Annotated in this window: 117 protein-coding genes and 2 pseudogenes (1 of these 119 only partly in view); 63 read left to right on the top strand and 56 right to left on the bottom strand. The window is 67.9% G+C overall.

Features of this window, described 5'->3' with window-relative positions:
* The 3 genes in view from pgeF to lgt are tightly spaced (each overlapping or abutting the next) and all read right to left on the bottom strand, a layout consistent with a single transcriptional unit that may run on beyond the window.
* Positions 1-449 carry the 5' portion of a peptidoglycan editing factor PgeF gene (pgeF, locus tag AC1RRR_RS19130; RefSeq protein WP_492815487.1) on the bottom strand. 343 nt of this gene lie to the left of the window's left edge, so only the first 449 of its 792 coding nucleotides appear in the window; the start codon lies at positions 447-449; the stop codon falls past the left edge of the window.
* Positions 446-1618 (bottom strand): class I SAM-dependent methyltransferase, encoded by a 1173-nt coding sequence (locus AC1RRR_RS19125; RefSeq protein WP_492815486.1) that lies wholly within the window; start codon positions 1616-1618, stop codon positions 446-448. Before AC1RRR_RS19125 ends, pgeF begins: the two co-directional genes overlap by 4 nt.
* A complete protein-coding gene (gene lgt, locus AC1RRR_RS19120) occupies positions 1605-2507 on the bottom strand; it encodes a prolipoprotein diacylglyceryl transferase (RefSeq protein WP_492815485.1) in 903 nt (300 codons plus the stop codon). Before lgt ends, AC1RRR_RS19125 begins: the two co-directional genes overlap by 14 nt.
* A 116-nt stretch (positions 2508-2623) precedes the next feature.
* On the opposite strand from lgt, the gene AC1RRR_RS19115 reads away from it, so the two are divergent.
* The 5 genes from AC1RRR_RS19115 to AC1RRR_RS19095 all read left to right on the top strand — a co-directional run bounded on the left by AC1RRR_RS19115 (position 2624) and on the right by AC1RRR_RS19095 (position 5464).
* Positions 2624-2881 carry an accessory factor UbiK family protein gene (locus tag AC1RRR_RS19115; protein WP_454717979.1) on the top strand — a complete coding sequence of 86 codons (258 nt, stop codon included), beginning with the start codon at positions 2624-2626 and terminating at the stop codon, positions 2879-2881.
* 132 nt (positions 2882-3013) lie between these two features.
* Positions 3014-3520, top strand: a complete 507-nt coding sequence (locus tag AC1RRR_RS19110) for a type III secretion system chaperone family protein (protein WP_223392991.1) — start codon at positions 3014-3016, stop codon at positions 3518-3520.
* 74 nt (positions 3521-3594) lie between these two features.
* Positions 3595-4377 (top strand): pyrroline-5-carboxylate reductase, encoded by a 783-nt coding sequence (proC, locus tag AC1RRR_RS19105; RefSeq protein WP_492815484.1) that lies wholly within the window; start codon positions 3595-3597, stop codon positions 4375-4377.
* Positions 4378-4538: 161 nt separating this feature from the next.
* Complete coding sequence (locus AC1RRR_RS19100) at positions 4539-5078, top strand: TetR family transcriptional regulator (protein ID WP_492815483.1); 540 nt, start codon at positions 4539-4541, stop codon at positions 5076-5078.
* Entirely contained in the window at positions 5075-5464 is a 390-nt protein-coding gene (locus tag AC1RRR_RS19095) for a VOC family protein (RefSeq protein WP_492815482.1), read from the top strand. Before AC1RRR_RS19100 ends, AC1RRR_RS19095 begins: the two co-directional genes overlap by 4 nt.
* Here AC1RRR_RS19095 and AC1RRR_RS19090 read toward each other — a convergent pair.
* The 3 genes from AC1RRR_RS19090 to AC1RRR_RS19080 are packed head-to-tail and all read right to left on the bottom strand — an operon-like array spanning position 5461 to position 8005.
* The gene (locus AC1RRR_RS19090; RefSeq protein ID WP_492815481.1) at positions 5461-6801 is read right to left on the bottom strand and encodes an ATP-binding protein; all 1341 of its coding nucleotides are present in this window, start codon (positions 6799-6801) and stop codon (positions 5461-5463) included. The two genes, AC1RRR_RS19095 and AC1RRR_RS19090, sit on opposite strands and share 4 nt — an antisense overlap.
* Positions 6801-7502: a response regulator gene (locus tag AC1RRR_RS19085; protein ID WP_492815480.1), complete on the bottom strand. Its 702-nt coding sequence runs from the start codon at positions 7500-7502 to the stop codon at positions 6801-6803. Before AC1RRR_RS19085 ends, AC1RRR_RS19090 begins: the two co-directional genes overlap by 1 nt.
* Entirely contained in the window at positions 7499-8005 is a 507-nt protein-coding gene (locus tag AC1RRR_RS19080; RefSeq protein ID WP_492815479.1) for a MarR family winged helix-turn-helix transcriptional regulator, read from the bottom strand. The genes AC1RRR_RS19085 and AC1RRR_RS19080 overlap by 4 nt, the downstream gene beginning before the upstream one ends.
* An 80-nt stretch (positions 8006-8085) precedes the next feature.
* Here AC1RRR_RS19080 and AC1RRR_RS19075 point away from each other — a divergent pair, with 80 nt between their 5' ends.
* Entirely contained in the window at positions 8086-8976 is an 891-nt protein-coding gene (locus tag AC1RRR_RS19075; protein ID WP_492815478.1) for a branched-chain amino acid aminotransferase, read from the top strand.
* Positions 8977-9198: 222 nt separating this feature from the next.
* Here AC1RRR_RS19075 and AC1RRR_RS19070 read toward each other — a convergent pair whose 3' ends face one another.
* The 3 genes and pseudogenes from AC1RRR_RS19070 to AC1RRR_RS19060 all read right to left on the bottom strand — a co-directional run.
* A complete protein-coding gene (locus tag AC1RRR_RS19070; protein WP_492815477.1) occupies positions 9199-9912 on the bottom strand; it encodes a hypothetical protein in 714 nt (237 codons plus the stop codon).
* A 136-nt stretch (positions 9913-10048) separates the two neighbouring features.
* On the bottom strand, positions 10049-10426 hold the full coding sequence (locus AC1RRR_RS19065; RefSeq protein ID WP_492816564.1) for a phosphatase PAP2 family protein: 378 nt from the start codon (positions 10424-10426) through the stop codon (positions 10049-10051).
* A 288-nt stretch (positions 10427-10714) separates the two neighbouring features.
* Positions 10715-11830, bottom strand: a pseudogene (locus AC1RRR_RS19060) (phosphatidylinositol-specific phospholipase C1-like protein); the annotation flags it as partial.
* 144 nt (positions 11831-11974) lie between these two features.
* Between AC1RRR_RS19060 and AC1RRR_RS19055 the strand changes: the two are divergent.
* Positions 11975-12859, top strand: a complete 885-nt coding sequence (locus AC1RRR_RS19055; protein ID WP_492815476.1) for a hypothetical protein — start codon at positions 11975-11977, stop codon at positions 12857-12859.
* 10 nt (positions 12860-12869) lie between these two features.
* On the opposite strand, the gene ahpF is transcribed toward AC1RRR_RS19055, so the two are convergent.
* From ahpF to AC1RRR_RS19010, 9 genes are all read right to left on the bottom strand, one after another.
* The gene (gene ahpF, locus AC1RRR_RS19050; RefSeq protein ID WP_492815475.1) at positions 12870-14456 is read right to left on the bottom strand and encodes an alkyl hydroperoxide reductase subunit F; all 1587 of its coding nucleotides are present in this window, start codon (positions 14454-14456) and stop codon (positions 12870-12872) included.
* A gap of 133 nt (positions 14457-14589) precedes the next feature.
* Positions 14590-15153 (bottom strand): alkyl hydroperoxide reductase subunit C, encoded by a 564-nt coding sequence (ahpC, locus tag AC1RRR_RS19045; protein WP_492815474.1) that lies wholly within the window; start codon positions 15151-15153, stop codon positions 14590-14592.
* 290 nt (positions 15154-15443) lie between these two features.
* Complete coding sequence (locus AC1RRR_RS19040) at positions 15444-17573, bottom strand: TonB-dependent receptor domain-containing protein (protein WP_492815473.1); 2130 nt, start codon at positions 17571-17573, stop codon at positions 15444-15446.
* Positions 17574-17798: 225 nt separating this feature from the next.
* Positions 17799-18788: a tetratricopeptide repeat protein gene (locus tag AC1RRR_RS19035; protein ID WP_492815472.1), complete on the bottom strand. Its 990-nt coding sequence runs from the start codon at positions 18786-18788 to the stop codon at positions 17799-17801.
* A gap of 154 nt (positions 18789-18942) precedes the next feature.
* A complete protein-coding gene (locus AC1RRR_RS19030; protein WP_492815471.1) occupies positions 18943-19344 on the bottom strand; it encodes a DUF4870 family protein in 402 nt (133 codons plus the stop codon).
* A 3-nt stretch (positions 19345-19347) separates the two neighbouring features.
* Entirely contained in the window at positions 19348-19719 is a 372-nt protein-coding gene (locus tag AC1RRR_RS19025) for a DUF4870 family protein (RefSeq protein WP_492815470.1), read from the bottom strand.
* Positions 19720-19810: 91 nt separating this feature from the next.
* The gene (locus tag AC1RRR_RS19020; protein WP_492815469.1) at positions 19811-20359 is read right to left on the bottom strand and encodes a hypothetical protein; all 549 of its coding nucleotides are present in this window, start codon (positions 20357-20359) and stop codon (positions 19811-19813) included.
* 2 nt (positions 20360-20361) lie between these two features.
* Positions 20362-20766, bottom strand: coding sequence for a dihydroneopterin aldolase (gene folB, locus AC1RRR_RS19015; RefSeq protein WP_492815468.1), 405 nt, complete (start codon positions 20764-20766; stop codon positions 20362-20364).
* Positions 20767-20776: 10 nt separating this feature from the next.
* Positions 20777-21529, bottom strand: a complete 753-nt coding sequence (locus AC1RRR_RS19010; RefSeq protein WP_492815467.1) for an SDR family oxidoreductase — start codon at positions 21527-21529, stop codon at positions 20777-20779.
* 279 nt (positions 21530-21808) lie between these two features.
* On the opposite strand from AC1RRR_RS19010, the gene AC1RRR_RS19005 reads away from it, so the two are divergent.
* Both AC1RRR_RS19005 and AC1RRR_RS19000 read left to right on the top strand, forming a co-directional pair.
* Positions 21809-22279 (top strand): NUDIX domain-containing protein, encoded by a 471-nt coding sequence (locus tag AC1RRR_RS19005; RefSeq protein ID WP_492815466.1) that lies wholly within the window; start codon positions 21809-21811, stop codon positions 22277-22279.
* 100 nt (positions 22280-22379) lie between these two features.
* Entirely contained in the window at positions 22380-23819 is a 1440-nt protein-coding gene (locus AC1RRR_RS19000; RefSeq protein ID WP_492815465.1) for an aldehyde dehydrogenase family protein, read from the top strand.
* A gap of 4 nt (positions 23820-23823) precedes the next feature.
* Here AC1RRR_RS19000 and AC1RRR_RS18995 read toward each other — a convergent pair whose 3' ends face one another.
* Positions 23824-24717 (bottom strand): hypothetical protein, encoded by an 894-nt coding sequence (locus tag AC1RRR_RS18995; protein ID WP_492815464.1) that lies wholly within the window; start codon positions 24715-24717, stop codon positions 23824-23826.
* 347 nt (positions 24718-25064) lie between these two features.
* Here AC1RRR_RS18995 and AC1RRR_RS18990 point away from each other — a divergent pair, with 347 nt between their 5' ends.
* Both AC1RRR_RS18990 and AC1RRR_RS18985 read left to right on the top strand, forming a co-directional pair.
* A complete protein-coding gene (locus tag AC1RRR_RS18990) occupies positions 25065-25232 on the top strand; it encodes a hypothetical protein (protein ID WP_454761479.1) in 168 nt (55 codons plus the stop codon).
* Entirely contained in the window at positions 25232-25414 is a 183-nt protein-coding gene (locus AC1RRR_RS18985) for a DUF3606 domain-containing protein (RefSeq protein ID WP_198574899.1), read from the top strand. The genes AC1RRR_RS18990 and AC1RRR_RS18985 overlap by 1 nt, the downstream gene beginning before the upstream one ends.
* Here the strand turns inward: AC1RRR_RS18985 and AC1RRR_RS18980 are convergent.
* On the bottom strand, positions 25411-26061 hold the full coding sequence (locus AC1RRR_RS18980; RefSeq protein WP_492815463.1) for a glutathione S-transferase family protein: 651 nt from the start codon (positions 26059-26061) through the stop codon (positions 25411-25413). The two genes, AC1RRR_RS18985 and AC1RRR_RS18980, sit on opposite strands and share 4 nt — an antisense overlap.
* Before the next feature lie 320 nt (positions 26062-26381).
* Here AC1RRR_RS18980 and AC1RRR_RS18975 point away from each other — a divergent pair, with 320 nt between their 5' ends.
* The 5 genes from AC1RRR_RS18975 to AC1RRR_RS18955 all read left to right on the top strand — a co-directional run bounded on the left by AC1RRR_RS18975 (position 26382) and on the right by AC1RRR_RS18955 (position 31417).
* Positions 26382-26534, top strand: a complete 153-nt coding sequence (locus AC1RRR_RS18975) for a hypothetical protein (RefSeq protein ID WP_492815462.1) — start codon at positions 26382-26384, stop codon at positions 26532-26534.
* Between the two features lie 14 nt (positions 26535-26548).
* Positions 26549-26803: a hypothetical protein gene (locus tag AC1RRR_RS18970; RefSeq protein WP_492815461.1), complete on the top strand. Its 255-nt coding sequence runs from the start codon at positions 26549-26551 to the stop codon at positions 26801-26803.
* Between the two features lie 818 nt (positions 26804-27621).
* Complete coding sequence (locus AC1RRR_RS18965; protein ID WP_492815460.1) at positions 27622-29154, top strand: methyltransferase regulatory domain-containing protein; 1533 nt, start codon at positions 27622-27624, stop codon at positions 29152-29154.
* 100 nt (positions 29155-29254) lie between these two features.
* Complete coding sequence (locus tag AC1RRR_RS18960; protein ID WP_492815459.1) at positions 29255-29470, top strand: hypothetical protein; 216 nt, start codon at positions 29255-29257, stop codon at positions 29468-29470.
* Positions 29471-29554: 84 nt separating this feature from the next.
* Positions 29555-31417 carry an AMP-binding protein gene (locus AC1RRR_RS18955; RefSeq protein ID WP_492815458.1) on the top strand — a complete coding sequence of 621 codons (1863 nt, stop codon included), beginning with the start codon at positions 29555-29557 and terminating at the stop codon, positions 31415-31417.
* Positions 31418-31435: 18 nt separating this feature from the next.
* On the opposite strand, the gene AC1RRR_RS18950 is transcribed toward AC1RRR_RS18955, so the two are convergent.
* A complete protein-coding gene (locus AC1RRR_RS18950) occupies positions 31436-33853 on the bottom strand; it encodes a M20/M25/M40 family metallo-hydrolase (protein WP_492815457.1) in 2418 nt (805 codons plus the stop codon).
* A gap of 175 nt (positions 33854-34028) precedes the next feature.
* Positions 34029-36545 (bottom strand): TonB-dependent receptor, encoded by a 2517-nt coding sequence (locus AC1RRR_RS18945; RefSeq protein WP_492815456.1) that lies wholly within the window; start codon positions 36543-36545, stop codon positions 34029-34031.
* A gap of 245 nt (positions 36546-36790) precedes the next feature.
* Between AC1RRR_RS18945 and AC1RRR_RS18940 the strand changes: the two genes are divergently transcribed.
* On the top strand, positions 36791-38239 hold the full coding sequence (locus AC1RRR_RS18940; protein WP_492815455.1) for a protein adenylyltransferase SelO: 1449 nt from the start codon (positions 36791-36793) through the stop codon (positions 38237-38239).
* A gap of 90 nt (positions 38240-38329) precedes the next feature.
* Positions 38330-38455, top strand: coding sequence for a hypothetical protein (locus tag AC1RRR_RS18935; protein WP_291880321.1), 126 nt, complete (start codon positions 38330-38332; stop codon positions 38453-38455).
* A gap of 5 nt (positions 38456-38460) precedes the next feature.
* On the opposite strand, the gene AC1RRR_RS18930 is transcribed toward AC1RRR_RS18935, so the two are convergent.
* The 5 genes from AC1RRR_RS18930 to AC1RRR_RS18910 form a co-directional block, all read right to left on the bottom strand.
* Positions 38461-39237 carry a polysaccharide deacetylase family protein gene (locus AC1RRR_RS18930; protein WP_492815454.1) on the bottom strand — a complete coding sequence of 259 codons (777 nt, stop codon included), beginning with the start codon at positions 39235-39237 and terminating at the stop codon, positions 38461-38463.
* Positions 39238-39248: 11 nt separating this feature from the next.
* Positions 39249-40085: a glycosyltransferase family 2 protein gene (locus AC1RRR_RS18925; RefSeq protein ID WP_492815453.1), complete on the bottom strand. Its 837-nt coding sequence runs from the start codon at positions 40083-40085 to the stop codon at positions 39249-39251.
* A 130-nt stretch (positions 40086-40215) separates the two neighbouring features.
* Positions 40216-42471, bottom strand: a complete 2256-nt coding sequence (locus AC1RRR_RS18920) for a TonB-dependent receptor (RefSeq protein WP_492815452.1) — start codon at positions 42469-42471, stop codon at positions 40216-40218.
* 159 nt (positions 42472-42630) lie between these two features.
* On the bottom strand, positions 42631-43611 hold the full coding sequence (locus AC1RRR_RS18915; RefSeq protein ID WP_492815451.1) for a FecR family protein: 981 nt from the start codon (positions 43609-43611) through the stop codon (positions 42631-42633).
* A gap of 85 nt (positions 43612-43696) precedes the next feature.
* Positions 43697-44224: an RNA polymerase sigma factor gene (locus AC1RRR_RS18910; protein WP_492815450.1), complete on the bottom strand. Its 528-nt coding sequence runs from the start codon at positions 44222-44224 to the stop codon at positions 43697-43699.
* 422 nt (positions 44225-44646) lie between these two features.
* Between AC1RRR_RS18910 and AC1RRR_RS18905 the strand changes: the two genes are divergently transcribed.
* Together AC1RRR_RS18905 and AC1RRR_RS18900 are read left to right on the top strand one after the other, a co-directional pair.
* Entirely contained in the window at positions 44647-44787 is a 141-nt protein-coding gene (locus tag AC1RRR_RS18905) for a hypothetical protein (protein WP_492815449.1), read from the top strand.
* 76 nt (positions 44788-44863) lie between these two features.
* The gene (locus tag AC1RRR_RS18900) at positions 44864-45361 is read left to right on the top strand and encodes a hypothetical protein (protein WP_492815448.1); all 498 of its coding nucleotides are present in this window, start codon (positions 44864-44866) and stop codon (positions 45359-45361) included.
* Here AC1RRR_RS18900 and AC1RRR_RS18895 read toward each other — a convergent pair.
* The 4 genes and pseudogenes from AC1RRR_RS18895 to AC1RRR_RS18880 all read right to left on the bottom strand — a co-directional run bounded on the left by AC1RRR_RS18895 (position 45338) and on the right by AC1RRR_RS18880 (position 51104).
* Entirely contained in the window at positions 45338-47635 is a 2298-nt protein-coding gene (locus AC1RRR_RS18895; protein WP_492816562.1) for a CHASE2 domain-containing protein, read from the bottom strand. The two genes, AC1RRR_RS18900 and AC1RRR_RS18895, sit on opposite strands and share 24 nt — an antisense overlap.
* A 32-nt stretch (positions 47636-47667) precedes the next feature.
* A complete protein-coding gene (locus tag AC1RRR_RS18890) occupies positions 47668-48987 on the bottom strand; it encodes a FecR family protein (RefSeq protein ID WP_492815447.1) in 1320 nt (439 codons plus the stop codon).
* Positions 48988-48992: 5 nt separating this feature from the next.
* Positions 48993-49817: a response regulator transcription factor gene (locus AC1RRR_RS18885; protein ID WP_492815446.1), complete on the bottom strand. Its 825-nt coding sequence runs from the start codon at positions 49815-49817 to the stop codon at positions 48993-48995.
* 55 nt (positions 49818-49872) lie between these two features.
* Positions 49873-51104: pseudogene (locus tag AC1RRR_RS18880) on the bottom strand (winged helix-turn-helix domain-containing protein).
* Between the two features lie 71 nt (positions 51105-51175).
* On the opposite strand from AC1RRR_RS18880, the gene AC1RRR_RS18875 reads away from it, so the two are divergent.
* Positions 51176-52021 (top strand): aldose 1-epimerase, encoded by an 846-nt coding sequence (locus tag AC1RRR_RS18875; RefSeq protein ID WP_492815445.1) that lies wholly within the window; start codon positions 51176-51178, stop codon positions 52019-52021.
* Here AC1RRR_RS18875 and AC1RRR_RS18870 read toward each other — a convergent pair.
* The gene (locus AC1RRR_RS18870) at positions 52011-53309 is read right to left on the bottom strand and encodes a lytic murein transglycosylase (protein ID WP_492815444.1); all 1299 of its coding nucleotides are present in this window, start codon (positions 53307-53309) and stop codon (positions 52011-52013) included. The genes AC1RRR_RS18875 and AC1RRR_RS18870 overlap by 11 nt on opposite strands.
* Before the next feature lie 219 nt (positions 53310-53528).
* Here AC1RRR_RS18870 and ykgO point away from each other — a divergent pair, with 219 nt between their 5' ends.
* The 7 genes from ykgO to AC1RRR_RS18835 all read left to right on the top strand — a co-directional run bounded on the left by ykgO (position 53529) and on the right by AC1RRR_RS18835 (position 57198).
* The gene (ykgO, locus tag AC1RRR_RS18865) at positions 53529-53654 is read left to right on the top strand and encodes a type B 50S ribosomal protein L36 (protein WP_004616427.1); all 126 of its coding nucleotides are present in this window, start codon (positions 53529-53531) and stop codon (positions 53652-53654) included.
* Complete coding sequence (locus AC1RRR_RS18860; RefSeq protein ID WP_492815443.1) at positions 53654-54271, top strand: HAD family hydrolase; 618 nt, start codon at positions 53654-53656, stop codon at positions 54269-54271. The genes ykgO and AC1RRR_RS18860 overlap by 1 nt, the downstream gene beginning before the upstream one ends.
* Before the next feature lie 24 nt (positions 54272-54295).
* Positions 54296-55171, top strand: a complete 876-nt coding sequence (locus AC1RRR_RS18855; protein ID WP_492815442.1) for an NAD(P)-dependent oxidoreductase — start codon at positions 54296-54298, stop codon at positions 55169-55171.
* A gap of 92 nt (positions 55172-55263) precedes the next feature.
* A complete protein-coding gene (gene gapR / locus AC1RRR_RS18850; RefSeq protein ID WP_172269802.1) occupies positions 55264-55533 on the top strand; it encodes a nucleoid-associated protein GapR in 270 nt (89 codons plus the stop codon).
* A gap of 48 nt (positions 55534-55581) precedes the next feature.
* Positions 55582-55917 (top strand): hypothetical protein, encoded by a 336-nt coding sequence (locus AC1RRR_RS18845; protein WP_492815441.1) that lies wholly within the window; start codon positions 55582-55584, stop codon positions 55915-55917.
* 73 nt (positions 55918-55990) lie between these two features.
* On the top strand, positions 55991-56482 hold the full coding sequence (locus AC1RRR_RS18840; protein ID WP_492815440.1) for a hypothetical protein: 492 nt from the start codon (positions 55991-55993) through the stop codon (positions 56480-56482).
* A 221-nt stretch (positions 56483-56703) separates the two neighbouring features.
* Complete coding sequence (locus AC1RRR_RS18835; protein ID WP_492815439.1) at positions 56704-57198, top strand: hypothetical protein; 495 nt, start codon at positions 56704-56706, stop codon at positions 57196-57198.
* 117 nt (positions 57199-57315) lie between these two features.
* On the opposite strand, the gene AC1RRR_RS18830 is transcribed toward AC1RRR_RS18835, so the two are convergent.
* Positions 57316-57405 carry a hypothetical protein gene (locus AC1RRR_RS18830; protein WP_492815438.1) on the bottom strand — a complete coding sequence of 30 codons (90 nt, stop codon included), beginning with the start codon at positions 57403-57405 and terminating at the stop codon, positions 57316-57318.
* Positions 57406-57416: 11 nt separating this feature from the next.
* Positions 57417-58889 (bottom strand): sigma-54-dependent transcriptional regulator, encoded by a 1473-nt coding sequence (locus AC1RRR_RS18825; protein WP_492815437.1) that lies wholly within the window; start codon positions 58887-58889, stop codon positions 57417-57419.
* Positions 58890-59037: 148 nt separating this feature from the next.
* Between AC1RRR_RS18825 and AC1RRR_RS18820 the strand changes: the two genes are divergently transcribed.
* From AC1RRR_RS18820 to AC1RRR_RS18800, 5 genes are read left to right on the top strand one after another with little or no spacing between them, the layout of a single operon-like run.
* Positions 59038-59409 carry an MmcQ/YjbR family DNA-binding protein gene (locus tag AC1RRR_RS18820; RefSeq protein ID WP_492815436.1) on the top strand — a complete coding sequence of 124 codons (372 nt, stop codon included), beginning with the start codon at positions 59038-59040 and terminating at the stop codon, positions 59407-59409.
* A gap of 4 nt (positions 59410-59413) precedes the next feature.
* The gene (locus AC1RRR_RS18815) at positions 59414-60061 is read left to right on the top strand and encodes a hypothetical protein (protein ID WP_492815435.1); all 648 of its coding nucleotides are present in this window, start codon (positions 59414-59416) and stop codon (positions 60059-60061) included.
* A gap of 49 nt (positions 60062-60110) precedes the next feature.
* Entirely contained in the window at positions 60111-61901 is a 1791-nt protein-coding gene (locus tag AC1RRR_RS18810; protein ID WP_492815434.1) for a M3 family oligoendopeptidase, read from the top strand.
* A 14-nt stretch (positions 61902-61915) separates the two neighbouring features.
* A complete protein-coding gene (locus tag AC1RRR_RS18805) occupies positions 61916-62278 on the top strand; it encodes a nuclear transport factor 2 family protein (protein WP_492815433.1) in 363 nt (120 codons plus the stop codon).
* On the top strand, positions 62278-63624 hold the full coding sequence (locus tag AC1RRR_RS18800) for an ABC1 kinase family protein (protein WP_492815432.1): 1347 nt from the start codon (positions 62278-62280) through the stop codon (positions 63622-63624). Before AC1RRR_RS18805 ends, AC1RRR_RS18800 begins: the two co-directional genes overlap by 1 nt.
* Here the strand turns inward: AC1RRR_RS18800 and AC1RRR_RS18795 are convergent.
* Together AC1RRR_RS18795 and AC1RRR_RS18790 are read right to left on the bottom strand one after the other, a co-directional pair.
* Positions 63621-64220: a hypothetical protein gene (locus tag AC1RRR_RS18795; protein WP_492815431.1), complete on the bottom strand. Its 600-nt coding sequence runs from the start codon at positions 64218-64220 to the stop codon at positions 63621-63623. The genes AC1RRR_RS18800 and AC1RRR_RS18795 overlap by 4 nt on opposite strands.
* The gene (locus tag AC1RRR_RS18790; RefSeq protein WP_492815430.1) at positions 64210-64710 is read right to left on the bottom strand and encodes an RNA polymerase sigma factor; all 501 of its coding nucleotides are present in this window, start codon (positions 64708-64710) and stop codon (positions 64210-64212) included. The genes AC1RRR_RS18795 and AC1RRR_RS18790 overlap by 11 nt, the downstream gene beginning before the upstream one ends.
* 90 nt (positions 64711-64800) lie before the next feature.
* Between AC1RRR_RS18790 and AC1RRR_RS18785 the strand changes: the two genes are divergently transcribed.
* The 7 genes from AC1RRR_RS18785 (at position 64801) to AC1RRR_RS18755 (ending at position 70553) form a co-directional block, all read left to right on the top strand.
* Positions 64801-65280, top strand: a complete 480-nt coding sequence (locus AC1RRR_RS18785; RefSeq protein WP_492815429.1) for a PaaI family thioesterase — start codon at positions 64801-64803, stop codon at positions 65278-65280.
* On the top strand, positions 65273-66196 hold the full coding sequence (locus tag AC1RRR_RS18780) for an alpha/beta fold hydrolase (RefSeq protein ID WP_492815428.1): 924 nt from the start codon (positions 65273-65275) through the stop codon (positions 66194-66196). The genes AC1RRR_RS18785 and AC1RRR_RS18780 overlap by 8 nt, the downstream gene beginning before the upstream one ends.
* A gap of 56 nt (positions 66197-66252) precedes the next feature.
* Positions 66253-67188, top strand: a complete 936-nt coding sequence (locus AC1RRR_RS18775; protein WP_492816560.1) for a glycosyltransferase family 9 protein — start codon at positions 66253-66255, stop codon at positions 67186-67188.
* 65 nt (positions 67189-67253) lie between these two features.
* Positions 67254-67484, top strand: a complete 231-nt coding sequence (locus AC1RRR_RS18770) for an aa3-type cytochrome c oxidase subunit IV (protein ID WP_295113935.1) — start codon at positions 67254-67256, stop codon at positions 67482-67484.
* Between the two features lie 118 nt (positions 67485-67602).
* Positions 67603-68745, top strand: coding sequence for a Re/Si-specific NAD(P)(+) transhydrogenase subunit alpha (locus AC1RRR_RS18765; RefSeq protein ID WP_492815427.1), 1143 nt, complete (start codon positions 67603-67605; stop codon positions 68743-68745).
* A 29-nt stretch (positions 68746-68774) separates the two neighbouring features.
* Positions 68775-69107, top strand: a complete 333-nt coding sequence (locus AC1RRR_RS18760; RefSeq protein WP_291880266.1) for a proton-translocating transhydrogenase family protein — start codon at positions 68775-68777, stop codon at positions 69105-69107.
* A 24-nt stretch (positions 69108-69131) separates the two neighbouring features.
* The gene (locus tag AC1RRR_RS18755) at positions 69132-70553 is read left to right on the top strand and encodes an NAD(P)(+) transhydrogenase (Re/Si-specific) subunit beta (protein ID WP_492815426.1); all 1422 of its coding nucleotides are present in this window, start codon (positions 69132-69134) and stop codon (positions 70551-70553) included.
* A 180-nt stretch (positions 70554-70733) separates the two neighbouring features.
* Here AC1RRR_RS18755 and AC1RRR_RS18750 read toward each other — a convergent pair whose 3' ends face one another.
* Complete coding sequence (locus AC1RRR_RS18750) at positions 70734-71087, bottom strand: UrcA family protein (RefSeq protein ID WP_492815425.1); 354 nt, start codon at positions 71085-71087, stop codon at positions 70734-70736.
* A 337-nt stretch (positions 71088-71424) separates the two neighbouring features.
* On the opposite strand from AC1RRR_RS18750, the gene AC1RRR_RS18745 reads away from it, so the two are divergent.
* Genes AC1RRR_RS18745 through AC1RRR_RS18730 form a run of 4 tightly spaced genes read left to right on the top strand, consistent with a single transcriptional unit; the run spans position 71425 to position 75663 of the window.
* Positions 71425-72267, top strand: a complete 843-nt coding sequence (locus tag AC1RRR_RS18745) for a M23 family metallopeptidase (protein ID WP_492815424.1) — start codon at positions 71425-71427, stop codon at positions 72265-72267.
* A 60-nt stretch (positions 72268-72327) separates the two neighbouring features.
* Positions 72328-73284, top strand: a complete 957-nt coding sequence (locus AC1RRR_RS18740) for an alpha/beta fold hydrolase (RefSeq protein ID WP_492815423.1) — start codon at positions 72328-72330, stop codon at positions 73282-73284.
* Positions 73285-73318: 34 nt separating this feature from the next.
* On the top strand, positions 73319-74236 hold the full coding sequence (locus AC1RRR_RS18735; protein WP_492815422.1) for an ABC transporter ATP-binding protein: 918 nt from the start codon (positions 73319-73321) through the stop codon (positions 74234-74236).
* Positions 74233-75663, top strand: a complete 1431-nt coding sequence (locus AC1RRR_RS18730) for an ABC transporter permease (RefSeq protein ID WP_492815421.1) — start codon at positions 74233-74235, stop codon at positions 75661-75663. The genes AC1RRR_RS18735 and AC1RRR_RS18730 overlap by 4 nt, the downstream gene beginning before the upstream one ends.
* 84 nt (positions 75664-75747) lie before the next feature.
* On the opposite strand, the gene rpsU is transcribed toward AC1RRR_RS18730, so the two are convergent.
* Positions 75748-75981, bottom strand: coding sequence for a 30S ribosomal protein S21 (gene rpsU / locus AC1RRR_RS18725; RefSeq protein ID WP_198576648.1), 234 nt, complete (start codon positions 75979-75981; stop codon positions 75748-75750).
* Between the two features lie 182 nt (positions 75982-76163).
* Here rpsU and AC1RRR_RS18720 point away from each other — a divergent pair, with 182 nt between their 5' ends.
* Positions 76164-76844 (top strand): COQ9 family protein, encoded by a 681-nt coding sequence (locus tag AC1RRR_RS18720; RefSeq protein WP_492815420.1) that lies wholly within the window; start codon positions 76164-76166, stop codon positions 76842-76844.
* Positions 76845-76968: 124 nt separating this feature from the next.
* Here AC1RRR_RS18720 and rcdA read toward each other — a convergent pair whose 3' ends face one another.
* Together rcdA and AC1RRR_RS18710 are read right to left on the bottom strand one after the other, a co-directional pair.
* Positions 76969-77478, bottom strand: coding sequence for a protease adaptor protein RcdA (gene rcdA, locus AC1RRR_RS18715; RefSeq protein WP_454717908.1), 510 nt, complete (start codon positions 77476-77478; stop codon positions 76969-76971).
* Positions 77479-77676: 198 nt separating this feature from the next.
* Positions 77677-77883 (bottom strand): DUF1192 domain-containing protein, encoded by a 207-nt coding sequence (locus tag AC1RRR_RS18710; RefSeq protein WP_492815419.1) that lies wholly within the window; start codon positions 77881-77883, stop codon positions 77677-77679.
* Positions 77884-77959: 76 nt separating this feature from the next.
* Here AC1RRR_RS18710 and AC1RRR_RS18705 point away from each other — a divergent pair, with 76 nt between their 5' ends.
* On the top strand, positions 77960-78934 hold the full coding sequence (locus AC1RRR_RS18705) for an NAD(P)H-quinone oxidoreductase (RefSeq protein ID WP_492815418.1): 975 nt from the start codon (positions 77960-77962) through the stop codon (positions 78932-78934).
* Between the two features lie 140 nt (positions 78935-79074).
* Positions 79075-79791 (top strand): DUF1013 domain-containing protein, encoded by a 717-nt coding sequence (locus AC1RRR_RS18700; RefSeq protein ID WP_492815417.1) that lies wholly within the window; start codon positions 79075-79077, stop codon positions 79789-79791.
* A gap of 84 nt (positions 79792-79875) precedes the next feature.
* Here AC1RRR_RS18700 and AC1RRR_RS18695 read toward each other — a convergent pair whose 3' ends face one another.
* The gene (locus tag AC1RRR_RS18695; RefSeq protein ID WP_454717904.1) at positions 79876-80049 is read right to left on the bottom strand and encodes a YdcH family protein; all 174 of its coding nucleotides are present in this window, start codon (positions 80047-80049) and stop codon (positions 79876-79878) included.
* Positions 80050-80179: 130 nt separating this feature from the next.
* On the opposite strand from AC1RRR_RS18695, the gene AC1RRR_RS18690 reads away from it, so the two are divergent.
* Genes AC1RRR_RS18690 through AC1RRR_RS18680 form a run of 3 tightly spaced genes read left to right on the top strand, consistent with a single transcriptional unit; the run spans position 80180 to position 81555 of the window.
* Positions 80180-80797, top strand: coding sequence for a UbiX family flavin prenyltransferase (locus tag AC1RRR_RS18690; protein WP_492815416.1), 618 nt, complete (start codon positions 80180-80182; stop codon positions 80795-80797).
* Positions 80798-80802: 5 nt separating this feature from the next.
* Positions 80803-81264 (top strand): TIGR02444 family protein, encoded by a 462-nt coding sequence (locus AC1RRR_RS18685; RefSeq protein WP_492815415.1) that lies wholly within the window; start codon positions 80803-80805, stop codon positions 81262-81264.
* A 60-nt stretch (positions 81265-81324) separates the two neighbouring features.
* The gene (locus AC1RRR_RS18680; protein ID WP_492815414.1) at positions 81325-81555 is read left to right on the top strand and encodes a YdcH family protein; all 231 of its coding nucleotides are present in this window, start codon (positions 81325-81327) and stop codon (positions 81553-81555) included.
* Positions 81556-81558: 3 nt separating this feature from the next.
* Here AC1RRR_RS18680 and AC1RRR_RS18675 read toward each other — a convergent pair whose 3' ends face one another.
* Complete coding sequence (locus AC1RRR_RS18675; RefSeq protein WP_492815413.1) at positions 81559-81921, bottom strand: response regulator; 363 nt, start codon at positions 81919-81921, stop codon at positions 81559-81561.
* Between the two features lie 96 nt (positions 81922-82017).
* Positions 82018-82734, bottom strand: coding sequence for a GGDEF domain-containing protein (locus tag AC1RRR_RS18670; protein ID WP_492815412.1), 717 nt, complete (start codon positions 82732-82734; stop codon positions 82018-82020).
* 223 nt (positions 82735-82957) lie between these two features.
* On the opposite strand from AC1RRR_RS18670, the gene purE reads away from it, so the two are divergent.
* Together purE and AC1RRR_RS18660 are read left to right on the top strand one after the other, a co-directional pair.
* Complete coding sequence (gene purE / locus AC1RRR_RS18665) at positions 82958-83440, top strand: 5-(carboxyamino)imidazole ribonucleotide mutase (protein WP_492815411.1); 483 nt, start codon at positions 82958-82960, stop codon at positions 83438-83440.
* Between the two features lie 4 nt (positions 83441-83444).
* Complete coding sequence (locus AC1RRR_RS18660; protein ID WP_492815410.1) at positions 83445-84530, top strand: 5-(carboxyamino)imidazole ribonucleotide synthase; 1086 nt, start codon at positions 83445-83447, stop codon at positions 84528-84530.
* 5 nt (positions 84531-84535) lie between these two features.
* Here the strand turns inward: AC1RRR_RS18660 and AC1RRR_RS18655 are convergent, their stop codons facing one another.
* The 4 genes from AC1RRR_RS18655 to AC1RRR_RS18640 are packed head-to-tail and all read right to left on the bottom strand — an operon-like array spanning position 84536 to position 86137.
* Positions 84536-85051, bottom strand: a complete 516-nt coding sequence (locus AC1RRR_RS18655) for a hypothetical protein (RefSeq protein WP_492815409.1) — start codon at positions 85049-85051, stop codon at positions 84536-84538.
* On the bottom strand, positions 85042-85347 hold the full coding sequence (locus AC1RRR_RS18650) for a PadR family transcriptional regulator (RefSeq protein ID WP_492815408.1): 306 nt from the start codon (positions 85345-85347) through the stop codon (positions 85042-85044). The genes AC1RRR_RS18655 and AC1RRR_RS18650 overlap by 10 nt, the downstream gene beginning before the upstream one ends.
* A gap of 50 nt (positions 85348-85397) precedes the next feature.
* Positions 85398-85637, bottom strand: a complete 240-nt coding sequence (locus tag AC1RRR_RS18645) for a helix-turn-helix domain-containing protein (RefSeq protein ID WP_492815407.1) — start codon at positions 85635-85637, stop codon at positions 85398-85400.
* A complete protein-coding gene (locus AC1RRR_RS18640) occupies positions 85637-86137 on the bottom strand; it encodes a DUF2975 domain-containing protein (protein ID WP_492815406.1) in 501 nt (166 codons plus the stop codon). The genes AC1RRR_RS18645 and AC1RRR_RS18640 overlap by 1 nt, the downstream gene beginning before the upstream one ends.
* Before the next feature lie 94 nt (positions 86138-86231).
* On the opposite strand from AC1RRR_RS18640, the gene AC1RRR_RS18635 reads away from it, so the two are divergent.
* The 6 genes from AC1RRR_RS18635 to AC1RRR_RS18610 all read left to right on the top strand — a co-directional run bounded on the left by AC1RRR_RS18635 (position 86232) and on the right by AC1RRR_RS18610 (position 91593).
* Positions 86232-87164, top strand: a complete 933-nt coding sequence (locus tag AC1RRR_RS18635) for an ABC transporter ATP-binding protein (RefSeq protein ID WP_492815405.1) — start codon at positions 86232-86234, stop codon at positions 87162-87164.
* Complete coding sequence (locus tag AC1RRR_RS18630; RefSeq protein ID WP_492815404.1) at positions 87164-87889, top strand: ABC transporter permease; 726 nt, start codon at positions 87164-87166, stop codon at positions 87887-87889. The genes AC1RRR_RS18635 and AC1RRR_RS18630 overlap by 1 nt, the downstream gene beginning before the upstream one ends.
* A 47-nt stretch (positions 87890-87936) precedes the next feature.
* Positions 87937-88647, top strand: a complete 711-nt coding sequence (locus tag AC1RRR_RS18625) for an aspartate/glutamate racemase family protein (RefSeq protein WP_492815403.1) — start codon at positions 87937-87939, stop codon at positions 88645-88647.
* A 41-nt stretch (positions 88648-88688) separates the two neighbouring features.
* Positions 88689-91016: a GH92 family glycosyl hydrolase gene (locus AC1RRR_RS18620; protein ID WP_492815402.1), complete on the top strand. Its 2328-nt coding sequence runs from the start codon at positions 88689-88691 to the stop codon at positions 91014-91016.
* A 63-nt stretch (positions 91017-91079) separates the two neighbouring features.
* Positions 91080-91265, top strand: a complete 186-nt coding sequence (locus AC1RRR_RS18615; protein WP_492815401.1) for a hypothetical protein — start codon at positions 91080-91082, stop codon at positions 91263-91265.
* Positions 91266-91272: 7 nt separating this feature from the next.
* Complete coding sequence (locus AC1RRR_RS18610; protein WP_492815400.1) at positions 91273-91593, top strand: type II toxin-antitoxin system RelE/ParE family toxin; 321 nt, start codon at positions 91273-91275, stop codon at positions 91591-91593.
* Here the strand turns inward: AC1RRR_RS18610 and pbpC are convergent.
* The gene (pbpC, locus tag AC1RRR_RS18605; protein ID WP_492815399.1) at positions 91590-93818 is read right to left on the bottom strand and encodes a multimodular transpeptidase-transglycosylase PbpC; all 2229 of its coding nucleotides are present in this window, start codon (positions 93816-93818) and stop codon (positions 91590-91592) included. The two genes, AC1RRR_RS18610 and pbpC, sit on opposite strands and share 4 nt — an antisense overlap.
* Before the next feature lie 54 nt (positions 93819-93872).
* Between pbpC and AC1RRR_RS18600 the strand changes: the two genes are divergently transcribed.
* Positions 93873-94361, top strand: coding sequence for a YcgN family cysteine cluster protein (locus AC1RRR_RS18600; RefSeq protein WP_492815398.1), 489 nt, complete (start codon positions 93873-93875; stop codon positions 94359-94361).
* Between the two features lie 211 nt (positions 94362-94572).
* Here the strand turns inward: AC1RRR_RS18600 and rpmE are convergent, their stop codons facing one another.
* Positions 94573-94800, bottom strand: a complete 228-nt coding sequence (gene rpmE / locus AC1RRR_RS18595) for a 50S ribosomal protein L31 (RefSeq protein ID WP_454717888.1) — start codon at positions 94798-94800, stop codon at positions 94573-94575.
* Between the two features lie 125 nt (positions 94801-94925).
* Here rpmE and AC1RRR_RS18590 point away from each other — a divergent pair, with 125 nt between their 5' ends.
* Entirely contained in the window at positions 94926-96779 is a 1854-nt protein-coding gene (locus AC1RRR_RS18590; RefSeq protein WP_492815397.1) for an ABC transporter transmembrane domain-containing protein, read from the top strand.
* Here AC1RRR_RS18590 and AC1RRR_RS18585 read toward each other — a convergent pair.
* The 6 genes from AC1RRR_RS18585 to AC1RRR_RS18560 all read right to left on the bottom strand — a co-directional run bounded on the left by AC1RRR_RS18585 (position 96776) and on the right by AC1RRR_RS18560 (position 102950).
* Positions 96776-97579 (bottom strand): CPBP family glutamic-type intramembrane protease, encoded by an 804-nt coding sequence (locus AC1RRR_RS18585; protein WP_492815396.1) that lies wholly within the window; start codon positions 97577-97579, stop codon positions 96776-96778. The two genes, AC1RRR_RS18590 and AC1RRR_RS18585, sit on opposite strands and share 4 nt — an antisense overlap.
* A gap of 2 nt (positions 97580-97581) precedes the next feature.
* The gene (locus AC1RRR_RS18580; protein ID WP_492815395.1) at positions 97582-98361 is read right to left on the bottom strand and encodes a MipA/OmpV family protein; all 780 of its coding nucleotides are present in this window, start codon (positions 98359-98361) and stop codon (positions 97582-97584) included.
* A gap of 120 nt (positions 98362-98481) precedes the next feature.
* Complete coding sequence (locus AC1RRR_RS18575; RefSeq protein WP_492815394.1) at positions 98482-99606, bottom strand: helix-turn-helix domain-containing protein; 1125 nt, start codon at positions 99604-99606, stop codon at positions 98482-98484.
* A gap of 28 nt (positions 99607-99634) precedes the next feature.
* Complete coding sequence (locus tag AC1RRR_RS18570) at positions 99635-100936, bottom strand: hypothetical protein (protein ID WP_492815393.1); 1302 nt, start codon at positions 100934-100936, stop codon at positions 99635-99637.
* A 74-nt stretch (positions 100937-101010) separates the two neighbouring features.
* Positions 101011-102081, bottom strand: coding sequence for a glycerophosphodiester phosphodiesterase (locus AC1RRR_RS18565; protein WP_492815392.1), 1071 nt, complete (start codon positions 102079-102081; stop codon positions 101011-101013).
* 68 nt (positions 102082-102149) lie between these two features.
* A complete protein-coding gene (locus AC1RRR_RS18560; RefSeq protein ID WP_492815391.1) occupies positions 102150-102950 on the bottom strand; it encodes an inositol monophosphatase family protein in 801 nt (266 codons plus the stop codon).
* A gap of 221 nt (positions 102951-103171) precedes the next feature.
* Here AC1RRR_RS18560 and AC1RRR_RS18555 point away from each other — a divergent pair, with 221 nt between their 5' ends.
* Genes AC1RRR_RS18555 through AC1RRR_RS18545 form a run of 3 tightly spaced genes read left to right on the top strand, consistent with a single transcriptional unit; the run spans position 103172 to position 104954 of the window.
* Positions 103172-103558, top strand: coding sequence for a hypothetical protein (locus tag AC1RRR_RS18555; RefSeq protein ID WP_492815390.1), 387 nt, complete (start codon positions 103172-103174; stop codon positions 103556-103558).
* A gap of 5 nt (positions 103559-103563) precedes the next feature.
* Positions 103564-104100, top strand: coding sequence for a hypothetical protein (locus AC1RRR_RS18550; RefSeq protein WP_492815389.1), 537 nt, complete (start codon positions 103564-103566; stop codon positions 104098-104100).
* The gene (locus tag AC1RRR_RS18545) at positions 104097-104954 is read left to right on the top strand and encodes a sigma-70 family RNA polymerase sigma factor (RefSeq protein WP_492815388.1); all 858 of its coding nucleotides are present in this window, start codon (positions 104097-104099) and stop codon (positions 104952-104954) included. Before AC1RRR_RS18550 ends, AC1RRR_RS18545 begins: the two co-directional genes overlap by 4 nt.
* 1 nt (position 104955) lies before the next feature.
* Here AC1RRR_RS18545 and AC1RRR_RS18540 read toward each other — a convergent pair whose 3' ends face one another.
* Positions 104956-105363 (bottom strand): hypothetical protein, encoded by a 408-nt coding sequence (locus AC1RRR_RS18540; RefSeq protein WP_492815387.1) that lies wholly within the window; start codon positions 105361-105363, stop codon positions 104956-104958.
* Positions 105364-105439 lie beyond the last annotated feature (76 nt).

Genomic DNA, 105439 nt, shown 5'->3' with positions numbered 1-105439 from the left:
CAGTCGACGGCGGCCTGCACCACGCCGTCCAGCGCTCCACGCCAGCCGGCGTGGGCGGCGGCGACGATGCGAGCCTCGGGATCGACCAGCAGCACCGGCGCGCAGTCGGCGGCCAGGGCGCCGCAGATCACGCCCGGCGTCTTGGTCACCACCGCGTCACCCTCGGGACGGACGTCGCCCCACGAGCCGTCGGCCTTGATCGCGATGGTCGAATGGATCTGGTAGCAGGTGTTCAGGTCTTCCGGATCGCCGCCGAACCAGCGCGCGGCGCGGGCGCGGTTCTCGACCACGTCGGCCGGATCGTCCTTGCTGCCCCGCCCGACGTTCAGGCTGTCATAGATCCCCGTCGAGGTCCCGCCCTTGCGCGTGAAGAAGGCGTGCTTCACCCCCGGCAGGCTGGAGAGCAGGGGCGACTGGATGGTCGGCAGGTCGGGCTTCTTGACGGTCATGTCGCGTCCTCGAAGAGGGGGGGCGAAAGGTCGGGCGCGGTCAGGCACGCGACCTTGAACAGAGCGCCCATCTGCGCCTCTCCGATCAGGCGATCAAGCTGTCTTGCGACCTGATCGGCGCGATCGGGGCGAGCCGTAGCCAACGCCTGGGCGCGGGCTTCGATGCCCAGGGCGGTCAGGAACTCGGCTTGCGTGATGACGGGGCCGGCCTTGGCGCCGGTCTCACGGGCGGCGGCGACCACGGCGGGGAAGTCGGCCCAGACGGTCAGGTCGGCCAGGCCGGCGGTCTTCAGCGGATCGACCTTCTGGTGGCCCTGGATCGCCTGCAGCGTATCGCCGGCCTCGGGCGTGGCCCGGCCGTAGTCGATCAGCAACGCCGCGCCGCCGTCGGCCGCGAGGCGATGGGCGATGTCGGAGGCGAGGGCCGCCTGGGCGGGGGAGGATTCCCAGATCTGGCCAATGCTCCCTTCCCCCTCGATGGGGGAAGGGTTGGGGATGGGGGTGACTTCGGCGGTGGCGGCTTGGCGGCGGCGCGCTTCATCGTGCGCAGCAGTCACCCCCACCCCTGCCCCTCCCCCATCAAGGGGGAGGGAGGTCTTCCCTAGATTTCGAAGCCCGAACGCCAACGCGCCGTCCTCGCCCAGCCCGATGACCCGCTCGGCCCAGCCGTCCCTGGTCCGCACGAACTGGCGGGCGGGCAGGCAGTCCAGAAGCTCGTTGGCGACCAGGATCATTGGCGCGCCGGCCGGCACTTCGTCCAGGCGGCCGACCCAGCGGGGCGCATCGCCCAGCTTGGCCGCCTGCCGAGCCCGCAACGGCGCCGACACCTCGACCAGCCACATCTCGGCGGCGGCGAGAAAGTCAGGCTCCAGCCGTCCCGCCCGCAGCAGGTCGCTCATCAGCGTGCCGTCGCCCGGACCCATCTCGATCAGGCGGAACGGCGCCGGCCGGCCCATCCGCGTCCAGGTCTCGATGGCCCACAGGCCGATCAGCTCGCCGAACATCTGGCTGACCAGCGGCGCGGTGATGAAGTCGCCGCCGGCCCCCAGATCAGGGCGCATGGCGTAGTAGCCGTCGCGCGGGTCGTGCAGGCAGCGGGTGAAGAACTCGGGGACGCCGATCGGCCCGTCCTGGGCGATCTGCGCCTTCAGGCGATCAAGCAGGCTCATGGGCCTCTTCGACCACCGGTTCCTTGAACGCCTTCCACATCAGCCAGCCGCCGACCAGGATCATCGGGGTCGACAGCAGCATCCCCATGGTCAGGCCCAGCGGGAAGTCGGGCATGCCCAGGTCGGGGTTGCGGACATTCTCCAGCGACAGGCGGAACAGGCCATAGGCGATCAGGAAGGTCGCGACGATCGCCCCGCGCCGTTGCAGCCACTTCAGGCGATAGACGGCGAAGGCCAGGATCGCGAACAGCAGCAGGCCTTCCAGCCCGGCTTCGTACAGCTGGCTGGGATGGCGCGGCAGTGGGCCGGCCGGGCAGATGTGCTGCGGGTGGCTGGCCTGGATGGTGGCGTTGCAGAAGATCATGCCGAACGGGCTGTCGGTCGGACGGCCCCACAGCTCGCCGTTGATGAAGTTGGCGATGCGGCCAAAGAAGATGCCGATCGGCGCGACCGGCGCGATCAGGTCGCCCAGCTTCAGTACGTCGATCTTCTGCTGGCGGGCGAAGAACCAGATCGCCGCGCACACGCCCAGGAAGCCGCCGTGGAACGACATGCCGCCTTCCCAGACCTTGAAGACGTCCAGCGGATGCGCCGCCAGCCAGATCCGCTGGTCCTGGTTCAACAGCATGTAGAAGAAGATGTAGCCCAGCCGCCCGCCCAGGATGATGCCCAGCGTGATCCACAGCACCAGGTCGTCGATCTGCAACGCCGTGGCCGTCGGCGTGCGACCGCCCCACAGGCTGGGCGTGCGGGTCATGCGGATGGCGAAGCGCCAGCCCAGCAGGATCCCCGCCACATAGGCCAGGGCGTACCAGCGCAGGGCCAGCGGCCCCCATTGCAGCGCCCAGGGACCGATGTGAACGATCGGGTCGATATCGGGGAAAGGCACGCGGCGAGGCTCCGTGCGAGACAGTTGGTCGCACTCCTATAGCCTTGGGTCTTCGCTTTCATCCACCGTTTCCCATATAAGGACGGTCGCCCACCCTCGGGCCTCTCGGAACCACGATGCACAGCCAGAACCCCTTCCTCGACGAATTCGCCAAACTGACCCAGGCGGCCATGGGCATCGCCCAGACGGCCGGCGAGGAGGCGAAGACCGCGATGCGGGCCCAGGCCGACCGTCTGGCGGCCGAGTTCGACCTGATCCGTCGCGACGATTTCGAGGCCCTGAAGGCCGAGGTCGCCGCCCTGCGCGAAGAGGTCGCCAGCCTGAAGGCGGCCAAGAAGGCGCCCGCCAAAAAAACCGCGGGTTCAGGCGAGTAGCCGAATCACCGCTCGCTCGCGACGTGAAGCGAGTTGAGACGAACGCAACGAAGCAGATTAGTGTCCCCTGGTACGTGAGCGATTCATGGCGAGGGCAACCCCCGCCGTCGCGGGCGGGGACGTAGGTTTTTCATGGACACCCAACCGGAAGACGACGACGTCCTGATGGCTCTCGATCCCCTCGAGGTGGTCGAACATGTGCTGTCGGCCGAAAATCTCACCTTTGATCGCACCGAAGACGGTGACCTGGCGTTCGCGCTGAAGGGCGACTGGAAGGACTACGAGCTGTGGTTCGCCTGGCGGCCCGAGGCCGACTGCCTGCAGCTGTGCCTGTCGCTGGACCTGCGCGCGCCGAAGTCTAAACGCGCCAACGCCTATGAGCTGCTGGCCCTCATCAACCAGCGCGTCTGGCTGGGCCACTTCGAGGTCTGGACCGAGGATGGCGAAGTCGTGTTCCGCCACGCCCTGGCCCTGCCGGCCGGCGAGCGTCCGACCATGGCCCAGGCCGCCTCGATGATCGACGCGGCGGTGGAAGCCGCCGACCGCTTCTTCCCGGCCTTCGAATTCCTGCTCCAGGGCGCCAAGACCCCGGACCAGGCCATGGCCGCCTGCATGTTTGAGACGGTGGGCCAGGCCTGATCTGCCGCTTGGCCCTTGGCCGAGACGGTTTCGAAGCTTAAGGGCTCCGGCGAGACATCGTCGGAGCCTTTTCCATGACCCCCATCCTTCTTCTCGGCGCTGGACGCATGGGCGGGGCTCTGGCCGAAGGCTGGCGCGACGCCGGCGCCTTCTCGGCCGCCGACCTGATCATCCGGGATCCGAACGTCGACGCCGCTGCGTTCGAGGGCGCGGCAGTCAATCCGGCGCTGGAGGCGCTGGGCGCGGCCAAGACCGTGCTGCTGGCCGTGAAGCCGCAGATCTGGCGCGAGGCGGTCAAGGACGTGGTCCCGCACCTGGCGGCGGACGCGGTGGTGGTGTCGATTGCCGCCGGGGTGCGGGCGGCGGATATTTCCGAGGCCTTTGGTGGTCGTCGCGTGGCGCGGGTGATGCCGACCACGGCGGTGGCGATCGGTCGGGGCACGGCGAGCATCTTCGCCGAGGATGCGGATGCTCGCGCGGCGGCTCACGCGTTGTTCGCGCCGGTGGCGACCGTGGTCGACCTGCCCAGCGAAGACCTGATGCACGCGGCGACGGCCGTGTCGGGTTCGGCGCCGGCTTATCTTTATGCGTTCGTGGAGGCGCTCGAGGCGGCTGGCGCGGCTCAAGGCCTGAACGCTGAAGACAGCGCCAAGCTCGCCCGCGCCACGATCATCGGCGCGGCGGCCCTGATGGCGCGCGGCGGCGAGGAGCCAGCCGAGTTGCGCAAGCAGGTGACCTCGCCGGGCGGCACCACGGCGGCGGCGCTGAGCGTGCTGATGGGCGAGGGCGGGTTCGGCGACCTGCTGCCCAAGGCGTTGGACGCGGCGGTCAACCGCTCGAAAGAACTGGGCGGCTGAGCTGACCCCTCCACCGCCTACGGCGGTCCCCCTCCCCCAAAAGGGGGAGGAGAGGGCGGTGGTCTTCCTCCGCCACCCCTTTGGGGGCGGACAGACCTCGCGTAGCGAGGTCAGGTGGGGGGTCTTGCTGAGTCAGCCTTCCTACCCCCATTTCTCCATCCATGACCGCCGAAACCCTAGACCGCGCCGCCGACGCCGCCCTGGCCCTCGCCGCCGACAAGGCCTGGCCCGCCGTCACCCTCCGAGACATCGCCGCCAAGGCCGACCTCCCGTTCCCGGACCTGTACGCGGCCGCGACCAGCAAGCCCGCCGTCCTGGCCCACCTCTCCGCCCGCTTCGACCACGCCGCCCTGGCCGTCGACTATCCGGAAAACTCCGAACCCCACGACCGCCTGTTCGACGCCGCCATGGCCCGCCTGGAAGCCATGGAGCCCCACCGCGCCGCCCTGCTGGCCATCGCCGGGGCCGAAGGCCCGTTGGCCTCGGCCGCCCGCTTCCCCCGCATCGCCCGCGCCATTCTGGAAGCCGCCGGCGTCCCCGCCACCCCGCCGCGTCTCATCGCCATGACCGCCGTCTGGGCCCGCGTCGTCCAGGTCTGGCGCGATGACGAAGGCGCCCTGAACCGCACCATGGCCGAGCTGGACAAACGACTTAAGCACATGGCCGACCGTCTGAAGCAGATCGGCGCGGGTTACGCATGAGTCACTTCCCCGTCGCCTGCCCCGAAGTCCCCGTCGCCAACCTCGCCGAGGGCGTCGCCTATTGGCGCGACAAGCTGGGCTTCACGGTCGACTGGTCCGAGGCCGAGCTCGGCCTGGCCGGTCTCTCGCAGGGCGACAGCCGCATCTTCATGGCCGACGCGGCTTATCGTGAACCGCTGGGCGCGCGCGGGCCGATCATGCTGTGGCTGAACGCCAACGATCGCGCCGAAGTCGACGCCATCCACGCCCGCTGGGCCGCGGCCGGGGCGCTGGTCGCCGAGCCGCCGCAGGCCCAGCCCTGGAAGCTCTACGAGTTCTTCGCCCAGGATCCGGACGGAAACCACCTGCGGGTGTTCTACGACTTCGGCTGGGAGGAGCGGGGCTAGCCCGGCAGCCGGATCAGGGCCCGCAAGCCCCCCATCATCGACCGCGACAGCACCAGGTCGCCGCCCAGCCCTCGCGCCATGTCCCGCGCGATGGCCAACCCCAAGCCCACGCCCTTCTCGTTCTGGTTCCGGCTTTCGTCCAGGCGCGAGAATGGCTTGAAGGCCTCTTCGTACTTGTCCTCGGGGATCCCCGGCCCGTCATCGTCGACGGCGATCTCGACGCCGCCGGTGAGCCGCGCCGTGGCCGTGACCTTCACCCGATCCGCATGGGCCACGCCGTTGTCGATCAGGTTGGCCAGCGCCCGGCGGAAGGCCAGCGGCCGCAGCCGCGCCTCCAGCCCCCGGGTGATCTCGGTCTCGATCATCGCCCCGCCTCGCTCGGCGTCGGCGACCACCCCCTCGACCAGTTCCGACAGGTCCACGACCCGCGCGTCCTCCCCGCCCTCGCCGCGGGCGAAGGCCAGGTACTCGTCGATCATGTGCTCCATTTCGGAGAGGTCGCCCTTCATGGCCTCCAGCTGCTCGCTGGGCTCGGACATGGCCATTTCCAGCTTCAGCCGGGTCAGGGGCGTGCGCAGGTCGTGGCTGACGCTGGCCAAGAGGGCGGTGCGCTGCTCGATGTGGCGGACGATACGGGCCTTCATGGCGATGAAGGCGTAGGCGGCTTTTCGCACCTCGCGCGCGCCATGCGGCTTGAAGTCGGGGTCCTCGCCCCGGCCGAAGGCGTCGGCGGCGTCGGCCAGGCGCTCGATGGCCCGCACCTGGTTGCGGATGAACAGGATGGCGATCGCCGTCAGCAGCATGGTCGCCACCACCATCCACAGGATGAAGATGTGGCCCTGGGTGGCATAGGCCCGGTCGCGCAGGGCGTAGATCTGCAGCACGCCCCCCGGCACCTGCACGCGGATGTCGATATAGGCCGTGTAGCGGGTGGTATCGAACCAGAACGGGTTGTCGAGCCGGTCCTCCAGCGCCCGGTCCAGCGAGCGGTCCAGGGCCGCGAACAGCGAGGGCCGGTGGCCGGTCGGCAGCTTCTTGCCCGGCTGGAAGGCCAGGGACAGCGACATCGAGTCCTCGGCCCGCTTGGCCAGCTTGTCGACGGCGGCGGGACTTGGATCGTCCTCATAGGACTGCACGGCCCAGGCGATGTCGCCGGCCAGGCCCTCGGACAGGCGCGAGGTCACCGCCTGCCAGTGGGCGTCGAAGAACGCCCAGGTCACGGCGATCTGCATCACCGCCACCGGCAGGATGATGATCAGCAGGCTGCGCCCGAACAGGGTGGTGGGCAGCAGGCGCTTGAGCGGTCGAGGGATGTTGAAGCGGGCGCTGAGCGGCATCAATCCGGCGCCAACCGATACCCAACCCCCCGCACGGTCTGGAGATAGCGCGGGTTCTTCGGGTCGGGCTCGATCTTGCGGCGCAGGCGGGTGACCTGGACGTCGACGGCGCGGCCGGTGGCGTCGGCGGTGTCGCGGGCCAGTTCCAGGCGGTCGACCGGCTCGTGGGCCGAGCGGGCCAGGCGGCGCAGCAGCGTCACCTCGGCCTCGGTCAGGCGCACGGCCTCGCCGTCGCAGGTCAGCTCGCCGCGGTCGCTGTCGAAGGCGCAGTTGCCCAGGCTCAGCGCCTTGCTGCCGGTGGGCCGGGCCTGCGAGCGGCGCAGGATGGCCTCGATGCGCAGCAGCAGTTCCTGCGGCTCGAACGGCTTGCCCAGATAGTCGTCAACGCCGCTGGACAGGCCCTCGATGCGGTCGGCGGTCTGGTCGCGGGCGGTCAGCATCAGGATCGGCGTGCGGCCGCTCTCGCCGCCCTTGGACCGCAGGCGTTTGGTGAAGGCGTAGCCGTCCTCGCCCGGCATCATCACGTCCAGCACCATCAGGTCGAAGTCCAGCGCGCCGAACAGGCGGTCGGCCCCGGCCGCGTCGGCGGCGGCGGTGACCCGGAAGCCGGCCCGGCTGAGGAATTCCTTGATCAGCTTGCGCAGGCGATCGTCGTCGTCGACCACCAGGATGTGGCGCTCGCGGCGCTCTTCCGGAGTCATGGAGTCGTCCGTCGCGGGGCGCCGATGCCCTGGCGGGGACCGGCGAGGGCGGCCAGGATCCGCCGCGCGCCCGCCACGCCGTCCAGCCCGCCGGTGCGATAGGCCCGCGCCAGCAGCGCCCGCAGGCGCTCGGCCGTACGCTGTTCGAAGGCCACGCCTTCGGGGGTCAGGGTCGCGGGGCGGCGGCGGCCATCCAGGTCGCCCGAGCCGCGCTCGACCAGGCCGGCCTTCTGCAGGTCGGCCAGGGTGCGGCTGGCCGCTTGTTTCGACAGGCTGGTCAGCTTGGACAGGTCCTGCACCCCGATGCCCGGCCGGCGGCGCAGCAGGAAGGCCGCGCGCCAGTGCGAGCGACCCAGCCCCAGGGTCTCGCTCTCCAGCGCCGCGTCGACGGCGGCCCACAGGGCGGCTTCGGCTAGCAGGATCAGTTCCAGCCCGCCATCCAGTTCCTCCTCGCGGAGGATCAGACGGGGATCGTCCGAACCGGGCTGTAGCGGGGCTATCATCACCAAGAGTCCATTTTATTTGACGCGTTGGCCCTCGGGGCGTCTAAGGGCCGGGTTTCCCATAAGGAGGTCTTGGGCCGATGTCTCTGGTTCCCTTCGACGATCGTGACGGCTGGATCTGGCTGGACGGGCAATTTGTACCCTGGCGCGACGCGAAGGTGCATATTTTGACCCATGGCCTTCACTACGCTTCGTCGGTCTTCGAGGGCGAGCGCATGTACGGCGGCGAGATTTTCAAGCTGACCGAGCATACCGAACGCCTGTTCAAGTCCGCAGAGATCCTCGATTTCAAGATCCCTTATAGCGTGGCCGAGATCGACGAGGCCTGCAAGGCGACGGCGGCCAAGAACAATCTCACAGATTGTTATGTTCGTCCGATCGCCTGGCGCGGCAGCGAAATGATCGGTGTTTCGGCGCAACAGACCAAGATCCACGTCGCCATCGCCGTGTGGGACTGGCCCAGCTACTTCGATCCGGCCACCAAGGCCAAGGGCATCCGCCTGACCTGGGCCAAGTACCAGCGTCCGGACCCCAAGACCGCTCCGGTCGCGGCCAAGGCCGCCGGCCTCTACATGATCTGCACCATCTCCAAGCACGCCGCCGAGAAGGACGGTTACGCCGACGCGATGATGCTGGACTATCGCGGCTATGTGGCGGAAGCCACGGGCGCGAATGTGTTTTTCGTCAAGGACGGCGCGCTGCACACGCCCAAGCCGGACTGCTTCCTGGACGGCATCACCCGCCGCACGGTGATCGACATCGCCAAGGGCAAGGGCGTCGAGGTCATCGAGCGCCACATCCAGAAGGAAGAGCTCTCGACCTTCACCGAGTGCTTCATCGTCGGCACCGCCGCCGAGGTGACCCCGGTCTCGGAGATCGGCGAGTTCAAGTTCACGCCCGGCAAGCTGTCGCTGGACCTGATGGACACCTATGCCGCCCTGGTGCGGAACGAGGAACTGCAGCCGGCCTAGGGCGCAAGCGTCCGTCGCTAGAAATGATGACGCCGCCCGGGGAGACCCGGGCGGCGTTTTTCGTCTGTCCGCCACGGGGAAGGCAGAAAAAAGCTCAGAGGAAACTTCAGACCTTCAGTCCAGCTAAGCGGCGCTTTCAACCAAGCCGGTTCAGCTAATTGACGCCCGCTCGCCTTTCGCTGAGCCGTGACTGTGCAGTCCACCCTCAGCTGCAAGCAGGCCCTATGGTTTGGAGGGGGAGCCAAAAGGCACAAAGGTTGTGAGTTGGTCGGTTACTTCGTTTAACGCAAAAACATTTATACACTGAATCATGCCGCTGTTCGGCTTCGTGTATAGATCCGGTAACTCCTCTTCAGTGCCGTCGGGCAGTCGGCGGAATATTTTACCGTGACTTGGCCGCTCCTGCCGGTAGCCCGATATCACGCCGAATAGCGCGGCACCTCCGTGTGCCCCCCTCCCGTATACGGGGGCACCCGAGAAACCTGGATTATTAAAGCCGTCAAGAATCGCGATTGATCCAGCGGGTCCGCTAATAACGCCGCTAAACAATGCGCCTCGCGCAAGTGGTGTCGGATATTCGCCCGGATAAGTGTTTACTAGGTCGTGAGGGAAGCCCAGAAACAAAAGCTCTCCGCCGATCGGCATTTGAGATTGTTCCGGAAGTGGAAGGTCGTCACTCACGGAGAAATTCTCTGCGACGAACGCACAAACGTCCATTGTGTCGTGCAGCTTGATCTCGGATATTTTGAGCTGACTCCAGCCTCCGTTGTTTTGGATGTAGACATTGTCGCCAACCTTGGCACCCCTCACTACGTGAGCCGCGGTGACTAGACAAACGCCGCCGCTCGCGCGGTGAAGGAACGCCGTCCCTGTTCCTCCCGAATAGCGAATGCGAAATACTCGGTGCATCTCAGCGCTGATGACAGGGTACGCCACGCGATCTCCTTTGACGAATGCAGCGTCAAAAGCACGACCATACAGCGAGCTGGAGCTTGCGAGCAACGGTGACGCTTATTGCTGTCCCTAGCCTCCGATCAAACGTCCGCAATGGGCCCCTCTCTCTATGAGAGGGTTATTTCCCCGCCGCCGCCATGGCCGCCGCCACCTCGGCCCGCGCCATGGCGATGTCGCGTTCGAACGCTTCCGAGGCGTGCTCGGCGCCATAGATCACCGCGCCGGACATCACCCCGGCCTCGGTGGCGCTGACGGTGTGGCTGCCGCAGATCCAGCGGCTCTGAGCGTAGTCGCGGCCGCGGGCATAGAGGGCGTCGGCGCGCGCGGGGACGACCTCGGCCAGGATCATGGCCACGTGCTCGCCAAAGGCCGAGTGGCCCGACGGATAGTCGGGATTGGCCGTCAGGTCGGGGCGCTTGGGCTCGCAGACCGGGGCGGCGTCCTTGCCCACATAAGGCCGCTGCGTGCCCCAGTGGGTCTTGGCCAGGCCGACCACTGAGCGGTCGTCGCCGGCGCGTTCCAAGAGGGCGTTGAGGATCGGGGCGTTGGCGGGGGTCAGGGTCACGCCCAAGGCCGCTTCGAAGTGGTGCAATGCCGTGCCGGTGACGTCGTCGGTCGCCTGCTTCCAGCGCGGGGTGTCCTTCAGGGAGCGGGTCTGGTCGAAGATCGCCGCGTCGGCCAGGGCGCGGGGCGAGCCGGGCTCGGGCGGCTGCGGCAGGATCTTGGTCAGGTCCGGACGGGCGGCGGGTTGCAGGTAGCCGCGCGCCGGCGCGCCGGGCAGGGCCTCGATCGCCAGGCCGTTGCAGGCCTTGGCGGCGCGGACGGGGTTGCAGACCGCCACATCGCCGCCGGCCAGGCGCACCGTGTAGCCGCCCGGCAGGCGCGGATCGGCCCACATGTAGTCGGTCGAGACATACTGCGCGCCGCTGGTCAGGGCGGCGGTGCGCTGGCGGACGTCATTGGTCCGCGCGGCCCAGGTGTCGGCGTCGGCGCGGGTGCGGACGATGAAGCCGGCCTTCACGGCGGCGGCGATGCGGTCCTTCTGGCCGATCGGGTCGTTCAGGGTCAGGTAGGCGGCGGCGGGCGAGGCCTCATCGGTGTTGATGAACACCGCCCGGCCTTCCAGCGAGGCGCGCTTGCCGCGATAGATCGCGACCTTCTCAGGGGACTCGTCGAGGGCGAAGAACACCTTGCCGCGCGCCGCGCCCAGCTTGGGCCAGCCGCCGGCCAGGACGCCCTCGCGCAGGGTCTTGGCCTTGCCCTGCACCTGGTCGGGGGTGATCAGGCGGTCGTCGCCGAACACCGAGCGGATCTCGGCGTCCAGGTCGTCATAGAGCTTTTCGGTGAAGACCAGCGGGACCACGCCGCCGGGGATGGTCGCCGCGCCTTCCTTGGCGTTCATCATGATCAGGATCGGCGCGTGGTCGCGGTGGGTGTCCGACCAGGCGCGGACCTCCTTCAAGCAGGCCACGAAGGTCACGCACGAGCTGCGGAAGTCGACGTCGGGCATGTGGATGGTCTTGAAGCCCGGCTTGGCCATGGCGGCGGCGACCTCGGGGGTCATTACCGTGCCGCGTCCGAACACCGTCAGGGGCTTGGCGTAGCGGCCGCCCTCGGGGTCGGCGACGATGTCGATCTCCAGCTGGCGGGCGCCGGCGTTCAGCTGCTCGGCCAGCGGACGGTGGCCGTAGTCGATGCCCAGGGCCGGCTGGCCCTTCGCGGCGACCATGGCCGCCATCTCGTCGGCGGGCGGCAGCAGCTTGTAGGAATTGTGCGTGCCCACGGCCATCAGGTCGTTCATGCCCAGGGCGTCCATGCGGGCGCGGACGCAAGGCGCGCTCTCGTCGCCGGCGGGGCAGGGCGTGGCGGCGACCGCGAGGGCGGCGAGCAGGGGCAGCATGGGCGAACTCCGGGAACCAGAGCGTCGCAGTTATCGGCGCTTTGTGAAGCTTTGACGTCAGGCGCGGATCGCGGGGCAGGCGACTCGGCTTGATCGCGGCGGGGTTCTTGGGTTTCTGCCTCCCAGGGTAGAGCTTGGGCGAGCATGAAGCCGACCGAAGACGACGAACAGCCGCCGTTTCCGCCGGATCACCGCACCGGGTGGGAGATCGCGGGCGTCTATACGCGAGCGTGGTTCTGGCTGCTGGCCTGGCCGGTGGGCGTGGTCGGACTTCTGCTGATCCTCAGCCAGGCGCCGTTCGGGGACTACGCCTGGGGGCGATGGGCCTTCAAGGGTCTGCTGTTCTGCGGCGGGATCATCGCCCTTGTCCTTGGCCTCCTGGCTTTCAACCTGGCCTTATCGTTCTTGTCCTTGCCCTTCAGGCGCAAGCGCGCGACGCCGGAGGCGCCGCGGCGCATGGCGCGGCTTTCCCCGGCCCAGATCGAAGACCAGATCGCCGACGCTCGCGAGGTCTTGGGCTTCCTCCGCGACCCGCGAAAACGGCGCGGCTGGCAGCGGTGGCTGGCGTGGCTGGAAAGACAGTCGAATATTCCGCCAGCGGCGCGTTCGACCCTCGCGCCAGGGGTCTATCACGCGAAGAAGCCGGCCTGGATCAAGGCGAGCCTGGGGGGCGTGTTCATGGTCGCTCTCACGGTCTGGCTGACCTGGGACCGCGATCCATGGGCGCGTTGGGGTATTGCAGGCTTTGTCGGCCTGATCACGGTGGCCGGGCCCGCCGTCCATTTTGGCGAGCGCCTGGAGCTCACGAACGACAGCCTGGCCTACTATCGCTTCGGTCGTCTCCGGTGGACGGTTCCGCGCGAGCACATCGCGACCAAGGGTGAGGATATCGAGACGTCGTCGTACGCGCTCCACGACCTCCGCACCGGCAAATGGTTGGCGTCGATCAATGGCGAGACCTTCGGCGTCGAGATCGTCGAGGCCCTGGCCGACCTCTTCCCGCCGATGATCGAACGGGAAGAGGCCTGACCGAGAGGCCTTACGCCGCCTCCTGCTCCTCGTTCGCCGGCACCTGGCGAATGAGATAGTCGAAAGCCGACAGCGAGGCCTTGGAGCCTTCGCCCATGGCGATGATGATCTGCTTGTACGGCGTGGTGGTCGCGTCGCCCGCGCCGAAGACGCCGGGGATCGACGTCTCGCCGCGATAGTCGACCTCGATCTCGCCACGGTTGCTCAGCGCCACGCCCGAGTCCTTCAGCCACTCGGTGTTGGGGACCAGGCCGATCTGCACGAACACGCCTTCCAGGTCGACGCGGTGGACGCTGTCGTGGTTGCGGTCCTTGTAGCTCAGGCCCGACACCTTGCCGTTCTCGCCGTGGATCTCGGTGGTCATGGCCGAGGTGACGATCTTGACGTTGGGCAGGCTGGCCAGCTTGCGTTGCAGGACGGCGTCGGCGCGCAGCTGGCTGTCGAACTCGATCAGCGTCACGTGGGCGACGATGCCGGCCAGGTCGATGGCCGCCTCGACGCCGCTGTTGCCGCCGCCGATCACCGCCACGCGCTTGCCCTTGAACAGCGGGCCATCGCAGTGCGGGCAGTAGGCCACGCCCTTGTTGCGGTACTCGGCTTCACCGGGGACGTTGACGTTCCGCCAGCGGGCGCCGGTCGACAGGATGACGGTGCGAGCCTTCAGGGACGCGCCGTTCTCCAGCTTGATCTCGTGCAGGCCGCCCGGCGCCTTGGCCGGCACCAGACCGACGGCCTTCTGCAGGTTCATCACGTCGACGTCGTATTCCTTGACGTGCTGCTCCAGCGCCGTGGCCAGCTTAGGACCCTCGGTATGCGTGACCGAGATGAAGTTCTCGATGGCCATGGTGTCCAGCACCTGGCCGCCGAAACGTTCGGCCGCGACCCCAGTCCGGATCCCCTTGCGGGCGGCGTAGATCGCCGCGGCCGCGCCGGCCGGACCGCCGCCGATGACCAGAACCTCGAAGGCGTCCTTGGTCTTGATCTTCTCGGCCATGCGATCGGCGGCGCCGGTGTCCAGCTTGGCCAGGATCTGCTCGACGTCCATGCGGCCCTGGCCGAACGGCGCGCCGTTCAACAGGATGGTCGGCACGGCCATGACCTGGCGTTCCTCGACCTCGGCCTTGAACAGGGCGCCGTCGATGGCGACGTGGGTGATGCGCGGGTTCAGGGCGCTCATGGTGTTCAGCGCCTGCACCACGTCGGGGCAGTTCTGGCAGGACTGCGAGAAATAGGTCTCGAAGCGGTAGTCGCCGTCCAGCGCCTTGATCCGCTCGATGACCTCGGCGTCGATGCGCGGCGGGTGGCCGCCGACGTGCAGCAGGGCCAGCACCAGCGAGGTGAATTCGTGGCCCAGCGGCAGGCCCGCGAAGCGCACATCGGCGTCCCCAGCGGCGCGGGTGATGGCGAACGACGGCTTGCGCGCATTGTCGCCGGCCAGGTTCAGGCTGACCTTGTCCGACGTCGACGCGACGTCTTCCAGCAGCGCCAGCATCTCCTTGGACCCCGCGTCATCGGCCAGGGAGGCGACCAGTTCGATCGGCTGGCGCAGGTTCTGCAGATAGGCAGTCAGTTGAGTCTTCAGACCAGCGTCCAGCATGAGGCGCTCCCAAAAAGCTGAGGGGGAGGAAAGGTAGGCGTTCGATTTTCGGGGGGAGGATCGAACGCGGCGTACGATCAGAGGGTTGCGCGGCCGCCCGTCCAGCGGGCGGCCTGCGCGGTAGTCCGTAGTCTTAGATCTTGCCGACCAGGTCGAGCGACGGGGCCAGGGTCTTTTCACCCTCTTCCCACTTCGCCGGGCAGACTTCGCCCGGGTGCGAAGCCACGTACTGGGCGGCCTTGATCTTGCGCAGCAGTTCGATGGCGTTGCGGCCGATGCCTTCGGCGGTGGTTTCCGTGAACTGGATCACGCCTTCCGGGTCGATCAGGAAGGTGCCGCGGTCGGCCAGGCCGACGCCCGGACGCATCACTTCGAAGTTGTTGGTGATCGTGCCCGAGGGGTCGCCGACCATGTGGTACTTGATCTTGCCGATGGCCGGCGAGCTGTCGTGCCAGGCCTTGTGCGAGAAGTGCGTGTCGGTCGACACGGCGTAGATCTCGACGCCCAGGCGGGTGAAGACGTCGTAGTTGTCAGCCAGGTCTTCCAGCTCCGTCGGGCAGACGAAGGTGAAGTCGGCCGGGTAGAAGAAGACCACCGACCACTTGCCCTTCAGGTCGGCGTCGCTGACGTCGACGAACTTGCCTTCCTTGTACGAGGTGGCGGTGAAGGGTTTGATCTCGGTGTTGATCAGCGACATGAGACGCTCCGGTTGAAAAACGATGCGCCCTTGTAGCGAACGGGTTTCAGATTAATCAAATTGATAAAACTAGTTCTGACGATAGAGTGGATCTATCAATCTCGCAAAAGCGAGATGGGTCCGGGGTTTGACGGCCGGCCGGGTTGGTCGGATGATGAATTATCGAATGTCGAGTACGGTTTTTGGGCGGGTCGTGCGTAAGGCGCGGTCATAAAAACTTGTGGGAAAGCTTGGCCGTGGAGGCGGATGAGCGCTCCTCCCCCCGTTGGGGGAGAGCCATGTCGCCTAGGTCAGCCGCCGTAATCGAAGTTGGACGGCTTCTTCGACTTGCCACCGAAGGCGTAGCTTAGACCCAGCGTGAAACGGCGCGAATTGTTGTCGTAGTCCACGCTCTGTCTCAGGCCAGGCTGGGTGACGTATTCCCGGGCCTGGCTGGTGTTGAGCACGTCGCGCGCAGTGGCGACCAGCGACAGGCGTTCGTCGATCTTGTGGCGAAAGCCCAGGTTCAGCGTGCTGCTGGCCGGCGCGTAGCCTTGCGGCGTCAGGCGCTTGGCGCGGAGCTGGGCGTTCAGCTGGAAAAGATCGGCGGAGGTGATCTGGCAGTTCAGCGAACCCTTGCCACCGACCAACAGCGCCGAACGGCTCTTCGCGCCGGTCAAGCCTTCGGCGTCGATCTCGGAATAGGTCGCCGTCGTGCTGGCGGTGTAGGTGAGCCTGGAGGTCAGTCGCCCTCCCACCGATAGCTCCAGACCGACGTTGCGCTTGCGGCCCAGGTTCTGCTTGGTCGACAGCAAGGTCCCGGCGTTCAGCGGCGTGACGATGTCGGTGACCGTATCGCGGATGTCCCGGTAGAACACCGTCGCCAGATGATAGGCCGGGCCGTCGCGATACTCGTAGGAAGCCTCGACGCCAAGGGTTTCCTCCGGCTTCAGGGCCGGGTTGCCGGCCGTGACCGTCAGCGCGCCGGCGGTGTTGGGGAACGGGTTCAGATCGTCGGGATCGGGCCGCTCGATGCGTTGTGTGTAGGACCCCTTCAACTGGCGCTGATCGTCGAGGGCGTAGCTGAGGTGCAGTGACGGAAAGGCGCGGGTGTCGGTGTCGCGATGCGTCCCGCCCAGGGTCAGCTGCTCGGTCTTGATGCGCGCGCTCTCCACGCGCAGTCCTATCAGTGCGGTCAGCTTGCCGAACGGCCGCTCCAGCGTCGCATAGGCCGCGGAGACCACCTGGCCGTAGTGGAAGCGGTTCGTCAGGCTGGGGTCCGGACGAGCCGTCGCCGCGTCGGCTCCGCGCGCGCCGCCGTTCTCGTAGAGATAGCCGTCGTCTTCGACCTGGGCGCCGGCCGTCAACTTGGCGTCCTTCGGCAAGGGTTTGCGGTAGTCGGCGGAAAGCCGCGTCAGGGTCTGGTGCTGGTCGAAGTCTATGGCCTGATAGGCGCCCGACGCCGGTGCGCCGCTCAGGTAGGCGTAGGGTTGGCGGTCCTTGTTGATTGTCGCGCTGTGATCAAGGTCCAGCGTCAGGTCGTGATCCTCGCCGGCGAACTTGCGCACCAGCTGAGTCTCGATCTCGTCGTCATAGACCCGATAGGTCTTGCGGCCGACGCGCGTGGACGAGGTCTCGCGTCCCGGGGCGCGGATGTCGAAGGCGTCCGCCTCATGGGTGACCCAGTCGAGCCGCAGGTGGTGGGCGTCGGCGGAAAGCTGCGTGCGCTCGCCGGCCTCGTATTGCGCCGACAGATGGAGGTTGCCGAAATAGGCGGATGTGCGCCCCTGATAGACGCCGTCGCTCTCGACATCGCCAGACAGGTCACGGTGCTCGCGGGTCCTTTTCTTGAGGATGTTTCGCCGGACGGAAAGGTCACCGTTCAGCGACAGCTTGCTGGCGTTGTAGCCGACGTTGCCCGCGCCGTTCGCCAGGCCCTGGTCGCCGACATTGGCCTGCAGCGAGCCGGTGATTCCGGCCCCCTTGGCCTTCTTGCTGATCAGGTTGATAACCCCGCCCGAGCCGTTGGCGTCGAAGGCGGCCGACGGGTTGGTGATGATCTCCACCCGCGCGTATCGGTCGGCGGGTAACTGCTGCAAGGCGGCGGCGCGACCCGCGCCCTTGAACAGGCCCGAGGGCTTGCCATCGACCAAGATGGTGACGTTGGGATCGCCGCGCAGCGAAAGGTTCCCCTCCGGATCGACCTCGACCGACGGCAGATTGCCCAGCGCATCGCCGATCGAACTCGTCTTGGCCTGTAGGTCGTCGGAGAGGCTGTAACTCCGGCGATCGATCCGGGTCTGCACGCCCGCTTGCGAGGGCGCGGAGATGACGACTCCGTCGATCTTGTTGGCTGGCGCGGGCGACGCGGGGGCTTGGGCTAGGACGGGTTGAGCGGCAAAAATAACGGCGAGGCCCAACTGGCCAAGCAAAACTCTCATCGCCGCATCTCACCCTGAAGGCTGTAAAAAGCCGAGCAACCTAGGGGTGGCGGCTGAGGCGCTGTCAAGCTTGGGTGGCGGCGGGCTGCTGTATTTTCCGCGAAGGTTCAGGACGCACGGTCGCAAGGTCTCAAAGCAGATGCGTCCTGCTCGAACCGGCTTGGTTCGGATGTCCGCAATGGACCAGCTTCGCAGGCCACCCTCTCCCGCAAGGGGAGCGGGACATCACCCTTGGATCTTCGCTTCAAGCTCGTTCAGCCGCGCCCGCGTGGCGGCCAGGTCGGGGCCAAACCGCGCCGGGTCGGCGGCGGCGAGGCGGCCGGCGATGTCGTAGCTTTCGCGGTAGAGGTCCAGGGCCCGCATGCGGTGGCCGCGGTCTTCGCGGAGGTCCGCCAGGCGTTCCAGGTTCACCGACAGGGCGCGCTGGGCCTGGGTGTCGCCGGCTTCGCGGCCGCCGCGCGAACGGCGCAGGGCGAGCGCCTCCTCGAAGGCCGAGAGGGCGGCGTCCAGGCGGCCTTCGGCTTCCGCCGCGTCGCCGACGCCCGAGAGCGCGCCGGCCAGCAGTTCGGCGCTGTCGTCGTTCGGACGGGCCTGGCGCACCGTGCGGGCGTAGGAGACCGAGGTCTCATAGGCCTCGGCGGCGTCGTCGGCCTGGCCCTGGCCGCGCGCGAAGTCGCCCAGGTCGCGATAGACGACGGCCAGCTCCTCGTCGGTGTGGGCGACGCGCTTCATCGACTGCAGGATACGGGCGGCCTCGGCCCACGAGCCGTCGTGGCTGAGCGCGACCAGGCGCGCGCGCATCTGGGCGAAGGTCTCGGGCTTGGGCGGAGGCGGCGGCGCTTGCGGTTCAGGCTGCGGCGCCGGGGCGGCGACCGGCATGACCGGCGGCGTGACGGGTTGAGGCTGCGGAGCAGGGGCTGGCGTGTGGACGGGCGGCGCGCTCACGGGCTGGGCCTGCACGGCCGCCGGCTCCAGCTCCATCCCGAACGCCATCGGCGCGGGTTTCTTCTTGCGCTTACGGCGGGGTAGCAGGGCGGCGATGATGAGCCCTCCGCCCACGATCGCCGCCGCCGCACCGGCTGTGGGGCGATGCGGCTCGAACGGTCCGAGATCGAGAGACGTGGCCCATGTCCCCAGCGAGCCCCAGCCCGCCACCACGTATCCCGATGTCGCCAGGAGCACCCCCAAGATGATCCCAACCAGTCGCGCCAGCATCACGTCCCCCCGAACGTCACCCAGAAAAAGGGCGTCCCACCGCCAGGGCGCACAAGTCAGCGTACCACCCTATCCCCGTCGAGCCGTCTCAACCGGCAGGGGAAGCTAGCGGCGACGCTGACCCGTTGGTAGGCGCCTGGCGCGGACGGCGCCTCTAAATCAGCCATGCGCGAGGACGCGGATAGCCCTCGCCACGGACCAGATAATAGATGCCCATGATGCAGCGGACCACGAACCACAGGCCGACCGCGCCCAGAATGAGGCCGCCGGCGATGATCATCGGCAGGCCGACCAGCACGATCAGCATCGGGATGCCGAACAGGATCAGCGCGCCGCCGATCAGGAACCAGGCGATCGACAGCCAGAAGGTGCGGATGGCGAAAGTGTAGTGGCTCTCGTTGATCGGTCCGGCGCCGTCGCGGTTCGCATAGGCGACGATCAGGCCGATGATGAAGGTCAGGCCGTTGGTGAAGCCCAGCAGATACAGGCCGTAGACCACGGCGGGCAGGATCTTGTCCTCTTCCGCGCGGGGGGCGATGACGGTCGTGTCGGTCATGGCTTAGAGCATCCAGTTCTTGGGAGTGGGATAGGGTTGGCCCTTGAGCAGGACCGACAGGCCGACGACGCCGCGCACCACCAGCCAGACGCCCGTGGCGACCAGCGCCACCATGCCGATGCCGACCGGCGTCAGGATGATGCTGACCACGCTGAACGCCAGAGCCAGCCAGAAGGTGCGGATCTGGAATTCGTAGTGGCTGGCCAGCCACTCGGGCGCGTCCTTGCGGCTGATATAGGCGATGATCGCCCCGATCAGGCAGGTGAGGCCGCCAGTCGGCGCGCCGGCGATGTGCAGGGCGTAGACCACGCCGGGCAGGGTCTTGTCGTCCTGCAGCCGGGGCGGCACGGCGGGTTCTGAAACGGGGTCGGACAAGGTTTGAGCCTAAGAGAACGTCGTTGGCTCAATGGTCGCGCGGTTGGCGGTGCGATGCAAATGAAGGTGGCGTAACCCAAGAACCGCCCCCTTACGGCAGCAGGTCCGTCGGCGGGTCGTGCGGGTCGAAGGCCGCGCCGCGGTTCAGCCAGGGCAGGGCGGCCAGCAGCAGGATCAGGACAAAGCCCATCCGCGCGGCCATCTCGATGCCGACGGCGGCCATGCCGGCGGTTAGCGAGAACATCAGCATCGCCGCCGCCCCGAAGGCCAGCAGGCCGATCACCCAGGTGAAGGCCTCGCGCACCTGGAACCCGGCCGTGCCGAACCGGGCGCGGGGCGACAGGTCCGCCCCGACGGCGGCCAGGGCGCGGGCCAGGGTCGAGAAGCTGGCCAGCCGGTCCTCGAACCGGCCGGGGCCGACATAGCTCTGCGAGGTGATGATCAGCCGCCGGCGACCGAAGGTGATCAGCAGGCTGCGGCGGCGGCCCTCGCGATCGGCGGCCAAGCGGTAGCGGGTCAGGGTCGACAGCGGAAACTGGCGGACGATCTTGCCGCGCGTCTCGGTCAGCGTGCCGGCGTCCAGGGTCCAGACCGTTTCGGGCTGGAAGGGGGCGAGCCGGGCGCTGTGCGAGACTTCCAAGTTTAGCTCCGGACGGCGGTGATCTCGACGCCGGCGGCGGCCGCGTGCGGGGCCAGGGCCTCGGGCTTTTCGATCCGCACCCGGGCGCGGGTGACGCGGGGGTCGAAGAAGCAGGCCTGGGCCAGGCGCTCGGCGAAGGTCTCGACCAGGCCGACATGGCCTTCGGCGGCGATGGCGCGAGCGGCCTCGCCGATGCGCTCGTAGTTGACGGTGTCGCCCAGGCGCTCGAAGTGGCTGGCGGCCACGTCCAGCTCGACATCGACGATCAGGGTCTGGGTGCGGCCGTACTCGTGGTCGTAGACGCCGATGCCGGCGTCGACCTTGAGACCGCGCACGAAGACCTTGGTGACGATCACGCGGGCCAGGTCCTGTGGCGCGGTGTTTTCGGCGAGGGGCGAAGCGGCCAAGCGTGGCCTCCTACGGGGATACGATATCGGGCGTTTGCCAGCCCAAGTGCTGGCCGCCGTCCACGGCGATCATCTGGCCCGTGACCGACGTTGCGTCAATCAGATAGCGCAGGGCGGCGGCGACCTCATCGGGCGTGGCGCGGCGCTGCAACAGCACCCCGGCCGCCTCGGCCTCGAACTCGCCGGGGGCCTGGTGCACCGAGGGCAGGGTGGGGCCAGGGCCGATGGCGTTGACCCGCACGCGCGGCGCCAGGGCTTGCGCCAGGGTCTGGGTGGCCCACCACAGCCCGGCCTTGGCCAGGGAATAGCTGAAGAACTGCGGGTTCGGGCGCAGCACCCGCTGGTCGACGATATTGACCACCAGGCCCTGGACGTCCTCCGGCAGCGCCGCCGCAAAGGCCTCGGCCAGCACGATCGGGGCGCGCAGGTTGGTCTCGAGGTGCAGGTCCCACGTCCCGCGCGACAGCCCGCCGACGCGGTCGTCCTCGAAGGCCGAGGCGCTGTTGATCAGCAGGGTGAGGGGACCGATCTCGGCGGAGGCGGCGATGAGGCCGCGCACGGCGGTCTCGTCGGACAACTCAGCGCGGACCAGGACCGCGCGGCGGCCCAGAGCTCGCACGGCCTGCGCCGTCTCCTCGGCTTCGTCAGCCGAGGCGCGATAGTGGACGGCGACGTCGTAGCCGGCGCGGGCGGCCTCCAGGGCCAGGGCCTTGCCGATCCGGCGCCCCGCGCCGGTGACCAGGGCCGCGCCGCGGGTGCCCATTAGTCGATGCGGCCGAACTCGACGTAGTTCAGGGCGAGCACGACGCCCAGGAAGATAACGATGACACCGATCGCGAGCATGGCGCGGCTCCGGAAGAGAGAACAGGTGTTGGGGCTTTAGCGGCGTGCGGCCTGGACCGCAAGCGGTGGGGCCCGCCCTCGTCCTTCGACAGGCTCAGGATGAGGGCTACTTTTGAGGCGGCTACAGTAGGAAACCTCATCCTGAGCTTGTCGAAGGACGAGGTTTTCGGTCCCTCTGCATTGAGGATAGAACACCCGCATGCTCTGGCGACGCCGCATCGAACCGTTCACCCGGCCCCTGGTCTACGCCTTCTTCCGGTTCAGGCGCGGCCTGACCCTGGGCGTGCGGGCGGTGGTCACCAATGACGCCGGCCAGGTGCTGCTGCTCCAGCACACCTACATCCACGGCTGGTACCTGCCCGGCGGCGGGGTCGAGCGCGGCGAGACGGCCGAGACCGCCGTCGTGCGCGAGCTCGAGGAAGAGGCCGGCGTTCGCGCCCTGTCGCGCCCGCGCTTGGTCTCGGCCCACAGCAACGAGGTCGTCCACCCCGGCGACCACGTCCTCGTCTATCGCGTCGACGCCTGGGAGCCCTGCGCCTCGGACGCCGCCGGCGAGATCCATGAGCTGGGCTGGTTCGACCCCCACGCCCTGCCGGAGGGCGTCTCGCCGGGCACCCGCCGTCGTCTGGCCGAGATCTTCGGTCAGACTCCCAGCGATCCGATGTGGTGACCCCTTCACACCTGAACGCCGATCACATTAAATGCTTGTTTGAAACCGCCCGCCGCCTCTTCAATTAGAGCGGGCTCCAATCCAAGGGCAGGAGAACGGCATGCGCGAGTACACCAAGTTCTACATCGACGGGGCCTGGGTCGATCCCGCGACGCCCAAGCCGCTGGACGTCATCAACCCGGCCACCGAAGCGGTCGCCGGCGTGATCTCGCTGGGCTCGGAAGCCGACGTCGACAAGGCCGTCCGCGCCGCCCGCAAGGCGTTCGAGACCTTCAGCCAGACCAGCCGCGAAGAGCGCATCGACATCCTCGAGCGCATCATCGCCGAATACCAGAAGCGCTTTGAGGACATGGCCAAGGCCATCACCGAGGAGATGGGCGCCCCCGCCTGGCTGGCCCAGCGCGCCCAGGCCGCCATGGGCATCGCCCACGTCCAGACCGCCGCCGCCGTGCTCAAGGGCTACAAGTTCGAGGAAGACCGGGGCACGACCCGGATCGTCAAGGAGCCGATCGGCGTCTGCGCCTTCATCACGCCGTGGAACTGGCCGGTGAACCAGATCGCCTGCAAGGTCGCGCCGGCCATCGCCACGGGCTGCACCATGGTGCTGAAGCCCTCGGAAATCGCGCCGTTCAGCGGCTATGTCTGGACCGAGATCCTGCACGCCGCCGGCGTCCCGGCCGGCGTCTTCAACCTGGTCAATGGCGACGGCCCCACGGTTGGCGCGGCGCTGAGCAGCCACCCGCAGGTCGACATGGTCTCGTTCACCGGCTCGACCCGCGCCGGCATCGAGGTGGCCAAGAACGCCGCCGCGACCGTCAAGCGCGTGCACCAGGAGCTGGGCGGCAAGAGCCCCAACATCATCCTCGACGACGCCGACTTCGCCCGCGCGGTGGGCGGCGGCGTGGCCTCGGTGATGATGAACTCGGGCCAGTCGTGCAACGCCCCGACCCGCATGCTGGTCCCCGGCCAGCGCATGGACGAGGTCATCGCCATCGCCAAGGCCGCCGCCGAGGGCCACACGGTCGGCGACCCGAACGGCAACCACAAGATGGGCCCGGTGGTCTCCGAGGTGCAGTGGAACAAGATCCAGGGCCTGATCCAGAAGGGCATCGACGAGGGCGCCACCCTGGTCACCGGCGGCGTCGGCCGGCCGGAAGGCCTGGACAAGGGCTACTACGTCAAGCCGACCGTCTTCGCCAATGTGAAGCCCAACATGACGATCTCGAAGGAAGAGATCTTCGGCCCGGTGATCTCGATCCTGGGCTACGACACGGTCGAGGAAGCCGTCACCGTCGGCAACGACACCGAGTACGGCCTGGCGGCCTATGTCTCGGGCACGGACCCGGAGGGCGTCCGCGCGGTCGCTTCGAAGCTCCGCGCCGGCCAGGTGAACCTGAACGGCGCCAGCCCCGACCTGATGGCCCCGTTCGGCGGCTACAAGATGAGCGGCAACGGTCGCGAGTGGGGGGATCACGCGTTCGGGGAGTTCCTCGAGACGAAGGCGATCCTGGGTTATGCGCCGAAGGCGGCGGCGGAGTAGGGGGCTACAACTGCTGAGTTGGATGAGGGCGGAGCTGCGAGGCTTCGCCCTTTTCTGCGTCTAGCTTTCGAAGGAAGGCTGCGAACGTTCTAGCGACATCGTAGCTATCGGGGATTCCCACCTGAATGCCGTCGGCGTCCAGCGCATCGGCCATGCTGGCTAGGTCATATGCGCCGAGGTCTCGGTAGCTAACATTCGGGATGGCCATCTTTACGATAGGCTCGGGACTATCTGCAGCAAAAAGAAAACCAGTACCCGGCTGAGGGAACCCTATGCATATGCCTGCGTAGGCCATTCCGGTCAGTATGACGGTAAACTGCCCGCCGAGACGGTCTATCAATGGCAGTGTGCGCCATCCATCTTCATGAAGTTCACAATTTTCGAGGTCTATGGGGCCGGCTGTATTTGAGAAGTGGGTTACGTATCCTAACGCGTCAGGACCTGCGGTGCAGGAGATCGGCAACCCGGCTACACCGTCTATGGGGCTTGCGAGAATATGGCTAAAGCCTAGCCGAGCAGATGATGCTTCATCCTGAAAGCTATGTGGTAAAGGATCGGGAAATGTTTGTCGAAAGGCTCTAAAGGCCTTTTGAGAGCCAATATAACATCTCTCGCGAGATCCAATTGATCCATCAATCACTATTTTCATTTCTTGCCCATCGCGGCGAAGTGCGATGAATTCTATCTCTTGCTGCGAATTGTTGTGACATTCAAGCAATTGATTGGTAAATTCCGAAAATTTTTTGGAAGCTTTTGTAAGTAATGGCAAAAGGAAAGATGTGTTTCCTGAGTAACCGAGTATGGTCTCGCCAATCGTGAGGATTTTTAGAACCGGCTCTCTAAATGGGTGATTTACCTGTCCTGTCATTGGGATGGTGGTCGCGGTATCGGCGAGCATAATGCCCGCGCCATCCCGACAAATGCCGTACACGAGTGTCATAGATTTTGCTCGTTGACTGCCGACCTCCCGGGTCGGTGCTAGCCTTACACGCCTTGGAAGCTGCAGCGTGCCGGACTGTCCAGGTCAGTCAAGGACCGCCCTCCGGAAACCCTCTCTCATGGAGAGAGGGAGGGGCCCCGCGCCGAAGGCGTGGGAGGGTGAGTGGGTAGGCGGAGCCCGTGGGGGATCTTGGCGCTGTTGCGGGCGATGTGCCGGTGCGCCGGCCAGCGGTGTAACCACTCACCCTCCCGCCGCTGCGCGGCGGGCCCCTCCCTCTCTCTCAGAGAGAGGGTTATAGTCACTCAATGACCGCCGACTCTCCGCCGCCAGACGAGACCCCTATCCAGCGCGCCTTGCGCCTGAAGCAGGCCGCTCTCGACGCGCGGCCGAAACCGCCGCGGGGTGGCAAGTTTCAGCGACAACAGGCCAACCGCAACGCGGCGGGCGATTCCAGACCGTGGGGGAGCCGCTGATGGCCGGCCTGAAGGACAAGCGTGGGTTCATCGACAAGGAGCGCCTGGATCTCTCCGAGCGTCAGGCCGTCGAATACTGGATGAAGCGCTGGGGCGTGACCCGCGACCAGATCACCGCCGCTCACCGCAAGGTCGGCAAGATGACCAAGGACATCGCCGCCGAGCTGGGCAAGAAGCGCTAGGTCTTCGAGGCTTCCACCCACACCTGGTGCTGATCGTCATAGGCCCGCTGGAACGCCGGCCGCGCCTGCGCGCGCGCCACATAGGCCGTGAGCGTCGGATAGTCCGCCAGCACCCCCGATGACCCCAGCCGCCGCAGCACGCCGACCATCATCAGGTCGCCGGCGCTGAACGCCCCGTCCAGCCAGTCGGCGTCGCCCAGGCGGGCGGCCAGCTGGTCCAGCCGTGTACGGACGGCCTGCTCCAGCATCGGCTGGCGAGCCTCGAACCACGGCTTGTCGCGCTCCAGGATCGTGGCCATGCCGAACTCGACGATCGGCGGCTGCATCGTGCTCATGGCGGCGAACATCCAGGCCAGCGCGCGGGCGCGGCCGTCGGCGTCCGATGGCAGCAGCCCCGGATGGTTCAGGGCGATGTGGTGGACGATGGCGGCGGACTCGAACAGCACCAGGTTGCCGTCCTCAAAGGTCGGGATCTGGCCGAACGGCTGCAGCGCCACGTGCTCGGCTTCCTTCATCTGCGCGAAGGTCACCAGCCGCACGTCATAGGGCTGGCCGACCTCCTCCAGCGCCCAGCGCACCTGCATGTCGCGCGCCAGGCCTCGGCCGCGGTCGGGGGACGCCTTGAAGGCGGTGATGGTGGGGCTCATGACGATGTCTCCGCGCTGTTGGGCATCCTAAGGACGAATGGCCAAAGCGCATCCCGACACGGGCGTGAATTTTCTTTCGCGCTGGCGGGCAGGCCGGAGGGCAGGTTTTCTGAAATCGAGTCCGGCCCCGGAAAAAGAAAATCGTTCGTATTTTTGATCAATCGGGCGGGCGTTTTATTTTTGTCCTGCAAGAAAAACCGCGTGCCCTGGGCGGATTTTATTAATCCGATCGGGCGTTCGATTTTGTGTTATCGTAGCTCATGCGCACAATCACAGACCGAATTGTTCTCACCGTCGCTCACCGCGAAGGCTTTTGGAGCGTGGAGCAGGAGGGCGCCTATTTCGGCCAATCCTCCGAAAAGGAGGTGGCCAAGGCCGCCGCCACGCGCCGAGCGCGTGACTTGCAGGACGGCGGTCGCCCCTGCCAGATCCGGATCAGCGGCGAGCACGGCTTCTGGGCCAAGGCGCTGTGAACAAGGTTTCTTCCATGAGCAAGGCTCCGCCCAAGCCTGCACCGCCGCCCGCCGTGCTGTTCCAGCGCCAGATTCAGGACGCTCTCACCGGCGGCGCCGGCCTGGCCGACCTGACCCTGCGCCTGACCCTGGGCGACTCCCGCCGCCTGCGCCGCGATTCCGACTTGCCGCTGGACGCGATCAGCTATCGCGACGGGGTGATGTGTTTTCTCGGCGTGAAGGTGGTCGAGGGCGGGGTTGAAGCCAGCGTGCTGGACCGCGGGGAGTAGGGCTTAGGGTAGGCTGCGTCCCTTTTTTTGAACCCTCTCTCATAGAGAGAGGGAGGGGCCCGCGCCGTTAGGCGTGGGAGGGTGAGAGGTTTCACCGCTGGCCGGAGAAACCTGGATCTTCCCGCCGCCTGTTTCGTCATTGCCTTGTCCGGAGAGGGTGTAACCTCTCACCCTCCCATGCTGCGCATGGGCCCCTCCCTCTCTCTATGAGAGAGGGTTTCATAGGGCGGCCACGGGGATTGGCGTGGCTCTATCCCCGGCGTTCGCGAGATCGACCTCAGCGAAATCAACCGCTTGTCGATTTTACACGCTCCTGAATGATCCGCGTTCAGCCCCGCCCCATACTCTTCCTCACCCGATAGCGCGGAAGGGACGTCCGGCCGGCGATCGTGACGGCTGTCGGGGGTGGTCGTGCGGGAAGCGTTCGCCGGGCTTCTTTCGGGAAGTCCCTTCGCGACGGATCCAGGCGCAGGTTCCCTGAAACATCGGGACGAAGCCCTGGCGGCGAAGGTTCGGCGAACGCAGCAGGCATGGGCTGAAATCGCCTGTGCATTCCGGAGGGAAGCCAATCCCTCCGCCCGTCGAAGGCGCGTTCGGGAGCGGGTTAAGACCCCGCGCCTCGGAGGCTTTCGGATAACGGCTGCGCGGAGCGTCCTGGCTTCGTCGAAACGGTATTCAACTTCCACACTCCGGACGTCGTCCGGCGCTCCGCGGTCCCTTCCACCCCTTCAGCGGCTTGGCCGCGTGAGGCCGAGAACCCTTGCCCTTGTGACCCCGCCAGCCCACGGTCGCCCGCAACTGACTCGCGGAGAGGTTTGATGAGCGCGGACTGGAGCGGCGGCTATGCGGTCGAGACGGGCTACACCTACCACACCTATCCGGAGCTGAATCCCGTCCGCGCCGCCCTGCCGCTGCTGCTGAAGGGCGTGCGGGCGCCCAAGATCGAGACGGCCTGCGAGCTGGGCTTCGGCCAGGGCTGCTCGGCGGCGGTGCATGCGGCGGCGCAGGCGGATATCCAATGGTGGGGCTGCGACTTCGCGCCGGCCCAGGCGGTTTTTGCGCGAGATCTCGTGGCCGCCAGCGGCGCGTCGGCCCGTTTCACCGACGACTCGTTCGAGGAATTCGCCGCGCGCCCGGACCTGCCGGACTTCGACTTCGTGGCGCTGCACGGCATCTGGAGCTGGGTCAGCGACGAGACGCGGGGTCAGATCGTGGCCTTCCTGCGCCGCAAGCTGAAGCCGGGCGGCATCGTCTACATCACCTACAACACCATGCCGGGCTGGGCGACGGCGGCGCCGCTGCGCCACCTGATGAAGCGCCATGTCGACCTGATGGGCGCGCCGGCCCATGGGCCTCAGGCCAATCTGGGCGCGGCCCTGTCGACCATGCAGCGGTTCTTCGCCTTGGATCCGGCCTATTCGCGCATCGTCCCTGGCGTGGTCGATCGGCTGGAAGGCCTGCTGCGCCAGGACCGCACCTATCTGGTCCACGAATATCTGGGCGGCCACTGGCAGCCGATGTGGTTCGCCGAGCTGGAGCAGCGGCTGGCGACGGCCAAGCTGTCGTTCGGGGCCTCGGCCTGGATGGCCGACCATATCGAGGGGCTGAACCTGTCGCCCGACATGCTGGGCTTTCTGGCCGAGCTGCCCGATCCGTCGCTGCGCGAGACCTTCCGCGACGTGGCGGTGCAGGCCCAGTTCCGGCGCGACTACTGGCTGCGGGGGGCGCAAGGCTTGAACCCGGCCGACCAGCGCCGCGCTCTGCGCGACCAGCGCGTGGTGCTGGCCAAGCCCGTCAGCCAGCGGCCGGCCAAGACCACCGGGGTCTATGCCGAGACGACGCTGGAAGGACCCGTCTACGACGTTCTCTACGACATGCTGAAGGATCACCAGCCGCGGTCGCTGGGCGAGCTGGAGGCGGCGCTGCCGGCGGGGACGCCGCTGCCGGACCTGACCCAGGCGGTGGTGGCGCTGATGAGCCAGGGGGCGGTGCTGCCGGTCCAGACGGCCGAGACGGCGACGCGCTCGGCGGGCACGGCGCGAGCGCTGAACCTGGAGCTGGCCCGGCGGGCGGCGGAGTCGACAGATCTGGGCGTCCTGGCCTCGCCGGTGACGGGCGGGGCGCTGAACGCCTCGCGCTTCGACCAGCTGTTCTGGCTGGCCCTGCAGGAAGGCGGCGGGCCGGACGACTGGGCGCGGCATGCGGTCGGCGTCCTGGCGGGGCAGGGGCAGACCCTGGTCTCGGGCGGCGCGCCGATGTCGCCCGACGCGGTGCGGGCGGCGCTGGAGGCCCAGGCGCGAAACTTCGCCGAGGTCGAGCTGCCGTGCTGGCGCGGGCTCGGCGTGGCCTAGGAGGGAGAGACAACCTGCCGCAGGGTCGGCCTGCCATCGCCCTGTCATCGTTTGCATGATCTCCTCGCGAGTCGGTGACGAGGATCGGCGGAGCGACCGGATGGCGGGCGTGGACGTTGGCGGCGTTGAACTAGACTTTGCCTGCCCTCGGTGCGGGAGCCCGGCGCGTGCGGCCATCGAGGCCGTGCGCATGCTGCCGGTGATCGACTGCCCGGCCTGCGGCGAGCGGTTCGGCGTCGACCTCGAGGCCTTCAGCGCCCAGGTCACCCAGGCCGAGGCCGCGGCCAAGGCGGCCCGCAAGAAGCGGAAGGCCTAGAAGGCTTCCCCGAAGGGCAACCTTGCCGAGCCCCAGGTTTCCGCTACCGTCAGGATAACAATGATAACCTGAGGGAGTGAGACCATGTCGCCGCCAGACGGCGCGTCGCCCTCGCGCGACGTATCCAGCGTGCCGTTCAAGCCCCTGGCCATGAAAGGCCCCGACGTCAGCGTCGAGCGCCGGGCCGACGGGACCATCGTCATCACCTCCAACCATGCGCCGGGCGCCGGGCCGCGCTCGATCGCCCACCTGATCGCCGCCAAGGCCGCCGAGCATCCAGACCGGCCCTACATCAAGCAGCGCGAGCCCGGCCACGGCCCCTGGCGCGGCGTCACCTATGGCCGGGCGCTGCGGGCGATCGAGGGCATCGCCCAATGGCTGCTCGACCGTGGTCTCGGGGCGAACGACAGCGTCATGATCCTGTCGGGCAATTCGATCGAGCACGCCCTGATGACCCTGGGCGCCTACACCGCCGGCGTTCCGGCCGCGCCGATCAGTCCGGCCTACAGCCTGATCTCGACCGACCATGCCAAGCTGAAACACTGCTTCGAGAAGGTCGCGCCCCGCGTCGTCTTCGCCCAGAACGGCGCTCTGTTCGCCAAGGCGCTGGAGACGCTGAAGGCCATCGACCCGACGATCGCCGTCGTGACGCTGGACGGCGAGGGGGCGATCCCGTTCGCCGAGGTCGCCGGGACGGAGCCGACGGAAGCGGTAGCGGCGGCGCTGGAGGCGGTCGGCCCGTCCACCGTGGCCAAGTACCTCTTCACCTCCGGCTCGACCGGCCTGCCCAAGGCCGTGCCCCAGACCCACGGCATGATGGCCGGCGTCATCGCCGGCCAGGAGGGCATCCGCACCGATACGCCGGAGCCGGACGAAGTTCCGCAAAGCCTCGAGTGGATGCTCTGGAGTCACATCTCGGCCGGCAATATCGGCTTCAACGGCGTGCTTTGGGCCGGCGGGACCCTGCATATCGACGAGGGCAAGCCGCTGCCGGGCATGTTCGAGACGACGATCAAGAACCTGTACGAGGTCTCGCCGATCGTGTTCGGCTCGGCCCCGATCGCGTTCTCGATGCTGGCAGAGGCGATGGAGAACGACCCGGCGCTGCGCCGCTCGTTCTTCAAGAACCTGCGCTACATGGGCTATGGCGGCGCGACGCTGAGCAACGACGTCTACAATCGGATGCAGGCCCTGGCCGTGGCCGAGACCGGCCAGCGCATCCCGCTGACCACGATGTACGGCGCGACCGAGACCCAAGGCATCACCGTCACCCACTGGATCACCGAGCGCGTCGGCCTGGTCGGCCTGCCCCTGCCGGGCATCCAGCTGAAGCTGGCGCCCAGCGGCTCCAAGTATGAGGTTCGGGTCAAGGGACCCACCGTGGCGGCCGGCTATCACAAGGATCCCGAGCGGACGGCGGCGGCCTTTGACGAAGAGGGCTTCTACAAGCTGGGCGATGCGGCGCGGTTCGTCGATCCGGACGACCCGGCCAAGGGCCTGGTGTTCGACGGCCGGGTGACCGAGGACTTCAAGCTGGACAGCGGCACCTGGGTCAGCGTCGGCGTGCTGCGGCCCGACATCGTGGCGGCGTGCAGCCCCTACATCCACGACGCGGTGATCACCGGCCAGGACAAGCCGTTCATCGGCGCGATGCTGTGGCCCTCGCCGGCCGGGCTGGCGGCGCTGGTCGCCGATCCGGGGCCGGGCACGCCGCTGGAGAAACTGGTGGCGATCCTGCGCGAGCGACTGGGCGCCTTCAACGCGGCGGCCGGCGGCTCGTCGCGGCGCATCGGCCGCTTCACCATCCTGACCGAGCCGCCCTCGATCGACGCCGGCGAGATCACTGACAAGGGCTACGTCAACCAGCGCTGCACGCTGGACCGCCGCAACGACCGGGTCGAGGCGCTGTACGCCAAGGACCCGGGCGAAGGCGTGTTCGCGGTCTAGGTCACCAGCCCAGCTAGGTCACCAAGAAAGCCCGCCGCGCACCAGCACGGCGGTCTTGTCCGACATGCCATAGGCCATCAGCTCGGCCGGCTTGGCGGGCGGGGCCTTGGCCAGTTGCGGCCAGCCGTCGTGATACTCCAGCGCCGCCACCTCGACCTTGCCGGTCGTCGTGGTCGTGAAGCTCAGGGTCACGCCGTTGGGATCGGGGGCGTGATAGGTCAGGTTCGACCACTTGCCCGCCTCGGCGTTCAGGGTGATCGGTCGGCCGTTCAGGCGCGGCGCGCTGAGCGGGGCGCTGGGGCGCAGGCGGATGCTGACCAGCTCGGCCCCCGGCGCCGGGATCAGGCGGATCAGCAGACGGTCTTCAGCGCGGTCGACGGTCAGCTGCGGCGCGGCGACCGGCGCGGCGCGGGTCTCGGACATCCAGACTGGCTCGCGCCAGAACGGGGCCAGGGCCTGCTTCTTGGGCTCGGAACCGCCGTCGTCGGGCAGGGTCTGCTTCGTCCAGGCGTCGAGGCGCGGCTGGTCGGCGACGCGCCAGGCCTTGCCGGTCGAGAGGTCGGCCACATGCAGGGCGGTGGTGATGGCCGGACGCTCGGGCTCGCCCCCCAGGCGGGCGGCGTTGGCGATCAGGGCGATCCCGGCGATGGCCAGGACGCCGGCGGCGCGCCAGGCCCAGCGGGTGGCGGCGAAGTCGTGGGCCAGGGGCGACAGGGCGGGCGCGGCCAGCATGGCGAACAGGGCCAGGATCGCCGGCTCCAGCAGGCCGACGCCGGCGAAGGTCCAGGCGCCCCAGGCGCTGAGCTGGGCGGTCGACAGGGTGGCGAGGACGCAGAGGGCTAGCGTCAGGGCCAGGGCCACCCGCTTGTCTCGCGTGCCGCCGACCCCGATGACCAGGGCCGCGCCGACGGCGGCGACCAGCAGCGGCCAGGTCAGCATCACGGTGGCGCCGGGGGCCAGGACCTGGGCGGTGGTCGCCAGGACCAGCAGCACGATCATCCCGCCGATCCAGGCGCCCAGGGCGTCGGTCTTGAAGCCCAGGGCCAGGGCCGCGAACACACAAGTTCCGACGCCCAGGCCCAGGCCGATCGGATCGAAGCCGCCGGCCAGGCTGCACGCGCCGCCCAAGGCCAGGGCGACGACGCACGGAATGACCCGCTTGGCGCCCCGCGCCTGGGCCGTGGCGACGCCCAGACCGGCGGCCACCGCCAGGATCCCGGCGCCCCACAGCAGGTGGTCGAAACGGACCAGCAGGCCGTAGTAGCGCTGGACGTCCTGGATCATCAGGGCGCGCCCGGCCAGGTGCAGGACGAGGCCGGCGCTGGAGGCGATCATCAGCAGGCCCGCCGCGCCGCGGGCGATCTCCCAGCCGCTGGCGGCGCCCAGGGTGATCGTGCGCCAGGCGGTGACGGCGATCAGCACGGTGGCCAGGCCCAGCAGCACCCAGCCGACCACCGGCGGATAGCTGACCAGGAACAGGCCCAGCACGTCGGAATAGATCGCGTTGTCGGTCTTAGCCGGCAGGGCCGGGGCGTCGGCCAGGGCGCGGATCGTCGGCAGGGCCTGGTCGCCGATGTGCTGCAGGCTGCCGCGCTCCAGGTGATCGGGGCGGGCCAGTGGCGTGTGATAGGCCAGCTGGTCGTCGATGAAGGCCAGGTTCAGGCCCGGCAGGCCCTTCCTCACCGCGTGGGTGAAGTCGGTGTCGTTGGGCATCTTCTCGTAGACCGTCGAGGCCATCGAATTGGCCGATGGCCCCTTGGCCTCGCGAGCGAAGAGGCTCATCAGCGCGCCATTGCCGGGGCCGGTCTGGAACATGGCTGCGCGGCCGGCGTCGCCGCGGGCTTCCATGTTCAGGACAAGGCCCACGCGGCTCAGCATCGGGTCGCGGGCGAAGAAGGCGTCGGCGCCCAGCAAACCGGCTTCCTCGGCGTCGGTGAACAGGAAGATCACGTCGCGCAGGTGCGGGCCGTCGGCCTTGAGGGCGCGGGCGATCTCGAGGGCGGCGGCCGTGCCGGTGGCGTCGTCGGCGGCGCCGGGCGAGTTGTGGACCGAGTCGTAGTGGCTCATGACCAGGATGGCCGGCAGCTCGCGGTCCTTGCCCGGCAGCACGCCGACCAGGTTCTGCACCGCGGCCACGCCCAGGGCGCGGCCGTCCTTGCCATAGGGCAGGAAGCCCTCGCCCGGCCGCACCGAAACCTCCAGGTCCATGCCGTTGATGCGGGCCAGCAGGTGGTCGCGGACCTTGGCGATCTCGGTCGAGCCGGTCGGGTGGGGCTTCTGGGCGATGGCGGCCACATCGGTCATGGCGCGGTCGGCCGAGAAGGCGGCGGCCGGAGCGCTGGCGGGCACGGACGCGGGCGGCCGCTGGCTCCAGGCGCCCAGGCCCAAGCCGATCACGAGGCAGATCCAGAACCCGAGGAAGCGGATCGTCTTCATGGGCGTGGCTCCGGCGTGTCTACGAATCCCCCAGGGCATGCTGAGGTGATGCGGGCCGATGCGGAACCCCTTCGTCTACGGAAAAAGAAAAGGGCGACCCGGTCGCCCGGATCGCCCTTTTCCCTCTTCCGAAAGCCGGCGACGCCTTGTGCGCGCCGCCGGTTCCCCCTCCCGGCTAGAACTTGGAGCGCAGGGTCACCCCGTAGGTGCGCGGCGCGCCCAGGAACGCATCGTAGGTGATGGTGTCGTTCGCCGGGACATAGGTGTTCTGCGTGGCGCCCAGGCCCGAGGAGCCCTGCAGGAAGCCGTTGAAGGCCACTTGCGTGTACTTCTCGTTCAGCAGGTTCTGGGCCCACAGCTCGGCGGTCCAGCGGTCGTCGGCCGAACCAACGCCCACGCGACCGTTCACGACGGTGAAGGCCTTCTGCATCTTCGGCGGGAACAGGTCCGAACCCGTGTTGTACGAGGACGAGTACTTCGCGCCGATGTTGAAGCGGGCCTTCAGGCTGTCGCCGACCGGGGTCTCGTAGGTCAGCGAGCCCGAAGCCGAGTACTTCGGGGCCAGCGACATGCGGCTGCCCGGCAGCAGGGCCAGGGCGTTCGTCGGGTCGTTCGGGATCGCCTGATTGCCGTACTTGGTCAGGGCGTAGGTCAGGCCGCTCTGGACCATCAGGCCCTTGATCGGCGTGAACCACAGGAAGTCGGCGTCGATACCCTTGGACTTCACTTCCGGGATCGAACGGACCGCGAACGAGGTGCCCAGGAAGGTGTTCAGCTGGAAGTCGGTGAACTTCTGATAGAAGCCGCTGACGTTGAAGAGCACCGTGCGATTGAACAGGGTGTTCTTGACGCCGATTTCGTAGCTGTCGACGAACTCGGCCGGGAACGAGGTGTCGAGGATCGGGGTCACGCCCGAGCCGCCGGTCGGCAGGCCGTTCGACGACTGGGTGCGATCCAGGTTGTAGCCGCCGCCCTTATAGCCGCGTGCGAACGAGGCGTAGCTGAAGACCTGCGGCGAGAAGCGGTACGAAGCCTTGACCGTGCCGCTCCACTCCTTGTCCGTACGCGTCTGCTGGGTGCCGCGGCCGTTGAACAGCGGGTTGGCCCAGGGCAGGCACATGTTGCCGATGACCGTGGCCGCGTTGGCCGCGCCCACGATGCCGGCGACGCGGGCCTGGCCGGCCGGGGTCAGCACCGTGCCGCAGCCGACGCCGCCGTCGCTGGTGGTCTGGTAGGTGTCGAGCTTCTTCTCTTCCGAGGTGTAGCGCAGGCCGGCGGTGATCTCGAACGCGTCGGTCACGTGCCAGGTGTCGTTGGTGAACAGGGCGACCGTCGTGGCCCGCTGGTTGTAGCGGTCATACAGGCCTTGGCCCGGCGTGAAGGTCGTGTTCGGCGCGCGGCCGGTCAGGGCCGCGATGAAGTTGGCCACGCCCGCCGGATTGGCGGCCGAGCGCGACAACAGACGGCCCAGATACTGCTCGTAGTCGTTGCCATAGAGGAAGTTGGCGCGGGTCTCGAGCCGCTCGTCGGCCAGGAAGGCGCCGAACATCCAGTCCAGCTTGTCGCTCTTGCCGGCCAGGCGCAGTTCCTGGCTGTAGGTGCGGAACTCCGAGAAGTTGCTGCCGTCCTTGTTGCGATAGGCGATGTCGGCGAGGCTGAAGTCGGAGTCCTGGCCGTTGTCGGTGCGCCAGTTGCGGATGGCCGAGATGCTGGTCAGCGTGCCGATCGGCAGGTCGATGTCGCCTTGCAGCGAGACGCCCATGTCCTCGATCTTGGCCGGGGCGCCTCGGTTCGAATAGGCCACGCGCTTATAGGGATCGGCGGTCGTGGCGATCGGCGCGGCCTGGCCCGAGACCAGGGCCAGGATGCCGGCCGTCGGGCCGGTGCGGATCTGCACGGCGCCGCAGCAGTTCTCGTCGCGGCGGCTGTAGTCGGCGATCACCCGGAAGGTGGCCTGATCGTCCGGGATGAACAGCAGCTGGCCGCGCACGGTGTAGAAGTTGGAGTCGGCGTCCTGGTCGCGCGTCGACGGACCCTTGCCGGTGACGACGTCGTTGAAGCCGTCGCGCTTGCGAGCGGCGACATACAGGCGGCCGGCCAGCTTGTCTTCGTACAGCGGACCGGTGACCGAAGCCGAAGCGCCCTTGGCGTCGTAGTTGCCGAAGGTCAGCTCGCCGTTCGCGCCGAAGCTGAACTCGGGCTCCTTGGTGACCACGTTGATGACGCCGGCCGAGGTGTTCTTGCCGAACAGGGTGCCTTGCGGGCCCTTCAGCACCTCGATGCGCTCCATCTCGCCCAGGTCGCCGAAGCCGACGCCGTTACGGGGGCGATAGACGCCATCGATCACCACGCCGACCGAGCTTTCCAGGCCGGGGTTGTCGCCGACGGTGCCGACGCCGCGAATACGGGCGGTGGTCGAGGCTTCCGACGAGGTCGAGGTGACGGTGAGGCCCGGAGTCAGGATCGTCAGGTCCTTGATGTCCCGGACGCCGGTATCCTGCAGCAGCTTGGCGCCGACGGCGGTGACCACCACCGGCACGTCCTGCAGGTTCTGTTCCCGCTTCTGGGCGGTGACGATGATACTGTCGATGGTCTGGGTATCGGCTTCCTGAGCCTGCGCGACGCTAGTAGCGCCAAGACCGGCGAGGACAACAGCGGACGCAGTGCCGCAAAGCACCTGGGTGAAGCGCATTTCCTACCTCGGTTTGTTGGCCGAAAGCGCTTGCCCGCCCCCGGCTTGTTTTTCGTTGGTCCGTCGAACGATTGTTCGAATGGATGGCCAAGGGTTAGGCGCCGCATACGGGCTCGGCAAGCAAAATCCCTTGTCGTGGCTAGGTTCGGAAGATTTCTGTTGCCCGGAAGCGACAGCGTTCGTTCGCCGTCATCGAAATTCGAAAAGGGCTTGCGCGGTCGCCGGGGCGCTCTCATCTGGCGGCCATGAGCCTCTCGTCCGCCTACCGTCCCGATCCGCGTTTCCAGGCCCTGGGGCGCGACTTTTCCGATCCGGTCGAGGCGGCGGATTTTCCGCAGACGATCCTGCGGTTCCGCAACGATCGGGCGGCCGCCACGGTGGGCCTCGAGGCGTTAAGCGACGATGACTGGATCCGCCATTTCGGCCGCTTCCAGCCCTTGCCGGACAACCAGCCGCTGCCGCTGGCCATGCGCTATCACGGCCACCAGTTTCGCGTTTACAACCCCGACCTGGGCGATGGGCGCGGCTTCCTGTTCGCCCAACTGCGAGAGCAGGGCCGTGACCGCCTCCTCGACCTGGCCACCAAGGGCTCGGGCCAGACGCCGTGGTCGCGGGCCGGCGATGGCCGCCTGACCCTGAAGGGCGGCATGCGCGAGATCCTGGCCGCCTCGATGCTGGAGGCCCTGGGCGTGCCGACCTCGCGCGCCTTCTCGCTGGTCGAGACCGGCGAGGCCCTGACCCGCGGCGACGAGCCCAGCCCGACCCGCTCGGCCGTGCTGACCCGGCTGTCGCACAGCCACATCCGGTTCGGGACCTTCCAGCGCCAGGCCTATTTCGATCGGCCCGACCAGATCGGCGTGCTGGTCGACCACGTGGTCGAGACCTACTACCCGCACCTGGCCGACGCGCCCGACCGCCCGGCGGCGCTGCTGCAGGCGACGATCGCGGCCAGCGCCAAGCTGCTGGCGCGGTGGATGGCGGCGGGCTTCGTGCACGGGGTGCTGAACACCGACAACATGGTCGTCACGGGCGAGAGCTTCGACTACGGCCCCTGGCGGTTCCTGCCGCGCAATGATCCCAACTTCGTGGCCGCCTATTTCGACCACCAGGGGCTCTACAGCTTTGGCCGCCAGCCCGAGGCGATGTTCTGGAACCTGCAGCAGCTGGCCGCCTGCCTGACCCTGGTCGGCGACCAGGCCGGACTGCTGGCGGCCCTGAACGGCTTTTCCGACGCCTATCGCCTGGCCCTGCGCGGCGCGATCCTGGACCGGCTGGGCGTGAAGAGCCGCGATGCCGACGCTGACATCGAGCTGGTCAACAGCGCCTTCCGCGCCCTGGCCGAAGGCGGGGAGGGGCTGCGCTGGGAGCCGTTCTTCTTCGACTGGTTCGGCGGCGAGGCGTCGACCGGCCGCGCCATGGATGGCCCGCGCGCCGAGCTCTATCGCACCGAAACGTTCGAGACTTTCCGCCGCCAACTGGCGTCCTTCGAGCCCGACCGGCCCGAGCGCCTGGGCGATCCGGTGTTCCAGCGTCCGGAGCCGGAAGAGATGCTGATCGAGGAGGTCGAGGCCCTATGGGCGCCGATCGCCGAAGCGGATGACTGGTCCCCGCTGCATGCCAAGCTGGACCGGATCGAGGCCGCACGTTCCGCTTACGCGTTGGGAAAGGTGGGCGACAAAAACGCCGCACCCTGAAAATTTTCGTTCGCCGGCGGAACAACCGTCAAGGTTCCGTCTTACAACTCCGGCACAGTGCCCTCGACGAACGCCGGCCGGAGAGTCCCGATGCGCATCTTCCAACCGATCATGCTGGTCTGCGCCGTGGCCATGTCGTTCATGGGCGCGCTGGGCATTCCGGGCTGCTTCCGCGCGATCGGCGAATGCCTGCGCGACCGCCCCGAGCCGGCTTAAGCTAGCTAAGCTCTGAGCGCTTCCGGCTCGACCGCCGCGTCGCCCATCAGGTCGGCGCGCGCCTTGACCGGGAAGACCGCCAGGAAGCGTTCCAGGAACAGCCACGTGGCGTGATCGTGATCCAGGTGATGGGTCAGGAGGCCGATAGGCTCATCCCATTGGCCGGTCAGGCGACGCTGCTGCAGCAGTCGCCGCATACGGATCAGGAACTTCCACTGGCCCCGGAAGCGGGCGCCGTCCTTCCAGCGCAGCACGTCCAGGTGGGCGTCCAGGCGGGCCACGCCATCCTCGACGCCGGCGTCCTGGTCGAAGCCCGAGACCGCGCGCAGCGGCGAGTCGGGCAGGGCCGCCAGCAGCTGCGGCTGAAGATTATTCCACGGCGGCACGAACAGCGACGGGCTGACGCCGGCGCGGTGGAAGGCCATGACCGTGGCGCGCAGCTGGTTGCGGACCCACTCGATCTCGTCGGTCTCGACGATCTCGCCAAAACCCCGGCCCTCAGGCTGGCGGTTCTGGTGGGTGAAGCCGTGCACGGCGATCTCGACGTGCGGGTGGCGCTCGATGCGGCGGACCAGCAGCGGCAGGTGCGGACCGGCGATGGCGGCTAGGGTCAGCGGGGCCTGGTGACGGCGGGCCAGGTTCAGCAGCTGCTCCAGCGCCCCGGTCGGGCCACGGGCGTCGTCATCGCGCCACCACAGCACCGGCGCATGACCGGCTTTCGTCCAGAGCCGCAGCTCCGAACCCAGCACCAGGCGGAAGGCGAAGGGCAGGCGGGCCGACACGAAAGGCACCCTTACTGAGCGGCTTCGGCGCGGCGCAGCGGCACGGGCGCCGGCGCCACGACCGGACGTTCCTCGGCCCCGGCCTTGGCGCGGTTTCGCAGGATCTCGCGGGCCCGCAGGTTCGACAGGATCGGGTACAGGCCGGCCATCAGCGAGATCAGGAAACCCAGCTCGCCTTCCGTGTAGCCCTTGCGCGAGACGTAGCACTTGAAGAAGCGGCGCACGCCGCGGAAGGCGTCGTCGGGCACGCTCTTGATCTTGCCGCTGTCGGCCAGGTCCTGGGCGCGCAGGGCGGTATAGCGGCCCAGGCGCGCGAACATGTCGGCGATGTCTTCGTCGACCATGTGCTGGATCGGCTGGGTCAGGCGACCGCCGAAACGGCCTTCCAGCTTGGCGCCGGGATGGACGCGCTCGGCCTTCCACGACTTGTGGCCGCGGCGGAACAGGCGGGCGACCGACGAGGTGCCGAACGAGCCGCCCCAGCCATGGCGAACCAGCTGGTCGCCGACATAGTTGTCGACCGGGATCTGGTACCAGTCGGCCGCGTCGGCGGCTTCGATGGTGTCGCGGATTTCCTTGGCGAAGGCCGGGGTCACGCCTTCGTCGGCGTCCAGTTCCAGGATCCAGTCGCCGGTGCAGCGGGCGATGCCGGCGTGCTTGCGCGGGCCTTCGATCGGGAAGATGCCGGACACGACCTTGGCGCCGTAGTGGCGGGCCACGCCTTCGGTGCCGTCGCTGCAGCGGTCGGCGACGACAACGATCTCGTCGCAGAACGACAGGGCCGACAGGCACGCGTGCAAGCGCTGTTCTTCGTTGTGCGCGCAGATCAGGGCCGAGAGCTTGGCCATGGCGTTTTCCTCGATCGAACAGCCACGCCCCCGCAGCCGTCTCGATGAGTTGACGTCGCCGCGCGGGGCCGCCCCCCGCTCGCGCGTCAATAAATGTGTAAGCTTTGCAACAAATGGCCCGGCGAGGGCGCTAGAAGTTGGCCGTCAGGGCCAGGCTCCAGGTGCGGGGACGCTGCGGCGTCACCTGGCGGACCTGGCCGAAGCTGAAGGGGTTGCCGTAGGCGAAGGTGTCGCTGGAGCTGTTCCAGGGATTGCTGACGAACAGCGCCGCGCGCCAGCGGTCGGTCATCAGCTGGGCCGACAGCTTGCCGGTGTAGTAGCCGCCCATCGACGGCGAATAGCGTGGGTCGAAGGTCAGGCGCGACTCGCCGATGTAGCCGGTCTCGGCCGTCAGCATCAGCGTGGTCAGGGCCGTCAGCGGCCGCTGGTAGGTCACCAGGCTGCCGAACGAGACGTCCGGCACGCCAGGCAGGCTGGCGGTGTCGGCGATGCCGTAGCCGGGCTCGATGCGGGTCAGCTTGGGCTCGTTGAACAGCGCATTGCCGCTGATGGTCAGGTGCGGCGTGGCGCGCCAGGCGGCCTCGATCTCCAGCCCCCGGTTGCGGCCGTCGCCGATATTGGCGGTGTAGGACAGGCCCGAGGCGAAGTACTGGTCGGTCTGGATGTCGCGCCAGTCGTCATAGAACAGCGCCGCCCGCAGGTTCACCCGTCCCCGGAACGGATTGAGCGTCGCGCCGATCTCGTAGTTGCGCAGGTGGTCGGGCCGGAAGGTCCGCCGTGTCTCGCTGGGCGTGGTCAGGCCGCCGGAGTTGAAGCCGCCGGCGCGATAGCCTTCCGAGCTGAGGGCATAGATCAGGCCGCCGCCGGACAGGTCGCGCTGCACCGAGACCTTGGGCGAGAAGCCGCTGAAAGAGGCCTCGCGGTCCAGGTCGCGCGAATTGCCGGGATAGGGGGCGGTGACGTACGAGCGGGTGTGGACCGAGGTCTTGAACGCCCGCCCGCCCACGGCCGCTTTCCAGCCGGCGCCCAGGTCGTAGGTCGCCTCGCCATAGAGGGCGTATTCGTTCAGCCGGTCCTTGCGGTCCTCATCGTAGTAGCTGCGGGTGACGTTGCCGACACGGGCGCGCAGGTCGGCGTCGCCTTCCTCGATGCTGGTCGCCAGGAAGCCGCCGACCATGAAGCGCAGGCGGCCGATCTCGGGCGCGGTGTAGATCAGGTCCTGCACGGCCATCCGCACGCGGGCGGACTCGTCGTACAGACCCAGCTCCAGGCCCGTTTCGGCGAACTCGGTCAGGGCCAGGGTGGCGTCGTAGCGGCTGGCGTAGCGGTGGGTGACGTAGCCGGTGACCGACTCCAGCTGACCCCAGTCGCCCGAGCCGGAGATCTTCATCGAGGTCTCGGCCAGGCGATTGCGGTGGGTCTCGCGCACCTGGTTGGCGCGGCGCGGACCGCCGGGGGCCAGGGTGACGTACTGGGTGTCCTTGGACGAGACGCTCTGCACCGTCGCGCCCAGCTTGACCTGCCAGTCGCCCAGATCCAGCCGCCAGGCGGCGCGGCCGCCCCGGCGCGTGGTCTTGTCGACGTTGGACAGGCGCAGGTTGACGTCGTCCAGATAGCCGCCGTCGACGTCGTGATAGGCCACCGCCCGCAAGGCCGACTTCTCGCCGATCGGCGCGTTGACCACGCCTTCGAAGCGATAGCTGTTCGAGCCCGACTCGGTGGTGGCGATGGTCGTACCGACGGACGCCGAATAGGTCGAAAGCTCCGGCGCGCGGGTGACGATGCGATAGATGCCCGACAGCGAACCGCCGCCGTAGAGGGCGCCCTGCGGACCGCGCAGCACCTCGACCCGGTCGACGTCGATCAGGCGCAGGTCGGGGTCGGGGGCGTTGTAGTTGACCGGCACGTCGTTGAGATAGGTGCCGACCGTCGACTGGGTGCGGCCGGTGAAGGTGCCGTCCGACAGGCCGCGCAGCAGGATCTTGTTGCGTCCCGCGCCCAGGTTGGTGGTGATGAAGCCGGCCGTCTGGCGGGCCACCGACGAGGTTTCGCCGACGCCGGTGTCCTGCAGTTGCGGGGAGCCGATGACGCTGACGCCGCCGGGCAGGCTGCCCAGGCGCGCGGGACGCTTGCCGGCGTTGATGATCAGGGGGGCCAGGGGCGCGACGGGTTCCGGCGTCGCGATGATCGCCCTGGCGATGACCAGCGGGCGAGGCGGCGGGGCCGGGCGAGCGGCCGAGAAACGGACGGTCTGGCTGTCGATGAAGCTGTAGGCGCAGCCCTTGCCGGCGGTGGCGCGGTCCAGCGCCTGGCGCAGGTCGAACGTCCCTACCAGCGGAATGCCGGGACCCTTGCAGGCCTCGACCCCGCCGATCGTGACGCCCATGCGGACGCCCAGCTCGATCAGGGTCTCGGCGACGGTGGGCTTGCGGATGTCCAGACGCGCGCGCGCCGGCGCCGCGGCGCTTGCTTGTGCGCTGGCGCCGATACCCAGAAGACTGGCGGCAAGGAGAAGCGAGGCCCGTCTCAGGATCGGGCCCGCGCGTCAGTTCGGCGTGGAGGTCTTTCCGCGCAGGACAATCGAATCATCAGTCGGCGTCGCCGCAATCGGCATGAGGCTGGTTAGGCGGCGGACCATCGCATCCTGCCCATCCACGATCAATACGCCGGAGAACTTGAGATTCGCCGTGTTTTCACCTTCGAGGCGAAGCGGACGCTCGAAGTAGTGGTTCATGTCGCTGACGATGCGGCCCAGCGGCTGGTCGCGATAGACCAGACGGCCCGAGCGCCAGCCCACCTGATCCTCGGCCGCGACGTTGCGGACGATGATGCCGGTCGCGCCTTCGACATGCTCCAGCATCTGGCCGGGGCGCAGGCGCACGGGCGAGTCTTCGCCGTCAGTCGAGACCTCGACCAGGCCGCGCAGCACGGTGACGGTCAGCTGACCGTCACGGCGGCGGACGTCGAACTTGGTGCCGACCACGCGCACGGTCTCGTCGCCGGCGGTGATCAGGAAGGGGCGGGCCGTGTCGTGGGCCACGTCGAACAGGGCCTGGCCGTCGTGCACGGTGACGCGGCGGGATTCCTTGTCGAAGCGGACCGACAGGTGCGAGTCGGTGTTCAGATCGATGTGGCTGCCGTCGGCCAGCTGGACCGCGCGGTTCTCGCCCTTGGCGGTGGTGTACAGCGTGTCGGGCTGGGGCAGCAGTTCGCCCCACGGCGCGACGACGATGGCGACGGCCGCCGCGGCGGCGGCGGCGCCCAGACCGCCCAGCCAACGCCAGTCGATCGTGAACGCCCGCTTCGCCGCCACGGCGCGCTTCGGAACGGCCAATTCCCCCCGGACGGCCGAACCTCGCTGGAAGATCTCCTCGTCGACGGCTTGGATGGCGTCATACGCCTCCTGCGCACCGGGCTCGCTGAGCCAGGCGTCAAACGCCAGCCAGTCGGTCTCTTCGACCTCCGGCCGCTGCAGTCGGGTCAGCCAATCGGCCGCCTCTTGCAGATGTTGCGCTGACCGGCTCATCCGGTGTTGCTCCGACGAGGATCCATCATCCCCCAGACCGTAGACGGCGCCGATGAGCATCGTCCCCCATGTGCGAATGCATAAATCACCGGAGGCGCCTCGTCAGGGTCTTTAAGGCCGAGCTTATGTGTTTTTCGACGGTGCTGACGCTAATGCCCATGCGTTTTGCGGTTTCGACATGGCTGTGGCCGTCCAGTTTGTGCAGCTGGAAGGCCTGGCGGGTCTTCTCCGGCAGGTCCTCGACGGCCTCGACCAGAGCCTTCAGCCGCTGGCGTCCGGCCACGATCTCGTCCGCCGCCGGCTCGTCGGCGATCTCCTGACCGGCGAAGTTGGTGGTGTTGACGCTGCGCCACTCGTTGTCGCGCGTCCCCGACCGCTTCTGGCTGCGCAGGCGGTCCAGCATCAGGTTCTGGCCCATGCGGTGCAGCAGGGCCGACGGATTGTCGATCGGACCCACGGCCTCCATGGCGCTGATCTTGAGATACAGATCCTGGATCAGGTCCTCGGCCTCGGCGCGCGAGCCCAGGCGCGCGGCGAAGAAGCGCACCAGATTGGCGCGCTTTTCCTCGTACAGGCCCAGCAGTGCGGCCTTGTCCGAGTCCGCTACGCTCAAAAGATCACCCACATCCGCCAATCGACGCCCCCAGGGCGCAGCACTATCCATCTTTTTGGCGGAAAGACGATCGTTTGTTCGACCGTCAGTCGCCGCCCCCGGGACGCTGGATAGGCTACCGCGCGGGCCGCGAAAAGGCGCTTTGCGGGTCCAATAGCGGCGTTTTTCCTACCGAAGCTTCGAAAACCATCCGGTCGAGACAGGCTGGCGCTCGCCCGTCCGATATATTTCTGTGGCGAAATGTCGCGGCGGTCGCCGAAGCGCGGCGCCGTCTTTCGCAGCGCTGCCGTGGGGCGCGAAATGTCCGCGTTCGGCGTACCTGGACAATGTAATCCATTGTAAAATCAAGGCCGCAACCTCTGGTCCCGCGCGCGGACGTGCTCTTTAACCTTGTTCAACGCGAATGGGAGCGCGCGATAAGAATGAGCCGGATCAGCGCCATGCCGCAGCCCTCGGGGCGTCGCCGCCGTCTGGCGCCGCTGATCCTCGCCATCGGTCTCGCCGCGCTCATCTGGTTGGTCATCGTCCTAGGCGGCGCGGCCGTTGGCGCCTGGCTAGCGTGACTTTCTGGTAAACGTGACCGGAAGCTCAACCCGCGCTATCTTCTGAACGATCGTGGTTCTCGGGGCGAAAAAGATCATGCGCGCACCTATGCTTGTCCTGGCCGGGACGGCGCTCCTGGCGCTGAGCGCCTGCGCCACGCCGCGCGCGGTGGGGCAGGGCGATGTGTCCGCCGTGAAGGGCGCGGCGGTCGCCGCCTTCTCTAGCCAGGCCGACGGCGACGACGCCGCCTTCGCCAAGGCCGTGCAGGGCCAGGCCATCAACCGCCTGGGCGGCGTGACCGGCGGCCAGCCCGCCTATCTGGTCCAGGTCGGGGTGGCGGTCGCGCCGCCGGCCATGGGGGTCTCTTCCGCCGCCGGCGCCCTGGACACGACCGCGTGGCGCAGCCAGGCCGAAAAGCGGCGCTGGTGGCAGTTCTGGGGTCACCAGGGTCCGGCCCGCACGGTCACCCTGGCGGTCGTCGACGCCAAGACCGGCAAGACCACGGCCTGGTCGTCGATCCGCGTGCGCAAGGGCGAGCCGGCCGATGTCGCCGACCTGCTCGTCTACGCCCTACAGACGCCCGCTAAGGGCTGAGACGGATTCAACACTGAGGCCGTGACGCGGCAGGCGCACGGTGAACTCCGCGCCCACGCCCGGTTCGCTGCGGCACGAGACCTCGCCGCCATGGCGGGCGACGGCGGCGTGCACGAAAGCCAGGCCCAGACCCACACCATTGGTCGCGAAGTCATGGCCCGGACGCTCGAAACGCTCGAACGGCCTGAAGGCGGTGGCCGCCTCCTCGCGCGAGAAGCCCGGCCCCTGGTCGGCGATGGCGACATTGGCGGTGGGGCCGGTGGCCGAGGGTTCTTCCGACAGGGTGACGGTGATGGTCGAGCCCTCGGGGCTGTACTTCACCGCATTGCCCAGCAGGTTGACCAGGGTGCGGGCCAGGACGCTGCGATCGCCCAGCACCATCAGGGGCATGTCGTCGCCGACCTGCTTGATCTTGATCTTGCGCTGCGCCGACTGGGGCCAGACCTCGTCGATGGCCTCGATGGCGATATCGGACAGGTCGACCGGCTCCAGCGACACCGGGGTCACCTCGGCCCGCGCCAGCTGCACGAAGCCGTCGGCCAGGGCCAGGGTGCGCTTGGCATAGGCCGACATGCGCTCGGCCAGTTCAGGCGGCACGTCGGGCGTGGTGGCCAGCAGGGCCAGGATCGAGGTCTGCGGCGAGCGCATGTCGTGGGTCAGCAGCTGCAGGGCCTGCTCGCGCTGGCGCATGGCGGCCGTCAGGATCGAGATGTCGGCCAGGCGCACGATCCAGCCGGCCCCGACCCCCACTTCGTTGGTCCGGAACACGGTCTGCAGCTGGTAGGCGCGACCGTCGGGCAGGTGCAGGTCGATCGGGTCGTGACGCTCGGTTTCCTGCGGCCAGTCCAGCTCGAAGCGGCGGCCCAGCGGCTCCAGGGTGTTGATCAGATCGGCCAGGGACGCGCCGTGCAGCACCGCCTGCGAGGGTCGGAACAGCGTCTGGGCGGCGGCGTTGGCGGCGATAACCCGGCCGCGCGCGTCGGCGACCAGGGTGGCGTCGGGCAGGCTGAACAGGGCGTCGGCCGAGAAGCGGCGCAGGTCGTCGATGCGGGTGATGGCCTCGCCCAGGTCCAGCGCCTGGCGGGCGACGACGTCGCTCTCGAATTCCTTGGCGATCTCGCGGGCAGGCGCGCCGCGACCGCGGACGATGCCGCGCACTCGCGCCAGCTCGCGGCCCAGCAGGTCGTTGACCCGGCCCAGCTGCATCCAGCCCCAGACCAGCGCGACCAGCTTCAGGCCGATGACCGTGGTGATCGGCGACAGCCAGAAGTGGCCTAGCCAGAACATCGCCGCCGAATAGGCCAGGCCCAGCAGGCACAGGCCGATGGTCAGCACCAGGTTGGCGCGCGGGGGCAGAACCAGGAACCCGACCATCAGCAGCCACAGCAGGGTCAGGCTGAAGGCCACGCGACCCCACGGCCCGGCCGGCTTGACCATCAGGCCGCTGCGCAGGCCGTCCAGGATCGAGGCCTGCAACTGCACGCCGGTCATGCTGGCGGCGTCCGGCGTCACCGGGGTCGGGAAGGCGGGGCCCAGGCCCGGCGCGGTCAGGCCGACAAAGACGGTGCGGCCGGCGATCAGCGACGGCGGCACTTCGCCTTCCAGCACGCTGGCGAAGCTGACATGGCGGTAGATCGACGGCGGGCCGGCGAACGGGATCAGCAGGGTCTGGTCCAGGCTGCGGGTCGGATCGCGGTCGCCGGGCTCGCGGGTGGCGCGGTGGACCACGGTCATCAGGTCGGGGCTGAGCGCCGGGCCATTGGCCTCGAACGGGGCCATGCGGCGCACCACGCCGTCGTCGTCGAAGCGGACATGGGCCAGGCCGACGCCGGCCGCGCCATGGGCGATCTCTTGGGTCGAGCCGACGATGCGCGGTGGCGCGTTCGTCCCGGCGTCCTGCAGGAACTGGGGCAGATAGACCTTGCCCGAGCGGGCGATCGCCTCGCCCAGGGCGCGGTCGTGGGACGCATCGGGCGAGGGCTGGCTGAACAGCACGTCGTAGACGATGGTCTTGGCCCCGGCGTCGTTCAGCCGGTCGACCATCGCGCCGTGCACGTCGCGCGACCACGGCCAGGCGCCCAGCTCGGCCAGGCTGCGGTCGTCGATGTCGACAATCAGGATCGAGGCGTCGGGTACGCGGCCATTGGACCGGGCCAGGACGTCGTACAGCACGTCGTCCACCCGCTTGGGCGGCGAGACGGCGAAGACGGCGAACACCAGGCTGGAGACGATCGCCAGCAGCAGCCATGACAGCAGGCGGCCCCCGCCGATGATGGAGGCGCGCTGGGCCCTGGCGCCGCCCTGTGTCACTTGCCGATCTGCAGGGTTTGCAGCGCCCCGACCTTCTCGGTCGTCGTCCCGTTCTTGAAGCGGACGGCGACGACGCGCCAGGCATAGGCGCCGGGCGGCAGGTCGGTCAGGGTCACCTGCGGTTCGGACAGGCCCGGCTGGTCGACCAATGCGACCTTGCCGCCCTCATTGAACAGCTGGAAGCGATAGACCCGCACGCCGTCGCCGGCCGAGCTCCAGCGGAACAGGAACTTGCGGTGCTTGCCCTCGCGGGTGTCGCCCGGCGCGCCGGCGTCCAGGGTGTCGAGGTCGCGGTCGAAGCTGTAGTCGGCCGGGAAGCCTTCCAGCCCGCCGCCGTCCAGGGCCGTCAGGCGAACGAAATAGGTGCCGTTGGCGACCTCGCCGAAGTCGGTCGCGGGTTCCTTGACGGTGGCCTCAGCGAAGATGTCGACAAAGCCGGCGTCGCGCGACAGCTGCAGGCGGTAGGCCGCCGCGCCGGCGATCGGCTGGACGGTGAAGTGGACGGTCTTGTCGCCCTGGGTCTGGCCGCCGTCGCCCAGCTTGGGGGCGGGCAGCAGCTTGACCGGGGCGCTGACGCCGCCAGCCGCGGCGCTGACGCCAAAGCCCGCCGGCACGGGCGGATTGGCCGAAGCCACCGCGCCGGGATCGACGCCCACGGCGCCCTTCAGGACTTCGGTCTGGGCCTTGTCGCCATCGGCGCCGACGCGGAACTCGGTGCCGCGTACGGCCGAGACCGAGACCGGCGTGCGGACCTCGAACTGGCCGGCCGGATTGGTGGTCGGGGTAGCTGAGATCGTGCCGCGGCCCTGGTCCAGCTGGAACACACGCTGCGGAGCGTTGTTGATCAGCACCTGGCGCAGCTTGGCGATGCGCACGCGGGTGTTGGACGGCAGGGTGACGCGCGAGGCGTCCTCTAGCTCGAAGGTGGCGAAGGCGTTGGCGCCGGTGATCACCACCTGGCCCTCGGTCAGGGCCATGCCCACGCGGGCCGGCGCGCGCTGGCCATTGGTCTCGATGAACACCGGGCCGGTGAAGGCCGACAGACTGGCGGCGATCGGCGTCGACTTCAGCAGGTTCGGGTCGATGTTCAGCTGCGAGCCCGGACGAAGGCGCGTGGGCTGCTGCACCCGGTTGGCCTTCTGCACCGTGCGATAGTCGCCCGGCTTGTTCAGATAGGCGCGGCCCAGGCCGATCAGGGTGTCGCCCGGCTTGACCACATAGGCCACCGGCGCCTCGCCGGCCGGCCTTGCTTGCGCAAATGCGCTGCCGCCCAGCATCGCCGCCAGGATCAGACCCGCCCCCACAGCCTTGGTCATGGTCTTCAGTCTCCCCCGCCCGCGCTCGCTTCCGCCGTCTCGGGATCGCAGGCTTCCAGACGATAGCCGAAACCGTAGACCGTGCTCAGTCGGAAACCGTTGCTGGGCCGCAGGTGCAGCTTGGCGCGCAGGCGTGAGACGTGGGCGTCCAGGGTCCGGGTCTCGAGATCGGGCCGCTGTCCCCAGATCCGGCGCAGCAGATATTCGCGCGACAGCGGACGGGACAGGTTGTTGAAGAGCAACGACGCCAGCTGGAATTCCTTGGGCGTTAGCGCCTCGACGTGACCGTTCCAGCTGGCGGTCTGGGCGCCGGGGTCCAGGCGGTATTGGCCGTGCTGCTCGGTCTGCGGCTGGACCGGCGGACGGTGGATGCGGCGCACCACGGCGTTGACCCGCGCCAGCAGCACCTGAGGTTGCAGCGGCTTGACGATGTAGTCGTCGGCGCCGGCGTTCAGGCCCGCGACCAGGTCGGCCTCGATCGAGCGGCTGGTCAGCAGCAGCACGGGCGGCGCGGTGGCCGGATCCTCGCGCAGCAGCTTCAGCGTCTCCACGCCCGACAGCTCGGGCATGTTCCAATCCAGAATCACCAGGTCGAACGTCTGCTTGCGCAGCTCGGCCAGGAAACGCGATGGCTGGGTGAAGCTGGTGCACGTGAAACCAGCGGGATCTAGCACAGAGGCGACAAGCGCATTGTGGCTTTGATCGTCGTCGAGCAGGGCGACTTTCATCTGGTCCATTAAGCTGGGAGGTGGCGCGCCTCGCGGGGGAGCGAGACGCGCCGCGGTCAGCTCACTGTCGGTGGGGCGACGAGAAGGCGACCAGCCATCCATCTCTACCTTGCCCCGCCCTTGGTTGCTCGACTTTGAGCAGCATTTTTACAATGCTTTACAGTCCAGTCGAACCCTCTTTCACGTCCCGAGACGGACGATTGAACCCAGAGCGGGCGCCAGATCGCCCATGGGGCGAACTTCCACGCCGGAAAGCCCCAACCAGGACGCCATAAGGGCTAGCTCGCCGGCCAGCCTGGTAGCGGTATCGGCGTTCGCGTCCGGTTCGGCATGGGCGGCCAGCACCAGCAGCTTGCCGGCCTTGCGGTCGGCTTTCAGGTCCACGCGGGCGGTGATCGCCTCGTCCTGAAGAAAAGGCAGAACATAGTAGCCGTGGGTGCGCTTGTGGGCCGGGGTATAGATTTCCAGCCGCACGCGGACGCCAAACATTCGCTCGGTCCGGTCGCGGAACCAGATCAGGTTGTCGAAGGGCGAGAGCAGGGCGTTGGCCTTCACCGCGCGAGGACGGCGGGTTTCTGGCCACAGATAGGCCGGAGTATCCCAGCTCGTTACTGCGACCTTCAGTAGAGTGCCGTCGGCGACCAGGGACGCGACGCCGTCGCGCGCGTCCGTCACGCCCAGGCGGAAATAGTCCCGCAGGTCGCGCTCGGTCGCCACGCCCATGGCGCGGGCCGAGATCTTCAAGAGCTCACGGCAGGCCTCGGCGCGGTCGGGCGTCGCGGTGTCGAGCACGGACTTGGGCAGCACCCGCTCGGGCAGGCCGTAGACCCGCTCGAAGCTGTTGCGGCGCGTGGCGGTGGTCAGGCGGCCGGTCCAGAACAGGCACTCCATGGCCCGCTTGCCCTCGCTCCAGCCCCACCAGCCGCCTTCGCCCTTGGCCCCCAGCTCCAGCTCCGAAGCCGCCATCGGACCGCGCTCGGTGACGGCCGCCAGGGCCTGGTCGATGAAGTCGGCGTGGCTATGCAGGAAGGCCGAGACGTTTTTCCAGACACCGACGCCCTGAGCGGCGTCCTCCATGCGCCAGCGCAGGTGCGGATGGATCCACAGCGGCGTCAGCGAGGCCTCGTGCGCCCAGTACTCAGCCAGCGCGCGCTTCTTCCCCCAGGCCAGGTCGTCCAGCAGGGTCCGGTCGTAGGAACCCAGGCGCGAGAAGAACGGCAGGTAGTGCGAGCGCGAGAGAACATTGACCGAGTCGATCTGCACGACGCCCAGGGCCTCGATCGTGGAGAGCAGGTGGCGCTTGCCGGGCGCGGCCGGGCGGGGGCGTCCGAAGCCCTGGGCCGCCAGGGCGATGCGCCGCGCGTCCTTGGCGGAAAGGGTCTCGACCATGCGGGCAGTTGAGCTTGCGTCGGGACGGGGCGCAAGGCAGTGAGACCGCTAACAATCTGGGAGCAGCGTCCATGACCGTGATCGAAAAGGGCTCGGCCCGTCTCGTGCTCGCGCCCGAGGTCGGCGGCGCGATCGCCGCCTTCACGATCGACGGCCGCGACGTGCTGCGGCCGATGGCGGACGGCGCGACCGACGCCTTGCTGGCGTCGAGCTTCCCGCTGGTGCCGTTCTGCAATCGCATCCCGAACGGCCGCTTCACCTTCGAGGGGCGCGAGGTCGTGCTGCCGCCGAACCTGGCGGGCCATCCGCACACGCTGCACGGCCAGGGCTGGCGCGCGGCCTGGACGGTGGAGAAAGCCGAGGGCGGCGAGGCGGTGCTCTCTTATGACCACGCGCCCGGCGACTGGCCGTGGGCCTATCGCGCCGAGCAGCGCCTCGTGCTGAGCGAGACCGGTTTGCGCATAGAGCTGACCGTGACCAACGTCGGCGACACGGCCATGCCGGCCGGCCTGGGCTTCCACCCCTACTTCCCGCGCCGCGACGGCGAGGTGCTGACGGCCGCCAATGATGGCGTCTGGATGATCGACGCCGATGTGCTGCCGACCGTCCACCATGCGGGGCCATGGGAAGCCGACTGGGCCGCCGGCGCGGCGGTCGAGGGCCATGGCCTAATCGACCACTGCTACACCGGCTGGAACCAGCGGGCGGTGCTCTCCGCGCCCGGCCAGCCGGACACGGTCGTCACCGCCTCGGCCGAATGCCACTGGCTGCACGTCTATGTGCCGCCGGGCGAGGACCACTACTGCGTCGAACCCTGCGCCAGCCGCCCCAACCCGTTCGGGGAAGGGGAGACTGGCATGGTGACGCTTCAGCCGGGCGAGAGCCGCTCGATCTGGATGGAAGTGGCTACGGCGTAATCCCCGCCTGGGCCTTCAGCCGCGCCACCATGTCGTTAGACAGATAGCCGTCGGCCGGCAGCTGGTTGCTCTGCTGCCAGGCGCGCAGGGCCTTGCGGGTGCCGGCGCCGATGACGCCGTCGGCTGGGCCGGGGTTGAAGCCGACGCGGGCCAGGGCGATCTGGGCGGCCATGCGGTCGGCCAGGGCCAGGGGCGTCTCGACCGGCCAGGCGGTGACCAGCGGTCCGCCGCCGCCGAAGCGGTCGGCCAGCAAGCCGATGCCCAGGGCGTAGGATGTCGAGTTGTTATAGGTGCGGATCGCGAAGTGGTTCGGCAGCGCCAGGAACGCCGGACCGGCCGCGCCCGAGGGCAGGATCAGCATGGCCGGCTGGGCGGCGTCGGCCGCCGTCCAGGGCAGGCCGTCGGCGCGGCGCACGCCGCGGGCTTCCCACCAGGCGGGGATCTGCTTTTCGACCTCGGTGACCGAATAGTCGAAGCCGGCCGGCAGGATCACTTCCTTGGCCCAGCCCACGCCGGGCTTCCAGCCGCCCTTGGCCAGCAGGTTGGCGGCCGAGGCCAGGCTGTCGGCGTCCGAGCCCCAGATGTCGCGCTTGCCGTCGCCGTCGAAGTCGACGGCCGTCGCGCGATAGCTGGACGGGATGAACTGGGTCTGGCCCATGGCTCCGGCCCACGAGCCCTTGAGCTGGGCGCGGGTGACCTCGCCCGAATCGATGATCTTGAGCGCCGCGATCAGCTCGCCCTCGGCCCAGGCGCGGCGGCGGCCGTCGGCGGCCAGGCTGACCATCGAGCGGACGACGTCGAAATTGCCCTGCAGCTGGCCGAACGCCGATTCCATCGCCCAGACAGCCAGCAGGATGTCGCGCGGCACGCCGTAGCGAGCCTCGATGGTCGGCAGGAAAGCCAGCTCGTCGCGCTTGCGGCGGCCCACGGCGACACGATCGTCGCTGATCACCCCGGCGATATAGGCGCCGACCGGCTTGGAGAACTCCGGCTGGCGGCTGTCCAGGCTGATGACCTTGGGATCGGGCGTGACGCCCGACAGCTCGCGGTCCAGCAGCTGCGGCGACAGGCCGGCGGCCAGGGCGCGGCCCCGGAAGTCCAGCAGCCACGTGTCGAAGGCCAGCTCGCCTGCCGGCACCGGCGTGGCCGGACCCTGAGTCGGCGCGCTGGGCTGGGGCCTCGGCGCGGGCGGCGGCGGCGGGCTGACGGCGGTCAGCGGGCCCTGCGGAGAGGTGTCCGCGCAGCCGGCGAGCAAGAGGACGAGAAAGACGCGACGATCCATGGCCATGAGGCGGAAGCTACCGGGGTTCGAGTAAAAGCTTCAATCACAAGCGCGCCAGACGGGTGAAGTTCCCCTGAAGCCCCGAAGACTCTATTGTGAAAGGCCCTTGAGCGCATTGACTCCGAGCCGCGTCGCACTTATACGCACCGCCTCCGAAACACCCCGGATGTTCCGGCCGTCATCTTGTACGCGCCCGAACCTCTCCGCCGAAGTACAGAGACGGTCATGAAGGTTCGCAGCTCGCTGAAGTCGCTGAAGGGTCGCCACCGCGACTGCAAGATGGTTCGCCGCAAGGGCGTCATCTACATCATCAACAAGACCGACCCGCGCTTCAAAGCCAAGCAAGGCTAATGACCTTGACGCGTCCCAGAGCCGTTCTCTGGGATGTCGGCAATGTCATTGTGCGCTGGGATCCCCGCGCACCGTACGCGAAGATGTTCAAGGAACCGGCCGATCTCGACCGGTTCCTTTCGCATGTCTGCACCATCCCCTGGCACGTCGAGCACGACAAGGGCGTCGGCTTTCCTGAGAATGCCGCGCCGCTGATCGCGCGCTTCCCGGAGCATGCCGACGCGATCCGCGCCTGGGATGAGCGCTTCCACGAGATGCTGTCGGGACCTATCCCTGAGACGGCCGCGGTGATCGACGCCCTGGCCGAGCGCGACGTGCCTCAGTTCGCCCTGACCAACATGCCCCAGAGCAAGTGGCCGGCGGTGCAGGCGATCTCGCCCCGCCACTTCGGCTATTTCCGCGACGCCATCGTCTCGGGCGACGAGAAGGTCATCAAGCCCGACCGTCGGATCTACGAGATCGTGCTGGAGCGCACGGGCCTCCAAGCCTCCGACCTGCTGTTCATCGACGACAGTATCGCCAATATCGAGGCGGCCATGGACATGGGTTTCCACACCCACCACTTCACGGATCCGGCGCAGCTGCGCGCCGCGTTCGAGCGGCACGGGCTGCTCTAGATTTCCCAACTGGGGAGAACTCGCATGAACGTCGGTTTTGTCGGCCTGGGCGCCATGGGCGCGGCCATGGTGCGCAACCTGCTGGGCAAGGGCGTGTCGGTGACGGTGTGGAACCGCTCGCGGGCCATCGTCGATGAGCTGGCCGCCGAGGGCGCGACGCCCGCCGCGACCGCCGACGAGGCCTTCGCCGCCGACATCGTCCTCTCCATGCTGGCCCACGACGCGGCCATGCGCGAGGTATTGGTCGACAGCGGTGTGCTGGCTCGCGCGAAGAAGGGCGTGGTCCACGTCAATCACGCCACCATCTCGACCGATCTGGCCGCCGAGCTCGCGACCCTGCACGCCGAGCTGGGTCTGGGCTATGTCGCCGCCCCGGTGTTCGGCCGCCCGCCCGTGGCCCAGGCCGGGGGCTTGAACGTCCTCTCGGCCGGTTCCGCCGACGCCGTGGCCAAGGCCCAGCCGGTGCTGGACCTGTTGGCCGCCAAGGTCTGGCCGCTGGGCGAGGATCCCGTCCGCGCTAACGCGCTAAAACTGGCCGGCAACTTCATGATCGTCTCGGCCATCGAGAGCATGGGCGAGGCCGTCGCCCTGGGCGAAGCCTACGGCGTCGCCGCACCCGACCTCTTGGACATGCTGTCGTCCACCCTGTTCGCCGCCCCGATCTACAAGATCTATGGCGCGATGATCGCCGAGCGCCGCTACACCCCGCCGGGCTTCGCCGCGGAGCTCGGCCTGAAGGACGTGCGCCTGGTGCTGGACGCCGCCGAGGCCAAGGGCCTGTCCATGCCGCTGGCGGACCTGGCCGAAGCCAGCCTGGAGTCGCTGCTGAGCGGCGACGACAAGAACCTCGATCTGGCCGCCATGGCGGAGATCGCCCGCGCCAGGATCGAAGGCAGGTAACAGTGGAAGGTCGCTGAATCCCGCTTCCCAGGGGCGCGGCTTCGAACTAGGTTCCGCGCCTCCCAATTCCAGCCTTCTCGCGAGATCTCCGCATGGCCGACGACGCCGTTCCCCACGCCGACGTTCTGAACAGCACCGCCCAGGGCCAACTGAAGTCGATCGTCGACCGCGTCGAGCGGCTCGAGGTCGAAAAGGCCGAGATCATGGAGCAGATCAAGGAAGTCTATAACGAAGCCAAGGGTAACGGCTTCGACGTCAAGGTGCTGAAGAAGGTGGTCCGCCTGCGCAAGCAGGACCGCGCCAAGCGCCAGGAAGAAGACGCCATCCTGGACCTGTACCTCTCGGCCATCGGCGAGATCTAAGTTTTTCTTACGTGCTTTGGCGCGCGGGGGCGGGGATAGTCCTCCGCCATGCGCGCCAAGCCGCCCGATCCTAAAGAACAGGCCAAGAAGGCCGCGCTGAACGCCCTCAAGCGGGCCAAGCGCGCGGCCGAGAAGTCGGGCGTCGAGCTCTCCGAATGGGAGGGCGAGTTCCTGACCAGCGTCGCCCAGCGCGTCGAGACCTATGGCCGGGCCTTCGCCGATCCTGAAAAGGGCGGACGCGGCCAGGCGTTGTCGGGCAACCAGACCATCAAGCTGAAAGAGATCGTCCGCAAAGCGAAGGGCGAGAAGAAGCCCATGAGCCGCGGCAAGGGCTTCCAGCGCCGTGGGCGTCCGGAACCCGAGCCGGAAAGCGACGAAGGCTGACGTTCCCGCGACCAGGCCGGACGTCCGCGCGACCGTTTCGCGCTTAACTCCTCAGCTTCTGGGGAGAAAACACATGGAAACCGGCAAGTCGTCCTGGCGCGATCTCGCGCTGACCATCCTGCTGGCCACGATCGTGGCCGGGACCCTCGATATCACCGACGCCTGCCTCTGGTGGGGGATCACCAAGGGCGTGCCGCCCGAGCGGATCTTCCAGTCGATCGCCAGCGGCCTGCTGGGCAAGGCGGCCTTCAAGGGCGGGGCGCAGACGGCGGCCCTGGGCCTTGCCCTGCATTTCGCGATCATGGCGGTGATGGTCGCCGTCTATGTCGTGGCCAGTCAGCGACTTAGAGTGTTAACGCGCCGACCCGTCATTATGGGTCTCGCATACGGTGCAGCTACATACGTCGTGATGAACTATGTGGTGCTGCCTTTGTCCCAGGTCGGACCCCGCGGACCGTTTGTATTGTCAAGCTTCATCAATGGTCTAGCTGCGCATCTGTTCTTGGTCGGTCTCACTATCGCCATGATTGCGACGTCACGAGAAAAGATGACAAGCACAGCCTGAAGTTTGTCCCAAAGGCTTACCAAAAACTGTCTTCGCCCATCACTGTTAAGGTCTTGGTAACGCTCCAGGCGGAAAATGTGAATGATTGTAAATAGTTAACAGTTATCCTGTTGTGGGGTTCTAGGTCGCGGCTGCTCACGGCGACCTCAGTCTCGATGCGCGCGGGCGAAAGCCTGGATCGGCCGCCGAGCGGACACCACGGCCCCTTCGGAATAGGGACAATGGCGACGACCTATCAATATCTGCTGCGCCGCAAGGCGGAGCTGGAAACCCGTATGATCGAGGCGCAGCGGCGGGCTCAGGCCCCATTCGAGAGCGAGTTGCGCGCGATCATCCTGGCGCTCGACGCGCTGAAGCAGGCCGGCATGGCCGAGCGGCTGTCTTCGGGCGAGCCGGCCTCGTTCGCGCCGCCGCTGGCGGCGGCCCCCGCGCCGGCGCCGACCCCGGCCAAACGCGGCCGGCGAGGGCGCACGACCCGCGACATGATCCTGATGACCCTGGCCCAGGCGCCGGGCCTCAACGAGGCCGAGATCGCCCGCCAGCTGGATCACCGCTGGAGCCGTCCGGTCACCCCGGTCCAGGTCGGTCGCGAGCTGGAGCAGTTGGAAGTCGAAGGCCTGGCCAAGCGGTCGGGTCCTGGCTGGATCCGGCTGGACGACCAGGTCCAGGACGACGAAGAGCGACCGAGCCTCAGCCTGGTCGCTCCTGGTCACTAGTTCGTCAGGCGCCGGCGAGAACCTCGTCCTTCGACAAGCTCAGGATGAGGTTCTCGACTGAATGGCCGTACCAGTAGCCCTCATCCTGAGCCTGTCGAAGGACGAGGGCGGCCCCGCTTAGCGTTGAGCCGTCGGTTTAACGGACGGCCGGGCCGGCTTCAACAGCGCCTTCAGGCGCTGCTCGCGCGAGATGGGTCGGAAGATCATCAAGCTCGCCATCAACCCGCTTCCTTCATGTCGACTTCGATGCCCTGCTCGCGGACCTTGCGATACAGGGTCGAGCGGCCGATGCCGAGGCGGCGGGCCACTTCGCTCATATGACCGGCATAGACGTCGATCGCGTGCTGGATCAGGTCGCGCTCGATGTCCTCCAGCGTCCGCAGGTGACCGCGGTCGTCGAGGATGCGCACCGGGGCCTCGGCCGCCGTCGTCGGGGCGGACATGGCCGCGTGGGCGGCTTGCAGCAGGGCGGCTGGCGGCGGGCTCGGCGCGACGGAGACAGCCTCGATCGGCGCGGCCAGGCCCGAAATCGCCGGGAAGTCGAACGGCTGCAGGTACGGGGCGTCGGCCAGGACGATGGCGCGATAGACCGTGTTCTCCAGCTGGCGGACATTGCCCGGCCAGTCGAAGGCGGTCAGCAGCGCGATCGTTTCGGGCGAGGCGCCGATGACGCGCTTGCCTTCCTCGACGTTGAAGCGACGGATGAACGCCTCGACCAGGGCCGGGATGTCCTCGCGGCGCTCGCGCAAGCTGGGAGCCTCCAGCGGGAAGACGTTCAGGCGGTAGTACAGGTCCTCGCGGAAGCGGCCGGCCGAGACGGCCTGCTGCAGGTCACGATTGGTGGCCGAGACGATGCGGACGTCGACCTTGATCGAGCGCTTGGAGCCGATCGGATCGATCTCGCCCTCTTGCAGCGCGCGCAGCAGCTTGACCTGGACATCCAGCGGCAGTTCGCCGACCTCGTCCAGGAACAGGGTGCCGCCGTCGGCTTCCTTGAACTTGCCCAGGTGCTTGTCCGAGGCGCCGGTGAACGAGCCCTTCTCGTGGCCGAACAGGATCGACTCGACGAGGTTCTCGGGGATGGCGCCGCAGTTGACGGCCACGAACGGCTTGCCGGCGCGGTCGGACGAGCCGTGCACCGCGCGGGCCAGCAGTTCCTTGCCGACGCCGCTTTCGCCGGTGATCAGCACGGGAATGCCGCTCTTGGCGGCGCGTTCGCCCATGCGCTTGACCATCGACATGATCGGCGAGCCGCCGATCAGGTCCGCGAAGGTGGTCTTGCCGCCGGCGCGCTTGGTCAGGCGTTCGACCTCACCCTTCAAGTCGCCCATCGACAGGGCGTTGCGGATCGAGACGGTGATCCGCTCCGGAGAGGCGGGCTTGATGAAGAAGTCGGCGGCCCCGGCCTGCATGGCCTTGACCACGGTGTCGACGCCGCCGCTGGCGGTCAGCACGATCACGGGCTGGGTGAAGCCGCGGGCGCGCATTTCCTTCAGCGTGTCCTGGCCGTTCAGGCCGGGCATGACCAGGTCGAGCAGGATGACGTCAGCCGGAGCGCCGGACGTCAGGTGCGCGATCGCCGCGTCGCCGCCCTCGGCGTGCGAGACCGCGAAGCCTTCGCGCTCGAGCACCGCCTGGATCAGCCGACGTTGTGTCGGGTCGTCATCGACGACAAGGACCGTTTTGGTCATTAGGCACATCCACCATACCGGCCACGCTCGCATGGAGCAGGGCTCTTGTTGGTTCAGAGTGATACAGTAGCCGGGTAAACACCGGCTTTCGGAGACGTGCCCAGAACCTTAAGCTTTAGCCTTAACAGCGCGTTACGGGGAGGCGGACATGGTCGACACGGAGCAACTGCAGGCGCTGGCCCTGGACCTGCCCGAGGTGACCGGCGGGGTCAGCCCGGAAGGCCAGTTCGGCTTCGAGGTCGGCGGCAAGGGCCTGGCCTGGGCCTATCTGGCGCGCGAGAAGCCCAAGGCCAAGCGCGTGCTGGTCCCTGGCGTCGTCGCCATCCGCTGCACGATGGAGACCAAGGAGCTGCTGCTGGAGGTCGGCGCCGAACGGTTCTTCACCGATGACCACTATCGTGGCTATCCGGCGATCCTGGTGCGGCTGGATCACATCGAGGCCGACGAACTGGCTGGACTCCTGCGGCAGGCCTGGAAGATCGTGGCCCCCAAGGCGATCGCCAAAAGGTACGAGGTCTAGGGGCATGTTCGTTGGACACTATGCGGCGGCCCTGGCCGCCCGGGCGGCCGAGCCGCGCGCGCCGCTATGGAGCTATGTCCTGGGCTGCCAGGCGATCGACATCGCCTGGTGCGGGCTGATCCTGGCCGGCGTCGAGAAGGCCGGCGTCGATCCCAGCCTGCCCGGCAGCTCCCTGGTGCTCAGCTACATGCCCTACACCCACGGCCTGCCGACGGCGGTGCTGTGGTCGATCGCGGTCGGGGCGGGGCTGATGCTGCTGCTGAAGCTGCCCCGGCGTGTGGGGTTAGTCCTGGGCCTGGTGGTGTTCTCGCACTGGCTGCTCGACTTCCTGGTCCACCGGCCCGACCTGCCGTTGCTGTGGAACGGGCCGATGGTGGGCCTGGGCCTCTGGAACTATCCGCTGCCCGAGCAGGTGCTGGAGATGGGCCTCCTGGCCCTGGCCGGCGCGGCCTGGGGCTGGCGGCGCGGTCTGGAGGGGCAGGGCTGGAAAGCGCCCCTGGGCTTCCTGACCTTCCTGCTGTTCCTGCAGGTGGTGCCGATGCTGTCGCCGCTGGGTGAAGGCCGGCTGTCGCTGGGCGGCTCGCCGCTGGTCGCTTACCTCGTCACCTGCATCGCCGCCTGGATGGCCGAGCCGACCGTAGCAAAGGCCTGACAGGCTCGTGCATTGCGCGGAGGGGGGCGGGAGGCCTATCTCCTGACGCATGAACGCCCCCTTCAAGCCCGAAGCCCCGCCCGAATGGAACCTGGCCGATCTGTATGTCGGCCGAGACGATCCGCGTATCGAGACCGACCTCTCCGCCGCCAAGGCCGCCAATGACGAGCTGGCCTCGCTGGAGGGGATGTTCCTGGAGGCCCGGAAGGAGCCCCAGCGCCTGGGCGTGCTGCTGGATCGCGGCATTTCTCTCTACGAGCAGGCCACCAACGGCCTATGGGCTGTCGGCGCCTATGCCGGCCTGGCCGCCTCGGTCGCCCGCGACGACCCCGCCTGGGCCAAGTTCGAGGCGGATCTTCGCGCCCGCTCCTCGCAGATCGCCGCCGAGAGTCTGTTCTTCACGCTGGAGCTGAACCAGTTGGAAGACTCCGAAATCACCGCCGCGCTGAAGGCCCATCCCGACGCCGCCCGCTGGTCGCCTTGGCTGCGCCGCGTGCGCCTGTCGCGGCCGCACGAGCTGTCGCCGGAGCTGGAGCGCTTCATCGTCGACAAGGCCCCGGCCGTCGCCAACTGGGTGCGCCTGTACGACGAGACCTTGGCCAAGCTCACCGCCAAGGCCGACGACGAGACCCTGACCCTGCCCGAGGCGCTGAACCGCCTGTCCGACCCCAGCGTCGCGCGCCGCAAGGCGGCGGCCGACGGCTTGGCCAAGGCGCTGGAAGAGCGCGCCTCGACCCAGGCCCTGGCGCTCAACACCCTGGCCTTCGAGAAGCAGGTCGAGGATCGCTGGCGCCACTACGAGACCCCCGCCCAGTCGCGCCACCTGGCCAACGAGGTCGATGGCGACGCCGTCGACGCCCTGGAGCAGGCGGTGGTCGAGGCCTATCCGCGCCTGTCGCACCGCTACTACGCGCTGAAGGCCAAGGTCATGGGCCTGGACGTCCTGGACTACTGGGACCGCAACGCCCCGCTGACCGCCGCCGCCCCGCGCGCCTACGCCTGGGACGAGGCCAAGGGCATGGTGCTGGAGAGCTTTCAGGACCTGGCCCCCAAGTTCGCCGACGCCGCCCGGGTGTTCTTCGACCGCCCGTGGATCGACGCCCGCCCGCGCGCCGGCAAGCAGTCGGGGGCCTTCGCCCATCCGGTGACGGCCGACCGCCATCCGTTCGTGTTCATGAACTATATGGGCGAGCGCCGCGACGTGCTGACCCTGGCCCATGAGCTGGGCCACGCCGTGCACCAGACCCTGTGTCAGCCGCTGGGCACGCTTCTCGCCGACACGCCCCTGACCCTGGCCGAGACGGCCTCGATCTTCGGCGAGGGCCTGGTGTTCGATCGCCTGCTGGCCGAGGCCACGCCCGAGGACCGCAAGGGCCTGCTGGCCGGCAAGATCGAGGACGGCCTCAACACCGTGGTCCGCCAGATCGCCTTCCACCGCTTTGAACGCCGTTTCCACGAGGCCCGCCTCGAAGGCGAGCTGTCGCCCGACCAGATCGGCGGCCTGTGGCTGGAGGTGATGGGCGAGAGCCTGGGCCCGGCCGTGAAGCTGAACGCGGGCTACGAGCACTACTGGGCCTATGTCAGCCACTTCTGCCACGCGCCGTTCTACGTCTACGCCTACGCGTTCGGCGACCTTCTGGTGCGCGGCCTGATGGAGAAGCGCCGCGAGGATCCGGCGAAATTCGCGCCGCTGTACGAGGACCTCCTCGCGGCGGGCGGCACGCGCACCTATGTCGAGGCCCTGGCCCCTTTCGGCCTGAACCCCAGGGACAAGGCGTTCTGGGCCGCCGGCTGTTCGCAGCTGGAGCGGCTGGTGGACGAGTTCGAAGCCCTCGTCTGACGGAGCGACGCGACATGCCCACCCAGGAACGCCTGGCCGATTTCATCGCCACCGTGGTCCGAAACGAGCATGTCGAGGCGATCGAGCGCTTCTACGCGCCGGACGCGACGATGCAGGAGAACAACGCCCCGCCGCGTGTGGGGCGTGACGTCCTGGTCGCCCACGAGGCGGCCGCCCTGGCGCGGCTGGCCAAGATGGAGACCGAGCCGGCCGGTGACGTGATCCACGACGGCGACCAGGTGGTGATCCGCTGGGTCTTCCACATGACCGGCAAGGACGGCGTGACGCGGCGCTTCGAGGAGCTGGCCCACCAGCACTGGGAGGGCGATCTGATCGTTCGCGAGCGGTTCTTCTACGACCCGAGCCAGTTCGCCTGATGGCCGATGACCCCGAACGCGATCGGCTGTCGGGCCGGCTCTCCCGCTTCGCCAAGGTTGGGGCGGGGTTGTCGGGCGCTGCCGTCAGCTATGGCGCGAACAGGGTCTTCGCCGGCGACGACGCCAACGCTCGCAACGCCAAGGCGTTGAAGGCGGCTCTCGGTGGATTGAAAGGTCCGCTGATGAAGGCGGCCCAAATGTTCGCCACGGTGCCTGACCTCCTGCCGCCAGAGTTCGCTAAGGAGTTCGCCGAGCTCCAGACCAACGCGCCCGCCATGGGCTGGCCGTTCGTGCGCCGGCGCATGGCGGCTGAGCTGGGGGCGGACTGGCAGGGCAAGTTCAAGAGCTTCGAGCACGAGGCCGCCGCGGCCGCCTCGCTGGGCCAGGTGCATCGCGCCACGACCCACGACGGCCGCGCCATCGCCGTGAAGCTCCAGTACCCCGACATGCAGAGCGCGGTCGAAAGCGACCTTGGCCAGCTGCGCGCCCTGATTGGCCTCTTCAAGCGCATGGACGGCTCGATCGACCCGTCCGAGATGATCGTCGAGATCGGCGACCGCCTGCGCGAGGAGCTGGATTACGAGCGCGAGGCCAAGATGATGGCCGTGTACGCCAACTTCTTCGCCGGCCGTGACGACATCCGCACACCGACGCCGGTTCCGGAGTTATCCACAGGGCGCCTCCTGTCGATGACCTGGCTGGACGGGCAGGGGCTGCTGGCCTTCAAATCCGCCCCGCAAGAGGTCCGCGACCGCATCGCCGCCCTGCTGTTCGAAGCCTGGTGGAGCCCGATGACCCATCTGGGCGTCATCCACGGCGACCCGCATCTGGGCAATTACAGCTTCACGGGCGAGGGGGCGGCGCATCTGAACTTGCTCGACTTCGGCTGCATCCGCGTGTTCCCGCCGAAGTTCGTGGCCGGGGTGGTGCGGCTCTATCGGGCGCTGTCCAACGACGACCGCGCCGAGCAGATGGAGTCCTATCGCAGCTGGGGCTTCACCGGGCTGAACGACGACCTGGTCGACACCCTCAACGTCTGGGCCCGCTTCATCTACGGTCCGCTGCTGGACGACCGGGTCCGCACCGTGGCCGACGACGTGCCGCCCGGCGAGTACGGCCGTCGCGAGGCCTTCAAGGTGCGTCAGGCCCTGAAGGCCAAGGGGCCGGTGACCATTCCGCGCGAGTTCGTGTTCATGGACCGGGCGGCGATCGGCCTGGGGGCTGCCTTCCTGCACCTGGGCGCCAGCCATAACTGGAAGCAGCTGTTCGAGGCCTCGCTGGAAGGGTTCTCCGAAGAAGCCGTCGCCGAGCGGCAGCGGGCTGCGCTCGGCGCGGTCGGGCTCTAGTTCTCGTACTCGCTGAGCAGCCCTTCCAGACGCCGCTGCTCAGGCTTCATCACCAGGAAGTAGCGGCCCAGATTCCAGCCGACGCTGGCGACCATGGCGACGCCGAAGACGAACAGCATCTGCCAGGCGTCGCGCTCGGTGGCCTTGCCGACGTCATGCAGTTGCCAGACGCTGGTGATCATCGGCGCGAAGAACACGGGCAGCATCATCCAGAAGATCCTCATATTGGTCCGCGCCCGGCGGTTGGCCGCCAGCATGGCGGAGAGCGTGTCGCGCACGGAGCCGCGATCCGAACACCGGCGGTGGCGCAGCAGGATCGTGGCGACCAGCACCGCCGCCACGATCAGCCAGCAGACACCCAGCATGGCCATCCCGCCCCACTCTCGCGCCAGGTCCAGGCGGCCCGAGATGACCGATTGAATCGCGATGCTCGTGAAGATCGTCATGGCGGTCACAGGCAGGACGAACAGTAGCAATTCGCCACGGCGGCGAGCTTTCAGCGACTTCATCACTTCCTCCATCAGATAGGCCTTGGCCTTCTCGTCCGGCGTGTTGGCCGGCGAGTTCCAGGCGGCTTCCAGGTGTTCAAACTCCATCGCCGGAGCCCTCCACGAGCTTGGAGACGCGCTGACGGATACGGGTCAGGCGCGCCCCGACATTGGTTTCGGTCAAGCCGTGCAGGCGGGCGATCTCGGCGTACGAGACCCCGTCCAGCGACAGCAGGATCAGCGACCGCTCCACCGGCTCCAGCTGGCGGATGGCGGCGTAGAGCCGTTCCAGCAGGGCCTCCTGCGGATCGGTCCCGGCGTCTCGCATCAGCAGCTCGGCCTCGATCGCCACGCCGCGCAGCCGTCGGCGGGTTTCGCCGCGCCGCCAGGTGAGGGCGGCGTTGTGGGCTACGCGATAGGCGAACGCGCCGGCCACGTTCGCTTCGTCAAACCTGGGTCGGGCCTTCCACAGCGCCAGCGACAGCTCCTGCAGGAGGTCGTGCTGGTCGGCCGGGGCGGCGAAGGCGCGGGCCGTCCGGTGCAGCATCGGCAGATGCGGCGCCAGCCAGTTCGCGAAATCGTCTTCAGTGCGGCCCATCCGTCCCCCGTTTCGAAAGGTTAGATGCCGGCCAGGGCGTCGTCCTTACGGAAGGCTTTTCTTTTTTCAAACGCTCGTTAGCCTGACCGTATGTCCGACGACCTGACAGACGCCCAGACCGCCGCCATCCCCGAGGGCTTCAACCAGCTGAACTGGTCCCGAGGCTTCGGTCGCCAGATCGGCCCGCTGTTCGAGCACCGTGAAGGTCCCGGCCAGGCGCGCCTGGCGTTCCGGGTCGAGGAGCACCACACCAACGGCCTGGGCAACTGCCACGGCGGCATGCTGATGAGCTTCGCCGACATGGCCTGGGGCCGGATCATCTCGCTGCAGAAGTCCTACAGCTGGGTCACGGTGCGGCTGATGTGCGACTTCCTCTCGGGCGCGAAGCTGGGCGACTGGGTGGAAGGCGAGGGCGAGCTGATCGGCGAGGAGGACCTGCTGTTCACCGTGCGCGGCCGCATCTGGGCCGGCGACCGGACGCTGATCACCGGCACAGGCGTCTTCAAGGCGCTGAGCCCCCGCAAGCCGCGTCCCGGCGAGTTGGCCTATACGGAGGCCGCCGGTGGCTGACGACCAGGCCCAGCCCGCTTCGCTGCTGGCCCCGTTCGCTGGTGAATCGCCTCCCGCGCCGGCTTGGTTCGACGCGGCCATCGCCCAGGAACCCGAGCGCTCGAGGATCGCGGTCGAGGGCGCGCAGATCGAGCTCCTGACCTGGGGCGAGGTCGGCAAGCCGGGTCTGCTGTTCCTGCACGGCAACGGCGCCCACGCCGACTGGTGGAGCTTCATCGCGCCGTTCTTCGCGAAAGACTGGCGCGTGGCGGCGATCTCGTGGTCGGGCATGGGCGGCAGCGACTGGCGCGAGGCCTACAGCGCCGAGCTGTTCGCGAGTGAGATTTTTTCCGCTGTCCAGGCCGCTGGCCTGGAGGCCGGCGGCGTGAAGCCGATCGTGGTCGGTCACTCGTTCGGCGGTTTCCCGACCCTGTACTGCGCCGCGCGCCACCCCGAGCGCCTGCGCGGGGCGATCATGGTCGATAGCAGCATCCAGCCGCCAGAGAAGCGCTGGAAAGGCCCGCCACCGCGCTCGGGCCTGGGGCAGCGGGTCTATCCGACGCTGGAGGAAGGCCTGAACCGCTTCCGCCTGGCCCCGCCCCAGCCCTGCGAGAACCTCTACATCGCTGACTACATCGCGCGGCGGTCCTTGAAGGAAGTCGACGGCGGTTGGACGTGGAAGTTCGACCCCGACCTCTGGCACAATTTCCGGATGCCGGACCTGGGGCTGCTGTTGCCGCAGATCGCCTGTCCGGCGGCCCTGATGTGGGGCGAGCGGTCGAACCTGATGCGCAGCGACACCTTGGACTATATGCTGGAGCAAATGCCCAAGGACGTGCTGCTCTTGCCCCTACCCGACGCCGACCACCACGTGATGATCGATCAGCCCCTGGCCTTCGTGGCCGGGCTTCGCGGACTGCTGGCGGCCTGGGCCTAAGCGTCGTGGCCGGTCCCGTCCTCGTCTACGCCCCCGATCGTGGGATCGGCGACCTGATGTGGCACTTGCCGACGATCCGGGCGATCGCGGCGACGACGCCGGAGAGCAAGGTCGTGCTGGTGGCGCGGCCGTCCAGCCGGGCGTCCGAGGTGCTGAAGGTTGAGCCTTCGGTCGAGCGCGTGCTGCACGCCCCACACTACAAGGACAGGCTGAAGGGCGTGCGCGAGACGCTGGACTTCTACCGCCTGTGCAAGGCCGAAAAGCCGCGCGCTGTCTGGATCCTGGAAAAGATCGACCGCCCCGCCATCGCCGCCTTCCTGGCCGGCGTGCCCGAGCGGCGGGGCTTTGGCCTGGGTCACGGTCAGGAGAGCTTCCTGACCACCGGACCCTATCTGCCCAAGGCCATGCGGCCCGCTCACCGGATCGACAAGCTGGAGGCCTTCGAGAAGGTCCACGGCCTGGTCGTGACCAGCCGTGAGCCCGAGCTGAAGCTGGACCCGCAGGCCATCGCGGCGGTGAAGGCCAGGTACGCCGACAAGCCCGGTCCGTGGCTGGCCCTGGGCATCGGCGCCAGCGAGCCGGCCCGCACCTGGCCGGCCGAACGGTTCGCGCAAGCCGCCCAGCGGCTTTCCAACCTCTTCGGCACGGTGTTCTGGGTCGGCGGTCCGCACGAGGCCGAGACCGCCAAGACGGCGATCGGTGACCTGCCGGGCAATGTCGTGGCCTGCGACCTGCCGCTGGACCAGTCGGCGGCGCTGATCTCGCTATCGGCGGGCTTCCTGGGCAACGACTCAGGGGCACTGAACGTCGCCGCCGCCGTCGGCACGCCCTGTGTCGGACTGATGGGCACCGCGCCCGTGCCAGCCTATTCGAAGTGGCTCTCGCGCCTGGACGGCGGCGAAGGTCGAATCGCGGACATCACGACGGACCAGGCCGTCGAAACCGTACGCAGCCGCTTCCTTAAGGAAGGCTGGGGCAATTCGCCCGCTTGAGCCTTCAGGCCCTCCGTTGTATCGGGCGGGCTCGGTATCTTCCCTTTTGCTTCCAAGGACGACACATGGCCGGCGATTATCACCGCGGTGAGATGGACATTTCGGAACAAGCGGCGACGTTCGCCGCGTTCAACGGCATGACCAAGTGGGGCTCGCTGGGCGTCGCCGTCCTGCTGCTGTTCATCACGCTGCTGTTCTGCACCCCGACCGGCTTCATTGGTAGCGCTATCGCCGCCGTGGTGCTGCTGGCCGCGGGTATTTTCTTCCTGCGTGATAAGCCCGTTCCGGCCCACTGACACCGGTAGACATCGGCATATTTTTTCCCTGATCTGCACGTCATGCCTCGACAAGAGGCAAGACTATCCCCTACAGAGCGCCTCATGCTGGTGAGCAAACAGCGCTCTGGGGAGGGGTATGCCGATGGCCGTTATCGCCGTCACAAAAGAGACCCGCGCGAACGAAACGCGGGTCGCGGCCACGCCTGAAACCGTCAAGAAGCTCGGCGCGGCCGGCTTCTCGGTGGTGGTTCAGGCGGGGGCGGGGACGGCCGCGTCCTATCTCGACGCCGACTACGAAGCGGCTGGCGCCAAGATCGCCAAGACCGCGAAGGACGCCCTGAAGGACGCCGACGTCCTGTTCAAGGTGCGCGCGCCCGAGGCCGCCGAGATCGCGGCCCTCAAGACAGGCGCGATCGTCGCCGCCGCGCTCAATCCATACCAGGACAAGGAAACGCTGGACGCCCTGGCCAAGGCCGGCGCGACCGCGATCGCCATGGAATTCATCCCGCGCATCACCCGCGCGCAGGTGATGGACATGCTGTCCTCGCAAGCCAACCTGGCCGGCTATCGCGCCGTGATCGAAGGCGCCGAAGCCTACGGCAAGGCCCTGCCGATGATGATGACCGCCGCCGGCACCGTCGCCGCGGCCAAGGTGTTCATCATGGGCGTGGGCGTCGCGGGCCTGCAGGCCATCGCGACCGCTCGCCGCCTGGGCGCGGTGGTCACCGCCACCGACGTGCGTCCGGCCACCAAGGAGCAGGTCGAGTCGCTGGGCGCCAAGTTCCTGGCCGTCGAGGACGAAGAGTTCAAGAACGCCCAGACCGCCGGCGGCTACGCCAAGGAAATGTCCAAGGAATACCAGGCCAAGCAGGCCGAGCTGGTCTCCGCGCACATCGCCAAGCAGGACATCGTCATTACCACGGCCCTGATCCCGGGGCGCGCCGCGCCCAAGCTGGTCAGCGCCGCCCAGGTGGCGTCGATGAAGCCCGGCTCGATCCTGGTCGACCTGGCCATCGAGCAGGGCGGCAATGTCGAAGGCGCCAAGCTGAACGAGACCGTGGTCACCGCCAATGGCGCCAAGATCCTGGGTCACGCCAACCTGCCGGGCCGCATCGCCGCCGACGCCAGCGCGCTCTACGCGCGTAACCTGATGGCGTTGGCGACCCTGTTCACGACGAAGGAAGGCGCGTTCGAGCCCAACTTCGAGGACGAGATCCTGCAGGCCGCCGTCGTGACGCGCGGTGGCGAGATCGTCCATCCGAACCTGAAGACCGCCTAGCCACACACATCGAGAGAAGGGAGGCTCCCATGGAAGCCGTCGACCCCACAGTGTTCCGTCTGGCGATCTTCGTGCTCGCCATCTTCGTCGGTTACTACGTCGTCTGGAGCGTGACGCCCGCGCTGCACACGCCGCTGATGGCCGTGACCAACGCCATTTCGTCGGTGATCATCGTCGGCGCCCTGCTGGCCGCCGCGGCGCATGGCGCCAATAGCGACCTGGCCGGCGGCGCGATCGCCGGCTCGACCTGGATCTCCAAGGGGGCCGGCGCGATCGCCGCGGCCTTCGCGGCGGTCAACATCTTCGGCGGCTTCCTTGTCACCCAGCGCATGCTGGCGATGTACAAGAAGAAGTCGAAGTAAGCGGCGATTGGGGGAGCAAAGATCATGAACGCCAATCTCGCCGCCATTCTCTACATCGTCTCGGGGGTGCTCTTCATCCTCGCGCTGCGTGGCCTGTCCAGCCCCGTGACCAGCCAGACGGGCAACCGTAACGGCATGATCGGCATGGCCATCGCCGTCGGCACCACCCTGGCCACCCTGTGGAGCCAAGGCGCGCTGGACGTCGTGACCCTGGGCCTGATCCTGGGCGGCGTCGCCGTTGGGGGCGCGGTCGGGGCGATCATCGCCCGCAAGGTCGCCATGACCTCGATGCCGCAGCTGGTCGCCGCCTTCCACAGCCTGGTCGGCATGGCCGCCTGTCTGGTGGCCGTGGCCGCCATCTACACGCCCGCCGCCTATGGCATCGTGGGCGAGGACGGCGCCATCCACCTCAACAGCCTGATCGAGCTGTCGCTGGGCCTGGCCATCGGCGCCATCACCTTCACCGGTTCGGTCATCGCCTTCGCCAAGCTGAACGGCAACATGGGCGGCGCGCCGATCCTGCTGCCGGCTCGCCACCTGCTGAACATCCTGATCGCGGCCGCCATCGTGGCCCTGGTCGTGGTGCTGGTGATCTCGGGCGGTTCGGCCATCTGGGCCTTCTGGGGCATCTTCGCCCTGAGCCTGCTGATCGGCGTCACCCTGATCATCCCGATCGGCGGCGCGGACATGCCCGTCGTGGTGTCGATGCTGAACAGCTATTCCGGCTGGGCGGCGGCGGCGCTGGGCTTCACGCTGGAAAACACCACCCTGATCATCACCGGCGCCCTGGTCGGTTCGTCGGGCGCGATCCTGTCCTACATCATGTGCAAGGGCATGAACCGCTCGTTCGTCTCGGTGATCCTGGGTGGCTTCGGCGCCGACGCGGCGGCTTCGGCCGGTCCTGGCGGCAAGGTCGAGAGCCGTCCGGTCAAGCAGGGCTCGGCCGACGACGCGGCCTTCATCATGAAGAACGCGTCCAAGGTCATCATCGTCCCCGGCTACGGCATGGCCGTCTCCCAGGCCCAGCACATCCTTCGCGAGATGTGCGACAAGCTGAAGGAAGAGGGCGTCGAGGTGAAGTACGCCATCCACCCCGTCGCGGGCCGGATGCCGGGCCACATGAACGTGCTGCTGGCCGAAGCCAACGTCCCCTATGACGAGGTCTTCGAACTGGAGGACATCAACAGCGAGTTCTCGACGGCCGACGTGGCCTTCGTGATCGGCGCCAACGACGTCACCAACCCGGCCGCCAAGACCGACCCCACCAGCGCCATCTACGGCATGCCAATCCTGGACGTCGAAAAGGCCCGCACGGTCCTCTTCATCAAGCGCGGCATGGCCTCGGGCTATGCCGGCGTCGAGAACGAACTGTTCTTCCGCGACAACACGATGATGCTGTTCGGCGACGCCAAGAAGATGGTCGAAGGCATCGTGAAGGGGCTCTAGGGCGTCTTCCCATCGCTAGAAACGACGAAGGCCCCGGCAGTGACGCCGGGGCCTTTTTCGTGGCCGCTCCAAACGAAACAGAGGCCCCAGGGTTACCTGGGGCCTCTGTCGCGGGGTGCGGGGAGGTGGGGAGGTGGGGAGTTTTGGGGTACGCGGTACTGAAGTTTGCGAGTCTCGCAATCACTGGGCGGCGACTTCGACCGGGGTGGCTTGGGCGATGGCCAGGGCGTTGCGCTGGCGTTGCGACAGCTGGCGTTCGGCGTTCTGGTGGGCTTCGGTCATGCAGGCGCGGACGGTCGATTGCAGCTCGCCGCGGTTAATCTTGGCGCGGCAGACGGTTTGGCTGGCGGACTGGACGCGGGCCTTGAAGATCTTGGCGTCGGCGGGCTTGGCCAGGTTCAGGTCGGCGAAGGAAACGGTGATGCTCGAGTCGCTCGCTTCGGCGGCGTTGGCGGCTTGGGTCAGGCCCAGGACCGGAACGGCGGCCAGGCTCAGGCTGGCGACGGTGGTCAGGCTCATGATGAACTTGCGCATTTCGAAGATCCCTCTGGTTGGGCGCTGTTCTTGTGCGCCGATGAATATTGAATACTGTCCAGAGTTCTCGAAGTCCCGTTACGTCTCCTTCATGACGTGTAATTAAAGAAATGAAGCGCGTTTAATAAAATGAACTTGGCGTAATGTTGGATGTCTATTCCTGTAATAGGCGCCGAACTTCGCCGCGTAGTTATTGAATGGTTAAGCTGCGCCCTGTTTTCGCCCCATGGGACCTTCATAGACCGCCGCCATTCACCAAGCCGAAAGGTCGGGTGTGAGAGTAAAGCCGCCTGCGCGCGGTCCTCTCGACCTGACCGAACGTCGAAGAGGAAGCGGTTTGATCTCCAAGAGCCTGGCTGTCCCGCCTCAGCATCTGCGCGTCGCCTTCTTCACCATGCTGGGCGTCGCCGCCATGGCAGGGACCCTGAACGGCGCGATGGCGCTGGGCGAGTGGGTTGCCGGACCTGCGCCGGTCATAGAGCCTGCTGCGGTCATCGTTCCCATCGCGCCCCCGGCCAAAGAGGCCGAGCCCGAGACGCCGCCGCCCGCCTTCCAGTTCGCCGCGCCGCTGCCCGGCCGGGTGATCAATTCGCCGTTCGGCCTGCGCCAGCTGCCCTGGGAAGAGAACGGCCGCCTGCATGAGGGCGTCGACATCGCCGCGCCCGGCGGGGCGGCGGTGAAGGTCGCCGCCGACGGCGTGGTCAAGGCCACGGGCCTGTCGCCCAGCTACGGCCGCTACGTGCTGGTCATGCACAAGGGCGGGCTCACGACCCTCTACGCGCACCTGGCCAAGCCGGCCGCGGGCGTCAAGCGCGGCGCCTATCTGCATCGCGGCGACACCGTCGCCTTCGTCGGCAATTCGGGCCGCTCGACCGGCTCGCACCTGCATTTCGAGATCCGCAAGGGCGACAAGGCCCTGAACCCGACCTTCTTCCTGGATCGCAGCTTCGCAGAGGCCTCTGACCTGCCGCTGAAGGCTGCCGGCCGCGTCTCGCGCAAGGTGCACAAGGCCACGGTCTCGAAATGGCCTCCCGGCGTTCTGGCGAAGGCCGGAACCGCGCCCGGCGGCGTCAAGGTCGCCCGCCTGAAGAACGGTCGTGTCCGCGCCACCATTCCGGTCGCCACGGTTCCGGCGCCGGCGGTGCAAGCGGTGAGCGCTTCGGCGGGTTCGACCACCTAAAGCTCCGTTGTCGTCGTAACGCGTCTCGACGCGTCACAAAGCGTCACTACATTGAGCGGCATGATCCAGTTTCTCGGTCGCGGCGTCGCGGGCTTGGCCCTGCTGTTGGTTTCGTACATCGCCGTGGGCGGCGTGGTCAGCGCCGTGGGCGCGCCCAAGATGCGCGGCCAGCTGGTCGAGATCGAGCCGGGGCGCACGCTGCGGCTGGTCTGCGAAGGTCCCAAGAGCGATCGTCCCGTCGTCTGGCTGGAGGCCGGCGCGTTCGGCTTCGCCGCTGACTGGGGCGGCACGCAGGAAGCCCTGACCGCCGCCGGCTGGCGCTCGTGCGCCTATGACCGGGCCGGCATGGGCTTCTCGCCCAAGGGACCCAGCCCTCGCGATGGCGTCGCCATCGTCACCGACTTCGAAAAGCTGGTCGCCGCCTCGGGCGAGCCTGGCCCCTACATCCTGGTGGGCCACTCGATGGCCGGCCTGCGCCTGCGGGAATATGCGGGGCGCAATCCGGAGAAGGTGGCGGGCATCGTGCTGGTCGACGCCGCCACGCCCGAGGCCGCCCAGGACCCGAGGATGGCAGGCTTCATCAAGACCTTCGCCAACGCCTCCAAGTGGGCGGCGCGCGGGGCCTCGCTGGGGCTCTATAAGCCGCTGGTCCACACCCGACTGGGCGACAAGATCGACTTGCCGCCGGCCGCCAAGGCCGAGAAGGGCTGGGCCTTCGCCAATGGCCGCCATAACCGCGTCGCGGCCGAGGAGGTCGGGCTGTGGAAGCAGGCCTCGGACCAGGCCGCCCAACAGCCGGACTTCGATCCCAAGTGGCCGGTCGCCGTGGTCACCGCCGGCCCGGTCGCGGGCCGCGAGGACCGCAAGGAAATGCAGGCCGCGCCGGCGCGCCGCTCGCAGCACGGTCTGGTCGACCATGTCGAGGCCGCCACCCATACCCTGCTGATCGGCCGCCGCTTCGCCGACCACATCGTCCGGGCCGTCGCCTTCGTGGCCGACGCTTACAAAAAGGGCTGATACAACTTTCGAGAGGTCGATTCGGGAGGTCTCCATGGTCAACGCGGTCACCCTGGAGGGCGTCAGCAAGACCTATGACGACTTCCACGCCGTGCGGGACGTCAGTTTCGAGGTCCCCGCCGGCCGGATCACCGGCTTCCTGGGCCCCAACGGCGCGGGCAAGACCTCGACCATCCGCATGATCCTGGGCCTGCTGCCGGTCAGCGCGGGCGCGATCACGGTGCTGGGCGAAAACGACGCCCAGAAGGTGCGCGAGCGGATCGGTTTCCTGCCCGAAGAGCGGGGCCTCTACAAACGCATGACCCCGATCGACGCCATCGCCTTCTTCGCGGGGCTGAAGGGCGTGCCGGAGGTCGAGGGCCGCAAGCGGGCCAAGGCGATGCTGGAGGCCCAGGGCCTGGGCTACGCCATGAAGAAGCCGATCAAGGAGCTGTCCAAGGGCATGGCCCAGAAGGTCCAGCTGCTGTCGGCCCTGGCGCATGAGCCCGAGCTGGTGGTGCTGGACGAGCCGTTCTCGGGCCTGGATCCCGTCAATCAGCAGGCCCTGGAGGCGATGATCCGCGAGATCGCCGCGCGTGGGGCCACGGTGCTGTTCTCGACCCACGTGATGCAGCACGCCGAGCGCCTGTGCGACAAGGTCGTGCTGATGGCGCGGGGCCGCAAAGTCTTTGACGGCAACGTCTCCACCGCCCGTCGCGCCGCCCCGCGCGCCCTGGTGCTGGAGGGCGAGCTTTCGGCCGAGCAGGTCATGGCTCTGCCGGGCCTGGGGGCCGTGACCTCCGAGCCGCTGCCGGACGGGGGCTGGCGGCACGTCGCCGTGCTGTCGGAGACCGACGCCGGCCACGACGCCCTGAAGGCCGCCTTCGCCCGTGACCTGTCGCTGCGACGGTTCGAGCTCAAGGAGCCCAGCCTGCACGACGCCTTCATCGTCCTGACGGGAGGCCAGGCATGAGCCGGCTGCTGAAGATCGCGCGTCGGGAATACCTGGCCTATGTCCGCACCGTCGGCTTCTGGCTGTCGATCGTGGCTCTGCCGATCGTGCTGGGGATCAGCATCTCAGCGCCGCTGATCATGATGAAATCGGCCAAGCCCGAGCGGCTGGCCATTGTCGACCTGACCGGCCAGATCTTCGGGCCCGCCCTGGCCAAGGCCATCGTCCTGGACCAGAACCGCGACGCCGCACGGGCCCTGCGCGCGGCGGCCCTGTCGGCGGCCGGTCCCAAGGCGCAGGAAGAGGTCCGCAAGGCCCAGGCCGCCGGCGGCGACGCGGCGGGCCGTGAGGTCCTGGCTCGCTACAACCCCTCGGCCGCCGCTCGCTACAAGCCGCCCCGCGCCAAGGTCATCGTGCTGCCGCCGCCCGCGCAGGCCCAGGAGGCCGCCGACCCGCGCGCCGCCGGCGTCATCGCCCGTCGCGAGGTGGGCGAGAAGCGGCTCGATTCGGTGCTGGTCCTCAGCGGTCGCGATGACGCCATCGTCATGGACCTGTGGAGCCGCAACCTGGCCGCCCCGGTGCTGGAGAACGACCTGAAGAGCGCCGTGGGTGAGATCATGCGCGAGCGGGCCCTGGCCCGCGCCGGCGTCTCGGCCCAGACGCTGAAGGCCGCCGACGACCTGCGCCCCGCCTTCAACAGCCTGTCGCCCAAGGCCGCCTCGGGCGAGAAGGTCAGTCTGCGCGACCGCCTGCCGACCATCGTCGGGTTCGCGGCCGGCATGCTGCTGTGGTCGATGATCCTGACCGGGGCCAGCATCCTGCTCAACAGCGTGATCGAGGAGAAGTCGTCCAAGATCCTGGAGGTGCTGCTGTCCTCGGCCTCGGTGCCCGAGATCATGGGCGGCAAGATCCTGGGCGTGGCGGGTCTGACCCTGACCGTGCTGGGCGTCTGGACCATGGGCGGCTGGCTGGCCCTGCTGAACTTCGCCCCCGGCCTGGCCGGCGACCTAGTGGCCGTGCTGCTGGGCAAGGGCCTGCTGTTCTATTTCGGCGCCTATCTGGTCGGCGGCTACCTGATGTACGCGGCCCTGTTCGCCGGCGTCGGGGCCTTCTGCGAGAGCCAGCGCGACGCCCAGACCCTGCTGGGGCCGATCATGATGGTGATGACCATCCCGGTCGTCTTCATGGGCCAGGCGATCCGCTCGCCCGAGGCGCCGATTCTCAACGCCCTGTCTTGGATCCCGCCGTTCACGCCGTTCCTGATGCCGGTGCGCATCGCCGGCGATCCGCCGCTGGTCCAGGTGATCGGCACCACGGCGCTGATGGCCGTGACGGTCGTGGCGATCATCGCCTTCTCGACCCGCGCCTTCCATGTGGGGGCCCTGGCGACCGGCAAGATCGACCTGAAGACCCTGATCGGCCTGATCGTCAGGAAGCAGGCCGGTTAGGCCAGAAACGACCGCCAGAAACGACGAAAGCCGCGCGGAGCACCGCGCGGCTTTCGAAATCTTCAGCGAAGAAGAGGTCCGGTTCTACCGGGCCGGCTTCTTCGGCATCGGCAGCAGGCCTTCGCGCTGGGCGCGCTTGCGGGCCAGCTTGCGAGCGCGACGGACGGCTTCAGCCTTTTGGCGAGCGCGCTTTTCCGACGGCTTTTCATAATGCACGTGCCGCTTCATTTCGCGGAACGAGCCTTCGCGTTGCATCTTCTTCTTCAGGGCCTTCAGCGCCTGATCGACGTTGTTGTCGCGGACGAAAATCTGGACCAGGGGTATCTCTCCATTCGACAGCCCGACCAATATTCCCAAGTCCCTCTTGAGGGGCCGGGCGGGCGAACAAAACCGGGTAACCTGAGAGGGGTGCTCCCAGGCGATGAGGCGGGGCTGATAGCAGAGCGAAGGGCCGCTGTCCATGCGCGACGCGGCCTAAACCTCGGTGTAGACTCGGATTTATGAACCAAACCGCTCAGACCCCTGATGACGCCGCCGGTCAAGCTTCCGGTCGGACCTGGGCCGACGACGCCGAACAGCGCGTGCTGGACGAGGCCGTGCGGCTGGCGCCCAAGGCCGGCTGGAACGCCGGTCTGGTCTCGCGAGCCCTTGCGGCGGCAGGGCTCAGCGACGCCGAGGGCCAGCTGCTGCTGCCCGAAGGCCCCCGCGACCTGGCGGCTCTGCTGTCGCGACGCCATGACGCGGCGATGCTTGTCCGCCTGAAAGCGTTCGATGTCGCGGCCCTGAAGATTCGCCAGAAAATCCGCGAGGGCGTGATCGCCCGCCTGGACGCCGCCCAGGAACACGCTGACGTGATGCGTCCGCTGGCCGCCTTCCTGGCCTTCCCGACCAACCTGGCGCTGGCCCTGCGCCTGACCTGGGAATCGGCCGACATGATCTGGCGCTGGGCCGGTGACGCGGCGACCGACGAGAACCACTATTCCAAGCGGGCCATCCTGTCGGGGATCCTGATCTCGACCCTGGCCGTCGACCTGGCCTCGGGCCGGACCTCGGCGCTGAGCCATCTGGACGCACGCATCGACAACGTCATGGCCTTCGAGAAGTGGAAGGCGGGCCTGAAGCCCATGGACCTGGCCAGCGAGGTCGTCGCGGCCCTGGCCAAGATCCGCTTCGGGAAATGACTGGAATCTGCTCCCCTCCTGGGGGAGCTGTCGGCGGAGCCGACTGAGGGGGCATCGCCGGCCTATGCCGAGCTGCCCCCTCCGGCCCTACGGGCCACCTCCCCCAGCGGGGGAGGAGAATATCTTAGCCCCCGAAGGCGGCCGTCAGGCGGTCGAAGTGGGCCTGGACGGGGCGCGGAGCCTCTTCGTTGGGCGATTCCACGTACATGCGGCGGTCCAGGTGGCGGACACGCTCGTAGAGGCGCTCAGAGCGCGTCAGCAGGTGCGTCAGGCCGAAGGGCAGCTCCTCGATGGCCGGGGCCTCGCCGGTGGCTTCCTCGCCCAGGCGATAGCTTTCCGCACAAGCAGCTTCCGGCGGCATCTCGCCTTCACGCACGGCGCGCTGGACCAGCAGCCACGAGGCCACCTGCATCAGGCGGGTGGTCAGGCGCATGCTCTCGGTGGCGTAGCCCAAGGCGGCGTTGCGCGAGAGGATCTTGCTGTCATGCCGGCCGGCGCCATCGAGATAGGCGGCGGTCTCTTCGACCAGCTGCATGCCTTCCTCGAACGTGCGGTCGAACAGTTCCGATCGCGCGAAGTCCTGGATCACTCCGGCGCGCCAAGGCGTGTCCGCGAACGCGTTCACTTCGGTCATAGCTACTCAATGCCCCTTCGAAAGGCCGCGAGGACGTCTCGCTTGGTGACGGAACTGCAACGCCCGTGCCAAGACCAACCGTCCCGTTTCGCGACCCGCCCCCCTTTCGAACCGACGACGCTCTTACTGTAGAGTTGCGTCCGAAAGCGGATGAACGCTTAAGACGCCAGTAACCTCACCGAAACCTTAAAAGAGCTTTTAGTCCAGGCGACCAAACAGCGCATTTGCCGCGTCGCGCCCCGCCTTTTTCTTCGTCAGCTGGGCCTTGGTGCGTTCGATTTCGGCCTGCAGGGCCTCGATCCGCTCTTCCAGTTCCGCGACGCCGTAGATCTCGAGATCCTCGTGGGTCGTCTCGTTCAAAGCACGTCCGCTGAAGGCGCGGGCTTCCGCAGGCTCTTCGAACATCGGCTTTTCTCCCTTTTCCGTCCGATATCTGACGCCTACCTAGGTCTCAAGGCAAGCTTCACGAGGTTTGAGGTCCATGACGCAGACGATGACGGCGATCGCGATCGAAGGCGGCAAAGGCCCTGCCGAGGCCCTCCATCCGGTAGACCTTGAGCGTCCCGCGCCGGGACCGGGCGAGATCCTGATCAAGATCGCCGCGGCGGGCGTGAACCGTCCCGACCTCCTGCAACGCATGGGTTTCTACCCGCCGCCGCCTGGCGCGCCGGCGACCCTGGGCCTGGAAGTGGCCGGTGAGGTTGTCGTGGCTGCAGGGCGCTGGAACGTCGGCGACAAGGTCTGCGCCCTGGTGGGCGGCGGCGGTTATGCGGAATATGTCGTGGTCGACGCCCGCCACGCCTTGCCGATCCCGGGCGACCTGGATCTGGTCCATGCGGCGGCCCTGCCCGAGACCGTCTTCACCGTCTTCGCCAACGTGTTCGAGCACGGCGCCCTGAAGGCCGGCGAGACGCTGCTGGTTCATGGTGGAACGTCCGGAATCGGAACAACCGCGATCGCCATGGCCAAGGCGGCCGGCGCCAAGGTCATCGCCACGGGCCGCGGCGCCGACAAGAAGGCCAAGGCGCTCGAGCTGGGCGCCGACATCGCCATCGACACCAAGACCGAGGACTTCGCCGAGGTGGTCAAGGCCGCCGGCGGCGCGGATGTGGTGCTCGACATGGTCGGAGCCAGCTATTTCGAGAAGAACCTCGACGCCCTGAACGTCGGTGGCCGCATCGTCTACATCGCCAGCCTGGGTGGGGCGGTGCTCGAGGTGCCGGTGATGAAGGTCATGCAGAAGCGCGCCGTGATCACCGGCTCGACCCTGCGCCCTCGCTCGGCCGACGAAAAAGCCCGCCTGGCCGCCGAGGTCGAACGCGTCGCCTGGCCGTGGGTAGCTGCCGGCAAGCTGAAGCCGCTGATCGACGCGACCTTCCCGTTGGCGGACGCCGCCAAGGCGCATGCGCATCTGGAGGCAGGGGAGCATGTCGGCAAGGTCGTGTTGACGGTCTAGAGAAAGACTAGAGGGGGCGGAAAGCTCTGGCGCTGTTGAAGTTTGCTTGATCCCCGTTCCCTTTTCGCGAGAACCGGATTATAGCTTTTCCAACATCCCGCCCGGCCGAAAGGCCGGGCGCCGTCATTTCTGGAGGACCGATGTCCGACATCCTGATGCCCAAGGCGACCGCCGTCTGGTTGGTGGACAACACCTCGCTCAGCTTCGAGCAGATCGCCGATTTCTGCGGTCTGCACCCGCTGGAAGTGCGCGGCATCGCCGACGGTGAAGTGGCGCGCGACATCCGCGGCGCCGACCCGATCGGCAACGGCCAGCTGACCCGCGAAGAGCTGGACAAGGCCCAGGGCAATCCGGACTACCGCATGAAGGCCCAGGTCAGCCGTCACGCCGAGCTGCTGAAGCCGGCCAAGAAGGCCCCGCGCTACACGCCGGTCTCGCGTCGCCAGGACCGTCCGGACGCCATCGCCTGGTTCCTGCGCCACCACCCCGAAGTGACCGACGCCCAGATCTCGAAGATCCTGGGCACCACCAAGGCCACGATCGAGCAGGTCCGCGCCCGCACCCACTGGAATGCGGCCAACATCAAGCCGATCGACCCGGTGACCCTGGGCCTGGTCGGCCAGCTGGAGCTGGACGCGCTGGTCAAGAAGGCCGCCGAGAAGAAGGCCAAGGACGACCTGAAGAAGGGCATCCTGCCGGAAGACCCGACCCTGCGCCCCGCCGCCGAAGCCGGTCAGTTCGAGCCCGAGGTTGAGGAAGAGGAAGAAGACTTCCGCGCGCCCCGCGGCGACATCAAGGCCGAGGACGTGTTCGGCAAGTCGTCGGGTTACGTGGACGAGGAAGAAGACGAGGACTGATCCTCGGCTCCTTAGCCAGAAAAAGCAGAGGCCCCGCTCCTTGCCGGAGCGGGGCCTCGTGTTTTTCGGCTGCTATCCTAGCAGCTAGTGAAGTCGCGCCCTAAGGCCCTCGATCTCCTCCTTCAGCCGAAGCTTCTGCCGCTTCAGCTCCATAAGCATTGTAGCGTCGCTACCGGGTCTACTGGTCTCCTCCTGGATCTTGCGATCAAGGTTCTCGTGACGGGACCCAAGCTCGCGGATACGGGATTCGATGGCCATGGCTCTCGGCTCCATTGCTGTTGGAGAAGAAAGTGAACACCCGCTGCGCGGCGCTGTCAGATCACATATGATTGCAAGCGGCCCCGCTTGACGTGGCGCGGTTTGCTCCCAAGACGGACGAAAATTCACCATGACGGATGCTTCGAAGACCGTTGATCGCCAAAGGCTGGTGGTCGGGATCACGGGCGCTTCGGGCGTCGTTTATGGCCTGCGAACCCTGGATGCGCTGCGCGAACTGGGGGTCGAGAGCCATCTGGTGGTGTCCAAATCGGCGGCGCTGACGCTCGCCCAGGAGGCAGATCTCAGCGTCGCCGAGGTCAACGCCATGGCCGACGTCGTGCACCGCACCGCCGATGTCGGGGCCGCCATCGCGTCCGGCTCGTTCCGCACCTTAGGGATGATCGTCGCGCCCTGTTCGGTCCGTACGATGAGCGAAATCGCCACCGGCGTAACGTCTTCGCTGCTGACCCGCGCCGCCGACGTCACCCTGAAGGAGCGCCGCACCCTGGTGCTGATGGTGCGCGAGACGCCGCTGCACCTGGGCCACCTGCGCACCCTGACCAAGCTGGCCGAGATGGGCGCGGTGATCGCCCCGCCGCTGCCGGCCTTCTACGCCAAGCCCGCGACGATCGCCGAGATGGTCGACCAGTCGGTGGGCCGGGCGCTGGACCTGTTCGACCTGGCCTGGCAGCCCGTGAAGCGCTGGGGCGAGGACCTCGAAACGATCTCGGGCAAGAGCGAAGGTTAACGCCGGTGCGGTTCTGGGACTGGGCTCTGGAAGCCTATGCGCGACAACCTGTCGCGGAAGCCTGCCTGCGCCTGCAGGACGCCCACGGCCAGAACGTGCCGTGGCTGCTCTGGGCCGCCTGGATGGCCGGGGAAGGGCGCTCCGCCGACCTCAAGGACGCCGCCCGGATGATGCGCGCCTGGGACATCGAGATCGGCGCGCCGCTGCGCAGCGTGCGCCGGGCGTTGAAGGCGTCGCGTCCGCCCGTCGACGAGACCGCCAAGGAAGCCCTGCGCGACGCGGTGAAGGCCGTCGAACTGAAGGGCGAGCGGGTTTTGATGGAAAGTCTGGAGGCCCTGAGCGGTCCGCCAGGCACGCCGATGCCGGTTCTGGACGGCCTGATCGCCGCTACTGAAGCTTCCGGCGACCCGCCGCGTGGCAGCGCGCTCGAAAAGCTCGCGCAGGCCCTTGCTAAACCTTTGGGCTGAGCGCCTTTACCGGCTGTCAGCCTTTGCTATCTATCACCCCTTGATAGGGGCCCCACCGAGATGACGTCCATGAACGACGATGATCCGTCGGAAGATACCGACATCGCGATCGAACGTCGCCTCGCCGACCTGCGCGAGGAGCACAAGGACCTCGACGACGCCATCCAGGCGCTGGAAGAACGCTACCAGCCCGACATGCTGCAGATCGCGCGCTTGAAGAAGAAGAAGCTGAGCCTCAAGGACGAGATCGGTCGTCTGGAAGACCAGCTGACCCCCGACATCATCGCCTAGGGACTAGGCCGCTTCGCGGGCGGCTTCCAGGTCACGCACCGTCTGCAGCAGGCGGCCAGGGGTGATCGGCTTTTCCAAACGCGCATCGGCGTGCTGGTCCGCCTTCAGCAGGCGCGCGTCGCAGGCTGAGGCCATCAGGGTGACCGCGCCGGGGCGCGTCTTGCGCACGGCGCTAACCAGCTCGCCGCCGCTCATGCGCGGCATGGAATGGTCGGTGATCACCAGGTCGGGCGCGAAGCTGTCCAGGGCCTCGAAAGCCTCCTGGCCGTCCTGGCACAGCAGGACGTCAAACCCCGCTTCCGTCAGGGTGATCTCGTAGATCATCGAGAGAACCGGATCGTCCTCGGCGACCAGAATTCGCTGCATGTAACCCGCCCAGTCATGCTTAACAGACTATGAACGTGTTACCGCACCCACCGGGTTCCAGTCGCCGTGCGATAAGGTCGCATGACTGACGGTTGTCTAACCGACCGCCTTACGCTTCCGGACGAACATCGCCGCATCGGCCTCGGCCAGGGACACTTCGGGATCGGCGCCGGGTTCGATCTCGCGCACGCCGAACGAGACGTGCAGGGGAGCCGACCACTCGCCGAACTCCACCGGCTGGCTGCGGATCGCTTCGGCCAGGCTCTGGGCCTTGGCCATGGCGGTTTCCTTGTCGGCCTGGGCCAGCAGCACGGCGAACTCGTCGCCGCCCATGCGGCCCACCAGATCGCTCTCGCGCACATTGGCCAGCAGGCGCTTGGCCACCGCTTTGAGCGCCTCGTCGCCGGCGGCGTGGCCGAAGCGGTCGTTGACGCTCTTGAAGTTGTCCAGGTCGAAGAACACCAGGCTGGCCGACGAGCCGTAGCGCTGGGCGAAGGCCGAGACGCGCTTGGTCTCGCGCAGGAAGGCGCGGCGGTTCAGCACCGGGGTCAGGGCATCCATGTCGGCCAGGCCCTGCGCCTCGTTCAGCCGCAGCTTCAGCATGGCGACCTCGTTCCGCAGGTCGTCGATCTCGGTCATCAGGGTCTGCAGGGCCTCGATGACCTTGGGGGACATGTCCGCCTCGGTCAGGCCCAGAAAGGCGGCGCTGTCAGGCGCGGTGACCTCACGGGCGACGACCTGATTTCCGGCGCGCACAAGGGCGCGCTTGCGGATAGCGGCGAAAGGTTCGGTCCGGGCGCCGGTGATCTTCATGTCTCAACAGGGAATCGCAATGGCACAGCTGCGCCATGGTTAACGGGAACGGCGTTCGACGCAATCGGGGGTGCTGATTGGTCACACGCGCAAACAGTCGCATGCTCGACCTATGGGTGATTGAAAGGGTGATCCGTAGGCGGTCTGTGTCGTTTTGGGCTTGCGTGGACGGGGGGAGGCGCATACGGGGCGGCCTTCATTCACCGCGCCGAGGGACGACGCGATGACACCACCTGTCGCCATCATCATGGGCAGTCGTTCGGACTGGCCGACCATGAAGGGCGCGGCCGACGCGCTGGACAGCCTGGGCGTGGCCTACGAGGCCAAGGTCGTCTCGGCCCACCGCACCCCGCAGCGCCTGTTCGAGTTCGCCACCGGCGCGGAAGCCGCTGGCTACAAGGTGATCATCGCCGGGGCCGGCGGCGCGGCGCACCTGCCGGGCATGGCCGCCTCGATGACCAACCTGCCGGTGCTGGGCGTGCCGGTGCAGTCCAAGGCCCTCAGCGGCCTGGATTCCCTGCTTTCGATCGTCCAGATGCCGGGCGGCATTCCGGTGGCGACCCTGGCGATCGGCGAGGCCGGGGCCAAGAACGCCGGCCTGTTGGCCGCCCAGATCCTGGCCCTGTCGGATCCGGCCCTGGGCCAGCGCCTATCGGCCTTCCGCGCCGCCCAGACCGAGAGCGTCGCCGAGAGCGTCGAGGACTGAATTGATGGCTGAGTTCCCCCTCGTTCCCGGTTCGACCATCGGCATCCTCGGCGGGGGACAGCTGGGCCGCATGCTGGCCCTGGCCGCCGCCCGCCTGGGCTTCGATGTCGTCATCCAGGACCCCGAGGAGAACTCGCCCGCCGGCCGCGTCGCCGCGCGGCAGATCGTGGCCGCCTATGACGACCGCTGGGCCCTGAAGCGCCTGGCCGATGCCTGCGACGTGGTCACCTACGAATTCGAGAACGTCCCGGCCGACACGGTGTCGGAACTGGCCGCCCTGGGCGCGGTGGTCTCGCCCGGCGCCAAGGCCCTGGCTGCCGCCCAGGATCGCGTGGTCGAAAAGAGCTTTCTGGCCGAGATCGGCGTGCCGACCGTGGCCTTCGCCCCCGTCCACGACAGTGACAGCCTGGCCGTCGCGTTGGCCAAGATCGGCGCCCCGTCGCTGCTGAAGACCCGCCGCGAAGGCTACGATGGAAAGGGCCAGGCCTGGATCCAGAAGGCCGCCGACGCCGAAGCCTCGTTCGAGAAGATCGGCAGACGGTCGGCCATCCTGGAAGCGCCCGCCGACTTCGGCCGCGAACTGTCGGTGATCGCCGCGCGCGGCCGAGACGGCGAGATCGCCTGCTACCCTGTCGCCGAGAACCACCACGAAGGCGGCGTCCTGCGCCGCACCGTCGCCCCGGCCAAGATCACCCAGGCCACCCGCGACCAGGCCGAGAAGATCGCCGCCAAGATCCTGACCGCCCTGGACTATGTCGGCGTCATCGGCGTTGAGCTGTTCGAACTCGCCGACGGCAAGTTGCTGGTCAACGAGTTCGCCCCGCGCGTCCACAACACGGGCCATTGGACCCAGGACGGCTGCGAGGTCGACCAGTTCGAACAGCACATCCGCGCCGTCGCCGGCTGGCCGCTGGGCCCGACCGCCCCGCACCACCATGTCGAGATGACCAACCTGCTGGGCGCCGACGTCGACGCTTGGAAGAAGCTGGCCGCAGAGCCTGAAACCCGCGTCCACCTCTACGGTAAGGGCGAAGCGCGCCCGGGCCGCAAGATGGGCCACGTGAACCGGCTGCGGTCGTTGAAGGACTAACCTATCTATCCGGCAGAAATTATATCCTGGATATCTTTGACGGTAAAATTTACTCTGTTGAGCAGATAGCTGTTACACTTGCTCCAAAGTGTAAGGCTATCTACAGCAAGTATGTCGAGAGGGGCGGCTTTAGTTTCCCCGTTATTTATTTTTCGCCTCAATCTTTTTCCGTGAAGCGCTAGGGCTGGTGCGAACGCGCTGGCGGATAGATCGTAGACTCTTAAGATTACTTTGGCTTGGAAGAGCATGAAGCGCAGGTCGGCGCGAACCGTTATCGCGGCTCGGACGAAACCTAAGGCGGCAAAAAACTTCGAAAGTGGGCCCGGCATCTGTTCGAGGTGAGCTGCCCATTCCTCCGAGAATCGCTCGCGATGGTGCGGAGGCGCTCGCTCCACGGCTATAATGCGCAGCATATCCGCCCAGCGAGGAAGCCAGCCTTCTGCTTCAGATTTCAGCAGCCCCCCGAGAACGGCACCCGCAACTGCGGTCGCCACGGTGGTAATTGCTTTGCCTAGCTCCATGACGCGAGCCTCCCGAACATGGGGGAAAAGGCTTGAGCGGCATTTTGCGCGTAACGCTGACCTTCGCCGGTAATCGTATAGTAGCGACGACGTGGGCGTCCAAGTTCCTTCGGATCGCCCACTTCCCATTCGCTTCGAACCAGCCCGGCTTGCTCGAGGCGTAGCAGAATGGGGTACAGCGTTCCGCTAGCCAGTTTGGTGGCTTTCGAAAGCTCAGCTCCAGACTGCTCACGCGCCGTGAAGAGTGCGTCCAGCACCTGTAGCGTTTGTGGTGTAGGGCGGGGATTGGATCTCATGTAGAAACTCTACATAGGGCTATGTAGAGTGTCAATCTAGTGCGAGCGGCTCAGTCCTCCTCGTCCGCTCCGGCCAGGTCGGCGGCGTCGAAGTCGTAGTCCAGCAGGTCGCCGGGGCGGCAGTCCAGGGCCGCGCACAGGCGGGCCAGGGTGCGGAAGCGGATGCCTTTGACCTTGCCTGAGCGAAACAGGGACAGCTGGGTCTCGCTGAGGCCCACCTCGGCCGCCAGGTCGCGGGCCTTCAGGCCCTTGGCGACGATCAGGGCGTCCAGGGTGACGCGAACGGGCATCAGATCATCTCGTCCAGCTCGGCCTGCGCCGCCAGGGCCTGGTCCATCACGCGGCCCAGCAGGAACAGGGCGCCGCCGATCATGCCCAGCGTCATGCCGGGCACGTCGAAGTGGAAATAGCCACCCTTGGTCGCTCCGACCAGCCGCATCAGGTTGCTGACCACGAAGACGCTGCACACCCCGCCCGCGCCCAGGGCCAGGCCGACACGGCGCAGGGCCGGGGGCAGGGCGGCCTGGATCAGTCGGCCCTTGGACAGGTCGCCCAGGGTCTGGCCGATCGTCCAGACGCCGAACAGGTAGCAGGCGGCGGGCAGGTTCCAGATCGTATAGGCCACGATCCGGTCGAGCCTGAGCGGCGCCTTGTGCACGAGGACCATCAGAGGCGGGACGATCCAGGCGATCGCCGCCAACAGCAGGCCGACACTGGCGACCATGAACACCGCCAGCCAGCGGAACTGGCTGCACATGCGGCGGAAATTCTCGACGTCCTTCGCGCTCACGGCAGCCTCCGATCCTGTCTCATCTTTAATCTTGACTTAAAGACGATCGCTTCGCAACTTTATATCTAACTTAAACGAACGGAGCGCGACGGCCATGCCTGCCGCCATCGAGACCGAAGGCCTTTCCCGTCGTTTCGGCCCGCGCCTGGCGGTCGACGCGGTGTCGATGACCGTGCCCGAACGGGCCGTGTACGGCTTCCTGGGCCGCAACGGCGCGGGCAAGACCACGACGCTGAAGATGGTGCTGGGCCTGATCCGCCCGACCGCCGGCGTCGCCAGGGTCTGCGGCCTGGACGTCGCCCGCGACCGCATCGGCGCGGCGCGCAAGATCGGGGCGCTGCTGGAGGCGCACGGCTTCTACGGCAACCTGACGGGCCGCGAGAACCTGGCCCTCACCGCGACCTTACTGGGCCTGCCCGCCCGCGAGATCGATCGGGTGTTGGCGGTGGTCGAGATGACGGCCGACGCGAACCGCAAGGTCGCGGGCTATTCGCTGGGCATGCGTCAGCGCCTGGGCCTGGCCCGCGCCATGCTGGGCGCGCCGCCGGTGTTGGTGCTGGACGAGCCGACCAACGGCCTGGACCCCGACGGCATCGCCGACATGCGTCGCTTCCTCAAGAGCCTGCCTGAGCGCACCGGCGCCACGGTGCTCCTCTCCAGCCACCTGCTGGGCGAGATCGAGCAGACCGCCACCCATGTCGGTGTCGTCAATGACGGCCGCCTGGTGCTGGAGGGCGAGCTGTCGCGGCTGAAGGCCGATCTGGCGCCGGAGATCCTGCTGCGCACCGGCGACGACGCCAAGGCGATCCAGGTGTTGGCAGGCCACGAGCTGTCACCGGTCACGACCGAGGCGGGCCTGGCGATCCCCCTGCGAGCGGGCGAGGACGCCGACCAGACGACCGCTGCGCTGAACCGCGCCCTGGTCCAGGCCGGTCTGCCGGTGTTCGCCATCGGCCCGCGTGATCGTTCGCTGGAAGACATCTACCGCCAGGTTTCCGCTCCCCAACCCCAAGCCGAGGTCGCCTGATGCTGGCCGTCCTGTCCGTCGAACTGCGCAAGCTGAACCGCTCGCTGGCCGCCGTCCTGGCGCTGGCCGCGCCGGCCCTGATCGCGGTCTTCGCCTTCTTCGTCCTGCTGCGTGGGAACAAGCCGCCGCCCTGGGAGATGCTGCTGCAGGCCTCGACCGGCATCTGGGCCTATTTCATGCTGCCGATGAGCGTGACGGCCCTGACCGCCCTGGTCGCGCACATGGAGCACGGGCCGCGCAGCTGGGACCACCTGCGCGCCCTGCCGGTGCCGCGCTGGCGGCTCTATGCGGCCAAGGCGATCTGCGTGGTCGGTGTGGTGGCGATCATGACCGTGTTGAACCTCGTGTTCACGATCGCCGCCGTCCACCTGGCCGGGACGATCAAGCCCGTCGTGGCGCCGGTGGGGAACCCTGACCTGACGCGTTTCGCCGTGCTGAACGCCAAGGTGCTGGCGGCCGCCGTGCTGCTGATCGCCATCCAGCTGTGGACCGCCCTGCGCTTCGCCAGCTTCGTGCCGGCCCTGGCGCTGGGCATCGGCGGGACCTTCTTCTCGGTCGTGGCGACCTCGGCCAAGGAGGGGGTGTTCTTCCCTTGGCAGATGCCGGTCAACATGCTGGCCAAGGAAGCCTGGCGGGTCGAGACGGCCTTGGCCCTGGGCGGCGGGCTGGGCCTGATCGCCCTGGCGGCGGCCATCGTCCACTTGGCGCGCCGCGAGGTGTTGTAAGGCTGCCTCGGGCTCTCTAGGACCGTCCTGACGAACAGGGGGCGCCCATGGCCGAGCAGCAGCTCATCGGATTGATCGGCGGCATGAGCTGGGAAAGCTCGGCCCAGTACTACCGGCTGATCAACGAGGCGGTGCGCGAGCGGCTGGGCGGCGTGGCCTCGGCGCGGACCCTGATGTGGTCGTTCGACTTCGCCGAGATCGAGCACCTGCAACACGCCGGCCGCTGGCCCGAGCTGTCGCGTCGCCTGGCCGACGCCGCCCGGGCGCTGGAGGCCGGCGGGGCCGACTTCCTGGTCCTTTGCACCAACACCATGCACCGCGAGGCCGACGAGATCGAAGCGGCGGTGCAGATCCCGTTGCTGCACATCGCCGACCCGACCGGGGCAGCGATCAAGGCCGCCAGCCTGACGACCGTGGGCCTGCTGGGCACGGCCTTCACCATGGAGCACGAGTTCTATCGCGGCCGACTGGAGAAGAAGCACGGCCTGACGGTCCTGACCCCCGACGCCGATGACCGCGCCGCCGTGCACAAGATCATCTACGAAGAACTGGTCGCCGGCCGCGTGCTGGACGCCTCGCGCGAGGTCTACAAGGCGGTGATCCAGCGGCTGGTCGAGCGCGGCGCGCAGGCTGTGATCCTGGGCTGCACCGAGATCATGCTGCTGATCGGCCAAGAGGACAGCGCCGTGCCGGTGTTCGACACCACGGCCCTGCATGCGATGGCCGCCGTCGACCACGCCTTGAAAGGCGCCGCCTAGCCGATAGGGTGCCGCTTCGCTCTAGTTGCGGAGTCTCCCCCATGCGTCTGCGCCTCGCCCTGCTCGCCAGCCTTTCGATTCTGGCGGCGAGCCCCGTCCTGGCCCAGACGGCGTACGAGTCCGTCGATCCCTTCATCGGCACGGGCGGCGACGGCCACACCTTCCCCGGCGCGGTCGTCCCGTTCGGCATGGTGCAGTTGAGCCCCGACACCGACATCCTGCCGTTCAAGCAGAGCTATGCCCGCGCGGCCGGCTATCGGTTCGGCGACCCGACCATCCTGGGCTTCTCGCACACCCACTTCTCGGGCGCGGGCCACTCGGATCTGGGCGACATCCTGCTGACCCCCGTTTCGGGCGAGGCCAGGCTGGAGCCGGGCGCGGTCGACAAGCCGGGCTCGGGCTATCGCTCGCGCTACACCCACGCCAGCGAGGTGGCCCAGCCGGGCTACTACGCCGTCACCCTCGAGGACAGCCACGTGCGGGCCGAGCTGACCGCGGGCCTGCGCACGGGCCTGCATCGCTACACCTTCCAGAAGGGCGACCGCGCCCAGGTGCTGATCGACCTGCGCAGCTCGATCTACAACTATCCGGGCAAGGTGCTGTGGTCGCGACTGCGCGTGGCCCCGGACGGGACGATCACCGGCTATCGCGAGACGCGCGGCTGGGCGCCGGGTCGCAAGCTGTTCTTCGCCATCAAGTTCGACCGTCCTCTGGTCGGACAGGCTTTCCACAACAAGGAAGCCGACATCCCCTACAAGGGCTTCGCCCAGCCGGGCCGCACGCCCGAGGACCGCGCCCAGGTGCAGGGCCGGGCGCTGGTCGGCGTGTTCGACTTCGGCCAGATCGACGGCCCGCTGACCGCCAAGGTGGCGCTGTCGTCGGTCAGCGAGGACGGCGCGATAGCCAACCTCGCCAGCGACGAGCCGGGCTTCGACTTCGACGCCCAACGCGGACGCGCCAAGGCGGCCTGGGAGAAGGCGCTGGGGGCGGTCGATATCCAGGCCCCGGCCCTGATGCGGAAGACCCTCTACACGGCGCTCTATCACACCCTGCTGGCCCCCAGCGTCTTCGCCGATGCCGACGGCCGCTACCGGGGTCCCGACGATCAGGTGCACGAGGGCGTGCAGGACGGTCGGAAGTTCACCTTCCACTCGACCTTCTCGCTGTGGGACACCTTCCGGGCCGAGCACCCGCTGCTGACCCTGGTGCAGCCGGCCGACTACACCAACGACGTGGTCAACTCGCTGATCGCCTCGCAGCGCCAGAGCCCTTACGGCATCCTGCCGGTCTGGCAGTTCCACGGCCAGGAGACCTGGACGATGATCGGCTACCACGCCGTGCCGGTCATCGCCGACGCCTGGATGAAGGGCATCCGCGGCTATGACGGCAAGGCGGCCCTGGACGCCATGGTCAAGAGCGCGACCTACGCCCCGTACGGCGGCCTGGGCGACTACATGAAGCTGGGTTACGTGCCGATCGACAAGGAGCCCGAGGCGGCGTCCAAGACGGTCGAATACGCCTATGACGACTGGACCATCGCCCGCATGGCCCGCGCCCTGGACAACGACACGGTCGCCAAGACCTTCGAGAAGCGCGCTGGTTACTGGCGCAACAGCTTCGACCTGAAGACCGGCTTCCTGCGGGCCCGCAAGAGCGACGGGACCTATCGCGAGCCGTTCAACCCGACCGCCATCAACTATGGCTCGGACTATACGGAAGGCAACGCCTGGCAATATTCGTGGTTCGCCCCGCAGGACCTCGGCGGGGTGGTCACGGCGCTGGGCGGCGACGCGGCGACGGTGAAGAAGCTGGACGCCATGTTCGACTTCGACAACTCGAAGATCGACTACTCACATGCCGAGGACATCGCCGGCCTGATCGGCCAGTACATCCACGGCAACGAGCCCAGCCACCACGTGGCCTATATGTACAACTACGCTGGCGCGCCGTGGCGCACGCAAGGCCGCCTGACCCAGATCATCAAGAGCCAGTACAAGCCGACCCCGGACGGCCTGTCGGGCAATGACGACCTGGGCCAGATGTCGGCCTGGCTGATGTTCACCAGCCTGGGCTTCTATCCCGTGACCCCGGCCTCGAACGAGTACGCCATTGGCCGTCCGTTCGTGGACAAGGCGGCGCTGAACCTGCCCAACGGCAAGCGCTTCACAGTGCGGGCCGAGGGGATGTCGGACGCCAAGCCCTACGTCGCCAAGGTCACCCTGAACGGCAAACCCCTGACCCGCGCCTTCCTGCGCCACGAGGAGATCATCGCCGGCGGCGAACTGGTCTTCACGATGAGCGCCACGCCGAACAAGACCTGGGCGACGAAGATCGCGGATCGGCCGACGTCGATGACGGGTTACAGATAGGCGCGACGCTCAGCGTAGTGACAAGCGCGCAAAGTTGGCGTTATGTTCTGGGTAGGAGTTCTCATGACCCGCCCGACGAAGACCGCCGACTTCGTGACGCCGCCGATCCTTTCGGCGCGGTCTCGTGCGCTGTTGTCGGACGCCGAACGCGCTCAGCGTGGTCGGGCCCAGGTCGCGGCAGGCGACTATCTGGACGATGATGAACTGGACGCTTTCCTGGACAACTTGATCCCTCCAGACGAGGCCTGATCGGGCCTTGGTCTGGAAGGTCAGGCTATCCCCAGACGCGCAGGCGGACCTGCAGGGCGTCGCGAGATGGTTGAGCCAGCCTGGCGCGGGACAATCAGCGCGCAAAAGACTCAAAGAAATCTGGGCGGGCATCAAAGGGTTGCGCACCAACGCTTTGCGGCATCCCGTCTTCGAGCCGACCGGCGGGCGCAAGTGCAACATCTCGGGTGGCTACGAGATCCACTACGATGTCTTTCCGAACCCGCCTGGGTCCGGCCGGTCGGGGATCGTGGTCGTATCGTTCGTCAAGAGTCCCTACCAAGACTACGCGACCTTCGAGGACCGCTAGTAAGGCAGCTGATCCGGCGGAGGCTGCCCCGGCGTGCTCGGTTGCAAGGTCTCCGCCGCCTTCGCCGCCGCATCCAGCTCAGACGCCGCTCTCGCGAACTCGGCCGACAGCGTCTCGTAGTAGCCGTTGCGCGGGTCGGGCTCGGTCTGGGGCGCGGGGTCGGGCAGCAGCCAGGCGAAGTCGCGGACCGCCAGGGTCTGGTGGGCGGTCATCATGAAGCGCCGCCAGATGCTGGCCGGGATGTCGCCGCCGACCACCTTGTTCATCGGCTTTTCGTCGTCGTTGCCGACCCAGACGCCCGTGACGTAGTCGGGCGTGAAGCCGACGAACCAGGCGTCGCGCCAGTTCTGGCTGGTGCCGGTCTTGCCCGCCGCCGGGCGGCCGAAGGCGGCGCGTTTGGCCGTGCCGTCCGAGACCACCTTCTTCATCATCTTCACCATGATGCTGGCATGGCCGATGTCGTAGACGCGGCGCTCGGCGGCCGGCGGGGCGTGCTGGAAGAGGCCCCGGCCGTCCTGGGTCATGATCGACTCGATGACATAGGGCTCAAGCCGCACGCCGCCCTGCTGGAACACCTGGAAGCCCGAGGTCAGCTGCAGCAGGTTCACCTCGTACGAGCCCAGCGACACCGACAGATCCGGCACGGGCGGCAGGGACGTGATCCCGAAGCGACGGACCAGGTCGCCGATCGCCGCGCCGCCGGCTTCCTTGCCCAACTTCACGGCCACGGTGTTGGTCGAGGTGATCAGGGCCTGCTCGACGGTCATCGGACCGCGATAGCCGCCGCTGTAGTTCTCCGGGCTCCAGTCGCCGAACTTCACCGGCTCGTCGACGCGGATGTCGGTGGGCAAGACGCCCTTCTCGACGGCGGCGGCATAGATGAACGGCTTGAAGGTCGAGCCCGGCTGGCGGCGGGCCTGGACGGCGCGGTTGAAGGGGCTCTCGCCATAGCCGGTGCCGCCGACCATGGCGCGGATGGCGCCGTCGGCCGAGAGCGACAGCAGCGCAGCCTGGGACGCGCCCGAACGGGTGGTCTCGGTGGCCATGGTCTGGCGCACGACCTCGGCGCCCTCGTGTTGCAGCAGTGGGTCGATGGTCAGGCGCACCACCAGGTCGGGCGCATTCTGGCCGGCGATCTTCACGGCCTCTGTGGTGGCGTAGTCCAGCACCCAGCCGTAGTCGCCCTCGTCCTGCAGGGCCATCGGCGACAGGCGCGGGGTGTCGTCCAGCGCGCGGCTTTCCTGCTCGGCGGTGATCCAGCCTTCCTTGCGCATATTGGCCAGGATCAGGCGCGAGCGGGCCAGGGCGCGCTCCATGTCGTTGGTGAGGGCCAGGCGCGAGGGGGCCTTGGGCAGGCTGGCCAGCAGGGCCGATTCCGACAGGGTCAGCTGGCTGGCGGGCTTGCCGAAATAGGTCTGGGACGCGCCGTCGACGCCGTAGGTGCCGGCCCCGAAATAGATGCGGTTCAGATAGAGCTCGAGGATCTCGTCCTTGGTCAGGACCTGCTCCAGCTTATAGGCCAGCAGCATTTCCTGCAGCTTGCGCTTCACCACCCGGTCCGGGGTCAGGAACAGGCCCTTGGCCAGCTGCTGGGTCAGGGTCGAGGCGCCCTGCTTGGTGCGGCCGCCGCGCCAGTTGACCCAGGCGGCCCGGGCGATGCCCTGGGCGTCGATGGCCCCGTGCTTGTAGAAGCGCCGGTCCTCGGCCGCCAGGAAGGCCAGGGGGACGTAGTTGGGCACCGAATCGACCGTGATGCGCTGGCCGTAGCGCGGGCCGCGCGTGGCGATCACCTGGCCGTTGCGGTCCTCGAAGCGGATGCCGGGCGCGCGATTGACCGCGAACAGCGCCGCGCGCGAGGGCAGCTGCGGCGTGTCCTTCAGATATTTGAACCAGACATAGGCCGCGCCGCCGCCGACGGCGAGCACGCCGATCAGGAACGAGACCAGCAGCACGCCCCAGATCCAGCCCCACTTGCGGGCCTTCTTCTTGGCGGCGTGGTGCTTCAAATCCGCGCGGAACGGCTCCTCGGGCGGAGGAGGGGGCGCAGGCGGCGTCGGTGACCGAGGCGGCGGCGGGCTGTCGGAGAGCTTGAACGGATCCTTCAGCGGCGGCTCGGAAGCCCACGGATCATGGGGTTGCGCAGGCGCGCCAGGGCTCTGTCCCTGCCCACGCTTGGACGGATCCTTGTCGTCGAACTTGTAAGGCGGCAGCGTCCAGTCGTTCACGGTCTGCGTCAGGCTCTGTTTGGTCGCCGGGTCAATCGGGTTTAGGACGGCGCCATGACGCCACACAAATATTTCTGGCAGACGAAGACGCTCGTCGAAATGACCGTCCCCGAGTGGGAAAGTCTATGCGACGGCTGCGGACTTTGCTGCCTCGTTCGCTTCGAAGACGAAGATACCGGCGAAATCATCCCGACGCGCGTGCACTGCCAGCTGTTCGACGAACATCGCTGCCAGTGCAAGGACTATCCGAACCGCAAGAAAACGGTGCCGGACTGCATCAAGCTGACGCCGCACAATATCGAGGACCTGGAGTGGATGCCGCCCTCCTGCGCCTATCGCCGGCTGCATGAGGGCAAGGACCTGCCGCAATGGCATCCGCTGGTCACCGGCGATCCGGACAGCACCCACAAGGCCGGCGTCTCGATCCGCGACCAGACGGTGTCGGAGCTCAGCTTCGTCGACGCCGAGGACGCGATGGACTTCGTGGCGACGGATCTGATGCGCGATCGTGGGGATGATCCGTACGAGCCGGAGGAAGAATAGTCCCTCTCCCCTTGCGGGAGAGGGTGGCCGCCGCAGGCGGTCGGGTGAGGGGTTTCTCGGACTGACAGGTCTATCGACCCCTCATCCGGCCCTTCGGGCCACCTTCTCCCGCAAGGGGAGAAGGAAACCTAAGCCCCAGATACGGAAAAGGCCGACCCGCGAACGCGGAGCCGGCCTTTCGTCGCCCTTACGGCGAGAAGCGGTGAGCTTCTTACTTCTTCGCGGTGAAACCGGCGAACTTGGCGTTGAAGCGCGAGACGCGGCCGCCACGGTCCAGCATCTGGGCGTTGCCGCCCGTCCACGCCGGGTGGGTGCGCGGGTCGATGTCGAGCGCCAGGTTGGCGCCTTCCTTGCCGTAGGTCGAACGCGTTTGATAGTTCGAGCCATCCGTCAGGGTGACGGTGATGAAGTGGTAGTCGGGGTGAATGTCTTGTTTCATGGCGGCGATCCAGTCCGACTAAGCCGGCGAGTGTGAATTGGGGTAAGCGCCATCCTGCGCACGCGCGGGGTGGCCCTCGAAGACGGGCGGCTATAAAGAACCCGCGCGATTTTGGCAAGGGACTGTTGATGACTGACGTGAACGCCGGCGAGCAAAAGGCCGATGGCCGCCCCGGCGCGGGGGCCGAACTGGTCCAGGGCATGGCCGAAGCCAAGGCCCGCCGGCCCCGCCGCAAGGACATCCGTCCGCTGGCCCACCTGCTGCCTTTCGTCGCCGCCCACAAGGGCGACGGCTTCGCCGCGGGCTTCTTCCTGCTGTTCTCGACGGGCGCGACCCTGGGGCTGACGGCGGCCTTCAAGGAAGTGATCGACCACGGATTCGCCAAGGGCGCTGGCGCTGAGATCAACAGCGCGTTCCTGGGCCTGGGCGCGGTGGCCATGGTGCTGGCGATCGCCACGGCCCTGCGATTCTTTTTCATCACCCGCCTGGGCGAGCGGGTCGTGGCCGATGTGCGCCGTGCGCTCTATGGCCACACCCTGACCCTGGACCAGCAGTATTTCCTCAAGACCCGCACGGGCGAGGTGCTGTCGCGCCTGACCACCGACGTGTCCCTGATCGAGCAGCTGGTCGGCGCCTCGGCCTCGATCGCCCTGCGCAACATCCTCAGCCTGGTCGGCGGCCTGGGCTACATGGCGGTGGTCTCGCCCAAGCTGGCGGGCTTCATCGTGCTGATGGTGCCGGTGATCCTGGCCCCGATGTTCTTGGTCGGCCGCCGCGTGCGCAAGCTGACCGTTACCGCCCAGGACAAGTTCGCCGACGCCGTGGGCTATGCCGGCGAGAGCCTGGACGCGCTGGAGACCGTGCAGGCCTTCGGGCGTGAACGCGCCTCGTCGGTGCGCTTCGGTGGCGCGGTGGACGAGGCCTACAAGGCCTCGGTGCGCCGGATCACCACCCGGGCCACCATGACGGCCATGGTCATCACCCTGGCCTTCGGCGGCGTCACCCTGCTGCTGTGGAGCGGCGCGCGCCTGGTTCTGGCCGGCGAGATGACCGGCGGCACCCTGGCGCAGTTCGCCATGCTGGCGGTGATGGCGGCCGGCTCGATCGGCGCCCTGGGCGAGGTCTGGGGCGACGTCCAGAAGGCCTCCGGGGCCATGGACCGCATCGCCGAGCTTCTGAACGCCCAGCCCGACATCGCCGCCCCGCCGGCGCCCAAGACCCTGCCGGTCCCGGCCCAGGGCGCGATCGCGTTTGAGAACGTGGTCTTCGCCTATCCTGGTCGCCCCGACCTGCCGGCCCTGAACGGCTTTGATCTCAGCGTAAAGCCCGGCGAGACCGTGGCCCTGGTCGGCCCCTCGGGCGCGGGCAAGAGCACCGTCCTGCGGCTGCTCCTGCGCTTCTATGACCCGCAAAGCGGCGGCATCCGCCTGGACGGCGTCGACCTGCGCGACGCCGCGCCGGACGAGGTGCGTGAACGCATGGCCCTCGTCGCCCAGGACTCGCCGCTGTTCTCGGGCTCGGCGATGGACAACATCCGCTTTGGCCGCGCCGACGCCACCGAGGCCGAGATCCACGCCGCCGCCGAGGCCGCCCAGGCCGCCGGCTTCCTGTCGGCCCTGCCGCAGGGCTTCGACACCCCGGTCGGCGAGCGCGCCAAGACTCTGTCGGGCGGCCAGCGCCAGCGTCTGGCCATCGCTCGCGCCCTGGTCCGCCAGGCGCCGATCCTGCTGCTGGACGAGGCCACCAGCGCCCTGGACGCCGAGAGTGAGCGCCTGGTCCAGCAGGCCCTGACCGCCGCCATGGAAGGCCGCACCACCCTGGTCATCGCCCACCGCCTGGCCACCGTGCTGAAGGCCGACCGGATCGTGGTGATGGAAGAGGGCAAGGTGGTCGAGCAAGGCACGCACGCCGAGCTCTTCGCCAAGGGCGGCCTCTACGCCCGCCTGGCCAGCCTGCAGTTCGGAGTTGCGGCCGCTTAAACGGCCGCGCCCAGGATCACCGCCAGCACGGCCACGATCAGCACCACGCCCTCGACGGCGTGGATCAGCACCGCCAGCCAGCTGGATCGAAAGATCTGGGCCGGCAGGCTGTAGCAGAGGCAGCTGATCAGCAGGCCCGGCATGATCCAGAACTTGTGGGCGTGGTAGGCGGTGAACAGCACGCCGTTGCCCAGCCACGCCCACCGGCCCCAGGCCTTCTCCATGCGCGGCAACAGCACGCCGTGGAACAGCAAGGCCTCGCCCAGGCCGTAGTTGAAAAGGCTGGAGATCAGCGCCAGGACCAGGATGTCCCAGCGTCCCCGGGCGTCCGGTGTCGCCAAATGCTCGATGAAGGCGAAGGCCGGGGTGTGGGCCGCCAGGGTCTGGCCCAGGGCCGTACCCTGGAACCAGGCGCCGGCCATGTCGTCGCCGACGAAGCCGACGGCGGCGAACACCGGGACCAGCAGGAAGGCCGCGATCGCCGGCTGTCCGCGCCAGGTCGGCGTCGCCAGCCACAGCCGGCGGGCCAGGGCGGCGGGCCGGAAGGGCACGCCTTCCAGCCGCAGCACGATCACCGACAGCACGGTCTGCCAGGCCATGCCGGCGACCATCAGCCGCCAGAAGACCAGGCCCGGCAGCGGATCGCCGGGCGTCATCAGCCGAGGCGCGACGACCCAGGCCAGCACCGCCATCGGCGCGGCGGCCGCCAGCCAGATCAGCAGGATGGCCGCCGTCCCGCTGGCCGGCTTGGCGGGGACCAACACGGGCACGAGCGCGTGGGAGCGATCGATCGCGCTCACGGCTAGAACCGCCGCACCAGGCTGACGAAGGTCCCGACCGCGTGGTCCTTGGCCATCAGCGGGCTGTCGGTGATGTCCTTGTCGAACAGCTCGACCTCACCCGCGGCGATCACGTACAGGCGATCGGTGACCTGGTAGCGGGCCTGGACGCCCAGCGACGGCACCAGCACCCCGCCCGACGCCGCGCGGGCCGTGCGGCCGTATTCGAAGGCCCGGGCCACGCCGGCCTCCTTGACGCTGAGGCCGTACAGCCAGGTGGCCAGCTTCTTGTCTTTCCACGAGACGCCGGCGACGACGTCGACCGACAGCTTCTCTAGCGGCTGGGCCGACAGGGTGAGGTCCAGATTGACCTCCTGGCCCTTGGTCTCGCTGCTGACGTCGCGCAGATATTCGACGCTCAGGGTGGCGGGGCCGGCCGTGCCGCTGAAGCGGCCGCCGACATCGACGCCGGTGCTGCGCTTGAGGAAGGCGAAGTCGCGGGTGTCCTTGGGATCGACCAGCTGGAAGCGCGGCGCGACCCGGCCCTCCAGCTTGAAGTGGTCATTGCCCCAGGCCTTGACCGCTAGGCCCGACAGGTCGGCCGTCAGGCGGTCGGTCTGGTAGACGAACAGCGGCAGGACGCCGGTCTGGGTCTTCTTCTTGGCGGTCGCATAGGGGTTGGTGGTGGCGTAGACGCCGGCGCCCAGCAGGAAGAGGCGCTCGGGTTGCTCGGTTTCCTGGGCGTGGGCGGCGACAGGAGCTAGGGCCAGGACGCAGGCGGCCAGGGAAAAACGAAGGATCATGACTGTTCTCATGCAGTGGGAGGAACAGTCGTCTAACTGGCTCAGCTTGCGCCTAGGCGCCTTCCGGACGGGTAGGCTCGAAGCATTGGACGCTTCCTAGCCTGCGGGTCCGGACAGCGCTCAGGCTTGGGGCCTGAAGGCGCTGGGCGGCTGGCCGGCGTGTTTCTTCACCGCGGCGTTGAAGGTCGAGCGCGAGTTGAAGCCGACGTCGTAGGCGATGGTCAGGATCGGCTCGTCCGAGGCCTTGATCCGCGCGACCGCCTCCTCGACCCGCCAGCGATTGACGTAGTCGAAGAAGCTCTGGCCCAGGTGCTCGTTCAGGGCCTGGGACAGGTGGTTGGGGGTGATGGCCACGCGGCTGGCCAGGGCGCTCAGCGACAGCAGCGGGTCGCGATAGAGGGCGTCGGCCTGCATGGCCTGCTCCAGCCGCGCGGCGATCTCGACCTGGCGCGCCTGCGGCAGGGCCGAGCGGGCGTATTTCTCGGGCGAAGGCAGGACCTTCGGGGTCTCGGTCTCCTGGGTATAGATCGGCTTCTGCGACAGGCCGAACAGGCCGATGGCCGCCGTCCAGCCCAGCTCGATCGCGGCGGCCGCCACGTCCAGCCAGTGGGCGTTGGCGCCGATAGACAGGGCCGACTTCACCGCGCCCCAGGCCCAGGCGGCCAGCATGATCAGCACCAGGGCCCGCAGCCAGCTCAGGGTGCGGTCCTCGAGGTTGGAGAACAGGTCGCGCACCCGCCGCACGTGCCGGCTCAGCACCACCAGGGCGGCGGCCAGATAGCCCAGGGTGACCAGCAGGAACAGCGCCACGAACAGCAGCTGCAGGATGCCCGACACGGCGTCCGTCTCGGCCAGGCCGTAGACCGCCAGCCGCGTCCGCGCCGGCAGCACGAAGAACGGCGAGGCGATCAGCACCGCCACGCCGGCCGGCCAGCCGATCCGCCAGACGCGGGCGAAGGTCCAGCGATCCGGCTCGCCGGTCATGGCCAGCACATAGGCCAGGATCGACGGCCCCAGGAACAGCGACAGCGCCCACAGGATCCCGGTCGTCCACGGATGCGCGCCATAGACCCCGATGCGGTCCAGCAGCAGATCGACGCCCGAGATCCCGCTCAGGGCCAGAAACACCGCCAAAGCCGTGGCTGGCGCTTCCTTCCAATCGCGCCGCAGCCCCAGCTGCGCGGCCGCGAACAACCCGATCGCGGCCGTCGCGGCCGACAAGATCAGCGCCGGAGCGTCGACCATGGACTGAGACCCCCCGCTGACGGCTGACCTACTTCCGTAGGTCCGCCGGCGTCGTCGGTTCGCTGATCACGCGTTCCATGGCCTTCCAGCGGGCGTCCTCGGTCTTGCCGGCGCGGTAGACGTGGTCGCGGACCATGTCCTGGCCGATGTTGTAGTTGATCACGTACGAGCGGTAGGTCTCGACGAAGGACACCCGCTTCTCGGCGCCGCCGCGCGAGTACAGGCTGTATTTCATCATCGCCTGGACGGCCTGTTCCTTGGTCATCCGGCCGGCCAGATATTCGGCCGCGATGGTGTTGCCGGCGCTGGCCAGGGCGCCTTTGGCTGCTTGCAGCTCGCCATAGGCCTTGGCGGTCGCAGGATCCAGGCCCGCCAGCGGATAGAGCTTGTCGCGCTCGAACTGGGTCTTGGCGTCGCCAGGGAAGGCCAGCTCGATGCCGAAATTGGCGCTGCCTTCGGCGATGAACGACTGCGGCGAGAACAGCGGATAGACGCTGAACTCGACCCAGCCCTTGTCCTTGGTCAGCTTCTGCTCGAGCAGGGCGTTCAGGACGTGGTGGCCGGGATAACCCTCGTGGCAGCCCAGGTCCAAGGCGCGGCTGATATAGATCGGCAGGTCGGTGTTGATCTGGATCAGGCTGTGGGCATTGCCCTTGTACCAGTTGTAGCCGCTCCAGGGCTTCTTGGTGACGAACTCCATGTCGAAGCGCTCGCCGGCCGGCAGCTTGATGTGCGCTTCCGTCTTGGCCTTGCAGGCGGCGATGCCGGCCTGCATCACGGCCTCGACCTTGTTGGTCGGGATCACGTAGCGGTTCTGGAAGGCGTCGACGCGGGCGGCCAGGTCGCCCTTGCCGGGCACCAGCTTCTCGATCTTCGCCAGGATGGGGTCGTAGCTCTTCAGCGGCTTGAGCACCGGGCGGACGCTGAACAGGCCCTCGGCCTCGTCCTCGAAGCTGAACTTGTCGCCGGCGATCATGGCCAGGCGGGTCTGGGCGGCGCGCAGCTGGCCCTTCAGGAAGATCTTTCGGCGGCGTTCGTCGGGGGCGAGGTCCTTGTCGGCGATCTTACCCAGGGCGGTCTGTAGCCGGTCGGCCTCCTTGCGCAGCGCCGAGACGGGGCGCGGATTGGCCTTGGCGGCGGCCTCCCATTCCTTGGGGCCGTAATAGGCGTCGACATAGCCGTCCTCGCGCTGGCCAGCCTCCAGGGTCAGATGGACGAAGTCGACGGCGATCTTGCCCAAGGCGTCCGAACCGGGAGCGGCGAGGGCGGGCGCGGCCAGGGACACGGCGGCGAGGGCCGCCAGCGCGGCGGCGGCGTTGCGGATCTTCATGGACTTCCCCAGCGAGCGTCGAAAGGCGGCACGCTGCACCGCCTTGCCCCGCTTCGGCAATATCGAGGAACGATTTAGCTGCGCGCGGCGACGGCCAGGGCCGGGAAGTCGCTGAACACGCCGTCGACGCCGGCCGCGTACAGGGCCTTGAACACCGGCGTCACGTCGCCGTGCAGGGCCAGGAAGGCCGGGTCCTTAGGATCGCCCTTACGCAGGCTCGCCGGCAGGAAGTAGTTCTCGGCGCGCACGGTCCAGGGGTGGACGGCCAGGCCCGCGGCATGGGCGTTTTTCACCAGGTCGGTGGCCGGCAGCAGGATCTGCTTGTCGTTGGGGACCACCAGGCTCCAGTTCGGACCCAGGCCGTCGGCATAGACGGCGACGTCCTTCAGGCCCTGGACGGTGATCAGGTCGGCATATTTGACGTTCGGCAGGTCGGCCGGACCGCCTTCGCCGTCGACCAGCAGGACGAGGCGCGCGGCGGTCTTGGCCTTCAGCTTCTTCAGCGGACTGACCTCGAAGCACTGCACGAACACCGGCGCGGTCGCCGAGTTCAGGTCCAGGGCCTTCAGCTTGGCGACCAGACGGTCCTCGGTCGGCAGGCCGATCGAGGCGAAATAGGTCGGGTGCTTCAGCTCGGGATAGACGCCGATCGTGCGGCCCGTGCGCTGGGTCCCGGCGCGGGCGATGGCCACGACCTCCTCGAAGGTCAGGATCTGGGCCTGGCCGTCGAACTGAGCGCTGACCGGACGCAGCTGCGGCAGCCGCTCGCGGGCGCGCAGGGTCTTGATCTCGGCCAGGGTGAAGTCTTCGGTGAACCAGCCGGTGATCTGCTGGCCGTCGATGGTCTTGGTCGCCTTGCGGGCGGCGAATTCCGGACGGCTGGCGACGTCGGTCGTGCCGCCGATCTCGTTCTCGTGGCGGGCGACGAGGTGGCCGTCCTTGGTCGGCACCAGGTCCGGCTCGATGAAGTCGGCGCCCTGCTCGATGGCGCGCTCATACGACAGCGCCGTGTGCTCGGGCCGCTCGCCGCTACAGCCGCGATGGCCGATGACGATCGGCTTCTTCGTCTGAGCGAAGGCAAAGCCGGGCAGCAGCGTGCCGGCGAGCGCGGCGGTGGTCATGGCGCGACGGGTAAGCAGGGTCATGGGCGCGGATTTAGCGCCCGGATGTGACGGTTTGGCGAGAGCCTTCAGGCTCTCGCCATCACAAAAACCTATGCCGCCCGCAGACGCTCCAGGATCTGCGGATAGAGGTCCTGGTTGCTGGCCAGGATCGACTTGCCGTTGACGACGTCCAGGTCGTTCTCGTCGATCGTCGAGACCTTGCCGCCCGACTCCTGGATCATCAGCACGCCGGCGGCGATGTCCCACGGGTTGAGGTTGCGCTCCCAGTAGGCGTCGAAGCGGCCGGCGGCGACCCAGGCCAGGTCCAGGGCGGCCGAGCCGAAGCGGCGCACGCCGGCGACCTTCTGGCTGACCTGGTGCAGCTCCTTCAGGAACTGGCCGTGGCCCGGCTTGCCGGCGAACGGCACGCCGGTGGCCAGGATGCTCTCGTCCAGGTGACGGCGGGCGGCGACGCGCAGGCGCTTCTCGGCGCCCAGGAAGGCGCCCTTGCCCTTTTCGACCCAGAACAGGTCGTGGGTGATCGGGTTGTAGGTGACGCCGGCGACGACGCCTTCGCCTTCACGCTGCAGGGCGATGTTGACCGCGAAGTGCGGGATGGCGTGCATGAAGTTGGTGGTGCCGTCCAGCGGGTCGACGATCCAGGTGTGGGTCTTGTCGGTGCCCTCGATCATGCCGCGCTCTTCGCCCAGGAAGCTGTAGCCCGGGCGGGCCTTGGTCAGGATCTCGAACAGGGTCTGTTCAGCCTTGATGTCGGCATTGGTGACGAAGTCCGCCGCGCCCTTCTTGGAGACCTGCAGTTCCGTGACTTCGCCGAAGTCGCGGGCCAGGCCGCGGGCGGCCTTCCGGGCCGCGTCGATCATGACGTTCAGGAGGGCGGAAGGCGTGGCCACGGGCGGATATCCTCAAGGAATTGCCGTCGACGCCCGCCGGAAAGTCCGGCGGCGGAGCGGTAGGTCGACGGTGTGAAAGAACGGGCGCGGAACCTAATCGTCCACAGGCCCGATGGCAAGATGGGCCTGATTCAACAGGCTTAACGGCCTTTTTCGCCGAACCATGTCACGTCGACGGGGGCTGTCTCGTCCTGCTCTCGACACCAACTCGAGAGGGCGACATGCGCTGGATCGCGATCGGACTGACGGTTCTGTTTCTAGGCAATGGCCTGGTGATGCTGACCGTCCCTTATCCCTGGTACCTGACCATTCCTGGCGTCATCCAGACCGGGCCGTTCAACGACCACTTCGTGCGCGACATCGGCGCGACCTATCTGGCCTGCGGGATCGGGACCCTGCTGGGGGCGCTGGACCTGCGGCGGCATGCCGGGGCCGTGGTCGTCGCGGCGGCGTTCCAGGGCGCGCATGCGATCATCCACCTGATCACGCCCTTCTGCGGAACCAGCCTGCCGTGGCCGCTGCTGGCGCGGGACTTTCCGGGCGTCTTCCTGCCGACCTTGCTGACGATCTGGCTGGCCGTGGCGGCGATCAAGTCGAAGGAGGCCTGATCGTGATGAAGGCGATCATCGCGGCCGCCATCGGCCGTTTCGAGAAGCGCTACGACTACGACGCCACCTATATCCGCGACCTGCTGGAGGCCAGCCCCAAGGCGGCGCGAGCGTTCCAGGGCGTGCGGACGCTGTCAGGCTATCGCGAGGGCGCACCGGCGGCGGCCCTGGCGGCGGCTGGCTTGGTGGCCACGATGAGCGAGGACTGCGGGCCCTGCGTGCAGATCGGCGTGAAGATCGCCGAGGAGAACCACGTGGCGGCCGACGTGCTGCGCGGGATCCTGACCGGCGACCCCGTCCTGATGGGGCCGGACGCCAGCCTGGCCTACCGCTTTGCCAAGGCCTCGCTGGCCCGCGACCTGGAGCGCTCGGACGCCCTGCGCGATGACGTGCTGGAGCGCTGGGGACCCAAGGGGCTGTCGGCGATCGCCCTCGCCATCGCCTCGGCGCGGGTCTATCCCACGGTCAAGTACGCGATGGGACACGGCAAGACGTGCTCGCGGGTCGAGGTAGCAGGAGAGGCGGTGGCGGTGCGGGCATGACGGCAGCCGATACGATCTTCGAGCAGCGCCGCTCGGCCATGACCGGCCTGGCCTATCGCATGCTGGGCTCGCGGACCGAGGCCGAGGACGTGGTGCAGGACGCCTGGCTGCGCTGGCGCAAGGTCGACGCTGAGACAGTCGAGGAGCCTGGCGCCTATCTGAACCGCGTGGTCACGCGCCTGGCCCTGGACCGCCTGAAGTCGGCCCGCGCTCGGCGCGAGGTCTATGTCGGCGAATGGCTGCCCGAGCCGGTGGTCGAGCCCGACTTCGAGGCCGGCGGCGACGCCGACCTGTCGGTGGCCTTCCTGCTGGCCCTGGAGCGCCTGACCCCGCTGGAGCGCGCGGCCTTCCTGCTGCACGACGTCTTCGACACGCCCTTCGCCGAGATCGCCGGCGTGCTGGGGCGCAGCGAGACCGCCTGCCGGCAGCTGGCCTCGCGGGCCCGCGAGCACGTGCGCCGCGACCGCCCGCGCTACACGCCCAGCGCCGACGAGGAGCGCAAGCTGACCACGGCCTTCTTCCAGGCCCTGGTGACCGGCGACGAGGTGGCGCTGCGCGACCTGCTGACCGAGGACGTGGTCTGGCACGCCGATGGCGGCGGCAAGGCCAATGCCAATCTCAATCCGATCTATGGCGCGACCAAGCTGGTGGCCATGCTGCAGGGCATCCGGCGCAAGTTCCCGCCGCCGGCCGACACGACCGTCCGCCTGGCGCGCGTCAACGGCCAGCCGGGCCTGGTGCTGGCGTCAAGCGGCATCGTCTTCCAGACCATGAGCCTGGAAATCGAGAACGGCCGCATCAGCGCCGTCTATACGATGCGCAACCCGGAGAAGCTCTCCGGGCTGGACGCCTGACCTAGGGCAACTCCGCCTTCGGCAGCGTGTCCTTGCTCTCGCAGGCCAGCTTGCCGGCCTTGCCGACGGCGCCGGAGATGTCCTCGATCTTGGCTTCCTTGCGCCAGCCCTTGGGCAGGCCCTTGGTGCCGTCGAAGTCCATGCCGAGGTCCATCCACTTGTCGGCCGCGCAGTCCAGCGCGAAGACCAGGATCGGTCCCTTGCTGGCCGGCCAGTTCCGATAGGCGCCGTTGGCCTTGCCTTCGGCGATGCGGGTGACGATCAGGCCGCTGGTCTGGTCGACGCGGGTGAAGTCCGCGTCGTAGTAGGTCTTGGTCTCGCCCGGAGCCAGCTTCCAGGTCTCAGCGGTCGCGGCACCGGAAAACGCCAGGACCGGTACGCTAAGCAAACACACCACGAGTCGCTTCATGTCAGCGTCTCCCCCTTACCTGTTGTTCGCTGGGGAAGACGCTATGCCTGTGTGCAGTGCGTCACAATATCACTGT

It is taken from the genome of Caulobacter sp. GW821-FHT12D05, assembly GCF_058807295.1.
This window is presented reverse-complemented; position numbering and strand designations above follow the sequence as displayed.

Bases quoted from the DNA above. Each gene is read 5' to 3' on its own strand.
- AC1RRR_RS19125 (WP_492815486.1), bottom strand. From the start codon at position 1,618: ATGAGCCTGCTTGATCGCCTGAAGGCGCAGATCGCCCAGGACGGGCCG.
- AC1RRR_RS19115 (WP_454717979.1), top strand. From the start codon at position 2,624: ATGCACAGCCAGAACCCCTTCCTCGACGAATTCGCCAAACTGACCCAG.
- AC1RRR_RS19110 (WP_223392991.1), top strand. From the start codon at position 3,014: ATGGACACCCAACCGGAAGACGACGACGTCCTGATGGCTCTCGATCCC.
- proC (WP_492815484.1), top strand. From the start codon at position 3,595: ATGACCCCCATCCTTCTTCTCGGCGCTGGACGCATGGGCGGGGCTCTG.
- AC1RRR_RS19100 (WP_492815483.1), top strand. From the start codon at position 4,539: ATGACCGCCGAAACCCTAGACCGCGCCGCCGACGCCGCCCTGGCCCTC.
- AC1RRR_RS19095 (WP_492815482.1), top strand. From the start codon at position 5,075: ATGAGTCACTTCCCCGTCGCCTGCCCCGAAGTCCCCGTCGCCAACCTC.
- AC1RRR_RS19090 (WP_492815481.1), bottom strand. From the start codon at position 6,801: ATGCCGCTCAGCGCCCGCTTCAACATCCCTCGACCGCTCAAGCGCCTG.
- AC1RRR_RS19085 (WP_492815480.1), bottom strand. From the start codon at position 7,502: ATGACTCCGGAAGAGCGCCGCGAGCGCCACATCCTGGTGGTCGACGAC.
- AC1RRR_RS19080 (WP_492815479.1), bottom strand. From the start codon at position 8,005: ATGATAGCCCCGCTACAGCCCGGTTCGGACGATCCCCGTCTGATCCTC.
- AC1RRR_RS19075 (WP_492815478.1), top strand. From the start codon at position 8,086: ATGTCTCTGGTTCCCTTCGACGATCGTGACGGCTGGATCTGGCTGGAC.
- AC1RRR_RS19055 (WP_492815476.1), top strand. From the start codon at position 11,975: ATGAAGCCGACCGAAGACGACGAACAGCCGCCGTTTCCGCCGGATCAC.
- ahpF (WP_492815475.1), bottom strand. From the start codon at position 14,456: ATGCTGGACGCTGGTCTGAAGACTCAACTGACTGCCTATCTGCAGAAC.
- ahpC (WP_492815474.1), bottom strand. From the start codon at position 15,153: ATGTCGCTGATCAACACCGAGATCAAACCCTTCACCGCCACCTCGTAC.
- AC1RRR_RS19040 (WP_492815473.1), bottom strand. From the start codon at position 17,573: ATGAGAGTTTTGCTTGGCCAGTTGGGCCTCGCCGTTATTTTTGCCGCT.
- AC1RRR_RS19035 (WP_492815472.1), bottom strand. From the start codon at position 18,788: ATGCTGGCGCGACTGGTTGGGATCATCTTGGGGGTGCTCCTGGCGACA.
- AC1RRR_RS19030 (WP_492815471.1), bottom strand. From the start codon at position 19,344: ATGACCGACACGACCGTCATCGCCCCCCGCGCGGAAGAGGACAAGATC.
- AC1RRR_RS19010 (WP_492815467.1), bottom strand. From the start codon at position 21,529: ATGGGCACCCGCGGCGCGGCCCTGGTCACCGGCGCGGGGCGCCGGATC.
- AC1RRR_RS19005 (WP_492815466.1), top strand. From the start codon at position 21,809: ATGCTCTGGCGACGCCGCATCGAACCGTTCACCCGGCCCCTGGTCTAC.
- AC1RRR_RS19000 (WP_492815465.1), top strand. From the start codon at position 22,380: ATGCGCGAGTACACCAAGTTCTACATCGACGGGGCCTGGGTCGATCCC.
- AC1RRR_RS18995 (WP_492815464.1), bottom strand. From the start codon at position 24,717: ATGCTCGCCGATACCGCGACCACCATCCCAATGACAGGACAGGTAAAT.
- AC1RRR_RS18990 (WP_454761479.1), top strand. From the start codon at position 25,065: ATGACCGCCGACTCTCCGCCGCCAGACGAGACCCCTATCCAGCGCGCC.
- AC1RRR_RS18985 (WP_198574899.1), top strand. From the start codon at position 25,232: ATGGCCGGCCTGAAGGACAAGCGTGGGTTCATCGACAAGGAGCGCCTG.
- AC1RRR_RS18980 (WP_492815463.1), bottom strand. From the start codon at position 26,061: ATGAGCCCCACCATCACCGCCTTCAAGGCGTCCCCCGACCGCGGCCGA.
- AC1RRR_RS18970 (WP_492815461.1), top strand. From the start codon at position 26,549: ATGAGCAAGGCTCCGCCCAAGCCTGCACCGCCGCCCGCCGTGCTGTTC.
- AC1RRR_RS18965 (WP_492815460.1), top strand. From the start codon at position 27,622: ATGAGCGCGGACTGGAGCGGCGGCTATGCGGTCGAGACGGGCTACACC.
- AC1RRR_RS18960 (WP_492815459.1), top strand. From the start codon at position 29,255: ATGGCGGGCGTGGACGTTGGCGGCGTTGAACTAGACTTTGCCTGCCCT.
- AC1RRR_RS18955 (WP_492815458.1), top strand. From the start codon at position 29,555: ATGTCGCCGCCAGACGGCGCGTCGCCCTCGCGCGACGTATCCAGCGTG.
- AC1RRR_RS18950 (WP_492815457.1), bottom strand. From the start codon at position 33,853: ATGAAGACGATCCGCTTCCTCGGGTTCTGGATCTGCCTCGTGATCGGC.
- AC1RRR_RS18945 (WP_492815456.1), bottom strand. From the start codon at position 36,545: ATGCGCTTCACCCAGGTGCTTTGCGGCACTGCGTCCGCTGTTGTCCTC.
- AC1RRR_RS18940 (WP_492815455.1), top strand. From the start codon at position 36,791: ATGAGCCTCTCGTCCGCCTACCGTCCCGATCCGCGTTTCCAGGCCCTG.
- AC1RRR_RS18935 (WP_291880321.1), top strand. From the start codon at position 38,330: ATGCGCATCTTCCAACCGATCATGCTGGTCTGCGCCGTGGCCATGTCG.
- AC1RRR_RS18925 (WP_492815453.1), bottom strand. From the start codon at position 40,085: ATGGCCAAGCTCTCGGCCCTGATCTGCGCGCACAACGAAGAACAGCGC.
- AC1RRR_RS18920 (WP_492815452.1), bottom strand. From the start codon at position 42,471: ATGGGCGTCACGATCGGCGGGGTCGAGGCCTGCAAGGGTCCCGGCATT.
- AC1RRR_RS18915 (WP_492815451.1), bottom strand. From the start codon at position 43,611: ATGAGCCGGTCAGCGCAACATCTGCAAGAGGCGGCCGATTGGCTGACC.
- AC1RRR_RS18905 (WP_492815449.1), top strand. From the start codon at position 44,647: ATGAGCCGGATCAGCGCCATGCCGCAGCCCTCGGGGCGTCGCCGCCGT.
- AC1RRR_RS18900 (WP_492815448.1), top strand. From the start codon at position 44,864: ATGCGCGCACCTATGCTTGTCCTGGCCGGGACGGCGCTCCTGGCGCTG.
- AC1RRR_RS18890 (WP_492815447.1), bottom strand. From the start codon at position 48,987: ATGACCAAGGCTGTGGGGGCGGGTCTGATCCTGGCGGCGATGCTGGGC.
- AC1RRR_RS18885 (WP_492815446.1), bottom strand. From the start codon at position 49,817: ATGGATGGCTGGTCGCCTTCTCGTCGCCCCACCGACAGTGAGCTGACC.
- AC1RRR_RS18875 (WP_492815445.1), top strand. From the start codon at position 51,176: ATGACCGTGATCGAAAAGGGCTCGGCCCGTCTCGTGCTCGCGCCCGAG.
- AC1RRR_RS18870 (WP_492815444.1), bottom strand. From the start codon at position 53,309: ATGGCCATGGATCGTCGCGTCTTTCTCGTCCTCTTGCTCGCCGGCTGC.
- ykgO (WP_004616427.1), top strand. From the start codon at position 53,529: ATGAAGGTTCGCAGCTCGCTGAAGTCGCTGAAGGGTCGCCACCGCGAC.
- AC1RRR_RS18860 (WP_492815443.1), top strand. From the start codon at position 53,654: ATGACCTTGACGCGTCCCAGAGCCGTTCTCTGGGATGTCGGCAATGTC.
- AC1RRR_RS18855 (WP_492815442.1), top strand. From the start codon at position 54,296: ATGAACGTCGGTTTTGTCGGCCTGGGCGCCATGGGCGCGGCCATGGTG.
- gapR (WP_172269802.1), top strand. From the start codon at position 55,264: ATGGCCGACGACGCCGTTCCCCACGCCGACGTTCTGAACAGCACCGCC.
- AC1RRR_RS18845 (WP_492815441.1), top strand. From the start codon at position 55,582: ATGCGCGCCAAGCCGCCCGATCCTAAAGAACAGGCCAAGAAGGCCGCG.
- AC1RRR_RS18840 (WP_492815440.1), top strand. From the start codon at position 55,991: ATGGAAACCGGCAAGTCGTCCTGGCGCGATCTCGCGCTGACCATCCTG.
- AC1RRR_RS18835 (WP_492815439.1), top strand. From the start codon at position 56,704: ATGGCGACGACCTATCAATATCTGCTGCGCCGCAAGGCGGAGCTGGAA.
- AC1RRR_RS18830 (WP_492815438.1), bottom strand. From the start codon at position 57,405: ATGATCTTCCGACCCATCTCGCGCGAGCAGCGCCTGAAGGCGCTGTTG.
- AC1RRR_RS18825 (WP_492815437.1), bottom strand. From the start codon at position 58,889: ATGACCAAAACGGTCCTTGTCGTCGATGACGACCCGACACAACGTCGG.
- AC1RRR_RS18820 (WP_492815436.1), top strand. From the start codon at position 59,038: ATGGTCGACACGGAGCAACTGCAGGCGCTGGCCCTGGACCTGCCCGAG.
- AC1RRR_RS18815 (WP_492815435.1), top strand. From the start codon at position 59,414: ATGTTCGTTGGACACTATGCGGCGGCCCTGGCCGCCCGGGCGGCCGAG.
- AC1RRR_RS18810 (WP_492815434.1), top strand. From the start codon at position 60,111: ATGAACGCCCCCTTCAAGCCCGAAGCCCCGCCCGAATGGAACCTGGCC.
- AC1RRR_RS18805 (WP_492815433.1), top strand. From the start codon at position 61,916: ATGCCCACCCAGGAACGCCTGGCCGATTTCATCGCCACCGTGGTCCGA.
- AC1RRR_RS18800 (WP_492815432.1), top strand. From the start codon at position 62,278: ATGGCCGATGACCCCGAACGCGATCGGCTGTCGGGCCGGCTCTCCCGC.
- AC1RRR_RS18795 (WP_492815431.1), bottom strand. From the start codon at position 64,220: ATGGAGTTTGAACACCTGGAAGCCGCCTGGAACTCGCCGGCCAACACG.
- AC1RRR_RS18790 (WP_492815430.1), bottom strand. From the start codon at position 64,710: ATGGGCCGCACTGAAGACGATTTCGCGAACTGGCTGGCGCCGCATCTG.
- AC1RRR_RS18785 (WP_492815429.1), top strand. From the start codon at position 64,801: ATGTCCGACGACCTGACAGACGCCCAGACCGCCGCCATCCCCGAGGGC.
- AC1RRR_RS18775 (WP_492816560.1), top strand. From the start codon at position 66,253: ATGTGGCACTTGCCGACGATCCGGGCGATCGCGGCGACGACGCCGGAG.
- AC1RRR_RS18770 (WP_295113935.1), top strand. From the start codon at position 67,254: ATGGCCGGCGATTATCACCGCGGTGAGATGGACATTTCGGAACAAGCG.
- AC1RRR_RS18765 (WP_492815427.1), top strand. From the start codon at position 67,603: ATGCCGATGGCCGTTATCGCCGTCACAAAAGAGACCCGCGCGAACGAA.
- AC1RRR_RS18760 (WP_291880266.1), top strand. From the start codon at position 68,775: ATGGAAGCCGTCGACCCCACAGTGTTCCGTCTGGCGATCTTCGTGCTC.
- AC1RRR_RS18755 (WP_492815426.1), top strand. From the start codon at position 69,132: ATGAACGCCAATCTCGCCGCCATTCTCTACATCGTCTCGGGGGTGCTC.
- AC1RRR_RS18750 (WP_492815425.1), bottom strand. From the start codon at position 71,087: ATGCGCAAGTTCATCATGAGCCTGACCACCGTCGCCAGCCTGAGCCTG.
- AC1RRR_RS18740 (WP_492815423.1), top strand. From the start codon at position 72,328: ATGATCCAGTTTCTCGGTCGCGGCGTCGCGGGCTTGGCCCTGCTGTTG.
- AC1RRR_RS18735 (WP_492815422.1), top strand. From the start codon at position 73,319: ATGGTCAACGCGGTCACCCTGGAGGGCGTCAGCAAGACCTATGACGAC.
- AC1RRR_RS18730 (WP_492815421.1), top strand. From the start codon at position 74,233: ATGAGCCGGCTGCTGAAGATCGCGCGTCGGGAATACCTGGCCTATGTC.
- AC1RRR_RS18720 (WP_492815420.1), top strand. From the start codon at position 76,164: ATGAACCAAACCGCTCAGACCCCTGATGACGCCGCCGGTCAAGCTTCC.
- rcdA (WP_454717908.1), bottom strand. From the start codon at position 77,478: ATGACCGAAGTGAACGCGTTCGCGGACACGCCTTGGCGCGCCGGAGTG.
- AC1RRR_RS18710 (WP_492815419.1), bottom strand. From the start codon at position 77,883: ATGTTCGAAGAGCCTGCGGAAGCCCGCGCCTTCAGCGGACGTGCTTTG.
- AC1RRR_RS18705 (WP_492815418.1), top strand. From the start codon at position 77,960: ATGACGCAGACGATGACGGCGATCGCGATCGAAGGCGGCAAAGGCCCT.
- AC1RRR_RS18700 (WP_492815417.1), top strand. From the start codon at position 79,075: ATGTCCGACATCCTGATGCCCAAGGCGACCGCCGTCTGGTTGGTGGAC.
- AC1RRR_RS18695 (WP_454717904.1), bottom strand. From the start codon at position 80,049: ATGGCCATCGAATCCCGTATCCGCGAGCTTGGGTCCCGTCACGAGAAC.
- AC1RRR_RS18690 (WP_492815416.1), top strand. From the start codon at position 80,180: ATGACGGATGCTTCGAAGACCGTTGATCGCCAAAGGCTGGTGGTCGGG.
- AC1RRR_RS18680 (WP_492815414.1), top strand. From the start codon at position 81,325: ATGACGTCCATGAACGACGATGATCCGTCGGAAGATACCGACATCGCG.
- AC1RRR_RS18675 (WP_492815413.1), bottom strand. From the start codon at position 81,921: ATGCAGCGAATTCTGGTCGCCGAGGACGATCCGGTTCTCTCGATGATC.
- AC1RRR_RS18670 (WP_492815412.1), bottom strand. From the start codon at position 82,734: ATGAAGATCACCGGCGCCCGGACCGAACCTTTCGCCGCTATCCGCAAG.
- purE (WP_492815411.1), top strand. From the start codon at position 82,958: ATGACACCACCTGTCGCCATCATCATGGGCAGTCGTTCGGACTGGCCG.
- AC1RRR_RS18660 (WP_492815410.1), top strand. From the start codon at position 83,445: ATGGCTGAGTTCCCCCTCGTTCCCGGTTCGACCATCGGCATCCTCGGC.
- AC1RRR_RS18655 (WP_492815409.1), bottom strand. From the start codon at position 85,051: ATGGAGCTAGGCAAAGCAATTACCACCGTGGCGACCGCAGTTGCGGGT.
- AC1RRR_RS18650 (WP_492815408.1), bottom strand. From the start codon at position 85,347: ATGAGATCCAATCCCCGCCCTACACCACAAACGCTACAGGTGCTGGAC.
- AC1RRR_RS18645 (WP_492815407.1), bottom strand. From the start codon at position 85,637: ATGCCCGTTCGCGTCACCCTGGACGCCCTGATCGTCGCCAAGGGCCTG.
- AC1RRR_RS18635 (WP_492815405.1), top strand. From the start codon at position 86,232: ATGCCTGCCGCCATCGAGACCGAAGGCCTTTCCCGTCGTTTCGGCCCG.
- AC1RRR_RS18630 (WP_492815404.1), top strand. From the start codon at position 87,164: ATGCTGGCCGTCCTGTCCGTCGAACTGCGCAAGCTGAACCGCTCGCTG.
- AC1RRR_RS18625 (WP_492815403.1), top strand. From the start codon at position 87,937: ATGGCCGAGCAGCAGCTCATCGGATTGATCGGCGGCATGAGCTGGGAA.
- AC1RRR_RS18620 (WP_492815402.1), top strand. From the start codon at position 88,689: ATGCGTCTGCGCCTCGCCCTGCTCGCCAGCCTTTCGATTCTGGCGGCG.
- AC1RRR_RS18615 (WP_492815401.1), top strand. From the start codon at position 91,080: ATGACCCGCCCGACGAAGACCGCCGACTTCGTGACGCCGCCGATCCTT.
- AC1RRR_RS18600 (WP_492815398.1), top strand. From the start codon at position 93,873: ATGACGCCACACAAATATTTCTGGCAGACGAAGACGCTCGTCGAAATG.
- rpmE (WP_454717888.1), bottom strand. From the start codon at position 94,800: ATGAAACAAGACATTCACCCCGACTACCACTTCATCACCGTCACCCTG.
- AC1RRR_RS18580 (WP_492815395.1), bottom strand. From the start codon at position 98,361: ATGATCCTTCGTTTTTCCCTGGCCGCCTGCGTCCTGGCCCTAGCTCCT.
- AC1RRR_RS18575 (WP_492815394.1), bottom strand. From the start codon at position 99,606: ATGGTCGACGCTCCGGCGCTGATCTTGTCGGCCGCGACGGCCGCGATC.
- AC1RRR_RS18570 (WP_492815393.1), bottom strand. From the start codon at position 100,936: ATGAAGATCCGCAACGCCGCCGCCGCGCTGGCGGCCCTCGCCGCCGTG.
- AC1RRR_RS18565 (WP_492815392.1), bottom strand. From the start codon at position 102,081: ATGACCCTGCTTACCCGTCGCGCCATGACCACCGCCGCGCTCGCCGGC.
- AC1RRR_RS18555 (WP_492815390.1), top strand. From the start codon at position 103,172: ATGCGCTGGATCGCGATCGGACTGACGGTTCTGTTTCTAGGCAATGGC.
- AC1RRR_RS18550 (WP_492815389.1), top strand. From the start codon at position 103,564: ATGAAGGCGATCATCGCGGCCGCCATCGGCCGTTTCGAGAAGCGCTAC.
- AC1RRR_RS18545 (WP_492815388.1), top strand. From the start codon at position 104,097: ATGACGGCAGCCGATACGATCTTCGAGCAGCGCCGCTCGGCCATGACC.
- AC1RRR_RS18540 (WP_492815387.1), bottom strand. From the start codon at position 105,363: ATGAAGCGACTCGTGGTGTGTTTGCTTAGCGTACCGGTCCTGGCGTTT.